The sequence below is a fragment of the Bacillus sp. LNXM12-1 genome (assembly GCF_003004375.1).
Classification (GTDB): domain Bacteria; phylum Bacillota; class Bacilli; order Bacillales; family Bacillaceae; genus Bacillus.
Genome location: NZ_PVWX01000002.1, coordinates 1 through 115,343, shown reverse-complemented (window position 1 = coordinate 115,343; position 115,343 = coordinate 1). Strand labels below are relative to the sequence as shown.

Annotated in this window: 109 protein-coding genes, 4 tRNA genes, 1 rRNA gene, 2 pseudogenes, 1 riboswitch and 1 other annotated feature (1 of these 118 running past the window's edge); of the genes and pseudogenes, 42 read left to right on the top strand and 74 right to left on the bottom strand. The window is 41.2% G+C overall.

Going from position 1 to position 115,343, the window contains the following annotated elements; genetic code table 11:
• Positions 1-66, bottom strand: the beginning of a protein-coding gene (locus C6Y07_RS08085) for a beta-glucoside-specific PTS transporter subunit IIABC (protein ID WP_106036356.1). It extends 1,794 nt beyond the left edge of the window; only the first 66 of its 1,860 coding nucleotides appear in the window; its start codon is at positions 64-66; its stop codon lies beyond the left edge, outside the window.
• 310 nt (positions 67-376) lie between these two features.
• Entirely contained in the window at positions 377-1,243 is an 867-nt protein-coding gene (locus C6Y07_RS08080) for a hypothetical protein (protein ID WP_052004378.1), read from the bottom strand.
• A gap of 219 nt (positions 1,244-1,462) precedes the next feature.
• Here C6Y07_RS08080 and C6Y07_RS08075 point away from each other — a divergent pair, with 219 nt between their 5' ends.
• Both C6Y07_RS08075 and C6Y07_RS08070 read left to right on the top strand, forming a co-directional pair.
• Positions 1,463-2,014 carry a PadR family transcriptional regulator gene (locus C6Y07_RS08075; protein WP_060597650.1) on the top strand — a complete coding sequence of 184 codons (552 nt, stop codon included), beginning with the start codon at positions 1,463-1,465 and terminating at the stop codon, positions 2,012-2,014.
• Positions 2,015-2,018: 4 nt separating this feature from the next.
• A complete protein-coding gene (locus C6Y07_RS08070; protein WP_066031499.1) occupies positions 2,019-2,501 on the top strand; it encodes a DUF4188 domain-containing protein in 483 nt (160 codons plus the stop codon).
• A gap of 11 nt (positions 2,502-2,512) precedes the next feature.
• Here the strand turns inward: C6Y07_RS08070 and C6Y07_RS08065 are convergent, their stop codons facing one another.
• Positions 2,513-3,136, bottom strand: coding sequence for an NUDIX hydrolase (locus tag C6Y07_RS08065; RefSeq protein WP_066031498.1), 624 nt, complete (start codon positions 3,134-3,136; stop codon positions 2,513-2,515).
• A gap of 170 nt (positions 3,137-3,306) precedes the next feature.
• Here C6Y07_RS08065 and C6Y07_RS08060 point away from each other — a divergent pair, with 170 nt between their 5' ends.
• Positions 3,307-3,513: a helix-turn-helix transcriptional regulator gene (locus C6Y07_RS08060; protein ID WP_034323321.1), complete on the top strand. Its 207-nt coding sequence runs from the start codon at positions 3,307-3,309 to the stop codon at positions 3,511-3,513.
• Complete coding sequence (locus tag C6Y07_RS08055) at positions 3,510-4,190, top strand: DUF3169 family protein (protein ID WP_066031497.1); 681 nt, start codon at positions 3,510-3,512, stop codon at positions 4,188-4,190. Before C6Y07_RS08060 ends, C6Y07_RS08055 begins: the two co-directional genes overlap by 4 nt.
• Positions 4,191-4,238: 48 nt before the next feature.
• Here the strand turns inward: C6Y07_RS08055 and C6Y07_RS08050 are convergent, their stop codons facing one another.
• Positions 4,239-5,585, bottom strand: a complete 1,347-nt coding sequence (locus tag C6Y07_RS08050) for an amino acid permease (protein WP_060597654.1) — start codon at positions 5,583-5,585, stop codon at positions 4,239-4,241.
• 162 nt (positions 5,586-5,747) lie between these two features.
• A riboswitch (glycine riboswitch) is annotated at positions 5,748-5,827 on the bottom strand.
• Between the two features lie 261 nt (positions 5,828-6,088).
• Between C6Y07_RS08050 and C6Y07_RS08045 the strand changes: the two genes are divergently transcribed.
• The 3 genes from C6Y07_RS08045 (at position 6,089) to C6Y07_RS08035 (ending at position 9,646) form a co-directional block, all read left to right on the top strand.
• Positions 6,089-7,111, top strand: coding sequence for a LacI family DNA-binding transcriptional regulator (locus C6Y07_RS08045; RefSeq protein ID WP_066031496.1), 1,023 nt, complete (start codon positions 6,089-6,091; stop codon positions 7,109-7,111).
• 432 nt (positions 7,112-7,543) lie between these two features.
• The gene (locus C6Y07_RS08040) at positions 7,544-8,725 is read left to right on the top strand and encodes an MFS transporter (RefSeq protein ID WP_060597655.1); all 1,182 of its coding nucleotides are present in this window, start codon (positions 7,544-7,546) and stop codon (positions 8,723-8,725) included.
• 18 nt (positions 8,726-8,743) lie between these two features.
• On the top strand, positions 8,744-9,646 hold the full coding sequence (locus C6Y07_RS08035; protein ID WP_034660559.1) for a shikimate dehydrogenase: 903 nt from the start codon (positions 8,744-8,746) through the stop codon (positions 9,644-9,646).
• A 39-nt stretch (positions 9,647-9,685) separates the two neighbouring features.
• On the opposite strand, the gene C6Y07_RS08030 is transcribed toward C6Y07_RS08035, so the two are convergent.
• The 5 genes from C6Y07_RS08030 to C6Y07_RS08010 form a co-directional block, all read right to left on the bottom strand.
• Positions 9,686-10,879 carry an MFS transporter gene (locus C6Y07_RS08030; protein WP_106071271.1) on the bottom strand — a complete coding sequence of 398 codons (1,194 nt, stop codon included), beginning with the start codon at positions 10,877-10,879 and terminating at the stop codon, positions 9,686-9,688.
• Between the two features lie 328 nt (positions 10,880-11,207).
• Positions 11,208-11,627: a YxiF family protein gene (locus tag C6Y07_RS08025; RefSeq protein WP_223254141.1), complete on the bottom strand. Its 420-nt coding sequence runs from the start codon at positions 11,625-11,627 to the stop codon at positions 11,208-11,210.
• Between the two features lie 216 nt (positions 11,628-11,843).
• Positions 11,844-12,095 carry a hypothetical protein gene (locus tag C6Y07_RS08020; protein ID WP_106038349.1) on the bottom strand — a complete coding sequence of 84 codons (252 nt, stop codon included), beginning with the start codon at positions 12,093-12,095 and terminating at the stop codon, positions 11,844-11,846.
• A 2-nt stretch (positions 12,096-12,097) separates the two neighbouring features.
• Positions 12,098-13,741 carry a ribonuclease YeeF family protein gene (locus C6Y07_RS08015; RefSeq protein WP_106156540.1) on the bottom strand — a complete coding sequence of 548 codons (1,644 nt, stop codon included), beginning with the start codon at positions 13,739-13,741 and terminating at the stop codon, positions 12,098-12,100.
• 151 nt (positions 13,742-13,892) lie between these two features.
• Positions 13,893-15,128, bottom strand: coding sequence for a TerD family protein (locus C6Y07_RS08010; RefSeq protein WP_066031491.1), 1,236 nt, complete (start codon positions 15,126-15,128; stop codon positions 13,893-13,895).
• Positions 15,129-15,289: 161 nt separating this feature from the next.
• Here C6Y07_RS08010 and C6Y07_RS19065 point away from each other — a divergent pair, with 161 nt between their 5' ends.
• The gene (locus C6Y07_RS19065) at positions 15,290-15,451 is read left to right on the top strand and encodes a hypothetical protein (protein ID WP_223253273.1); all 162 of its coding nucleotides are present in this window, start codon (positions 15,290-15,292) and stop codon (positions 15,449-15,451) included.
• 4 nt (positions 15,452-15,455) lie between these two features.
• Here the strand turns inward: C6Y07_RS19065 and C6Y07_RS08005 are convergent, their stop codons facing one another.
• The 3 genes from C6Y07_RS08005 to C6Y07_RS07995 all read right to left on the bottom strand — a co-directional run bounded on the left by C6Y07_RS08005 (position 15,456) and on the right by C6Y07_RS07995 (position 19,937).
• Positions 15,456-16,436, bottom strand: a complete 981-nt coding sequence (locus C6Y07_RS08005) for a restriction endonuclease (RefSeq protein WP_066031490.1) — start codon at positions 16,434-16,436, stop codon at positions 15,456-15,458.
• Positions 16,437-16,589: 153 nt separating this feature from the next.
• Positions 16,590-18,026: a 6-phospho-beta-glucosidase BglA gene (gene bglA, locus C6Y07_RS08000; protein WP_060597660.1), complete on the bottom strand. Its 1,437-nt coding sequence runs from the start codon at positions 18,024-18,026 to the stop codon at positions 16,590-16,592.
• A 12-nt stretch (positions 18,027-18,038) separates the two neighbouring features.
• On the bottom strand, positions 18,039-19,937 hold the full coding sequence (locus tag C6Y07_RS07995; protein ID WP_106156539.1) for a beta-glucoside-specific PTS transporter subunit IIABC: 1,899 nt from the start codon (positions 19,935-19,937) through the stop codon (positions 18,039-18,041).
• Positions 19,938-20,091: 154 nt separating this feature from the next.
• On the opposite strand from C6Y07_RS07995, the gene C6Y07_RS07990 reads away from it, so the two are divergent.
• Positions 20,092-20,802, top strand: coding sequence for a GntR family transcriptional regulator (locus C6Y07_RS07990; RefSeq protein ID WP_106156537.1), 711 nt, complete (start codon positions 20,092-20,094; stop codon positions 20,800-20,802).
• 49 nt (positions 20,803-20,851) lie between these two features.
• Here C6Y07_RS07990 and C6Y07_RS07985 read toward each other — a convergent pair.
• The 6 genes and pseudogenes from C6Y07_RS07985 to C6Y07_RS07960 all read right to left on the bottom strand — a co-directional run.
• Positions 20,852-21,081: pseudogene (locus C6Y07_RS07985) on the bottom strand (LysR family transcriptional regulator); the annotation flags it as partial.
• Between the two features lie 26 nt (positions 21,082-21,107).
• Positions 21,108-21,569, bottom strand: coding sequence for a hypothetical protein (locus C6Y07_RS07980; RefSeq protein ID WP_106156535.1), 462 nt, complete (start codon positions 21,567-21,569; stop codon positions 21,108-21,110).
• Positions 21,570-21,662: 93 nt separating this feature from the next.
• Positions 21,663-22,169, bottom strand: coding sequence for an LURP-one-related/scramblase family protein (locus C6Y07_RS07975; protein WP_106031744.1), 507 nt, complete (start codon positions 22,167-22,169; stop codon positions 21,663-21,665).
• Positions 22,170-22,271: 102 nt separating this feature from the next.
• Entirely contained in the window at positions 22,272-23,009 is a 738-nt protein-coding gene (locus C6Y07_RS07970) for an ABC transporter permease (protein ID WP_106156533.1), read from the bottom strand.
• Complete coding sequence (locus C6Y07_RS07965) at positions 23,006-23,740, bottom strand: ABC transporter ATP-binding protein (RefSeq protein WP_060597665.1); 735 nt, start codon at positions 23,738-23,740, stop codon at positions 23,006-23,008. The genes C6Y07_RS07970 and C6Y07_RS07965 overlap by 4 nt, the downstream gene beginning before the upstream one ends.
• On the bottom strand, positions 23,737-24,174 hold the full coding sequence (locus C6Y07_RS07960) for a helix-turn-helix transcriptional regulator (protein WP_034660576.1): 438 nt from the start codon (positions 24,172-24,174) through the stop codon (positions 23,737-23,739). Before C6Y07_RS07960 ends, C6Y07_RS07965 begins: the two co-directional genes overlap by 4 nt.
• 340 nt (positions 24,175-24,514) lie before the next feature.
• Between C6Y07_RS07960 and C6Y07_RS07955 the strand changes: the two genes are divergently transcribed.
• On the top strand, positions 24,515-24,757 hold the full coding sequence (locus tag C6Y07_RS07955) for a hypothetical protein (protein WP_106156531.1): 243 nt from the start codon (positions 24,515-24,517) through the stop codon (positions 24,755-24,757).
• Positions 24,758-24,824: 67 nt separating this feature from the next.
• Here C6Y07_RS07955 and C6Y07_RS07950 read toward each other — a convergent pair whose 3' ends face one another.
• From C6Y07_RS07950 to C6Y07_RS07940, 3 genes are all read right to left on the bottom strand, one after another.
• Positions 24,825-25,673, bottom strand: a complete 849-nt coding sequence (locus C6Y07_RS07950) for an MBL fold metallo-hydrolase (protein ID WP_106073028.1) — start codon at positions 25,671-25,673, stop codon at positions 24,825-24,827.
• Between the two features lie 91 nt (positions 25,674-25,764).
• Positions 25,765-26,943, bottom strand: a complete 1,179-nt coding sequence (locus C6Y07_RS07945; RefSeq protein ID WP_106073029.1) for an MFS transporter — start codon at positions 26,941-26,943, stop codon at positions 25,765-25,767.
• Positions 26,944-27,080: 137 nt separating this feature from the next.
• Positions 27,081-27,383: an ArsR/SmtB family transcription factor gene (locus tag C6Y07_RS07940; protein WP_045034889.1), complete on the bottom strand. Its 303-nt coding sequence runs from the start codon at positions 27,381-27,383 to the stop codon at positions 27,081-27,083.
• Between the two features lie 596 nt (positions 27,384-27,979).
• Here C6Y07_RS07940 and C6Y07_RS07935 point away from each other — a divergent pair.
• Together C6Y07_RS07935 and C6Y07_RS07930 are read left to right on the top strand one after the other, a co-directional pair.
• A complete protein-coding gene (locus C6Y07_RS07935) occupies positions 27,980-29,293 on the top strand; it encodes a voltage-gated chloride channel family protein (protein ID WP_106071263.1) in 1,314 nt (437 codons plus the stop codon).
• Between the two features lie 22 nt (positions 29,294-29,315).
• Positions 29,316-29,927 (top strand): DUF421 domain-containing protein, encoded by a 612-nt coding sequence (locus C6Y07_RS07930; protein ID WP_106071262.1) that lies wholly within the window; start codon positions 29,316-29,318, stop codon positions 29,925-29,927.
• 171 nt (positions 29,928-30,098) lie between these two features.
• On the opposite strand, the gene rlmH is transcribed toward C6Y07_RS07930, so the two are convergent.
• The 6 genes from rlmH to C6Y07_RS07900 all read right to left on the bottom strand — a co-directional run bounded on the left by rlmH (position 30,099) and on the right by C6Y07_RS07900 (position 34,979).
• Positions 30,099-30,578, bottom strand: a complete 480-nt coding sequence (gene rlmH, locus C6Y07_RS07925; protein WP_034660583.1) for a 23S rRNA (pseudouridine(1915)-N(3))-methyltransferase RlmH — start codon at positions 30,576-30,578, stop codon at positions 30,099-30,101.
• 80 nt (positions 30,579-30,658) lie between these two features.
• The gene (locus C6Y07_RS07920) at positions 30,659-30,829 is read right to left on the bottom strand and encodes a CxxH/CxxC protein (protein WP_066031484.1); all 171 of its coding nucleotides are present in this window, start codon (positions 30,827-30,829) and stop codon (positions 30,659-30,661) included.
• Positions 30,830-30,990: 161 nt separating this feature from the next.
• Entirely contained in the window at positions 30,991-31,821 is an 831-nt protein-coding gene (locus C6Y07_RS07915; RefSeq protein ID WP_106156529.1) for an energy-coupling factor transporter transmembrane component T family protein, read from the bottom strand.
• Entirely contained in the window at positions 31,812-33,527 is a 1,716-nt protein-coding gene (locus C6Y07_RS07910; protein WP_106156527.1) for an ABC transporter ATP-binding protein, read from the bottom strand. Before C6Y07_RS07910 ends, C6Y07_RS07915 begins: the two co-directional genes overlap by 10 nt.
• A gap of 19 nt (positions 33,528-33,546) precedes the next feature.
• A complete protein-coding gene (locus tag C6Y07_RS07905; RefSeq protein ID WP_106156525.1) occupies positions 33,547-34,104 on the bottom strand; it encodes an ECF-type riboflavin transporter substrate-binding protein in 558 nt (185 codons plus the stop codon).
• Between the two features lie 14 nt (positions 34,105-34,118).
• On the bottom strand, positions 34,119-34,979 hold the full coding sequence (locus tag C6Y07_RS07900) for an SAM hydrolase/SAM-dependent halogenase family protein (protein ID WP_034660590.1): 861 nt from the start codon (positions 34,977-34,979) through the stop codon (positions 34,119-34,121).
• 110 nt (positions 34,980-35,089) lie between these two features.
• Positions 35,090-35,360 (bottom strand) — a binding site (T-box leader).
• Between the two features lie 192 nt (positions 35,361-35,552).
• On the opposite strand from C6Y07_RS07900, the gene C6Y07_RS07895 reads away from it, so the two are divergent.
• The gene (locus C6Y07_RS07895; RefSeq protein WP_060597675.1) at positions 35,553-36,242 is read left to right on the top strand and encodes an ABC transporter permease subunit; all 690 of its coding nucleotides are present in this window, start codon (positions 35,553-35,555) and stop codon (positions 36,240-36,242) included.
• A complete protein-coding gene (locus tag C6Y07_RS07890; protein ID WP_066031483.1) occupies positions 36,243-37,124 on the top strand; it encodes an ABC transporter ATP-binding protein in 882 nt (293 codons plus the stop codon).
• Positions 37,125-37,163: 39 nt separating this feature from the next.
• Here the strand turns inward: C6Y07_RS07890 and C6Y07_RS07885 are convergent, their stop codons facing one another.
• The 11 genes from C6Y07_RS07885 to C6Y07_RS07835 form a co-directional block, all read right to left on the bottom strand.
• Positions 37,164-37,628, bottom strand: a complete 465-nt coding sequence (locus tag C6Y07_RS07885) for a GNAT family N-acetyltransferase (RefSeq protein ID WP_106156524.1) — start codon at positions 37,626-37,628, stop codon at positions 37,164-37,166.
• 69 nt (positions 37,629-37,697) lie between these two features.
• Positions 37,698-38,888, bottom strand: coding sequence for a S1C family serine protease (locus tag C6Y07_RS07880; protein WP_374955721.1), 1,191 nt, complete (start codon positions 38,886-38,888; stop codon positions 37,698-37,700).
• A 78-nt stretch (positions 38,889-38,966) separates the two neighbouring features.
• Positions 38,967-39,761 (bottom strand): MBL fold metallo-hydrolase, encoded by a 795-nt coding sequence (locus C6Y07_RS07875; protein WP_034660602.1) that lies wholly within the window; start codon positions 39,759-39,761, stop codon positions 38,967-38,969.
• A 6-nt stretch (positions 39,762-39,767) separates the two neighbouring features.
• Positions 39,768-40,631 (bottom strand): two-component system regulatory protein YycI, encoded by an 864-nt coding sequence (locus C6Y07_RS07870; protein WP_106156522.1) that lies wholly within the window; start codon positions 40,629-40,631, stop codon positions 39,768-39,770.
• Entirely contained in the window at positions 40,618-41,997 is a 1,380-nt protein-coding gene (gene yycH, locus C6Y07_RS07865) for a two-component system activity regulator YycH (RefSeq protein WP_034660605.1), read from the bottom strand. Before yycH ends, C6Y07_RS07870 begins: the two co-directional genes overlap by 14 nt.
• Positions 41,987-43,825, bottom strand: a complete 1,839-nt coding sequence (gene walK, locus C6Y07_RS07860; RefSeq protein WP_034660608.1) for a cell wall metabolism sensor histidine kinase WalK — start codon at positions 43,823-43,825, stop codon at positions 41,987-41,989. The genes yycH and walK overlap by 11 nt, the downstream gene beginning before the upstream one ends.
• Positions 43,826-43,832: 7 nt before the next feature.
• Positions 43,833-44,540, bottom strand: a complete 708-nt coding sequence (gene yycF, locus C6Y07_RS07855; protein WP_034660610.1) for a response regulator YycF — start codon at positions 44,538-44,540, stop codon at positions 43,833-43,835.
• Positions 44,541-44,889: 349 nt separating this feature from the next.
• A tRNA-Phe gene (locus C6Y07_RS07850) sits at positions 44,890-44,962 on the bottom strand.
• A 26-nt stretch (positions 44,963-44,988) separates the two neighbouring features.
• Positions 44,989-45,065: transfer RNA gene (locus C6Y07_RS07845), tRNA-Asp, on the bottom strand.
• 81 nt (positions 45,066-45,146) lie between these two features.
• Positions 45,147-45,218 (bottom strand) — tRNA-Glu (locus C6Y07_RS07840).
• 6 nt (positions 45,219-45,224) lie between these two features.
• Positions 45,225-45,300, bottom strand: a tRNA-Lys gene (locus C6Y07_RS07835).
• A 342-nt stretch (positions 45,301-45,642) separates the two neighbouring features.
• Between C6Y07_RS07835 and C6Y07_RS07830 the strand changes: the two genes are divergently transcribed.
• Complete coding sequence (locus C6Y07_RS07830; RefSeq protein WP_106156520.1) at positions 45,643-46,167, top strand: peroxiredoxin family protein; 525 nt, start codon at positions 45,643-45,645, stop codon at positions 46,165-46,167.
• A 30-nt stretch (positions 46,168-46,197) separates the two neighbouring features.
• Here C6Y07_RS07830 and C6Y07_RS07825 read toward each other — a convergent pair whose 3' ends face one another.
• The 5 genes from C6Y07_RS07825 to C6Y07_RS07805 form a co-directional block, all read right to left on the bottom strand.
• Positions 46,198-46,407: a hypothetical protein gene (locus C6Y07_RS07825; protein ID WP_034660614.1), complete on the bottom strand. Its 210-nt coding sequence runs from the start codon at positions 46,405-46,407 to the stop codon at positions 46,198-46,200.
• Between the two features lie 15 nt (positions 46,408-46,422).
• Entirely contained in the window at positions 46,423-47,556 is a 1,134-nt protein-coding gene (locus tag C6Y07_RS07820) for a DUF418 domain-containing protein (protein WP_106031732.1), read from the bottom strand.
• A gap of 136 nt (positions 47,557-47,692) precedes the next feature.
• Positions 47,693-48,982 (bottom strand): adenylosuccinate synthase, encoded by a 1,290-nt coding sequence (locus C6Y07_RS07815; protein ID WP_034660617.1) that lies wholly within the window; start codon positions 48,980-48,982, stop codon positions 47,693-47,695.
• A 216-nt stretch (positions 48,983-49,198) separates the two neighbouring features.
• Positions 49,199-49,504 (bottom strand): TetR-like C-terminal domain-containing protein, encoded by a 306-nt coding sequence (locus C6Y07_RS07810; protein ID WP_223254145.1) that lies wholly within the window; start codon positions 49,502-49,504, stop codon positions 49,199-49,201.
• Between the two features lie 106 nt (positions 49,505-49,610).
• Positions 49,611-51,341 carry an AIPR family protein gene (locus C6Y07_RS07805; protein ID WP_106156517.1) on the bottom strand — a complete coding sequence of 577 codons (1,731 nt, stop codon included), beginning with the start codon at positions 51,339-51,341 and terminating at the stop codon, positions 49,611-49,613.
• A 97-nt stretch (positions 51,342-51,438) separates the two neighbouring features.
• On the opposite strand from C6Y07_RS07805, the pseudogene C6Y07_RS07800 reads away from it, so the two are divergent.
• Positions 51,439-51,669, top strand: a pseudogene (locus C6Y07_RS07800) (cytochrome P450); the annotation flags it as partial.
• Between the two features lie 33 nt (positions 51,670-51,702).
• On the opposite strand, the gene C6Y07_RS07795 reads toward C6Y07_RS07800, so the two are convergent.
• The 3 genes from C6Y07_RS07795 to C6Y07_RS07785 all read right to left on the bottom strand — a co-directional run bounded on the left by C6Y07_RS07795 (position 51,703) and on the right by C6Y07_RS07785 (position 54,835).
• On the bottom strand, positions 51,703-52,116 hold the full coding sequence (locus C6Y07_RS07795) for a VOC family protein (protein ID WP_106042807.1): 414 nt from the start codon (positions 52,114-52,116) through the stop codon (positions 51,703-51,705).
• A gap of 130 nt (positions 52,117-52,246) precedes the next feature.
• The gene (gene dnaB, locus C6Y07_RS07790) at positions 52,247-53,611 is read right to left on the bottom strand and encodes a replicative DNA helicase (RefSeq protein WP_003214779.1); all 1,365 of its coding nucleotides are present in this window, start codon (positions 53,609-53,611) and stop codon (positions 52,247-52,249) included.
• 267 nt (positions 53,612-53,878) lie between these two features.
• A complete protein-coding gene (locus C6Y07_RS07785; protein WP_060597684.1) occupies positions 53,879-54,835 on the bottom strand; it encodes a DUF4885 family protein in 957 nt (318 codons plus the stop codon).
• Positions 54,836-54,943: 108 nt separating this feature from the next.
• Between C6Y07_RS07785 and C6Y07_RS07780 the strand changes: the two genes are divergently transcribed.
• The 13 genes from C6Y07_RS07780 (at position 54,944) to C6Y07_RS07720 (ending at position 74,379) form a co-directional block, all read left to right on the top strand.
• Positions 54,944-55,801 (top strand): hypothetical protein, encoded by an 858-nt coding sequence (locus tag C6Y07_RS07780; protein WP_066031478.1) that lies wholly within the window; start codon positions 54,944-54,946, stop codon positions 55,799-55,801.
• 595 nt (positions 55,802-56,396) lie between these two features.
• The gene (locus C6Y07_RS07775) at positions 56,397-57,278 is read left to right on the top strand and encodes an alpha/beta hydrolase (protein WP_066031477.1); all 882 of its coding nucleotides are present in this window, start codon (positions 56,397-56,399) and stop codon (positions 57,276-57,278) included.
• A 7-nt stretch (positions 57,279-57,285) separates the two neighbouring features.
• On the top strand, positions 57,286-58,071 hold the full coding sequence (locus C6Y07_RS07770) for a 2,3-dihydro-2,3-dihydroxybenzoate dehydrogenase (RefSeq protein WP_066031476.1): 786 nt from the start codon (positions 57,286-57,288) through the stop codon (positions 58,069-58,071).
• Positions 58,072-58,097: 26 nt separating this feature from the next.
• Complete coding sequence (gene dhbC, locus C6Y07_RS07765; RefSeq protein ID WP_106156515.1) at positions 58,098-59,279, top strand: isochorismate synthase DhbC; 1,182 nt, start codon at positions 58,098-58,100, stop codon at positions 59,277-59,279.
• 23 nt (positions 59,280-59,302) lie between these two features.
• The gene (locus tag C6Y07_RS07760) at positions 59,303-60,922 is read left to right on the top strand and encodes a (2,3-dihydroxybenzoyl)adenylate synthase (RefSeq protein ID WP_106031724.1); all 1,620 of its coding nucleotides are present in this window, start codon (positions 59,303-59,305) and stop codon (positions 60,920-60,922) included.
• 19 nt (positions 60,923-60,941) lie between these two features.
• Positions 60,942-61,847, top strand: coding sequence for an isochorismatase family protein (locus C6Y07_RS07755; RefSeq protein ID WP_060597688.1), 906 nt, complete (start codon positions 60,942-60,944; stop codon positions 61,845-61,847).
• A gap of 15 nt (positions 61,848-61,862) precedes the next feature.
• A complete protein-coding gene (locus C6Y07_RS07750; protein WP_106156513.1) occupies positions 61,863-69,011 on the top strand; it encodes an amino acid adenylation domain-containing protein in 7,149 nt (2,382 codons plus the stop codon).
• Positions 69,012-69,031: 20 nt separating this feature from the next.
• Positions 69,032-69,259 carry an MbtH family protein gene (locus tag C6Y07_RS07745; protein ID WP_025093680.1) on the top strand — a complete coding sequence of 76 codons (228 nt, stop codon included), beginning with the start codon at positions 69,032-69,034 and terminating at the stop codon, positions 69,257-69,259.
• A gap of 124 nt (positions 69,260-69,383) precedes the next feature.
• Positions 69,384-71,009: an AraC family transcriptional regulator gene (locus tag C6Y07_RS07740; RefSeq protein WP_106156511.1), complete on the top strand. Its 1,626-nt coding sequence runs from the start codon at positions 69,384-69,386 to the stop codon at positions 71,007-71,009.
• Positions 71,010-71,107: 98 nt separating this feature from the next.
• The gene (locus tag C6Y07_RS07735; protein ID WP_034660636.1) at positions 71,108-72,073 is read left to right on the top strand and encodes an ABC transporter substrate-binding protein; all 966 of its coding nucleotides are present in this window, start codon (positions 71,108-71,110) and stop codon (positions 72,071-72,073) included.
• A gap of 115 nt (positions 72,074-72,188) precedes the next feature.
• The gene (locus C6Y07_RS07730) at positions 72,189-72,923 is read left to right on the top strand and encodes an alpha/beta hydrolase (RefSeq protein WP_060597691.1); all 735 of its coding nucleotides are present in this window, start codon (positions 72,189-72,191) and stop codon (positions 72,921-72,923) included.
• A gap of 72 nt (positions 72,924-72,995) precedes the next feature.
• Positions 72,996-73,142 carry a YycC family protein gene (locus C6Y07_RS07725; protein ID WP_003214589.1) on the top strand — a complete coding sequence of 49 codons (147 nt, stop codon included), beginning with the start codon at positions 72,996-72,998 and terminating at the stop codon, positions 73,140-73,142.
• A 22-nt stretch (positions 73,143-73,164) separates the two neighbouring features.
• On the top strand, positions 73,165-74,379 hold the full coding sequence (locus tag C6Y07_RS07720) for a CynX/NimT family MFS transporter (RefSeq protein ID WP_060597692.1): 1,215 nt from the start codon (positions 73,165-73,167) through the stop codon (positions 74,377-74,379).
• Between the two features lie 41 nt (positions 74,380-74,420).
• Here the strand turns inward: C6Y07_RS07720 and rplI are convergent, their stop codons facing one another.
• The 3 genes from rplI to C6Y07_RS07705 are packed head-to-tail and all read right to left on the bottom strand — an operon-like array spanning position 74,421 to position 77,815.
• The gene (gene rplI, locus C6Y07_RS07715; protein WP_034323903.1) at positions 74,421-74,870 is read right to left on the bottom strand and encodes a 50S ribosomal protein L9; all 450 of its coding nucleotides are present in this window, start codon (positions 74,868-74,870) and stop codon (positions 74,421-74,423) included.
• Entirely contained in the window at positions 74,867-76,846 is a 1,980-nt protein-coding gene (locus tag C6Y07_RS07710; protein ID WP_060597693.1) for a DHH family phosphoesterase, read from the bottom strand. Before C6Y07_RS07710 ends, rplI begins: the two co-directional genes overlap by 4 nt.
• Positions 76,847-76,876: 30 nt before the next feature.
• A complete protein-coding gene (locus C6Y07_RS07705; protein ID WP_142395337.1) occupies positions 76,877-77,815 on the bottom strand; it encodes a YybS family protein in 939 nt (312 codons plus the stop codon).
• Between the two features lie 302 nt (positions 77,816-78,117).
• On the opposite strand from C6Y07_RS07705, the gene C6Y07_RS07700 reads away from it, so the two are divergent.
• Positions 78,118-79,044 carry a manganese-dependent inorganic pyrophosphatase gene (locus C6Y07_RS07700; RefSeq protein ID WP_106156507.1) on the top strand — a complete coding sequence of 309 codons (927 nt, stop codon included), beginning with the start codon at positions 78,118-78,120 and terminating at the stop codon, positions 79,042-79,044.
• A 47-nt stretch (positions 79,045-79,091) separates the two neighbouring features.
• On the opposite strand, the gene rsiV is transcribed toward C6Y07_RS07700, so the two are convergent.
• The 3 genes from rsiV to C6Y07_RS07685 form a co-directional block, all read right to left on the bottom strand.
• Complete coding sequence (gene rsiV / locus C6Y07_RS07695; RefSeq protein WP_106156505.1) at positions 79,092-79,949, bottom strand: anti-sigma-V factor RsiV; 858 nt, start codon at positions 79,947-79,949, stop codon at positions 79,092-79,094.
• Complete coding sequence (sigV, locus tag C6Y07_RS07690; protein WP_034660642.1) at positions 79,950-80,444, bottom strand: RNA polymerase sigma factor SigV; 495 nt, start codon at positions 80,442-80,444, stop codon at positions 79,950-79,952.
• Positions 80,445-80,593: 149 nt separating this feature from the next.
• Entirely contained in the window at positions 80,594-81,250 is a 657-nt protein-coding gene (locus tag C6Y07_RS07685) for a hypothetical protein (RefSeq protein WP_106156503.1), read from the bottom strand.
• Between the two features lie 84 nt (positions 81,251-81,334).
• Between C6Y07_RS07685 and katX the strand changes: the two genes are divergently transcribed.
• The gene (katX, locus tag C6Y07_RS07680; RefSeq protein ID WP_411266062.1) at positions 81,335-82,945 is read left to right on the top strand and encodes a catalase KatX; all 1,611 of its coding nucleotides are present in this window, start codon (positions 81,335-81,337) and stop codon (positions 82,943-82,945) included.
• A gap of 48 nt (positions 82,946-82,993) precedes the next feature.
• Here the strand turns inward: katX and wrbA are convergent, their stop codons facing one another.
• The 10 genes from wrbA to C6Y07_RS07630 all read right to left on the bottom strand — a co-directional run bounded on the left by wrbA (position 82,994) and on the right by C6Y07_RS07630 (position 90,918).
• Positions 82,994-83,662, bottom strand: a complete 669-nt coding sequence (gene wrbA / locus C6Y07_RS07675) for an NAD(P)H:quinone oxidoreductase (protein ID WP_034620302.1) — start codon at positions 83,660-83,662, stop codon at positions 82,994-82,996.
• An 18-nt stretch (positions 83,663-83,680) separates the two neighbouring features.
• Positions 83,681-84,289 (bottom strand): alpha/beta hydrolase, encoded by a 609-nt coding sequence (locus C6Y07_RS07670; RefSeq protein WP_060597699.1) that lies wholly within the window; start codon positions 84,287-84,289, stop codon positions 83,681-83,683.
• Entirely contained in the window at positions 84,286-85,257 is a 972-nt protein-coding gene (locus tag C6Y07_RS07665) for a ring-cleaving dioxygenase (RefSeq protein ID WP_060597700.1), read from the bottom strand. The genes C6Y07_RS07670 and C6Y07_RS07665 overlap by 4 nt, the downstream gene beginning before the upstream one ends.
• 191 nt (positions 85,258-85,448) lie before the next feature.
• On the bottom strand, positions 85,449-86,966 hold the full coding sequence (locus tag C6Y07_RS07660) for an ABC transporter permease/substrate-binding protein (RefSeq protein WP_106156499.1): 1,518 nt from the start codon (positions 86,964-86,966) through the stop codon (positions 85,449-85,451).
• Entirely contained in the window at positions 86,959-87,924 is a 966-nt protein-coding gene (locus tag C6Y07_RS07655) for an ABC transporter ATP-binding protein (protein ID WP_106073038.1), read from the bottom strand. Before C6Y07_RS07655 ends, C6Y07_RS07660 begins: the two co-directional genes overlap by 8 nt.
• A gap of 212 nt (positions 87,925-88,136) precedes the next feature.
• Entirely contained in the window at positions 88,137-88,376 is a 240-nt protein-coding gene (gene rpsR, locus C6Y07_RS07650; protein WP_008347556.1) for a 30S ribosomal protein S18, read from the bottom strand.
• 40 nt (positions 88,377-88,416) lie between these two features.
• Positions 88,417-88,962 carry a single-stranded DNA-binding protein SsbA gene (gene ssbA, locus C6Y07_RS07645; protein WP_034660649.1) on the bottom strand — a complete coding sequence of 182 codons (546 nt, stop codon included), beginning with the start codon at positions 88,960-88,962 and terminating at the stop codon, positions 88,417-88,419.
• A gap of 36 nt (positions 88,963-88,998) precedes the next feature.
• A complete protein-coding gene (gene rpsF / locus C6Y07_RS07640) occupies positions 88,999-89,286 on the bottom strand; it encodes a 30S ribosomal protein S6 (RefSeq protein ID WP_003215073.1) in 288 nt (95 codons plus the stop codon).
• Between the two features lie 108 nt (positions 89,287-89,394).
• Positions 89,395-90,495, bottom strand: a complete 1,101-nt coding sequence (gene ychF / locus C6Y07_RS07635; RefSeq protein WP_034660650.1) for a redox-regulated ATPase YchF — start codon at positions 90,493-90,495, stop codon at positions 89,395-89,397.
• Between the two features lie 216 nt (positions 90,496-90,711).
• On the bottom strand, positions 90,712-90,918 hold the full coding sequence (locus C6Y07_RS07630; RefSeq protein ID WP_012011910.1) for a DUF951 domain-containing protein: 207 nt from the start codon (positions 90,916-90,918) through the stop codon (positions 90,712-90,714).
• Positions 90,919-91,212: 294 nt separating this feature from the next.
• On the opposite strand from C6Y07_RS07630, the gene C6Y07_RS07625 reads away from it, so the two are divergent.
• Positions 91,213-92,532 carry a hydrolase gene (locus C6Y07_RS07625; protein WP_066031463.1) on the top strand — a complete coding sequence of 440 codons (1,320 nt, stop codon included), beginning with the start codon at positions 91,213-91,215 and terminating at the stop codon, positions 92,530-92,532.
• 15 nt (positions 92,533-92,547) lie between these two features.
• Positions 92,548-92,958 (top strand): hypothetical protein, encoded by a 411-nt coding sequence (locus tag C6Y07_RS07620; protein WP_060597704.1) that lies wholly within the window; start codon positions 92,548-92,550, stop codon positions 92,956-92,958.
• A 25-nt stretch (positions 92,959-92,983) separates the two neighbouring features.
• Here C6Y07_RS07620 and C6Y07_RS07615 read toward each other — a convergent pair whose 3' ends face one another.
• Positions 92,984-94,039, bottom strand: coding sequence for a YkvI family membrane protein (locus tag C6Y07_RS07615; protein ID WP_080869565.1), 1,056 nt, complete (start codon positions 94,037-94,039; stop codon positions 92,984-92,986).
• Between the two features lie 72 nt (positions 94,040-94,111).
• Between C6Y07_RS07615 and yyaC the strand changes: the two genes are divergently transcribed.
• Entirely contained in the window at positions 94,112-94,738 is a 627-nt protein-coding gene (yyaC, locus tag C6Y07_RS07610; RefSeq protein WP_003215235.1) for a spore protease YyaC, read from the top strand.
• A 25-nt stretch (positions 94,739-94,763) separates the two neighbouring features.
• Here the strand turns inward: yyaC and C6Y07_RS07605 are convergent, their stop codons facing one another.
• From C6Y07_RS07605 to rpmH, 11 genes are all read right to left on the bottom strand, one after another.
• Positions 94,764-95,618, bottom strand: a complete 855-nt coding sequence (locus C6Y07_RS07605; protein ID WP_060597705.1) for a ParB/RepB/Spo0J family partition protein — start codon at positions 95,616-95,618, stop codon at positions 94,764-94,766.
• Positions 95,611-96,372 carry a sporulation initiation inhibitor protein Soj gene (gene soj, locus C6Y07_RS07600; RefSeq protein WP_034620351.1) on the bottom strand — a complete coding sequence of 254 codons (762 nt, stop codon included), beginning with the start codon at positions 96,370-96,372 and terminating at the stop codon, positions 95,611-95,613. The genes C6Y07_RS07605 and soj overlap by 8 nt, the downstream gene beginning before the upstream one ends.
• 237 nt (positions 96,373-96,609) lie before the next feature.
• Complete coding sequence (locus C6Y07_RS07595) at positions 96,610-97,434, bottom strand: orthopoxovirus pf05708 family protein (RefSeq protein ID WP_106042772.1); 825 nt, start codon at positions 97,432-97,434, stop codon at positions 96,610-96,612.
• 118 nt (positions 97,435-97,552) lie between these two features.
• Positions 97,553-98,428: a nucleoid occlusion protein gene (gene noc, locus C6Y07_RS07590; protein WP_034660661.1), complete on the bottom strand. Its 876-nt coding sequence runs from the start codon at positions 98,426-98,428 to the stop codon at positions 97,553-97,555.
• A 105-nt stretch (positions 98,429-98,533) separates the two neighbouring features.
• A complete protein-coding gene (gene rsmG, locus C6Y07_RS07585; protein WP_034660662.1) occupies positions 98,534-99,253 on the bottom strand; it encodes a 16S rRNA (guanine(527)-N(7))-methyltransferase RsmG in 720 nt (239 codons plus the stop codon).
• 13 nt (positions 99,254-99,266) lie between these two features.
• Positions 99,267-101,153 (bottom strand): tRNA uridine-5-carboxymethylaminomethyl(34) synthesis enzyme MnmG, encoded by a 1,887-nt coding sequence (gene mnmG, locus C6Y07_RS07580; protein ID WP_066031461.1) that lies wholly within the window; start codon positions 101,151-101,153, stop codon positions 99,267-99,269.
• Positions 101,154-101,170: 17 nt separating this feature from the next.
• Complete coding sequence (gene mnmE / locus C6Y07_RS07575; protein ID WP_060597707.1) at positions 101,171-102,550, bottom strand: tRNA uridine-5-carboxymethylaminomethyl(34) synthesis GTPase MnmE; 1,380 nt, start codon at positions 102,548-102,550, stop codon at positions 101,171-101,173.
• Between the two features lie 402 nt (positions 102,551-102,952).
• Complete coding sequence (gene jag / locus C6Y07_RS07570) at positions 102,953-103,576, bottom strand: RNA-binding cell elongation regulator Jag/EloR (protein WP_106156497.1); 624 nt, start codon at positions 103,574-103,576, stop codon at positions 102,953-102,955.
• Positions 103,573-104,355, bottom strand: a complete 783-nt coding sequence (gene spoIIIJ, locus C6Y07_RS07565) for a YidC family membrane integrase SpoIIIJ (RefSeq protein WP_095286180.1) — start codon at positions 104,353-104,355, stop codon at positions 103,573-103,575. The genes jag and spoIIIJ overlap by 4 nt, the downstream gene beginning before the upstream one ends.
• 158 nt (positions 104,356-104,513) lie before the next feature.
• Positions 104,514-104,873 (bottom strand): ribonuclease P protein component, encoded by a 360-nt coding sequence (gene rnpA, locus C6Y07_RS07560; RefSeq protein ID WP_034660668.1) that lies wholly within the window; start codon positions 104,871-104,873, stop codon positions 104,514-104,516.
• Between the two features lie 78 nt (positions 104,874-104,951).
• Positions 104,952-105,086: a 50S ribosomal protein L34 gene (rpmH, locus tag C6Y07_RS07555; RefSeq protein ID WP_008360908.1), complete on the bottom strand. Its 135-nt coding sequence runs from the start codon at positions 105,084-105,086 to the stop codon at positions 104,952-104,954.
• 619 nt (positions 105,087-105,705) lie between these two features.
• On the opposite strand from rpmH, the gene dnaA reads away from it, so the two are divergent.
• The 8 genes from dnaA to C6Y07_RS07515 form a co-directional block, all read left to right on the top strand.
• The gene (gene dnaA, locus C6Y07_RS07550; protein WP_034660669.1) at positions 105,706-107,046 is read left to right on the top strand and encodes a chromosomal replication initiator protein DnaA; all 1,341 of its coding nucleotides are present in this window, start codon (positions 105,706-105,708) and stop codon (positions 107,044-107,046) included.
• Positions 107,047-107,242: 196 nt separating this feature from the next.
• Complete coding sequence (gene dnaN / locus C6Y07_RS07545) at positions 107,243-108,379, top strand: DNA polymerase III subunit beta (RefSeq protein WP_034660670.1); 1,137 nt, start codon at positions 107,243-107,245, stop codon at positions 108,377-108,379.
• 150 nt (positions 108,380-108,529) lie between these two features.
• Positions 108,530-108,745 carry a S4 domain-containing protein YaaA gene (yaaA, locus tag C6Y07_RS07540; RefSeq protein ID WP_003215257.1) on the top strand — a complete coding sequence of 72 codons (216 nt, stop codon included), beginning with the start codon at positions 108,530-108,532 and terminating at the stop codon, positions 108,743-108,745.
• A gap of 16 nt (positions 108,746-108,761) precedes the next feature.
• Positions 108,762-109,874: a DNA replication/repair protein RecF gene (gene recF / locus C6Y07_RS07535; protein ID WP_066031459.1), complete on the top strand. Its 1,113-nt coding sequence runs from the start codon at positions 108,762-108,764 to the stop codon at positions 109,872-109,874.
• A 17-nt stretch (positions 109,875-109,891) separates the two neighbouring features.
• Positions 109,892-110,137 carry an extracellular matrix regulator RemB gene (gene remB, locus C6Y07_RS07530; RefSeq protein ID WP_008360920.1) on the top strand — a complete coding sequence of 82 codons (246 nt, stop codon included), beginning with the start codon at positions 109,892-109,894 and terminating at the stop codon, positions 110,135-110,137.
• A gap of 57 nt (positions 110,138-110,194) precedes the next feature.
• Entirely contained in the window at positions 110,195-112,111 is a 1,917-nt protein-coding gene (gyrB, locus tag C6Y07_RS07525; protein WP_060597746.1) for a DNA topoisomerase (ATP-hydrolyzing) subunit B, read from the top strand.
• Positions 112,112-112,343: 232 nt separating this feature from the next.
• The gene (gyrA, locus tag C6Y07_RS07520) at positions 112,344-114,848 is read left to right on the top strand and encodes a DNA gyrase subunit A (protein ID WP_066031458.1); all 2,505 of its coding nucleotides are present in this window, start codon (positions 112,344-112,346) and stop codon (positions 114,846-114,848) included.
• Positions 114,849-115,213: 365 nt separating this feature from the next.
• Positions 115,214-115,343, top strand: a 16S ribosomal RNA gene (locus C6Y07_RS07515); the annotation flags it as partial.

The window sequence follows — 115,343 nt, the reverse complement described above, 5'->3', positions numbered from 1 at the left end:
GTGCGCAATGTTTTCTTTGCCACCTACATGCTGTAAAACATCTTTGGCAACCTGTGTGTAATCCATTTTTTCTCCCCCTTTTCTCATACATGAGACCTATATTTCGGCAATAAAAAAAGGACCTAAAACGACAAATTAAAGAAATTCATCGTTTTTAGATCCTGCCTGCATGACCAGTCACATGTCTAATTTATCAATATTGGATTTGATTTTAGTATATATTGAGTTAATGTAAGCGTCAACATATATTTTTGAATTTAAAAAATATTTTTTTACAAGTCTAATGTCATCAAAACGACCTCATTTTACTTTAGAGGAAATTTAAATCGAAAAAGTCAGATAGTCTCAAATGTCCTATCTGACTTAATTATTATCATTATTTTTTCTTTGCTTTTTTCTTTGCGGCATTTTTAAATGCTTCTTCTTGCTTTTGATATTGTTTCTTATTCACAGCTTTCAGTTTCATTTTTTCATTCTTTTTCCAAATCGGTAACTCAATATAGGAAGCCTCTACATCAGATGACCCTATCATCTTAGACAAGCCACACTTTATTTTTGGTGTGGGATATACCCAAAAGTTTTTAAAACCTGTGGTTCCTACTGCTTGATATTTTTCTTTTTTCAATGGCTTACTTTTCTTCCCTGTGGCTTTGGAGATTGTAATAGCCCCTGAAAAATCCCCTTCAAAAACGGCTTCTTCGATATCAAGGAAAATTTGATATGAATTGTTTTTTGCTGTATACAGATAGCCGTAGGCTTTATTTAAATTATCTGTGTATTTCCCTATGATCTCATAGTAACGGTCTTCTGCTGTATCCACGTACTCATCATAGCGCTTATCTATGGCTTTTTTGTATTCTTTTAATTTCTTCTCATCAACAGCTTGATAGCGTTTACTTTTCTTTGCTCCTTGCTTTTTGACCATGAGATCTTTTCCAGAAAAATAGATGTCATATACGATTGTTTTCTTCTTTTGTTGGACTTTAAGTTTGTATCCTTTTTTGGTGGTTTTCCCCGTTAGCTTGTATTTTGTTTTCACCATAAAAGGTTCAATTGGATCAATCTTAACACCCTTACCGTTTAGGTAACCCGTGACCTTGCCTTTCTTTTCAGTCACCTTCAGCCAACTGACATTGTCCTTTGTTTTATAAGCATATGCATAAGATTGATTCAGTGATTCTTTTTTAGCAGATGCTTTGTTTCCTCCAAAACTTCCAACACCAATCAATAGTGCAACAATCATGAACAATATTCCTATGTTCCTCAACTTCATTTGTACACCCTCCATTCTTTTATGAATAGATGCGCAAGTACTTTACACATCAAGTATATATTACCATATTTATGATTTATCTCCTGTATTTCAAAAATATAAATCTATCAATTATTATTTTCTTGCTTTTTATTCATTTCAAATTTATTATATATCTAATTGATATATCTTTTAGATAGGTGTGCTGATATGAAAAAATACAATGATACGACGTATGCAATTTTAGGTATTTTAACGACAGATTGTAAGTCAGGGTACGAAGTGAAGCAATTAATTGATAAGAGCTTGCATCATTTTTGGAAAATTAGTTATGGACAAATTTATCCAGCTTTAAAGTTTATAGTCGAGGAAGGTCTTGCTGAGGTTTCACCCGCTTCTACGTCTGGTCGCTCAGACAAGCGGGAATATCATTTGACTGAAAAAGGGCTGAAGACGTTAAGGCAGTGGTTAGCGCAGCCGCTCGATCAGTTACCAACAGAACGAAATGAAGTGTTATTAAAGTTATTCTTCGGTCAATATCTTTCGTTTGAGAAAAAGCTGGTGCTTCTACAGGATTATGAAAGGCAGCTTCGTATCCGTTATAAGACTTATGTTTCGATTGAAGAAAACATTCAAGAGCTTTATCCAGATGAAGCGGATGCGAAGTATTGGCTGTTTACTTTAGATTACGGAAAAAGAGTGGCTCAAGCAGGAATTGATTGGTGCGTGGAAACATCCCATTTGATGAAAAAGGAAGGGTAAATGAATGAAAAAAGACATACGTGCTGGCAGGTTTACAACAGAAAATTCTGACTCGATTGTTGTGTTCATCATCGGCATGCGGATCAACAAACGCTGGGCGGTTCATCAATGGCTGCCTGTGTTCATGGCGATGCCTGGCATGATCAAAGAGCTGTATACCCATCAAGATGAGCTTGGTTTCCTCGGGACAGAGAATTACTTTGGCTTACGCACGACAGCGATGATCCAATATTGGAAATCAACAGATGACCTCCTTGCCTATGCGAAGATGGAAAAACATTTGGCGGCTTGGAAGAACTTTCATCAGAGGGCTCAGAACAATGACGCAGTGGGCATTTATCATGAAACCTATCAAATTCAAGCCGGCTCGTATGAATCCGTCTATATGAACATGCCTTCCTACGGACTGAGCCAAGCGAGAGCTCCTATTCCAATTGGTAAAGAAAAACAAACAGCGAAAGAACGGCTGAAAACAACAAATTCCTAGAGAGCGAATCTCTAGGAATTTCTTTTTGCAACGGTCACAAAATGCTTTAATATGCGGGCTGTTAATCCCCAAATGGTGTAGTTTTCATAATCATAAAACCATTCCTCTATCGATCGGCTCCCCCAGCGGTACTTCTCACCATTCATGATTTTTTCATAAGGGAAATCCTCAGCTGGTGTTGGCTGAACGGGTACATGATGTAAGTACGGCTCATATTGGCTGAGCCATGATAGAGGCACGGTAAAGGTCTCTTCTACTTCTTCTTGATTGAAGGAGTGTTTCACTTTTTGTTCATCAATGATCCCGACATATGGGTAAACCACGAAGGATGGAGAAGCAATGTAAGGACTGAGCTGTCCAAGAATCTCCACCGATTCTGGTGGAATACCCAGCTCTTCATGTGTTTCTCGCAGTGCAGCTTCCTGTGCTGTTTCGCTGCCGTCGAGTTTGCCACCAGGGAAGCTAATATCACCCGGCTGTTTTCTCATGATCAGCGATCGCACCTCAAATAATATATGCCATTCCCCGTTTACTTGCACCAAAGGGACAAGGACCGCAGCTTTGAACGCTGTCTCTTCTCCAATAAATAACGGTTGTGATTGATGTAAGTCATTTTTTAATTGGTCAATGAACACGGACATCACCTGTTTTCTGTTTCTCTTTCCTTTAGCGTATCATGGTTCACCTTTTGATTAAAGATGATCTTTCTGACAATTATTTTTATCAATTTGACAACTATACTTGTCAAATTGAATACAATGCTTTACAATCAAAGAAAGATTTCGATCAAAGTTGAGGTGACAGAATGAAAAATCGGCTAAAAGAGCTTCGTGCGCGTGATGGGTTGAACCAAACTGAGCTTGCAAAGCGTGCAAAGGTTTCTCGTCAGACCATCAGCTTAATGGAACGAGATGAATTAATGCCGTCTCTCTTGCTCGCTGTTAAGCTTTCACGAATTTTTCAGGAACCCATTGAACGTATTTTTCTATTCGAGGAGGATGAACTCACATGAAAACTGTATACAAAATGCTCTTAGGTGCTCTCCTTGGCTTTCTCGGCGCTTACTGTCTGCTGGCAGCCGAATTTGAGATGACACTTCTTGATGTTGCATTCGAAGCGACTCTTGTCATCAGCGGATTGACGATTCTATTGATTATTTATTGTTTTTCAGGGATTTCACGTATGAAAAAAAGAGTATCACTTTCGGTATCTGGTGATGAGGAGGATGAACTGGAAGCAAAACAGTATCGAACCTTTACTGATTTGACGTTAGCCAATACGGTGAGTACCATTTTGTCCATTATTGCCATCGGTATGGCCATCGTAACCGAGCAGCCTATTTGGCTGATTCTGGTCAATGTTACTTTATTTATCGTCACCATTATCAGTTCTTATGTAGCGATATCCGTTCTAAAGCTTGTCTACCCTAATCGCAACCTACCAAGCCCATCTGACAAAGATTATAGTAAAAAGCTGCTCGATATTTCTGACGAAGGTGAAAAGCATGTGATGCTTGGCGGACTGTTTCACACATATCAATTGATGAATATCCTGTTGATCGGTGCCATGTTTATTTTGATTGTGTATTCCCTTGGGGCCAATCACTCTCAGCTCTTCTCAATCATGGTGATTGGACTTGTTTTAATCATTTTGAATGCAAATTATATGTTCAGGATTAGAAATCGTTAAATGAACAAAAGCACAGCCTAATGCAAAGGCTGTGCTTTTTTCCGTCCATTATGACGCACGGCGTTTCTTTCGTGCATAAATCAATAATAAGAAACCAAACCAAACCGGTGTTAATAAGAGCGCCGGACGTGTTGCATCCGCAAACAGCATGATCACAAGAATGGCAGCAAAGAGCACAAGAACACAAATGTTCACAAAAGGTGTGAACGGTGCTTTAAAAGTAGATGCCGCATGCAGTTCAGGCCGTGTTTTTTTATATTTCAAATGGCAAATTAAAATAATACTCCATACCCAAATGAAACAAATGGCGCTGATGGTTGTGACAATACCAAAGGCTTGTTCGGGAATCAGCTTGCTTAAAAGAGCACCGACCGATACCACAATCGTTGAAACGAATAGTGCATTACTTGGAACAGCGTGCTTGTTCAGACGTCCAAAGGAAGCTGGTCCCTGTTTTTGATGACTGAGATTATATAAAATACGGCTTGTTGAGAACATACCGCTATTACAAGCTGAAGCCGCAGACGTTAAGACAACAAAATTAATAAGTCCCGCTGCTACTGGTATCCCAATCAGCCCAAATGTTTTTACAAAAGGACTTTCTGATGCACTGAGCTCAGTCCATGGGTTGATACATAGTAAAACAAAGATGGCACCCACATAGAAAAATAGAATTCTTAAAGGAATTTTATTAATCGCAGACGGGATGTTTTTTTGCGGATTGGCTGTTTCTGCTGCGGACACACCGACTAGTTCCACTCCCACATACGCAAAGATTACCATCTGGAATGACAGTAAGAAGCCTGTGACACCATGCGGGAATAATCCGCCGTGTGACCAAAGATTCGTTACCGTCACCGGACCTGCATCTGTTTGAAAACCCATGATTAAAAGGACAATTCCAACGCCGATCAGTAATAGAATCGTAATGACCTTAATCAACGCAAACCAAAATTCCATTTCTCCGAAAAGCTTCACCGTTAATAAATTAAACCCTAGTAAAATCAACAAACAAATGATGGCAGGAATCCATTGCGGGATGTCAAACCAGTACTGCACATACACTCCGACAGCAATGACATCCGCCATCGCTGTCATAATCCAGCAAAACCAATATGTCCACCCTGTCACAAAGGAAGCCCAAGGACCGAGATAGTCCTCTGCAATATCGGTTAATGACTGATAGCCCGCCTTCGATAAGAGTAATTCACCAAGTGCCCTCATGACAAAAAAGATCGCCATTCCGACAATTAAATAAGCAAAAATGATCGATGGACCTGCCAATTGAATGGCCTTTCCAGAGCCTAAAAACAGCCCAGTTCCAATGGTTCCGCCAATTGCAATCAACTGAACATGGCGGTTTGATAAATCTCGTTTTAATTCTTGTTGTGCCAATGCTAACGCCCTCCTACGACACGATCTTATACTGAAATAATGAACCCTCAAAAAGTCCATAAAAAAAGAGATTGGATGCGCTCCAATCTCACGGTCATAAAAGAATAGCAAAATAGAGAAAAGCAATACACGGCGTCATCCATGCATTACAAATACAATATTTCGTACTCTTCTGTCCTTTTGCCTGAGATTGTGAACCCTTCGGCGCCGCACATACATGCGGTCTCTCCAGAAGCTGCTCCTGCCATAGTGTGACCCACAGCAATCATAGCCTTCATTATTTACTTAAAATGTTGCTATTTCTGAATAATTTCATATTTTACGCCTCTAGAAGAAAGCTGTCAATGGAAATCTTTTATGATTTCTGTCACTCTAGCTGACTTCACTTCATCAATACCCCTCATTAAGGTATAATAAATCAAAAGATGTTCGGCTCGTTTGATGTAGAAATCCATCCTGACCATGAACCAAGTTAGGCAATCCATTGAAGTTGGTGAAGATAAATGAAAAAAATGAACAAACAGCGTGTCACATTACAGGAAGTCGCCCGTCATGCCGGTGTATCGACTTCAACGGCCTCACTCGTTGTTCGAAACAACCCAAGAATCTCTGAAGCCACTCGAAAAAAAGTCCTGCAATCTATGGAGGAATTAGGATACGTGTATGACCGCGTCGCTGCTAACATGCGGTCAAAAAGTTCAAATATTGTAGGTGTGATTGTCACGGATATTTCAAACACGTTTATTTCTGAGTTTTTAATCGGCGTGCAAACCACACTTGAATCACTGGGCTATACCGTTTTACTTGGGACAACCTTTGACAGTGTCGATAAGCAGGAACGGCTCATTTCTACCATGGTAGAGCACCGAGTTGGCGGGATCATTTTAAACCCAGCTTCGAAAAGCTCTGCTCGGACGGTCAAACAATTAAATCAAATTCGCACCCCAAAAGTACTGGCAAATCGTGAATTAGCGGATGTGCATTGTGACTATGTCGGTGCTGATTATGAACAAGGCGCTTGGATGGCGGTCCATCATCTTCTTCAAAAGGGACATCGGCGCATTGCCTTTTTAGGCGGCATCAAGACCTCCTCGACTTGGATCGACCGAATGAAAGGGTTCAAAAGAGCCCACGACGAGGCAAACCTAACAATTGATGAATCTCTTATTATTGATATGGAACCGACTCGTGAAGGCGGGAAAGAAGCACTCGCCCAAGTCATCGATCAGCCCGATCCTCCTACTGCTATTTTTTGTTTTAGTGACTTAGTTGCGTTTGGGGTCATTCAAGGACTGTCATCACGTGACATCAAGCCTGGTGAAGATATCGATGTAGTTGGATTCGATAACATCCCTGAAGCGGAAATGTATCACCCGCCGCTCACCACTGTCTCTTCATTCCCACGGTCCATCGGGGTAAAAGCAGCGAACCTTTTATATCATAAAATGAACGAGCAGGATGAAGAGCTGCAGCGATTGATCTTAAAGCCTCAACTTCATATCAGAGAAACCTCTACCTCATCGTGAAAAGGAGAATTGTGTACAGCAATTCTCTTTTTTTATTGAGCAAGTCAATCATTTCTTTGTTTCATTTTTCTTTTTTTAAATCACAAAGTCATAAACTTGACACATTTTAAACACAGGAGTATATTTATCTCGTTGCTTCTTTTAGTATATCGTTATACCTATTTCTGTGTATCGTTGTTTTTATTCAACATCAGTTAAAAGTGGACTTTTCTGATTCTGATCAAATTATGAAGATTCACTTTCTTATCAAAGCTGTTTTTATTTTTATATTTTAGTAGAACGATGTACTTAATTGAAGAACAGATGAATATTCATTATTTTACATCAATCACATAAGGGGTGTTGTGATGGGCTTTATGTACATTCATAGAAAGAACAACCGACATACAAAGAATTTAACCCTAAAAGGGTTGCAAATATAGGAGTGGGAACATGAAAAATCCTTATATTAAATCATCACTCGGCATGTATTTAAATTACTTCATGCTCGGCATGATCAATATCATTGTAGCGTCCAATATGAATAGCTTATCTGAACGCTACCATGTGGATATTACGAAAATCAGCTTGCTTGTATCGGCGATCGGAATTGGTAAACTGATTGCTCTCTTTTTCTCTGGCCGGTTAGCAGACCGCTGGGGACGTAAGCCTGTCATTATTACAGGGAACTTTCTTTACTTATTATTCTTAATCGGTATTCCAACGACAACGAATTATACATTGGCATTTATCTTTGCGATTTCAGCCGGGATTGCAAACTCATTACTTGATTCGGGAACATATCCTGCTTTGACAGAATCGTTTCCTAAAAAGGCAAGTTCAGCTTCTGTTTTAGTGAAGGCGTCCGTTTCAATTGGAGCGACTGTTCTTCCATTTATCTTGGCGTTCCTTATTGCACATGACATCTTCTGGGGCTGGGCGTTCTTTGGACTAGGACTTCTTTATTTACTTGTAGGGATTTACTTGATCTTTATGCCGTTCCCGAACCATAAGCAAGTCTCTTCACAAGATGACCTTCCAGTGCAGGAACAAATGAAGGAAGAACCTAAAATGTTGGGTGAAGGCTTAGCCGTCGTGCTCATGGGATTCACGTCTACTGCATTGTTTGTCGTATGGCAAACGTGGCTTCCACAGCTCGGATTGAAATTGATTGGGCTTGGCGCAGGACAAGCGACACAGCTTCTTTCTTATTTTAGTATTGGTGCCCTTGTGTCAGTTCTACTGCTCTCAATTGTATTAGATAAATTCATTTCGCCGATTATGGTCGCAATCATTTATCCAGTTGGAGCATTTCTTGCCATGCTTTCACTATTTCAAATTGAAACGTATAGCATTGTCATTGTCAGCACCTTTTTCTTAGGATTATTTACAGCAGGGATCTTCCAGCTGGCGATGAGTATTATGATGAAATTATTCCCTACAAACAAAGCAACGGCTTCATCATACGTCAACATTGCGGCAAGCTCAGCGTTTATTCTTGTGCCGCTCATTACAAGCGGTTTGGTCAGCACGTACGATATTAAAATGACGTTATTTTTCGATATGATCATTGCGGTTATTAGCGTATTGTTAGCGGTCTTTGTTCTTGGACGCATGAAAAAATTGTTTAGATAATTAAAGGAGATGTCAATCATGACAAACATACATGAACGTAATATTGATGGAAAAACAAAATTAGTAGGCCTTCTTGCTACACCAATCGGACACAGCCTGTCACCACGTATGCATAACCTTGGCTATACACTAACAGGAATCAACTACGCTTACCTCGCATTTGAAGTAGGGAATGAGGAACTAGAAGCAGCTGTCAACGGTATGAAAGCAATGGGTGCAGCTGGGTTTAACGTTTCTATGCCGAACAAAATGAAAGTGCTAGACTACTTAGATGAACTAGATGATTCTGCAAAATACACACGTGCAAGTAACACCGTCGTAAACAAAGATGGCAAACTGATTGGCTACAACACAGATGGTCTTGGTTACGTGAGAAACTTGATTGAACATGGCGTTGAATTAGCTGGTCAAAAGGTCACACTAGTCGGATCTGGCGGAGCTGCAACACCGATTGCCATTCAGCTTGCACAATCAGGTATTCGTGAAATTAGTATTTTTGCTCGTAATGATCAATACTTTGTTCAAGCAGAAGAAAATGTAAATTACATCAACAACGAAATGACATCATTTGGTGTCAAAGCGAACATTTTCCCACTTGAAGACAAAGACGCTTTCCGCCGTGAAGTAGCTGAAAGTGCAATCTTAGCAAATGGGACAAGCCTTGGCATGAAACCACTAGATCAGCTCAGCATCATCGATGATACGCTTGATGTCCTGCGTGAAGATTTAATCGTGACAGACGTCGTATATAACCCGCAAAAAACAAAGCTCCTTGCGCAAGCACAGGAAGCTGGTGCCAAAACCATTAACGGTCTTGGCATGATGCTATGGCAAGGTGCACTTGCTTACAAACTCTTTACTGGTGAAGATATGCCAGTTGATCAAGTGAAACAAATTCTTTTTGAAAATGACCGTTTCTAAACAAAAGAAAGACGACTTCCTGAGCGGAGGTCGTCTTTTTTATTCATGGACCATGATTTGACGGTATCGATACAGAATATACAGTGCACCGATAATAGCGACAACTGCCACCACCGCATCGAACAGAAAGATTTGTAAAATGGTCGAGTGACTTTCAATTAAACCTGTTACGACCGGAATGACAATAGCCGACACCCCGCCGGCTGTGGAGATAATCCCTGTCATCGTTCCTTTGTTCTTCCAGAAGAATTCAGCCATCACCGTTAACGTCAGCTGAAAAACACCGGCTGTTGAGAATCCCAATACAAAGGCATTGACAGTTCCGATGACTGGGGATTTCACGACCAATAGGACACAGATGGAGACAAGTGTAATGATTGGATAGATCAGCAGCACAGTGACTGGACGGACAAAACGTCGCAAAAGAAATGCGAGCAATAAGACAGACAGCAGCCCGCCCATGCTATAGTAACTAAGCAGCTTCACAGCACTCCCTGAAGCCATCCCCAATATGGTCTCACCGTAAGTAGGCAGCCAAATTTGCGGCAACGCATACAGCCCATTTGACGTAAAGCTGATCACAATGAGTGCAATCCCTTCTCTCCAAAACGTAGGCTCTGTCGAGAAGCGCGGAAGTCCGTCATGCTCCGTTACCTGGACTTGCTCCACCTTGCGATGATTCGGAAATGGCAAGCTCCACAGCATCAAGACATTCACAAGATAGATCAGAGCAGGAACAAAAAATGCCATCCCATAAAACAAATTATGCTCTGCTAAAAAGAAAATCGCCAGTGGTAGGATGGTTGCCCCAATCGAGATAAAGGCCTTCACCATCACATTCGCAGATCCCGAGTTTTGAGGAAAAGCCTCCATTAACGCTGGATACGTTCCTGCATCCATCGCCGAATTCGCCACCCCTGCCAAAATCGCAAACGCAAACGCAATTTGATAATTCGGAGACAATGGGATTCCGATGAGAAACGCCGCCATCAGCACACCCGAAACCAAAATGACCGGCTTTCGCCCAAAACGATCTGACAGCACGCCCGATAGACCATACGTGAGCACCCTGCCAATGCCGAGCGCCGAAATCATATAACTAATTCCCGCACTATTGGTATCTAACTGTTTGATTAAAAATGGCATATTTGAAGCCAAAATAATATTGACCATACCTAATAAAAAATAATTGATATAAAGACTAGAAGCCGTTCTCACATACGGATTTCTCATCCTGACACACCCCTCAACACCATCGCAATGAAGTGACAAATAATGGTTACGCTTACAAGATCTCATATGTGAGGAAGAACAGCTTTGCAGCCTTCACGTTCATACATCTCATCATGTCATGCAGCTCACAGCTTACATGCCCTTCATGTATCAAGCATTTCTTCAATTTTTCACTCTCTTATTTTATATGAATGTGAAAGGTAATGATAGTGAATTGCTTAAATTTGAGGGGAATGCTGTAGCGAATATTCCCTGGGAAATGCAAAGGGATTATTAATAATGGATATAGTTTTTAATCATTGTCGTTTTGGAGGCATCATAAATAAATTCATGATATTAGCCCCCACGTACTAAACTCGTAATAATATTCCGTTCTCTCTATGCATAAACCAAAACAAAAATCCTCTGCGACTAAAATAAAATCTCCGTATCCACTTAAAAATTTCGTTTGCTCAAGAAGCTGGTTTAAATGGCTAAAAACTTCATTCAAGTTCAATAAAACCGCTTCAATTTCATGCTCTCGAAAAAATATTAATCTTCCTTGTGTAGGAGTTACTTTCACCTGGCTGACCATTTCCTTTAACATGTGTGTAGACTTCTCAATATGCTCTCGATAGTGGTTTCCGTGTATTTGAATTTTATCTTCTCTCGATTGAAGGAAAGTAAATACCTTCTGACAATATAATTGATTTTCTTCTATATCTAAAAATGGATTTTCTGGCAGTGTCATATAGCTTAATTCGTTCATTAAGTGTTTTCTTCTGCTTTTTCTTTTTAAGGTTTCGATTTTTGGTTTTTGGTTTTTGGTTATTATTCATAAATTTAACTTTCTTCTTAATGTATACAATTAAGAATTTTACCAAAACTCTGGTCAAAGCAGCACTTACCACTGTAACCAAGCTAATTTTGCTTATCTAAATAAAAAACTTGAAAGGATTCTACCAATCAAGTTTTTTTATAACTTCTAAGATTCAAAAGCTGTTCTTTCAGGAAATATGCCACCTTCTCTTACTAAGCATACTGCCAATCTTTGAGCCGCTCGATCAAAATAAAATTCATTGGGGAGATTTAAATCTGGTAAGCTTTCTAACTCTCTAAACTTCCTTGTAATTTTACTTAACTCAATTTTTCCCATTGTCTCTTCATTAGGCCCAAATTTGTAAACTACAGTTTTTTCATCTTCATATTCCTTCAATAATAAAACATACGCAGCCAATTTTATTCCTCCTTTGGTGGGTACCAAGGACGCCCAGATTCAACTGTTTTATCATGTGCAGTCCTGTAATCAGTCTTGAATATCCCTTCAAACTTTGATTCAAAAAGTTCATGATTTAATAAATCAATATCATTCTTTTTATAAGTACCTTTTTGCAACCTATCCCACGCTTGTGCAATTTGATAATCTGAGTCAAAACGCCCGACCCCATGTTCTTTTATATGTTCTTTTATAAATAAATGATCCTTTATTCTTTGTATCCTGTGTTCGGGCATTCCAGTATTTTTAGCTATAGGCTTAATATCAGCTTTTGTCTTTCTAAAAGATTCATACATTTCTTCTGCCTTATCAAGTTGTTTTAGATATGCATCTATTGAAAGTTCCCTACCACCAGTTTGAATTCTATCAGCACTCTTAAAACCTATTTTACCATGAAACCCTTTCGTCCCAAACGGCAAAAACATCCCCAGCGCCGCGTTCATGCTCGCTTCCTGCTGTTCTTTCGAGATCTTATTTCCAAACATATCTCGACCCGTAATCGCTTCGCTGAAACCGTTAGTGGCGGTGAGGCCATATAAACCTTTTTGTGATGTTTTTAAGGCGTCAAAGGACTTTTGTGACGTCTTGTAGACGTCGACTGCCCTGACTGCGGCTGATGTGGCTTGAGTCGTTTTATAAACGGCTTTGCCACCTTTGAAAATGCGGCCTGCCCAGCCGACGATTGGGATATAACCCGCGGCTGCCATGCCGCCTGCGGCGACCCGCTGTCCTGCGGTGAGTTCTTCCCCTGTGATTGGATCAACGCCTGTTGCGGCGCGTTTTGCATCGTTCACGCCAGTCAGTTCATTCACGATATTTCCGCCATAGTCGAGTGCTTTTTCATACCAAGGACGGTTGGCGAGGGCTTCTTGTTCCTTTGCGATCTCGCGGGCTTCTTCTTGTTCTTTTTTGATTTTGAGATATTCAGAAGTTTGCTTCTCAATATCGCTTTTTGCCTTGTAGATTTCGCTATTTTGATACGCTTTCTTGTCAAAATTCATAGGCGAAATCGCTTTTCCGTCATTTGTGGCATTCATCATTTCTGCGTACAATGCCAATGTAGCCTGCTGCTCCGTCTCTGACAAAGCATATTCATCTTTTAAATTTTGATCAAGCTCTATTAGGTCTTTTACTGTCTTTTTTCGTTCATCTTCTGCATTTGCAATTTTTTCATCAAAGGTTTTGCTGTCAAATACCTCTAGAGAAATGAGGTCATCAATGTCCTGAAAAATGGTTTTAAGTGCCTTTTTTTGATCCTTTACAATGCTTTTGGCGTTTTTGATGCCCATATGTACTGCGTTGTCTAAAAAATGTTCTTCTACAAAGGTATCGCCGCCAAAGTTTGTATCATCGAGTGTCCCAGAAACACCTTCATGAAAGGCTTTTTGCTTATCAATGAAGCTGATAAACATGTCTACATTTCCAGCCAGCTCTTTATAAAAGCTTTTAATGTTGTCGGCGCCTTTTCCAGTGAAATCATCACCGAGATTTGCCACACCTTGTAGTGCCTTTTTTAAATCTACCATTTGTTCACGGAGTTCCTGATAGTGTTTTGCCCTTGTGTCCGTGGCACTTGTTAGTGCTTTTGTATCAAGTATCTTGCCCAGAAGAAGTCACTCCCTCCATTATTGATCATAAAGTCTATTTTACCGTGTCCACCAAAACGGAAAAATAGGCTAATTGACATAAAAAATGGAATAGACTCACTATTTAACGGGCTAAAAAATAAGCTAGACAATGTCTAGCCATACATTCGTTTTATTTATAATCATTGACAGGTCCTTTATCCATCAAAACCTCAATTTCATTAGAAGACTTCATTTTTAATTTAGGTCTGCGCTCAGAGTTTGGTTTGCTGTAAAGCTCAAGTGGGCGGATGATCACACCATCATTTGTATTTTGAAGTATACCTGGCACACAAGAATAAATACGATCATTGTCATTGGCATGTTTGGCATGAATCGTCACAGACGTTCCTTGGTGATTATCGATACTCATAGATACTCTATATCTATAAAAGGAACCTGTTCCGTTTGATTGGGCAGAATAAACAACCGGAACGACAGCAAGGATATCGTCATTTAACCGTAGTTTAATAACTTCTGTTTTCATTGATTCATGGTCTCTACCGACATCTCCCATATGCTCAACAGCTCCGCTGCCGTAACTTTTGAGAGCAGGAATTCCTTTCGCACCAAACATAGCCACATCTACTTGCTTTCCTGACTTTGTGTAGACCAATGCATAAATATCATAATCGGTGCCGGACTCCCAAGATACTGTAGCTGTGATCTCAGGCGTTTTCTCGATTATGATCGGTTTATGACCTTTCTCTAGACTAATTTTACCCTGAACTTTCTCTAAACTGATAGGTGCAGCGACTTTCTCTTTAGCAGTTGTCTTCGTTTGAGCAGGGTCTTTAATTGGTTGTTTTTCAAGAGCCATTTGATGTGTAGAAATATCCTGTTCATCAGGTTCAACCTCCACACCATAAAGCTTGCATAGACCTTCCAGTCCAGAATCGAAACCACGCCAAATTGAGCGTGCTTTCGTGTCACCATTTCTTATATATAGCTCTACTACGACAATGCCCTTTTCATTTGTAAAGTTTACTGGTGTTAGATAAAACACCTCGTCACCTGTTCGAATTTCTGCTTGCAAATTCTTCACTTGAGAAAAGCCCGTTCCTTGATCTTCTGTTAATGTAATAGCCATCTTTGTGATTCCAGCAGGCACTTTGCTCATATCAAAATTCAATTGATGCCTTTTCAACTGACCTGATACCTCTGCTGGTAAAAGTGACGCTGCACCCGAAGCACTCTCTGGTTGATTGTAAAAAATAATGCCATGATCTCCTTCAACCTGATCTGAATCTGTTAAAAGAAACGCCGTTAAAGAAATATCAATTGCAGATGACACTCCATAGCTGATGGATACATGCCCCTTTGGAGAACTTAGTACGGTATTGGCTCCCATTTGCAGTGTTTGATTCATTTCAACAACTCCTATACTTTATCTACCATTTATCGTTTTTATAGATCAATTATACCAAATCATGTAATAGAACCTATTAATATCTTTATCTCTTTTCAACCTCTGCAATGATATGAGACAATGCTAACTAAAAACAAACCACTCCCGAAAGGAAAATCAATGTGTATAAAAGAATCATTCCTGCAGTTATGGTGATATTCGGCCTTTGGATTCTTCTTCAAATATCCTTGAACATCAAGATCTTTCACAATCCAATGAACTATTTTGTCGCCATTACTCTCTTTTTTCTTTGTATTCAGGCATTAATAAAATTTAGACAATAAAAATTCACTCAGGCACATACACTTTTTTCAAAGGTAATAAAGATCTTGTCTCAGTTGGCATATCCTCATACCAATGTACAATAAGATTGACGAGTTCTTCTAAGTCCAATAGATGAACTTCATTATGCTTCGCAACAGCTTTTGCATGAGAGGTAAATCCACCAGTAGAAACAAATAAACTATTTGCATTCATGGGGTTTGCTCCTAATAATTGCTGCACTTCTGGCGCACTGGCTGAATTTTTCCGATGCTTGACTTGTACTTTAATAATAGGCTTTTCAAATCCAAATGCATCTTTATAAGCTAATATATCTACACCGCCGTCAGGACCTTTTGGACTCACACGAACATTGTATGACATAGCTTGCAGTAAGCCCCCGACTAAGTCTTGCATCTGCCACGGATCCAGTTTATCCACCTTATCTGCAATCATCACAGTTGCTTTGCTGACTAAATCTTCAATAATTTCATCTTCTTCTGTTTCATCTTCGAATGCTGGTATAGAAGTAGGGTTTTTAAGTAGGTGTTCAATTTCTTTCCCCCAATCATCTACACGAAAAACAGTTGATATAGAACCGAGGCTGTTCTTAGCTGATTGGCTGAGAGAATCTCGTTTCACTGCGATTGGTTCCCAATTGACTTGAATATGATTTGGATACATTTTATCCCCTGCTGCTTCATCAAAAAAATGTGGAGCAGTCACCGTACCAACTCGATATTCACGGCTTTCTTTTATGTATGTAATAATTCGATCTCCCTTTTGAATTTCTCTACTAAACCTCCATACCTGACTAACCCAGCTTCTTCTCGTAAAAGGTTTGTTCTCGGCGTATATGACATCAGCTCGAGCATTCATCTCTTGCTTTGTTTGATATTGTTTTGGATTACCTAATTTAGGCCACCCGATTGATGCTAATCCTTTCTCTTCCCAAATCGGAATTAAATCATTCTGGTCGCCTGCACGCACCATCCACCATTTCGTCATTTACGATCTCTCCCATTCCAATCTTCTTCTTTCTTACTAAATTATAAGACTTATATCTAGTGAACAAAAGGATATACAAACCAATTTTCCCGAAAGAACGTAAAAACCCGAACAAGCACATACTTCGCTCATCCGGGCTTCTCTTTTCCTTTGTTACACTTCTTCACCGTTCGTGGCAATGACGTTTTGGTACCAAGTAAAAGAATCTTTTTTGAGTCTCTTCATCGAGCCGTTGCCTTCGTTGTCGCGGTCAACGTAGATCATGCCGTAGCGTTTTTTCATTTCACCTGTTGTGAATGACACGATATCAATGATGCCCCAAGGTGTGTAGCCAATAAGGTCAACACCGTCGTATTCAATGGCTTTTTTCAGTGCTTCGATATGAGAAGCGAGATATTGAATACGTTCTGGATCGTGAATAGAACCGTCATCTTCCACTTGATCTATGGCACCAAATCCATTTTCTACAATGAATAGCGGGATTTGATAGCGATCATAAAAACGATTCAAAGTATATCTTAGGCCTGTCGGGTCAATGGACCAGCCCCAGTCGCTTGATTTGATATAAGGATTGTCTACACCATGCGGCAGGGCTCCGTTGACAATATCTCCGTTGTTATCAGACACTGCATCACTTTTAACCGTTGTCGACATGTAGTAGCTAAAGCCAAGATAATCTACTTTCCCTTTTCTTAAGCTTTCTTCATCGCCTTCTTCAAACGGAATATGATAGCCTTCGCGTTCGAATTCTTTAAGTGCATAGCTCGGATAGTAGCCCCGAACTTGTACATCTGGGAAGAAATAGCGTTGTCTCATATATTCTTCAGCAAGCATGACATCCTCTGGATTTGAGGAATATGGATAGATTGGTACGTGAGAAACCATTGCTCCAATTTGAAAAGCAGGATTGATTTCTTTGCCTTTTGCTACTGCCCACGCACTTGCAAGTAATTCATGATGCCCTGCTTGATACATGATTTCTTTGGCATTTTCGCCTTCTTTGACTGATACCCCTGAATTTGTCCAAAGGAACAGTGGGTTGTTGACATCCATTTTGTTATTGATTTCATTAAATGTCATCCAGTATGTGACTTTGTCCTTGTATCGATTGAAGCACACTTCTGCGAATTTTGCGAAATACTCAGCGACTTTTCGGCTTCGGAACCCGCCGTATTCTCTTGCCAAATGAAGCGGCATCTCAAAGTGAGACAGTGTAATTACAGGCTCGATGCCATGCTTGAGCAGTTCATCAAATACATCATCATAGAATTGTAAACCAGCTTCATTCGGTTCAGCTTCATCTCCCTTTGGGAAAATTCGGCTCCAGCCGATGGATGTACGCAGGCATTTCAAACCCATTTCGGCAAACATCGCGATATCTTCCTTGTAACGATGGTAGAAATCGATCGCTTCATGGTTCGGATAAAATTTGTTGTCTTCTATCGTCTCAGTAATTTGTCTCGGTACTCCGTGAGCACCAGCTGTCATTACATCCACAACACTTGGGCCTTTTCCTCCTTCATTCCATCCACCTTCGAATTGATGTGCAGCTAATGCTCCGCCCCATAGAAAACCTTTTGGTAATGTCATTATTTATTCCTCCTATTTTACAATTGTAATCATGACGTCCGTTGGCTGACATGTCGATTGTGCTTCTACCATCACATCTTCATACGCTTGTGTATTGGTGATGATGACTGGTGTGACTGTTTTTAATCCTTTGCTTTCAATGGCTTCTTGATCAAATGTCATCAACAAGTCACCCTTTTTCACCTTGTCGCCTTCTTGAATTTTGAGTGTAAATGCTGAGCCATCTAGAGAAACCGTATCAATTCCTACGTGAACAAGTAACTCCACACCAAATTCTGAACGAAGTCCAATGGCATGCTTTGTTGGTGCAAGCATGACAACACTGCCGTCAAACGGTGCATACAGCTTATTGTCTGTCGGTTCAATGGCAAAGCCTTTGCCCATCGCCCCGGAGCTAAATACGGCATCCGGTACTTCAGATAATGTGAGCACTTTTCCTGCAAGTGGTGCAGTGATTGTTTCTTCATTGTTCATCGAAGCATTCTTTTTTTCTTTATCTTGATCTTTGACAGTTGTTGTTCCGGCTGTCTGCTCCACTGTATCTTCCCCATAACCAAACATTTGAATGAGCACAACTGGTAAGATCAGCGCAATTGCGACACCAATTAAGATACCGATGATCGATGTTGGATAATCTGCACTAATTCCGTTCACAATTGTCAGCGGACCAGGCAAACCTGCATACGCAAAGTAATAAGGCGTGAAGAAGCTGGCAACGATGGCACCGGCTGCTCCAGAAATACATCCGAAAATAAACGGCTTTTTAAAACGTAAGGTAACACCGTAAATCGCAGGCTCCGTAATTCCGAAGAGTCCCGTGATTCCGGCTGAGACTCCGACTTTCCGAGTTTCGCGGTTTCTTGCTTTTAAAATAACTCCTAACACTGCGCCGACCTGAGCGATAACAGCGATGGTTTGATATGCCTGGAAGGAGTCACGTCCATATTGTTCAAAGTTGGCGAGCACCATTGGCGTAATGCCCCAGTGAACGCCGAATATGACAAGTACTTGCCAGAATCCACCGATAATGGCGCCTGCTAAAGCCGGTACATTTTCTGCTAAGATATTGTATCCGTTTGCAATCCCATTTGCACCTGCTGTTGAAAGAGGACCAATTAATAGAATGGTTAACGGAACCATGACGACCATACAGATAAATGGGACAAATAACGGTTTTACTACCTCGTGAATCCGTTTATTTAAAAATCTCTCTACATATGAAAGAATCCATACCAAGAACAGCGGAGGCAAAACAGATGACGTATAAACAGTTTCAGATAACGCAATGCCTAAAAAGGTAACGCCTTCACCTGAAGCCACACGCCCAGCAATTTCTGTCCAAGCTGGACTGACAAGCGCTGCTGTACACGCTACTGCGATATACATATTCGTTTTAAAATGCTTAGCTGCTGTGATAGCAATAAAGATTGGCAAAAACGTAAACGGTGCCCATGAAATGAAACTAAAGACTTCATATGTTCCCGTTTTCGAAAAGCTTGGAAATAACAAATTAATGAGGATAAGTGCACCTTGTAAAATACCAGCTGCAGCCAAAATATACACAAAAGGCGCAAACACAGCGGACATGGTCGCAATGACACGGTTCAGTACCGTTCCCTTGTTTTCATTAGGCTGGTCATCATCCGACGATTGGAGCTGAACAAGGTTGGAAAAATGCTCGTATACTTCACCAACATGCTGGCCGATGACGACCTGAAATTGACCGCCGTTTTCCACCACGGTAATAACACCAGGCATGGCGTTGACTGCTTCCTTGGCCTTTGGATTCGAACGTTTCAGTACCAAACGCAGACGCGTGGCGCATCTTGCGGCACTCACCACATTTTCTTCTCCGTTAACTGCCTCTAAGATGTCTTCTGCAAGCTTTTGATAATCCCTCACTTTTGACATATAACCCCCCCTTTATCACTACTAGTATATGTATATTATAATTATACCGGTACAATATATCAATACATATATAATTTTGATTAGCATATCAAAGGAAAATCGGTATGTGCTATAATACAAAGACAATAAATCGTGAAAACAAAGAGGAATGGCTATGTTAAAGTATCAACAAATTGCGAGCGATATTGAAAAATATATTGTCACCCATGAGCTGCAGCAAGGGGACAAGCTTCCTGTACTCGAAACCCTCATGAGCCAATTTGCTGTGAGCAAAAGCACAATTATCAAATCATTAGACTTACTCGAAAGAAAAGGAATTATCTATCAAGTGAGGGGCAGCGGCATCTTTGTTCGAAGACACAGGCGCAAAGGCTACATCAGCCTTTTATCCAACCAAGGGTTTAAAAAAGATTTAGAGGAATTTCAACTGACTTCAGAGGTTTTAATGCTAGACACCATCAAACCGTCCGAAGAAGCTGCGCTTAATTTGAATATTGCACAAGATGAGGATGTTTTTTACCTCAAACGCATCCGTTATATCAATGGACAAACCTTATGTCTAGAAGAATCCTATTACCGAAAAACCATCATTCCCTATCTCAACACAGAAATTGCTGCCGATTCTGTTTTTAAATTTATCAGTGAAGGCCTTGGACTCAAGGTCGGCTTTTCCGATATGTACTTACAAGTAGGAAAACTGAATGAAACCGAAGCAAAGCACCTCGGCCTTAAACAAGATGATCCCGCTCTCCGCGTCGAGACCGTCTTTCATCTCACAAACGGCCAGCCTTTCGACTTCTCGAAAATCACTTATAACTACATGCAGTCCCAATTTTTTATTCAGGCGAATAATTATTATGGGTGATGGATGGAAAAAGCTTCCTGAGACAATCAGGAAGCTTTTTTGTCGTATGAAGAAATGTCGCATGATGAATGTTTTGCCGAATATGAGGCATCACCCGCTCACCTCATCAGTTAATGAAAGACCGTTTCGATTCCGCCGCAGCAATACAATCCCTAATTCGGATACGAGCTTCACAATGTTATGACTCACGCCAGACTGTGTCAGCCCAAGTTTCTCCTCGGCTTTTGTAAAACTGCCGGATTCGACGACTGTTAGAAATACTTTGTATTGGAATGTGATCAGTTTGCTTATCTCATATGTTAATCTCACATTAAATCTTGGCAAAACCTACTGCTCGATATATCTTTGATCTTTCGATTTAAATGGCTTTCTACCAACTGAAAACATTTTTCATGAATCAATGACCGTTTATGCGTGTCTAGTTGTTCTTTTTCATCACCATGCAAATCTTCATCTTCCTCTAACTGAAAAACAGTTAAGTCCATTTTGTCATGAACATGAGCTTTAATAAAAACATGAGCATTGTGAAAATCGTGCATATGCTCTACTAAAGAAGAGATCGTGGTGATAAAATCATCAGATGTTTCTTCTTCAAGCGTTTTTTTGAGATCGAGATTACTATACACATCAATTGAAATGTAATTATCTCTTTCATCCAGTTCTTCTTGGGTAGCTAGAGGATTATCGTGAGTCGTTGCTTTTCGATTTAAATCTGTAATGGAGAAATAAATGGTGATTTCTTTTTTATCGAGAAATTCATCTCCCATATTTCTGCGTCTCTTAATCTTAATATGCGGGTTAGGTTGTCCAACTTTTTAAACCCTCCATTGTTATTCATCTATTTCTAAAAAATGATGATCTTAATTCGTCGGTGTCGACGAAGAAGACCTAGACGCTGCCTCATCAGCCTTCACACAATCAATCGCAACAACCAGTGCAATCATCACAGGCTCCATCTCTTCTTTCAAAATATCAACCTTATAGCTGTCACCCCAAGTAAACCATTCCTTCTTCACCTGACCGATCACTTCGCCGTTCTGCAGCACTTGGAAATTCATATCCCACCAGTTGCCTTGTACTTCTACACCAGCAGCATCAATTGAATATTTTGCTTTAAAGAACGTAAACTCTTTTTTGATCGTCAATACCTCTTGCCCACCAACTTCTACTAAAAACTTTGGTAAAAAGCTAAACATTTTCTTCGTAATCACGGCGATTTCTTCTCGTTCTGTATTCAGAATGGTGAACGTCTTCGGCATCTTCATAAAGCTGCCCTCGACCACATACACATCGTTCTCCTGCTGATCCTTTACCGTAAACCTGCCGCTCAGACTAAATACTTTCTGCTTCATGTAAAGCTGTTTCATATGTACCTCCCTCTACTAAATGACAACTTCATTAAAGTTTATCATACAGAAAAAGGCCCAGATAACCCAGCTGTAAATTTCTTCACCAAAAACTGTATCAAACTAAGCGTTTTCCCCATTCATTTTCTTTTTAAAAGCAAAAATGGCGATAGCTACAATAACACCTGTATATCCAATTACCCACCAAAGATGCAGTAAAATTGATGCATAGTCTCCAGAAAGTGCGGCTCTGCTAGCGTCTACTGCGTGAGCAAATGGAAGTGCGTACGCAATATCTTTGAACCAGCCTCCAACTAAATTCAAATCGAACCATGTACCACTTAACCATGCGCTCATATTCGTTAGTAGCGCTCCACAAATACCACCAACCTGCTTGTCGTTAAATATACTCCCCACTAAGAGCCCTATGCCGATAAATAGTAAAGATGTTGGCAAAAGGACAAGAATGGATAACAAAACATTGGAATTAAAAGGTAATCCTAAGAAAAGTGCTGCGATAAAGCTAATGATAACTTGAACAATTGCTATCGGTATGAGAGGGACAATATACCCTACAATGTAGTCTGAGGCAGAAAGAGGTGTAGTAAACAATCGCATCAAAAATGATGTACTTCGATCTTTAGCTATTAACATTCCAGAGAATAGTGAGATAAAAGAAAGCCCGAAGACGACTATGCCAGGAATTAGTTTATCAATGACAAATAAATCAGTTGGAACATTCGCTTGAATAGCATGAAGCAAAAATAAGATAACTAACGGGAAGCCTATACCAAATGCTAAGTTTAAGGGATCTCTCAAAATCTCTTTACGATTACGTGCAGCAAAGGCTAGTGACTTCATCTGGTGACCTCCTCATTGGTAGCTAACGAAATAAAGGCATCCTCAAGTGATTTAGTGTTGGTACTTTCCATCAATTCAGCTGCTGTTCCAACTGCCTTTAATTTTCCTTTCGCCATCGTCCCTATTCGATCCGAAAGGGCTGCTGCTTCCTCCATATAATGTGTCGTGAGAATGATGGTCATGCTCCCCTTTAATTTCTCAATAGTACTCCATAGCTCACGCCTTGCGATGACATCGAGACCGAGAGTAGGTTCATCAAGAAAAAGGATTTTGGGGTCAGTAATGAGTGCCATTGCAATACTAAGTCTTCTTTGCATTCCTCCAGATAAGGTTTTAGCCTTCATTTTAGATACCTCCGTCAGACTAAACGTACCAAGCATTTCCTCGACTTTTATATCAACCGTTTTCTTGTGGAATCCGTATATTTGAGCGATTAATTCAAGATTTTCTTTAACGGATAAATTAGGAGCTATTGCCGTTTCCTGTGGTGAAACATTAATCTGTTCTTTTACTGCATAGGGATTAGAAACAATACTGTTACCAAGGATCGTTGCATCACCGGTAGTAGGGATGCTAAGACAGGTCAACATCTTGATCGTTGTCGTTTTACCTGCACCATTCACTCCAAGTAAAGTAAAAAGCTCGCCTTGTTCAATTGAAAGATTAAGAGAATCGACTGCAATCTTTTCTTCGAATTTCTTAGTTAGATTCTTTGTTTGAATAGCAATCATTCCTCATCCTCCTGATCTTCCTGTGCCTTATATATATCGTCAGCAAACTGCAGGAAGGCCTCATTTTTTACAATGGCGATTCCTTGAGCTTCATCGCCCAAAATCAACAGGCTGTCTCCAGGACTGATGCTGAATATCTCCCTCGCTTTTTTAGGAATGACAATTTGCCCGCGTTCACCAACCTTTACAAGTCCAAATATGTGTTTTCCTTTTGGTTTCACCCCTACCTCTTCTGTACCATCCACATTATTCACGAGATCATCCAAAGCAACGCCATATATTTCAGCCAAAGCCTTACAATTGTTGATATCCGGCACAGTTTCTCCCGATTCCCATTTCGCAACAGCTTGCCTTGAAACACCAATTTTCTCAGCCACTTCTTCTTGTGTAAACCTGTGTATTTTTCGCATTTTTTTCAAATTCATATTGATCATGTTTTTCACACCCTTCAATATCATTATATAAGACTTATTCCGATCATCTACCAACTGAACATGACATCAGAAGTTATCTTCAATTTACATTTGGTTAAATGCCTAAGTTTAATTAAAAAGTCCCCTCGAACTTAAGTGGAGGGGACTTTTTTGGTGTGTAATCGAATATAGGAACTGAGATTCATATGTTTAATCACATATACTAATTTTTTCTTCTGCTACAACACCTTTTGCTAAAGCTAATAAGGGAAGTAAGAATGGCTTGGAAAATAGGTATTCCCCCACGCAAAGCATCACTAGATAAGTATAGTAATGTTATCAGTGAATAAAAGGAGGAACTATGAAAAAAATAAAGTTTTTTGACTGGACAATCAATTTACAACATGATTTAACCGCAATTACAGATCATAACGAAAAGAAAATGGTCATTTTAGAACCATTAATCGAATTAAACGGTGTGATCTGGATGGATGAAAACAATGAACTACAAATCAAACCTACTTGGGATTGTGTCATTATTGTTAATGTAAAAAATATATCTGTCACAGTTCGTGATGCAGAAGATGTTGTAGGTTTACCATAGAAAATAAAAAAGTCTCGTTTGAGGGAAATCACTCAAATGAGACTTTTCGTTTAGTTACAGCAATTATTTAATAACCATTTACAAAGTAAGCAATGGTTTCTAATTCATCTTCTTTCAGTTCTCTGTTCACGTAATTTTGATATTCTTTCGTGATTCTCTGCCGATCTCCACCATAAAGATCAGTGTATTTCGCAATCATCCTAAGCTTATCTGTTTCCTGAAGAAACTCCTCTTTTGTCCACGGTCTTTGGTGTGAAGGAATATACGTATCGGCATCAAAAGCATCTAACTCATCTAAAAGACGCAATGTTTCCTTCATTGAATAATGGACTTTTTCGGCATACATTTTCGGATAAATACAATCACCAAGAAAAAGGATTTTCTCTTCTTTCACATACACGATGGCTGAATCAGCGGCATGATCGCCCCCAACAAGTTGCACGACACACGTGACCCCGCCAAGATCGATCTCCATCCGACGGTCAAATGTCACATCCGGTAAAACCACCTGAATATCTCGGTGATCCTGATATTCCTCCTTGATGGCCTTCGCGCAGAACTCAATCTCCGTTCCTTCCCTCACCCGCTCATCAATCGCCTCATCTGACCACGAAAACGGAAGAAGCTTCTCCATTTCCTTTCTTGTCTTTGCAGAAGCAATCGAAAGCGAATCAGGCAGCGCTGGCAGACCAAAGATATGATCCCAATGCCAATGCGTGAGCACAACCATATCAGGAGTCAAGTTCTCATGTTTTAACGTTTCTTTGATAAAGTACTTGGCATGTTCTTTCGAGTTACCAGCATCAATCATTAATGTCTTGTTACTGCCCACAACCATACCTAGAATGGGGCGGTCGGTAAGCGATATAGGTGTGATGTACCAAAAATTCTGACCTATTTTTTTAATTGAGTGCATAGGTTGCTTCCTCCTTTCTATAATTATATTTTAAATCGAATCACGTTTTTTACCATCGTTCCGCTGTTTATGATGCGGTTGTCCTTCAATATTATAAGTGCGGTTTACTAATTCGAATTCCATTACTCGAAGTAGCACGTGAAGCCAATATTGTTACAATGATCGCGATTGCAACACCCAAAGCCCCTACCCAAGTAATGGAAGATAGAGAAACTCTCTCTACAAAGATACCTCCAATAGCTGCTCCTGCAGCCATCGCCAATTGCATCATTGACTGATTGAGACCTAATAGTATACCTGATGACTCTGGCTCCATTGTAGCTAGGTGATATTGTTGAGTCGGGCCAGAAGACCATGCAGCAAATGACCATGATATTAAAATGAGCAATACTCCAATATAAGAATGCGTAACTAGTGAGAGCAATATTAGCATGATGACATGTAATGTCATTCCGCTAATCAGAGTAAAATTCACACCCCATCGATCGGTACTAAATCCACCAAACTTTGACCCAACTAGACTAGCAATCCCGAATACGAGGAGAACTCCACTCAGCAATTTGTTGCTTACACCTGAAATATTTAAAAGGTAAGGGGATAGGTAGGTATAGGCAATTGAATAACCACCAAGCCAGAAAAAGGTGATGGCTAATCCCAACACTACTTTTGGTTTTTTAAAAAGAGCGAGTTGTTGAATTAAAGGTACAGGTTTATCCCCTTGGATTTTTGGAATCGTAAGAGAAATTATAACCATTGCTAATAATCCGAGTAAGGCTATTCCTCCAAATACAGCTTTCCAACCGAAGAAATCACTAGTCATTCTGCCCAGTGGGACTCCAATTATCAATGATGCTGTAAATCCCATTACTACTGTAGCAATAGCGTTACCTTGCTTACCTTTTGGTGCGATTTTTTCAGCAATTGTTAATGCAGTAACGACGACCATCCCCGCCCCAAGAGCCATAATAATTCTTGAAACAATAAATAATTTATACCCAGGAAGAACGAATGCAAGAATATTACCTAGAATAAAAATGCTAAGTGAAAATAACATTAACTTGCGTTTATTCATTCCCGATGTTAAAGCCATTAATACTGGGGTGAAGATGGCATACACAAGAGAAAAAATGGTAATTAACTGGCCGGCTGCAGCTATCGTAATTCCTAATGATTCAGAAATATTATCCAAAATACCAGAGATGATATACTCTGATGTACCAACTAAAAAACTTACAATAGCTAAAATGTATACCTTTACAGTGTTTGACAATGTAGATCACTCCCTATATATAATATATTTACATATCTAGAATTGTTAATATGTATGAACAAAAAAATATATTACGATAAGTCGATTTGTATTTAATAAATGAAACTGAATTCTGATGTATGAATTCAGTTCATTTATTAAATATTTTTTTCTAGAATCTTAGCAATTTTTTTTATGGCATTTTCATCTCTTTTATAATACGTGTATTTACCTATACGCTCTGTCGTAATTAATCCAGCTCGTAGTAGAATTGAAAGGTATTGAGATGCTGTTGATTGCGTCATTTTCAATTTATCTGTTATTTGACTAACACATACCCCTGTAGTATTCATATCAATCCCTTCGTGGGGTGTAAAATGACGATCAGGTTCCTTTAGCCATTGTAAAATTTGCAGTCTTGATTCATTGGATAAGGCTTTGAAAACTTCTATTGGCTCCATAAAAACCATTATATCGATAAATAACGATATGTCAACATGTGTTGTTTGAGATCCCTTAAAACTTTCTATTTTCCTTCTTTCTCTCTATCTCTCCAAATTTTGCTCTTTTTCTTTCGTTACTTAACCAAGATCAAATTCACCGTAATAGACAGCATCCACTAGTTCACTTTCTGCTAAATCTAGTCTCAGGTCCAATTCTTTTATCCTCCGTAAAAAAATTGCTAGCAGGAGAATAGACGATTGTTTCAATTAAATAAATTAAGCTAATAAGATAACTAAAGAAACAATAAAACATTACAAGATTTTTGAAAAAAATAGATATATTCATTTTACCTGAATATGTCTAAGTGTCTTACAGTCATATGTGAATTAAATACTTTACATTAAACCGCACTTATTTATGATAAGGCTCTTCGTGATAAATCTAAATGAAGATTTTTAAGTTGATGTAAAACGGCCTTTATTAAATCGCATTTAAGGGTTTTTAATCCTTTTTTGCATAATTGGTTATTCAATTCTTATTATAATAATTTTAATACAATGGGCAAAAATAGAATCGATATTCCTAAAAGATTTGAAATGAGGTGAATTGGTAAATGCTGTTAAAGTATAAAGACTTTTTTTCAATTCTTGGTCAATGGATTTTCTTTGGAAGCATAATTGGTATAGTTATTGGTACGACAACAAATTTTCTTTTAGAGACAAATGATTATCTAGGAGATGATATACGAGCAAAAAGAGATTGGCTTATCTTCCTTCTCCCCTTTGGAGGAATTATCATAGGATACATATATATGAAATACGGAAAGGTATTTTTGAATAATACTTTGAATGACACTGCTGAATTAAATAATCTCGTGATAGACTCAGTTCATGGAAAAAAAGAGGTGCCGCGGAGAATGGGACCTATCGTCTTTTTCGGGACTTTTATCACGATCCTTTTTGGCGGTTCAACAGGAAGAGAAGGTGCAGCTGTCCAAATGGGAGGAAGTGTAGCTGCAGCGGTCAACAAATTTTTTAAGGTAAACAGATTTGACAAGAAAGTTTTAATTATAAGCGGTATAAGTGCTGGTTTTGGGTCTGCCTTCGGAGCACCCATAACTGGTACTGTTTTTGGCATGGAAATGGCTGCTTTAGGAAAGCTGAAATTTGAAGCACTTGTTCCTTGTCTTGTGGCTAGCTTTGTTGGTCACTATATAACTACAGCAGCTTGGGGACATAAACACGAAGAATTTATTATACAAACCGTACCGGAAATATCATCTATTACGTTTTTAAAAGTTATTCTTATAGCAGTCATTTTTAGCCTGATAAGTGTTCTCTACTGTCAGTTGAGGCACGGAATACAAAATTTCTCTGAGAAACTTTTCAAGAAAAACCATATGAAAAGAGCCTTCTTTGGAGGAATTGTCATTGTGGGATTAACTTTAATTGTTGGATCACAAGACTTCAATGGCCGAGGATTACAAATGCTGCAACAAACTTTTTCAGAAGAGGTGCCGCCTTTTGCTTTCCTGGCCAAGCTGGTATTTACTGCGGTAACCCTGGGCAGCGGCTTTGTCGGCGGGGAAGCCATCCCTTTGTTTTTTATCGGGGCAACATTAGGTAATGCCTTACACACGTTCATTGACTTACCTATGTCATTTCTCGCCGCTTTAGGCTTAATCGCGGTTTTTTGCGGGGGTGCGAATACCCCTATAGCTGCTTTCCTGCTGGCAATGGAGATGTTTGATGGGAAAGGGTTAGAGTACTTTTTTGTTGCTTGTTTAGTCAGCTATCTATTCTCAGGATATCATGGGCTCTGGCCTTCTCAGAAAATATATAACCCTAAGAGCAGGTTATATAATCTTCCCCAAGGAGAAACATTAGAAAATGTAAAAAAAAGAAAAAAAAGCACTAAACAAAATTGATTGTTCGGAAAGGGGATTGCTTATGGATTTTCACTTCATATGGAAAGCTATTGTCGTTGTCGTAGGAGGAGTCATAATTTTGAGGTTAGCAGGAAGAAAATCAATCTCACAGCTTACGGTAGCTCAGACTGTCATGATGATAGCAGTCGGATCATTGATTATTCAACCTGTGGGTGACAGGAACATCTGGATTACAATGGTGATTACATTTTTGATGGTAATTACACTTCTTTTTATTGAGTATATCGCTTTGAAATACAATGTTTTTGAGACATTTGTTTATGGAAAATCACTTCTAGTAGTCGAAAACGGCCAAATTAATGAAAGCAATTTAAAAAAGCTGCGGTTAACTGTTGATATGCTTGAAGTACGAATGAGGCAGGAGAACATTCAGCATTTCACTGACTTACAATGGGCAACAATAGAAGCGAACGGTCAGTTAGGATATATGTTAAAGTCTGATAAACAATATGCTACTAAAGAGGATATTCAGATGCTCAAATCACTAATTGAATCAAACCAATCCCGTCCTCAGAATGGATCATCAAAAACTCAAACAATCATGTCAGATAACTTATTTACTGAGGTCAAAAACAGAAAACATAAAGAAAAACCTAAAGAGAATCTGGATTAAGAGCAATTATAAATATTTCAACTTGAACATGATTTGGGGTCGATCTCGTCTTTCCTATTGGAGATAAAACAGGAAAACGGAATATTGTTTTCCTGCTATGTCAATGTCTAAGCATTAAAAAATCAACTGCACAGATTACCCTCAGCTAAATTTACTCTTCTCATTCCTCACTTACTTATGGTACGGTTCCCCCCGCACAATCCGAAACGCTCGATAAATCTGCTCCACCAGCACCAATCTCATCAACTGATGCGGGAACGTCATTTTCGAAAACGACAGTTTCTCATTCGCACGCTGCATGACGGCGTCGCTTAATCCGAGGGATCCGCCTATGACGAAACATACCTTGCTTTTTCCGTATGTTGCCAGCTTATCTATTGTATCGGCTAATTCTTCGGAACTTTTCATTTTTCCTTCGATGGCGAGGGCGATGACGTGGGCGTCTGGGTTGATTTTGCTTAGGATGCGTTCGCCTTCTTTGTCTTTGATGATTTTCATGTCTTGATCGCTGAGGTGTTCGGGTGCTTTTTCGTCTGCGAGCTCAATGATGTCGATTTTCGCATAGGCTTGTAATCGCTTTGTGTATTCCGCTATGCCTTGTTTTAAATATTTCTCTTTTAATTTTCCTACTGTGATAATTGATATATTCACAGGTCATCCCCACCTTAAGAACAAGTTATTCATATAAGTTATCAACAATTGTGGATAAAATTTGTGTATTTTGTGTCCGATCATTCGTTCCCCACTATATATATTGCAGGTTCATCGCACAATTCACAGGTTGTGGATAAACTGTGTGTATGTTCGATTTTTCTGAATTCTGGTGGCTGTTCGTGATCATCTATGTACATGTCTAATACGGTTTCTATGTGTTCTGCACAAGCATATAATGTTTTGTTCATAAGTTTCTTATTCCTCCAATATGTTGTCTGGTTATTCACAAGTGTTTCGCTCATTGTTCAATATAACCGATTTATTCACATGTTAATAGTCTTTTGCCATTTCCCACACCTTTTATCCACAAACCAAACAAAGAAGCCTCCACTTCTGTGAAGGCTTCTTTCTATAAAAATGGATTATAAAATCTTGTTCCTCTAACAAATGTAATCACTAGCGACACGATGAGTACCACACCAACAAACAATAACGCAGCATAATCTGCTTTTTGAAAGTCTTTCGCCGTGAACCATGTGCGCTTTTTATGCTTTCCAAATCCGCGCAGCTCCATCGCATTGCTGATCGTTTCAATCCGCTCCAAGCTGGAGAAAATGAGCGGCATCACAATCGACAGCGCATTTTTAATCCGTTTCACCAGTTTTTCATTCTTCGATAAATCAATTCCTCTTGCTTGCTGAGAAATCGCTATCGTTCGAAAATCCCGCTGAATATCTGGAATATAGCGTAAGGCAATCGCGACAGCATAGGAAATCCGGTAGCTGACCCCGATTCGGCTGAGCGATGAGGCAAATTCACTTGGATTCGTTGTGACGATAAACAAAAGCGCTGCTGGCATGACGGTCACATATTTCAGCGTAATATTCAATTGATAGAAAAGCTGTTCCAGTGTGACGTTGTACCAGCCTGCAATATGAAACAGCTCATGCTTTGCTCCGTAGATGGCGACTCCTTGCTGGGGCGCAAAGACGTAAATGGCGATGTTGTTGATGACTAGGAAAATCGCCAGAACAATCACCACGAAGGAAATATCACGAAATCGCACGTTCGATAGCTGAAAGAATACGATACTGGCGGCTAGCATAAAGACTAAAATGCCTGTATCATACGTGAGCATCGCTGCGGATGACCAGAGGATAAAGCAAATGAGTTTGGTTGCACCTGTCAGCCGATGAATCGGCGACGGGCGATCGATATAGGACAGCATGTCTACAGCCATGTCATTCGTTCCTTTCTGTCAACCTCAATGAAGCGATCCACGAGTTCATTTGGATTCGGCCAGTCTGCTTTCAGCGCCAGTTCATACAGCGACGTTTCCTTTAAGCTCGCCTTTTGGACAAGCAGCTGATCTGTCAGCACTTTGGCTGGGGTATCATCTGCGATTTTTTCTCCATCTGAAATGACAATGGTTCTTGTCGTGTATTCGAGCATCAAATGCATATCATGGGTGATCATGAAGATCGTGACACCCTGCTGATTTAATTGCTCTAAAAACGTCATCATCTCTGTGTAATGTCTAAAATCCTGTCCGGCGGTTGGCTCATCTAAAATGATGATTTCTGGCTCTAATACAAGAATTGATGCGATGGTGACGCGTTTTTTCTGTCCGAAGCTGAGGGCTGAAATCGGCCAGTTCCGAAATGGATATAAGCCGCATACTTTTAGAACCCGCTCCACCCGTTCTTTGATGTCGTCTTCCTTTACGCCTCTTAAAACGAGACCGAGTGCGACTTCATCAAAGATCATTTGTTTTGAAATCATTTGATTTGGGTTTTGCATGACAACGCCGATTCGTTCAGAACGCTGTTTGATTGTGTCTCCTGTGATGTCATCGCCATTCAGATGAATTGTCCCTTTCGTTGGCTTTTCAAATGCGCAGAGCACCTTGGATAGTGTCGTCTTGCCTGCGCCATTGGCTCCTGCGATGCTGATCATTTCTCCTTTTTTGACGGTAAAGGAGATGTTGCTCAGCGTGTTTGGTCTTGTCGGATAGTCAAAGCTCAGCTCACGCACCTCTAGTAAATCCTGCGCTGCAATCTGCTCTACTGACGGCTCAGACGCTTCCATCCACTGCTCGATTTTCTCTTTTTCCTCGTCATTTAAGGTGAGATGCTGTAAATTAGCTATCTGATCTCCCGGTGTAACTGGAATGCCTGCATATTTCATGGCCTTTACATATAAAGGCTCGCGCAAATATGCCGCTTCTAATACATTTGAGGCGAGCAATTCATCTGGTGTCATATCCGCTGCAATCGTGCCGTCATTGACGACGATGATGCGGTCGACATGACGGAAGAGGACGTCCTCTAACCGGTGCTCGACCATCACGACCGTTTTTTTCGTTTCTTTTTGCAGTCGATCAATAAGATCGATCACTTCTTTGCCTGTAGACGGATCAAGGCTTGCAAGTGGTTCATCAAACAGCAAAATGTCGACATCGTTGACAAGTACGCCCGCAATGGCGACACGTTGTTTTTGACCGCCTGACAGCTCATGCACGGACGATGCCAGCTTGCCGTCTACCTCTGTTAATCTTGCCGCTTCTTCGACACGTGTTTTCATTTCTTCGCGTGTGACTTGATCATTTTCAAGAGCAAACGCGATGTCTTCTCCAACGGTCAGCCCGATAAATTGTCCATCAGGGTCCTGCAGCACCGTTCCGACGAGCTGTGAAAGGGAGAAAATGTTCTCTTTCTCTGCATTTTTCCCGCCGATGTGAAGACTTCCTTCCATAGAACCTTTATAAGACGCAGGAACTAGCCCATTGATACAATGGGCTAGCGTGCTTTTTCCCGATCCAGACGGGCCTGCGATGAGGACTTTTTCCCCTTCATAGATGGTCAGGTTGATATCTTTCAATGTCGGTTCTGCCTGACTGCGATACTTGAATCCGAAATGTTCGAATTGAATCATCGGTTTCTTCATTTATGTGTTCCACCTTGCTTCATGATGTTTCTTTCGATAGACTGCCGCTTTTGCTTCTCGTTTTCGCATAAGCCGCAATGATGATGGTTCCTAGTACACCGACTGTGATGATGTTCGAGATCCCTGCCACGATGCCTTGAACAAATACTTTGTTCGCAGGTTCTGCATAGATCACAATGTCGAGTACAGGAGCAATGACAAACCAGCCTAATGCCTGCGCACCTGCTTGTACGGCGTTGAAAAGCGTGATCTTCTTCCAGCCAAAGTCGCCCTCTTCTACTTTTAAACGGTTAGAAATGAAGCCAATCAATAACCCAACAACACCTGAAACGATAATCCAGCTCCACCAAGGGCCGAATGTGGTGGCATCTTTAATGAGATGACCAATAAACCCAATCAGTGCGCCTGCAACAGGACCAAAAAGCACAGCCATTAATGCAAGGAATGCGTACGATGTCTCAATTTGTGTATTCGGAATCCCAGTTGGAATGGAGACGAAGCGTCCTAAAATGACAAAGACGGCTGCGCCAATTCCGATGGCAACGACAATTTTCGTTGAAAGTTGTTTACCTGCCATGATGTTTCCTCCTCTTATTCGTATATAATGCGCGGAGCTTTGCGAATCGAAAGGCGCCAGCCTGTGCCTGTACCGATGTTATAAGCCTTTGCAAATGACCCTTGATTGATCGCCACGCCTAAATGATCGAGTGAATTGACATATACGAGTGGTTCGCCTACCTTTAAATCGGCAAAAGATCGTCCATAGGTCATGATATTTTTATACACATTTTTCGGCCCGTTGGCAATGGTAACTTCTATTGCATCGCCGTAATTAATTGAAAGCTGTTCAAATAACGTGTGATGAATGTTTGTCCAAAGGTTTCCGAACCTCACATCTAAAATATCAATCGTTCCTGTGATGACTTCTTCTTTCGCATAAGCCTGTACGACTGGAAGGTGAATAATATCATCAATATTCGCCTTTGGCCCAACCTCTTCAAAAGAAATCACACCTGAAGCGATTCTCGCCCCTGTATACGCGTAAATGTCTCTCCCATGGAATGTATGTGATTTTCCCGACTTCGGCAGCCGGTTAATGGTTTCATCTAAATAACGGGCTTCCACAATGCCAATATCCTGCGCGACGTGCGTGAGTGTCCCGTTATCTGGGGTAATGATATAGTGCGAGCTGGTGGTTTTGACGACAAGACTCTTTCTTTCTGACCCAACGCCTGGGTCAACAACGGAAACGAATACCGTCTCTTCCGGCCAGTATGTGACGGTTTGGAGCAGGCGGTAAGATGCCTCCCAAATGTCATACTGCGGTATATTGTGTGTTAAATCAAAAAGGCGGATCCTGCTGCTCACCGTATTTGCCACTCCGTACATTGCGCTGACTGCTCCATCATCAATGCCGAAATCTGATTGTAAAACCAATGCATGTTCACTCATGTCAATCTCCCTTTCATTTGAAAAAATGGATGTGGTGTTTCACGTGGAACATTTGAACATTTGTATGAAAAAAGTGGACAATAAAAAATACCCCATCCTTATCTTTGAATCATAAGGACGAGGTATTTGTCTCGTGGTACCACCTTTATTTACTGTTTGCTCGCGCTAAACAGCCTCTACAAGTACAAAGCTCCAATCTGGCTCATATACTGTGGTTTTGATAACGAGTACCAACTCTCGTCGTGTCCTACTAATATCATAGATATGTTCAGCACGAGGCTCAGAGACCATTTTTCGAATCATTATTTTTGCTTCTTTTCAGCTGCCGAAGCTCTCTGTGGAAAAATTGATGATTGTACTTTCTCTCGTCATTGCCTGTTTAACTATCTTGAATTAAAGCTATCATACATGATGTTTTTTGATAAATCAAGATATTTTTCTGAACATTTTCAAAAGTGAGTCAACTGATGCTGGAAGAGTCTTCTTTTTATAAAATTTAAACAAATGTTAAAGAGCGAGATATGGTGTCTTTTCTTTCTAGCGGTATAATAAAGATGAAGGGAGGTACAGCGTGTGTGGACCATCTGTATGAATGAGTTTAAGCAGCTCTTCAAAAGCACAAAATCCATTTTAACAATTGTTATTATTTTCATTTTATCTACTTTTGTTTCAACTCTTCCGTTTATTGCTGCTCATCAGGACAAATGGGAGCAGGCAAAGGATCCTTATTCTATTGGGAATGAACTGGTGATGTCGTTATTTGGTTTCTTCCTTATTTTTTTATTGTCTCACGATATTTTGAGCCGAGAAATTCATTTGAAAACCATCCGTTTTCTCGTCAGTAAAACAACCCGTTTGAACATTATTATCGGAAAATATCTTGGGCTGATGCTGTTTTGGCTTAGCTGCATTATGACGACTTACGTACTGAATATGGTGATTTCACATCGTTTTCTGTTCTCTGATGCGTTAAAAATCTTAACCTTTATCAGTGTCGGTATCTCATGTACTTTATTTTTGTCCATGCTCTTTCCAACACCGCAGAAATCAATGTTTGTTGGGATGTTGTTTTCCTTTCTTTTCCCGATCGTCAGTATGATATCTGTTCTTTCTTCAGAACGATTGATTCATTGGTTCCAATATATGACGCCTTATTATTATGCACGCTTGAGTGAACCGCTGACCTATGTACTCATGAATACAGCATTAACCGTTGTATTACTCATTGGAACAGCACTCCTATTTCAAAGGAGGGATGTCTAAATGCTGCATACAAAAGAGCTCACAAAAAAATATCGGACAAAAGTCGCGATAGATCACATTACCCTTGATGTCAATCAAGGCGATATCTTCGGACTCATTGGACCTAAGGGTTCTGGTAAGACGACGTTTTTCAATATCATTACGGGAATTTCCCGGCCAACCTCTGGTACGTTTACGATGATGGATATGCCTTCATTAAAAAAGGTGAGGCAGCATATCGGTGTTCTGCCTGAATATACGGATTTATATGAAGGGCTCACGGCACTTGAACATATTGCCTACTTATCCAAAATCACCGGGACACGCCAGAAAACGAGTGATTATGAAGAACTGCTCGAATTTGTCGGTTTACATCACTATCATCAGGAAAAGGTCGGTACCTTCACACCTGGTATGAAGAAGCGGCTCGGAATGGCGCAGGCCATCGCCCATCGGCCCGAATTTATTTTACTAGACGAGCCTTTTGCCGATATTGATGCTGATTCGATCTTGCACATCCAGCAGGTCATTGAAACGTTAAAACATGAAGGGAAAACCGTCTTTTTAACGGCTGACCGCCCAAGGTTCACAAATAGTATTTGTACCAAAACGGCATTCATTTCTGAAGGAAAATTAGTGTCCCCCCATACTCATCCTCAAGAAAAAACCATCACATCCTCAAACATACGTGCAACCTTCAAGCATGCGTGGATTGATGATGAGGTGAAACCTGTTCTCACGCAGTACTTACAAACTGTCGGAACAGATCTTGTGATCAGTGATGACGAGACCTCATTGTTGATTCGTTCAGAAGCCCAAGTCCCATCGATCATCCGCGCTTTCGTGAAATGCAAAGTCGATTTATACAGAGTCACGGCTCAGGATGCCATGAGCACTTCATAAAAAAGTACCGTACGCGATCCGCACGGTACTTCTTCTTTTTTATAAAGGTTTACTCATATAGATTCCGGTTTCTGCAAATCCGGTCTTCTCGTACAGTGAACGGGCGATTTGATTGTGAGCAAAGACATGGAGCGAGAGTTTTTGCACTCCTAATGACTTTGCCTGCTCCTCTAATGCAGCAATGGCCTGCTTTGCAAAGCCTTTTCCTCGATAAGCTTCGAATAAAATAAAGTTATAAATGAATCCTTCCTGCTGAGGGTGATTCGGGTCATAACAAAGCCAAACCCAGCCAATCGCTTCTTCCCCATTTAAGAAATGCCATAGCTCATGATGCTCTGTCTGCAGACCTTCTGGAAGAAGACGATCAAATTGCTCTTCTGCGTTCGCAAGTGATTCTTCCTTTTCCCATGTCCCTGCGAGTACCTTTTCTTCTGCGTACCGCTGAATGGCCTTCTCCATCAATACATCGTAATCCGTTTGTGACATTGGTTGTAGTGTAACCAATTCGTACCGCCCCCTTTCCTCCATCATATGATGAGCATGCGAAAAAAACCAGTCCCATCAAGGAACTGGTCATCCGCCGAATCGGTCGGTTTGAGAAAGTTTGACCTCTACTGATTTTTTCTTTCCGCTTCGGTAAAACTCCATCTTTACCTTGTCGCCGACTTTCTTTTGATATAAATACTTACGAAGATCTACGATATTCTGTACACTCTTGCCATCAAAGGAGGTGACGACATCCAGCTCTTTTAGTCCCGCTTTTCCCGCTGGAGACAAAGACTCGACACTCATCACGACAACCCCTGATGTGACTTTAGATGGCAGCTTCAACGTTTCCTGCCAGTGATAGCTCGCAATATCTGCTAATGATTTCATGCCAACGCCTAGATACGGACGCTTCACCTCTCCGTAGTGCTCTAAATCTTCTATGACAGGGATGACTAGATTCGCCGGGATAGACAGCCCGATGCCTTCTACCTCTGATTCAGCAATCTTCATTGAGTTGATGCCGATAACTTTTCCGTCCATATTGATCAAGGCACCACCGCTGTTGCCTGGATTGATGGCGGCATCTGTTTGCAGTACCTCCGCATTCCAATCCGCCTGTCCGTCCCCATTCGAGTCTACAGGAATCGCACGTTCCGTTCCAGAAATGACACCTTGTGTGACAGAGCCCGCGAATTCAAGCCCTAACGGATTTCCAATGGCGATGACTGGCTCACCTGGCTTCACATGATCTGAATTGCCAAAGGCGGCGGTCTTCTTGATCTTATCACTTTTGACGGTGAGAACCGCTAAATCCATCAGCTGATCGCTTCCAACAAGATTGGCACCAATTCTTGTCCCATCCTGAAGGCTCACTTCAAGCTGGTTGGCTCCTTTGATGACATGGTGGTTGGTCACGATATAAAAGGTATCACCCTTTTTCTTATAAATCACACCTGACCCGCTGCCTGCCTCCCCGCCTTCTTCCCAAAAGCTCGACTTTTGGATATTAATGACGCCGACAACCGTATCCGACATATTAGATACGACTTTCGTGACCGCATCATTGACGTTCACATTGACGGTCTTTAAAGGGCCCTGTGCTGATTGCCCATCTCCGTTCTGCTGCCACCCAAAGGGACTGCCGCTCTGTCCTGACACATAGGGGAAAAAGAATCCCATTAAAAAAGCTCCTACCAATACACCGATCAGACCAGATAGGAAATATCCTTTTCTGCTTCGTCTCGGCTTCCACTCTACATCGCGATAATCCACTATGTTTCCTTCCTTTCAGTGAATAGATGATGTATATAGTGTTGGTAAGAAGCTCTTATCTTAATCATACGATTGTAAAAATCATACGGCGCAAAGCGGGGTTGCTTTTTTCGGGTCCGTATCATATAAATCAAAGCCATCCCCGACAACAAAGCCCTTCATCTCAAGCGTCTGCTGGACCGCCATACGGGCTAAATCCTTCATGTTGTTGTCTTGACTCAAGTGAGCCAAATAAATGCGTGAGGTCGCATCTCCAATCACATCTGTCATCGCAAGAGCGGCATCTTCATTTGATACATGTCCGACATCGCTCAGAATTCTGCGCTTAATGCTCCACGGGTATCGGCCCATTTGCAGCATACCGACATCATGATTGCTCTCAAATACAAACGTATTGGCTGACTGAATGATGCCTTTCATACGATCACTCACATAGCCTGTATCCGTCATCAGGGCAAGTTTGCGCCCGCCATAATGGAACACGTAAAACATGGGCTCAGCCGCATCATGTGAGACGCCAAAGGACTCAACATCGAGACCACCAAAGGATTGGACGGTTTCCATATCAAAGTGGAATTTTTGCTCTGTGTCAATCTTCCCGATATGAGACTCCATCGCCTTCCATGTTTTCGCATTTGCATAGACAGGGAGCTTGTACTTTCTTGCCATGACACCGAGCCCTTTAATATGATCTGAGTGCTCGTGTGTCACAAAAATGCCGTCCAAGTCTTCAGGCTTGCGGTCGATTTGACCAAGCAGCTCGACCATCTGTTTGCCACTTAATCCAGCATCCACTAAAAAGGCATGCTCGTCTGTTTCTAAATAAAAAGCGTTCCCCGTACTTCCGCTCGCTAGTACACTGAACTGCAAGCTCATGTTCTCTCACTCCATTGAAGATTTGTCATCTTTCTCTATATGATCAAGTGTTGAGCCATCAATGGCATTGATCAAATATTCTTCTTCTGTCTTTTTCTTTGAACTAACTGATACGCCTTCAAGCTCGACTCGCCATACAGGCACCATGACCTGCGTGCTTGCACCCGGGTATTGCGTATAGTAGCCAAGTTCTACCTTTTTCACGGTCGTGTTTTGGCTCAGCATGTTTTGTGTATATAAGTCCTTCACGGTTTCAAGGGCTGGGACAAGGGTTTCTTTTCTCACTTCATTAATCGACGTCACCATCGACTGCTGATACGACACGACCTCGTTTTGATCGTTTACATCTAAGGTGATTTTCCCGATGGTTTCGGTGTCATCAAGGCCTTCTTGGAAGATGTATTTCCCTTTATACGTTTGGAAAAAGACGATCTTCCTTGTCTCTTCATCAATACTCCACAGCTTATAATTCTTCCCATCCAGCAAACGCTGGTTTACGAGGTTTGTCGCCGCTGTTTTTATATCCTTTTTTGGCAATGCAACGGGTTTATTGAAGGTCATCTCAAGCAGTGTGACAGGATCATCTTTGTCCGTTTTCGGGAATGTGCTTTTCGCCTTTTGATCAGCTAATCCGTCGACATCCTTTTTCGTATATTGCTTCTTTTCAGCTGTAATGCGGTATCCAATCTTCGCTTCATCTGATAGATTGCCATATTTGATCCCATCTGCCTTCATTTCTTCCAGCGTATCCGTTTTTTCGATAATCGCAAAATGATCGGTTGATCGTTTTTCAAAGTATTGAAAACCTAGAAAGATATCGAGAACGAGAAAGGCTAGGATAAAGATCGTTTTGGTCTTATTCCACTCCATTATTCTCGCTCCCCTCTGTCAACAAATCATGCGATAGTATCACGGTTTTGCCGTTATATTTCATGCACCATACTGGCTCCAGCCAGACAAACATCGCTTGATCTTGATCTGATGCGGTTGAAGCAGCTTGATAGGCCGGGAAAATTTGTTCAATTTTCTCCAGGTCATCATATTTCGTCTGCTTGACGATTAAGTCCTTCAGCTCTGTCCCGTTCATCAGCTTGACCTGTTCACTCTGACTCGCTTTGTTGCCTAGAATATAGTTTGGACGCTTGTAATTCAAGATGTCATCATTCGCCCACTGTACTTCAAGAGAGGTCATCCCAAATGGATGCTTTGTACTGTTGACGATCGGCAGACCATCCATAAACATATTAAAGGAAAGCTGCTGGTTGCTGTTGATGCCAAAGTATTGATAGTCATCGGTAAAGCTCCCCGTATCATTGAAATACTTCACACTTCGCTTGATCAAATCCCCCGTTTGGAAAACGGTGCTGGAATTGATATTGCGGTGCTGATATTGGATGCGGTGGTCTTTTTGATTGGCTTCAAGACGGCTTGTGCCATCTGTGTACACTGTCCGATTTAAATTAGACTCCTCGCCCACAAGACTCGGGTCCGTAAACAGGGCGTCCTTGAATTTGCTTGTCTTAATCGTTTCGATAAAGAACATTTTCGCTTCAAGCTGCTTTTGCTTTCTCGGAAGGAGGAAATCTCGTTTAGAATTCGCTGAGAATGTATAGAGATCGTAGCGCGGCATCTCGTTTTGAGCGGCTGAGATACTGTCCATTAGATTCCGATAGTTAGCGGATTCTATTGTCAGCTCAAGCACCGTTTCCTTGCTGTATGAAACCAAATAGACTTTCTTATTGGCCTTGTCCTGCTGGGAGAACGGCACAATCATCCGATCAAACGAGTTGTATTCAATGGACTTATTCGGCCATTTAAACAGCGCTTGGAAAATATCAATCGGAATCGAGTCATTGAACACAAGATCCAATGTCTTCCCCTGTCCTCCGCTTCCATAGAAGAAATTCTTAAATCTCTGCTCAGAATATTGATCCGACACATCCGAAATCTCTTTGACATCCCAAAGGCTCACATCATTCCAGAAGTTTTGAAAGAGTTCCTTTTGATCGACTTTAAAATGCTCCCCATTTGAATGGATGAACATCTCGCGCGGCTTCACGACATCAATGAGACTTCTAGGCTCGTCGCTTGAAATCTTCTTCGTTTCCACGACCTTTGTGCCGGCATCTGCCTGGTCCTGCATGACGGGCTGGAACATCCAAATATTCCACGTAAACACAAGACTGATCGCAATTAGGATTGTCAATATTATGGTTTTAAAGGTCTCACGCTTCATCCCAATCATCCTCTTGTTCTTCATTGTACGGAAGGGTAAAGGTCACCGTTGTTCCTTTTCCTTCAATGCTGTCAGCCCAAATATCTCCGCCATGAGCCTGAACCATTTCTTTTGCAATCGCAAGTCCTAGGCCGGTTCCGCCAAGCTTTCTTGTTCTCGCCTTATCCACTCGATAAAAACGTTCAAAGATTTTATCCATATCCTTCTTCGGAATACCGATCCCTTCATCTTTGACGCTGAATAACACAAGGCCATTCTCCTCATCCAGATCAACGGTAAACGTGATATGTCCACCCTCTGGGGAGTATTTCATGGCATTTGAAATGATATTATCGAGCACCTGTGTGATTTTATCTTGATCAATTTCCACGTATATTTCACGCTGCGGCAGATTGCGGATAAACTCGACATGCTGCTCTTTCGTCATTTCAAAACGATCAATGACCAATGAGATAAACCTGATAAAATTCGTCCACTCACGGTTGAATTGATAATCCTTGCTGTCGAACTTAGACAGCTGCAGCAGGTCATTAACAAGCCGGATCATGCGCTCTGTTTCATTTTGCGTGACACTGAGGAACCTTGGCGCAAGCTCTTTATCACCAATTGCCCCTTCAGCCAGTGCCTCAAGATAGCTTCGCATCGTCGTCAGCGGTGTGCGTAGCTCATGTGATACGTTTGCGACGAATTCACGGCGTTCTGCATCAATTTTCTCCTGCTCTGTGACGTCATAAATGACCGCAATTAAACCATCAATCTTCCCATGCTCTTTCTGAATGACTGAGAAATTCACACGCAAAACAGACAGCTGATCTTCGCGTTCAATTTCTATCAGCATGGAATCTTGATTTTCGACTAAATCTTCAAATGTATGCGTGTCCTCGAGGCCCAGTAAGGACGTAATCGGCATCTCTAGAGCTGTTTCACGTGAAACATTTAACAGCTCTAATGCGGGGCTGTTTAATAGAATAATCGCACCGTTTTGATTCGTGGCGATGACGCCATCCGTCATATAGGCAATGACAGAAGAAAGCTTTTTCCGCTCACCCTCCGTCATCAGCTGCGCTTCCTCCAGTTCTCTCGTCAGATGGTTAAAGGTTGTCGCAAGCTGGCCGATCTCGTCATGTCCATATTTTCGGACTTTCCTGGAAAAATTCCCTTTGGCAAGCTCGATCGCTTGCTTTCTCATATCCGAAATAGGATGAGTGATTGTTCTAAAGATGAAGATACCAAGCAGTGCGGTCGTCCCAAGTGCGATCAGTGTGCCAGTCGCCAAAATGGTGTTAATGGTTCGCATTTGGTTAAACACGCTCTCCATCGAAGACACAACATAAATTACACCGACGGTTTCTTGGTTTTCATTTTTCACGGCTGTCGCAGAAATACGCACCCGTTTATTGGATTCTGGGTCATAGAATTTCTTTTCATAGTCTTTGCCGACCGCAAAAATACGGCTAATGATTTGATCAGTGATTTTCTTCCCGGCAATCTCCTGACTGCCATTATTCACAGAGGCAATGACCTCTCTGCTTTCGTCAATATAGCTGACTTCAGAAATTTCATTAGACTCATCTTTGTTGTTAAAGTCGTTTAATATCTTTTGAGCATCCTCTTTTAATTCTGCCTTGCTTTTCGATGAATCTTGTTCTAGGTAATACGATAACGAGTAGATTCGCTGATTCAAGGAATTATCATAGGAATTAATTAAGGACTGCTCTAGCTGCTTCACAAAGTACACGCCAATGATCTGCATGGCGACAATGATCAGCAGCACGTAAATTAAGGTCAATTTGAAGTGAATCGAGCGAAAAAAACCTACTTTACTCATAAGAATCTTAGTCCTGCTCTGGGTTTCTTAAATAGTAGCCAACGCCTCGTCGTGTCACGATCCAGCTCGGGTGGCTAGGATTGTCTTCAATTTTCTCACGAAGACGGCGGACTGTGACGTCCACTGTACGCACATCCCCGAAATAATCGTAGCCCCATACGGTTTGCAGCAAGTGCTCACGTGTCATAACTTGTCCGATATGTTTCGCTAAGTAATGAAGCAATTCGAACTCACGGTGCGTCAATTCAATTGTTTCCTCACGCTTAGACACCACATATGCATCTGGATAAATGACAAGTGATCCAATCTCAATATCATTTGATTCAGATTCTTCCTCTGTCTGCGGCGCAGCAATTTGTCTTCTCAAATTCGCTTTCACACGGGCAAGCAGCTCGCGCGTGCTAAATGGCTTCGTCACATAATCATCTGCGCCAAGCTCAAGACCGATGACTTTATCAATTTCAGAGTCTTTTGCTGTCAGCATGATAATCGGCATGTCATATTTTTTTCTCACTTCACGGCATACCTCAACGCCATCTTTGTTCGGCAGCATAATGTCGAGCAGAATGATGTCCGGTTTGATTTCTTCTACCATTTCAAGGGCTTCATTTCCGTCATATGCACAATGAACCTCATAGCCCTCTTTTCTTAAGTTAAACTCCAATATATCAGCAATCGGTTTTTCATCATCTACGACAAGAATCTTTTTTTCCATTGTGATTTCCTCCTGCATTTTTAGCATCTATGTCATTCCATTTTGCATCTCTCATCAGGCCTTTTCGTTTGAGCAAAAAAGGCTCACTGTCTATTATAACGTTTTACGTGGCAAAGATAAAAATAATAACGGCTTTCTTTTCTAGTAAACGTTGGATAGGAAGTCACCTCTCAAAAAAATTGATGGCTTTTTTCCTTTTTTATTGAAACTTTTCCAGTCACCAATCGTCTATATAGATGTAACGTCTTCTTCTTATGGAGCCGGGCCCTACCTAGGTCCGGCTTCTCCCTTTTTATGCCTTCTTTTCATAAAATAAAAACGCACCTGCGATTGCAGATGCGTTTGGAAGTGGCTCGGGACGGAATCGAACCGCCGACACACGGATTTTCAGTCCGTTGCTCTACCAACTGAGCTACCGAGCCATCATCAAAAGATGAATATGTATAAATGGCGGTCCGGACGGGACTCGAACCCGCGACCTCCTGCGTGACAGGCAGGCATTCTAACCAACTGAACTACCGGACCTCAGTAACTTGCCCGAAAAAGCAATCGTGGTGCTCCTTCAAGCAAGTGAGGAAAAATTAGCTTAACGCTAAAGTAAATCAATGACCCGTACGGGATTCGAACCCGTGTTACCGCCGTGAAAGGGCGGTGTCTTAACCGCTTGACCAACGGGCCAATACATGGTGAGCCATGAAGGACTCGAACCTTCGACCCTCTGATTAAAAGTCAGATGCTCTACCAACTGAGCTAATGGCTCTCGGTTTGTGAAAAGTGAATCTGAAGAAGCCGTATTGCGTCAAACCAATCGCTTTAAAAAAGCTGGAACATCGCATCCTAACAAGTTTCAGAGACCTTTGCAACAACGAGATTTATAATATCATAGAGTAATTACATATGGCAATACGTTTTTCGACATTTTTTTAAAAAAAGTGTCGGATTTGAAATCTCCTGCCAAAGCCCTTCTATTTGCAACCGCCTTCATTTCTGATTCACCTTTTCATGACCACTGCCTATTCAAGCACATAGAAACGTTTTAGACCGCTCAAAAATGGTTATACATGAAACAAGTGACATTGTGATTGAAAAAGGAGGAAGCAGTATGAGTTCATTTAAATTAGGAGATAAAATGCCCAACTTTTCACTTCCAACAGTACAGGGTGAACATATTGATTTTCACAAACATTTAGAGGAGCATCAAAGCTGGCACCTCATCGTCTTCTTTAGAGGCTCATGGTGCCCAGTATGTGTAGAAGAATTAAAAGAGCTCGAACAGCAGCAATCATACTTTCAAGACAAGGATATCCACTTAATGACGATTTCAACGGATAACCCTGATGACTTGAAGGAATTTGCGGATAAAGAAGGACTATCTTTCCCGATCATGTCTGACCAGGACCTTACTTCATTAAAAGCATATGAAGTCCACTATCACGGAGAAGATGCTCCTTATGAAGATCACGGAGTGCACGGGGAACCTGCCTATTTCTTATTAAATGAAAAGGGCCAAGTCCTCTATCAGCAAAGACAAACAAGTCCGTTTGGCAGACCGCATGCCAACGAACTGCGCAAAATCATCCAGTACATCCGCAAAAACTTAAAAGTCCAATATAAAAGCGTGAAATAAGAAAGAACCCTCGTAATGAGGGCTCTTTTTTTATGATTGTCTTTTGTTAAATAGCCAGTCTGCGGCGAAAAACACAAGAAGTCCCGCCATGAGAATGACAAAAGTGACGGGTGGTCTGTCACCTTCAACATACGAGTACAGCGCATGTCCTCCTAATGCGAGAAGATAAAAGACAAACGCTGGTACAGCTGCTTTATGTGAATTCGCTTGTTCTCTTTTCGTCATTTTTTTAAAAAACATTGTAGCTATTCCCCTTTATGCTGCCTTCTTCATCGTCACCCGGCGAAGTGCCCGCGAACGAATATATTCCATTGGACCCATTCTCCAAACCTTTAGACAACATGCTGATATGGCAATTTGCAGAAGTGAAATGAGCAGCCATGCCAATACGATAAGAGGGGCGTTGATTTGTCCGCCAAGACCCAATCCCCAGCTATAAAAAAGAACCGAGCAGATGATATTTTGCAGGATGTAACAGCTGAGTGCCATTTTCCCTACATATTCAAACCAATTCCACATGAACCATGATTCCGTGTGAACCAGGAGCTTCGCAATGACAGCGATATAGAAAAGAGAAAGGAATGGCGAAAACGCATAGCGCACAACGAATTCCACTAGTTCGTTCGGAACGAAGACAAGTGCATTCAGCGGCAGACCCACCCACAGACCGACTCGAAATAATATTTTCCGTAGAGATTGCCCGCGTTCGTTTGCATAAAAAACACCGGCTCTCATCATCCGCACACCTAATAAAAACAGAAATGTGTTCATTGGAATGATAAAGATCGCTTCTTCACGGTACATGAAAAAGTGTTGTAATCGTTCTTGAACCTGCGAGATCCATGTCTCTGGCAGCTGCTCTTCCAGCGCCGGTTCACTGCTTTGATCATACGATTCTGTCTCCATTTCAGAGAGGGAGAACACCATCAGACAGGACAGAACAAGTAAATGAATGACTCCAGAGAACATCATGCCTCTTTTGATGCGCTTGCTCCCTCCTCGTACAATAAATGCCACAAGCAAACCGGTCACAGCGTAACTCATGAGCACATCATATTCCATCACAAGTGCAAAATGGACAAAGCCTTCGATAAATAAAAATAAAAGAATCCATAAATATGTACCTGGCCAAGGCATGTTTTTTCTTTTGGCCTGCTGATATTTCAGCTCTAACCCTACACCGAACATGATTGTGAGCAGTGAGAGCATTTTCCCATAGACGAACATGGAAACAAGGCTTTCTAGAAAACTGCCATGTTCATATTCATCTGCAATCTGATCTGTCGCAAAGGTATCCCCTGCATACGCAAAAAACCAGACGTTCGTTCCCAATGTGCCTAATATGGCAAAACCTCGTAAAATATCTAATAATCTTATTCTTTCTTTCACTAGAACGCTCCTTCCCCCTATACAGTTATCATATTTTGGTAATGATTGGAAGCCTGTTCTACTGAAATTAAGAAATATTTAAACAAAAAGACACCAGTAAAATGTGCAATTTTACTGGTGTCTGATCAGTCTATTATTATGGACGGTACACGCTGCGGACAACGTTCGTTTGGGAACGATCTGGTCCGACTGAGAAAATGGAAAGTGGAATACCTGTTAATTGTGAAATGCGCTCTAAATAATGACGGGCATTTTCAGGCAGTTCGCTTAAATTCTTCACGCCTGTAATATCCTCTGTCCATCCTGGCATTTCCTCGTAGACAGGCTCACATTTCGCTAGTTCATTTAGACTTGCTGGAAATTCTTCTGTGATTTCTCCGTTCAATTTATAAGCGACACAGATTTTCAATGTTTCAATCCCTGTCAGTACATCAATTGAGTTAAGAGATAGATCTGTAATCCCGCTCACACGGCGAGCATGACGGACAACGACACTGTCAAACCAGCCAACACGGCGCGGACGTCCAGTTGTTGTACCGTATTCACGGCCAACCTCACGGATTTGATCGCCAATTTCATCATGGAGTTCTGTCGGGAATGGGCCATCTCCAACACGTGTTGTGTACGCTTTTGACACGCCGACCACATGTTGAATTTTCGTTGGTCCTACACCAGAACCAATCGTCACTCCTCCAGCCACTGGGTTAGATGACGTGACAAATGGATATGTCCCTTGATCGATATCAAGCATAACGCCTTGTGCTCCTTCAAATAGCACACGGCGGCCTTCATCTAGTGCGTCATTCAAGACAACAGATGTGTCCACGACATATTTTTTCACTTGCTGGCCATATTCATAATACTCGTCTAAAATATCTTCAATCTTGAAGCCTTCTGTGTCGTACATTTTCTCTAAAAGACGATTTTTCTCTTCTAGATTACGTGCAAGCTTCTCTTCAAATACTTCACGATCTAATAGATCTGCGACACGGATACCGATACGAGCTGCTTTGTCCATATAAGCTGGTCCGATTCCTTTTTTCGTCGTACCGATCTTGTTAGCCCCTTTCCGCTCTTCTTCCACCTCGTCCAATTTTAAATGGTAAGGCAGAATCACATGGGCTCTATTGCTGATTCTGAGGTTATCTGTACTCACATTCCGTTCGTGAAGATACGCAAGCTCAGTGACCAACGCTTTAGGATCAACCACCATTCCATTACCGATGACACAAGTTTTCTCTTGATAAAAAATACCGGACGGAATGAGGTGTAGCTTGTAAGTCACTCCATCAAATTTGATCGTGTGACCTGCATTGTTCCCCCCTTGATAACGGGCAATCACCTCTGCATTTTCTGAAAGGAAATCGGTAATTTTCCCTTTCCCTTCGTCACCCCACTGCGTACCTACTACGACTACTGAAGACATATCGTGCACCTCCGTTAACCTTTCAAAACGTTATCTCTTTCAAACACATTTATTTTATCAATGCAAAACGAAAAAGTCAACGTGAAATCCGAACATTAATATCTCGAAATCAAATTTTGTTCGTTTTAATTATGAGAAAAAGCGCTTTAATCACTTCTTCAGCGCTTAAAAAGGGAGATTTTGAGTAAAAACAACTATTTTGATGGTTCCTAATTTCTATTGATTTTCAATTAAATGAATCATCGAGCTTGCCATAAAATCAGGTGAGTACGGTCTCCCTGTCCTCAACCACCATTCTGCTGTTCCAACATAAGCAGAAATGACGAATTGCTGCTGCATGTCGATTGGAACGAGATGTGGATGAGGCTTTGAGCCTGCGATTTCCTCTAACCCCATAGAAAAGCTTTCTTCAAAAAAAGCACGAACCGTTTCATGAATATTGAGCTCTCGTCCTCGTTTCAAAAGAATTTGATACTCCTCTTCATGTTCCTGCAAATGCTGATAAAATCGAAAAATATACACATAAGACGCATGCAATTCTTGCCAATCTTCTAAAAGTATTCCTTTGTTAAATTATGTAATACGTAGCTTAATAATAAAGCCACCCTAATAAGGGTGGCTTTATATTCTACTGAGTTACTTTTTCTTTCTTAAAGTAACTAGTGATTAGATTGGTGAAAGAATCTGTACGCACAAAATCGGTACTGTAATTATCTCCGGAAATTTCTAAGATTATCTTAGATGATTCAATAAATAAATTTTTGCATTTTTCGTTATCCCATAGTATATCCATCATTTGATTACAATACCTTTCCATTTCTCTGGAATTGAAGTACTGGGGCTGTTTTGAATTATTCATAGCTAACTCTTTAAAAATCATTAGCAATGCAAATCTTGCAGCTTTAAGAGTAGGACTTAATATTTGTGACCTGAATAAATACTCCATCTTGTAATAGGCATAAGCTGATATATAATACATTTCAAGTTTATGATCATCCTTAAATATATCTTTACCTATTTGTTTTTGTAACAGTTTATAATTTCTAGTTGTCCTGTGTTGTAAATTTAAAAACATTGCTGCAAATGAACGGATTAAAATTGTAGAGTTGATAACTCGAACTTTCTCTACATCTGGATTAAAATTATATTGTTTAGATCTTCTTTCATAGTATAATTTTTTGTTATCTGTAAAAGTTGTAAAATATTGTTCGAGTCTTTTTGGAAAGTCTGATAATGCAAATAATTGCTCTTCAGTTATTTCAGTCTGTCTATTTGTTGCTTTAGTTATACTATTTTTTACATCTTCATTCTCTGTCGCTATTAGTTTAATAGGAATTAACATCCCTTCTATAAGCTCACCCTTTGAAGAGTGAATAACATGACTAGTTTGGCAACCATTTACTATTTGATAATCTTTTATAAGGAATTTATTTCCCGTAACATCGATTTTTTTAGCAACTAATGTAATTCCATTATTAAGGAGTGGAAATAATACATATTTATTTGAATCTGTTAAAGTCTCTTTTATATCTATGTTTATACCATTCCACTCTTGAAAATCCCTTACATTATCATAAAAAATTGAATGTATAATTTCCTCTCTGTCATTATGAATTAATTTCAGAAATTCATTGATCTGTAAAAAACCGCTGTACGCTTGCTGAACTTCATATTCTGGGGGCAGATCTGGCAATGTAGTTTTATTAATGAATTGAATTTCTCTTTCAATAGAATTTCTCATTTGTCGATACAGGTTTTGAATTTCATAAGCTCCTAAATATTCGAAGCTGACATGTTTAAATAAAGTTAAACTTGAAATGGTTTTAATCAGTCTTCTTTTTCGTTGTACTAGGTTTCTATCTTCACTCCAGCTACCGGTTGTTAAATAATATATATACAGAGAGGGGTTCCCGTTTCTAAATTTACTACTAAGAGAATAAATTTTATTTATAATTTGAATTTTCGTTCTTATGGCATTGTTTTGCGGCATTTCAGGTTTTTCAGAAAAAATGTCCATTATACCATTTTCAATTGCCCCAACTTTCTGTGAATTGAAATTATTTGATGACTCAGATTGTGTAATTACAAATGTACACTCTATAAAACCATTAGCTTCATATAAGTTCTGCACTTCATCAACATCGTTTACTAGTGATCCATTGATTAATATCGCGAAACAGTCCAAGCCACAATCATCACCGCCACCGATTGAAATATCAAAACTTGAAAACAGTTCAGTGTAGTGAGTTGATGTAACTATAGCACCTGAAAAATGTTCAAACTTTTGAGAATCATTTAAACTCTCTAATGAATTCTCATTAATAAACTCCTGTAAATAGTTCTTTGTTATTCTATCCATTAGTTCTCCTTTTCTTTTTAACCATTTTATTATATTTTAACATAAAATTGTAAGACTATTCTTTTATTCTTAAAATTCTCTTTTAAAATAAACATCCCCTCACTCAAATGAATTCGATATACACCGCCACCCTAATCCTCATATTGGTTTCAGGCACGGTATCCATTTCTGTCTTGGCGCACCACTGGCACGTCTTGAAGCATGTATAGCTATAAAGATTTTATTAGAACGATATGAGGCGTTAGAGCTCCTTTCTTACGTTCCGATGACAAGCAGCAGCATGTATGGACTGAAAGAGCTGAAACTGCGTGTCACGCCTCGTTCATAACAGAAAAGACTCCCGGGCATGGGAGTCTTCCTTTTAAACGGGGGTAATTCCTTCTGTGTTCATGAGCACAATGCGATACCCATCTGGATCTTCAATGGTTGCTCCTCCCCGTTCCCAATATGGATTTGTAGAGGTGACTTGCCGTCCGCCAAATGAGATCAGTCTCTCTTTCATCTGCTGAAACTCCTGTTCATCAGGAATATAAAAAACAAGCAGCTGTTCTGGATGCGGAACGGGCAGGCTCTCTTCTTCTTCATGTTTGGTGATTTCTAAATGAACATGCTGATGAGGAAGCCCCAGCATCACACCATCGTATCCTTCATGCTGATCAAATGAACCTATTCGTTTGAGCCCTAAGCCTTTTTCATAAAAAGAAACAACCTCTTCCATGTTGACGGTTGGACGTGCGATGCGTAATTGAGCGGCTTCGAACTGTTGAAATTTCATCAGTCATCACTCCTTTTCTCCTTTTAGTATACGATTTCTCTCTCTCCCTCTCCTCCTCATTTCGACCGTTTTTCAATCATTCTTTCGATGTAGATCCATCAAAAAAAAGCCCAGCTTCTTGAGCTGGGCTTTAAGCACCGGGCGGAACACCCGCATCGTCAAACCTTCTTTCCAGATTGACGAATTTGTTATATTCTTTGACGAACGCCAGTGATACTGTACCAACTGGACCGTTACGCTGTTTGGCAATGATGATTTCAATAATGTTCTTATTCTCTGATTCTTTGTCGTAGTAATCATCACGATAAAGGAATGCCACGATATCGGCATCCTGCTCGATACTTCCTGATTCACGAATATCAGACATCATTGGACGTTTGTCCTGACGCTGCTCTACTCCGCGTGAAAGCTGAGACAAAGCAATAACCGGAACTTCAAGCTCCCTTGCCAGCGATTTCAATGCCCTAGAGATTTCAGAAACCTCTTGCTGACGGTTATCGCTTGATCGTCCGCTCCCTTGAATGAGCTGTAAGTAGTCAATCAGGATCATGCCAAGACCGTTTTCTTGCTTCAAACGGCGGCATTTCGAGCGAATTTCACTTACCCTGATTCCAGGTGTATCATCAATGAAAATCCCACTATTTGATAGCGAGCCCATCGCCATTGTCAGCTTGCCCCAGTCCTCTTCTGTCAGATTACCGGTTCTTAGGTTCTGTGCATTGATATTTCCCTCTGCACAAAGCATACGCATAACTAGCTGCTCAGCCCCCATCTCTAAACTAAAGATGGCGACACTTTCGTCTGTCTTCGTCGCGACATTCTGTGCGATGTTCAATGCGAAAGCCGTTTTCCCTACTGATGGACGAGCCGCGACAATAATCAAGTCATTTCGCTGGAATCCAGCAGTCATCCGGTCAAGCTCAGAGAATCCCGTTGGAATCCCTGTGATATCGCCTTTTCGGTTATGAAGCTGTTCAATATTATCATATGTCTGAACAAGAACGTCCTTAATGTTTTGGAAGGCTCCTGAGTTTTTACGCTGCGCCACTTCCATAATGGTCTTTTCAGCATCACTCAACAGATCCTCTACTTCATCCTCACGCGTGTACCCATCCTGTGCAATGGTTGTCGCCGTACGGATCAGACGTCTTAAAATTGATTTCTCTTCTACAATTTTTGCATAGTATTCAATGTTTGCGGCAGTTGGGACAGAGTTCGCAATATCGGTTAAATACGAAATCCCGCCTACCTCTTCTAGTAAATCTGTATTGGCAAGTTCAGAAGTCACCGTGACAAGATCGACCGGTTCCCCTCTATCACCAAGTACAAGCATCGCATTGTAAATCTTTTGATGCGACATTCTATAGAAATCCTCTGGAATTAATACCTCAGAAGCGAGCGTGAGCGCAGATGGTTCTAAAAAAACAGCACCTAATACGGCCTGCTCGGCTTCTATATTTTGCGGCGGCAGCCGGTCATCGAGAAGTTCCGTCATGCCAAGCACCGTCCTTTCATAAAAAAATACGCTACTCATCATTTTAACATTTTCATCAATAAAAAAGTGAAAAACATCGACTATAGTCAAAATTACCATGAGGATGTTTCGTTGAACAGTGTGTTTCTGAACAGCAAAACTAACGCATTTCAATAGAAAAGACTCTGTAACATAAATTGTTATAGAGTCCTTCTGTATCGGATTTTTATCTGTTGAAGTTCACACTTGTGATCGATGCTCCAACACGGCATGTTCGAATGCGTTTTTTTAATCTATCGTTTTCTTAACTCCATAATTTTCTTTTTGCCCAATGTCTTGTAAAGACCCGTTTTGATAACCAATAGATAGCACCAAATCGGGAATTGAATCAAAGCCGTTTTTGGCTAGATCAAATAGCTGTGCTCCGTAATGTGAAGCGGCAATGCGTGCATTTTCTGCTGTGTATGGATTTTTCAGGAGTTCTTCTTTGTATATATCAAAAATATTCTTCCCTTTATCCGTTACAAATTGACCGTTTACAATGCTTAAATCTTTTAAATTGTAGCCTGTGACCGTTTTGATTTGATTAACAAGGTGGAATTTGGCAAGAGAATCAGGCGTGAATTGAGTAGAATCGTCAGATCTGCTTTTCATGATGTGGAAAAATAATTCTCTTGTATTGTTGGTTGTATTTAATAGGTCTTCTATTTGTTTGGTCAGCGATTCGTCTGTTGAACCACTCACCAATAATTTGAAATGATTTGGGTCAATGGTAAAAGTTAAATTTGTGTTTTTAGGAATGGTTATACCGTTTTTAGAGAATAAATCTTGCAATTGTTCGTTGACCTTTTGCCGATTGAATATTTTTTTCTCTACGCTTTCTTGGGTAGGATCGTACCGTTTTTCATTACGGAAGATGGCGTCATTAAAGTCATATTGACCTCCTTTATTATTCCTTGCCCAACTCATTTCCATAATGTAAGCAGCTTCTCTTTCCGGTTTTGTTAGATCACTTCTGAAATAAGAAGAATAAGGGTTTCTATACTTATTATATATATGGTCTTGAGGATCTTTGAATCGTTTATTTTGTTCATTTATTTTTTCGTATTTTTCATCTAGTATTTTCATCCGTCTATCAGCTTCGGTCATCACCTCATTTGTACTTTTAATAGCTGATTGACCTTTATAGTCGATTCGGTTCTGATTGTTTGAAGCACCTGCCGTGTATGACGTATTAATATTCATTTTGATTCTCCTTTTTAAAAAAATAGTGATTATTAAATATATCGGCAATTTAGTTAAAATTTGTTAGTTTTGATCCGATATAGTAATTATTACAAGTAGGGTTAAAATATGACAAATACTATCTTCAAACGTTTTTTATTACCTGCATTGGTATTAGTGCTTGTTACTAGTTTTTTTGCACCTAATTCTGCGGAAGCAGCTATTACAGGGAATAACAGTCCTAACACAGCAAGTTCAATGGGATATTGGAAAAATAGTCGTCCAGATACAACAATCTTACCTGAAGGTGAAAATGAAGCGTATTATCAGTTTACGATCAATAAAGGTGAAAGAGTTTATGTCAGAAGTTCTTATAATAAGCAATATACAGGGATGAATATCGAGGTGTATAATTCTAAATATTCTAGGACAGGGTCCGAAGTTATTAATCCTGATTCAGTAACGCCTTTTATTTTTGCTAATACTGGTGAAGTTACATCAACTTCAGAGACTTATTTTGTGAAAGTGACCCGTGGTACATATACAGGGAATATGTACTTTACTGTTTCCATTCAAGATCGTATTAAATCTGGGAATGGGACATTCAATTTTACGGGGACTTCTACCAACTTGGGGAATTCTTCTTTAAATTTTTTAGGAGTTGATTCTTCAGTCATTACAATGGATTTAACTAATAATTCCACAGTTCCTAAACGTGCTGTAGTTAAATCGATTACGACAACTAGTACCCAAACACCCAACCAAGGGAATGTCACACACAAACTGATGGCTAGTGAAAGTAATATTTGGTACACATCACTTTTTTCTTCTGCAACAAGCGGTTCTTACCGTATTTCTCTTGAAGATCAATTAAAAGTCGCTCAAAAATGGAGCTTTAAGTACAACGCAAAAGCTACAGCGAGATCTACTATGAGCAATGTCAAAGCCGATATTCGTTACGAATATGATGTCACAGATGGATTCTAATTTAATGGTGTTTACAGACATGTTCACCAATTGATCAAAAAGTAAGGGTACATTCCCTTACTTTTTTAATTGTGTCATTTTTGATGCTATACTTCGCCACTTTTAAAACAGCTACGCATGATATTGAATAAGTTGTGAGATATGATCACCAGCTTTTTGCAAAATCCTCCTCTTTTTGCCTAAAAATATAAGAGGGTCTATAGACTCTTTTTTTCTCAAAATTATTTCGAGAAGAAAAACCTATATTTATTCCTGAATCAAACAGAAGAAAATGGTAAATATTCCGAGGCAGTCAAGGTCTTTTGACATTTCTCCTCTTTTTAAATGACAAGGTCCGGTATTCCCTATTTCAAATCATTTGTTAGTGAGTTAGTCCGTTATTTTCTGAATATTAAGATTAAAATATCAAATACACAACTTAATGAACATTTGACTTCATAATTGATAACCATTATCATTTGATTTGCTTGCGTGATAGTTGAGAATCATTTTCATTTGGAGGAACCATTCTTCAATTACTACACTCATCCAATATCCGCAAGCCTGCTTTTATCATCGTATGATGGTCGAATTTGAGGAAGGAGATTTTTTACATATGTCCAAACGCCCTGAAGGAATGGGTACTGAGGATTCACTTTTCGGAGAAAGCCGTCCTTTTTTTATACCTGGGACGGAGCAACTGGATATCACAGCACACCCATACAGACTTTTTATATTTAAACCGAATACTACTCCTCCAGCGGCTGGTTTTCCAGTCATGTACGTGCTTGATGGGAATTCACTTTTTGGCACAATGGTCGAAGCCATTCGTTTACAGTCAAGAAGACCTGAAAAAACAGGTGTCGTACCTGCCATCATTGTTGGAATTGGCTATCAGACAGAAGCGCCCTATCATCCGCTCAGGCATTATGATCTCACTCTTACCAGCCCTGATGCTTCCATTGGGGGCAAAAGAAAGGACTTCTCCATCCATACATATGGCGGGGCCTCTGCTTTCTTTTCTTTTTTAGAAAAGACTGTAAAGCCTTATATCGAGCAACGCTTTCCGATCAACCTGAGTCGTCAAACACTGTTTGGGCATTCTCTTGGCGGTCTTTTTGTATTACACACACTATTTGAGCACCCTGATGCTTATCAGACATATATTGCGGGCAGTCCTTCTATCCACTGGAATAAAAAATTATTTCTAGAAAAAGAATACCAATTCACCAACCGTATACGTCAGGTGCCTATGGATGTAAGGCTGTTTGTAGGTGTAGGTGAGCTAGAAAAACATCATCCATGTCAAATGAATGATCATGCAAAGTCACTAGCAAATCGTATGTTGCCTTTATCCTCATATGGCTTACATACGGCCTATCATGAGTTCCCTGAAGAAGGACATACGTCCGTTTTACCGGTGCTGATGAATTACGCTTTCCGTTTTGCACTCTATCATGATGATCCTTTAACAACCACAGACATGAAAGAAAGGTAGTGAACACATGAAACATAGTGGTCTATCTCAAAAGATTGCCCTTATCACAGGTGCAGGACAAGGTATTGGGCAAGCAGTCGCAAAAAGACTATCCGAAGAAGGTGCGATCATTGCAGCAGTTGACGCAAATGAAGATCAGCTGCAAAGCACCATCCAACAAATGAATGATGAAGGCATACGCGCCTTTGCCTATCCAGGTGACATTACCAATCAAGCTTCTGTTCAGCACATTGTCGATCAAATTGAAAAGCAGCTCGGACCCATTTATTTACTAGTCAATGTAGCAGGCATTCTTCGAATCGGTTCTATTGACCAGCTTTGTGCAGATGACTGGCAACAAACCTTCGCAGTCAACACACATGGTGTCTTTTACGTATCTCAAGCTGTCTCCAAATACATGATGAAAAGATCAGAAGGGGTCATTGTGACCGTCAGCTCTAACGCAGGTGCCATCCCTAGAATGAATATGGCTGCCTATGCCGCATCAAAAGCCGCAGCTACTTCCTTTACAAAAACGCTTGGATTAGAGCTAGCAGCCTATGGAATCAGATGCAATGTCGTCTCTCCTGGCTCTACCGCAACACCTATGCAATGGGCTTTATGGTCTGATGAACAAGGAGCAGATCAGGTGATTAAAGGTTCATTAGAGACGTATAAAACCGGTATTCCTTTACAAAAAATCGCTGATCCTCAAAACATCGCTGATGCAGTAATCTTCTTTGCATCTGAGCAATCCAGTCATATTACGATGCAGAATCTCACGATTGATGGTGGCGCAACACTCGGAATCTAGCATTTCATCAAAAAGGAGGCCTTTTCATGAAACATTCAATATTGTCGTCAGAAGAAAAAGTACAGTTGATTCAAGACTATCAGCCAGGCGCTTTTTTCCTTGCTTCCCCTAAACGTACGATACTGGCAGAAGGGATTTTCCAGCATATTGAAACCAATCAGCTAAATGAACTATCCACAAGGGTAGCTCACGTATTTGACGCTGCCAAACAAGCTGGTATTCGAACACCGATTGTTGCTGGTGCTGTTCCGTTTGATCCGGCGCAACCCGTTCGTTTAAGTGTTCCAATCCATGTACAGTTTAGTGATCCACTCGAATTTCATCAAGGTGATGAGGAGTCGGAAATTGCAGCTCCATCCTATGAGGTGACACCTGTCCCCTCTCCAGATGTCTACATGAATGGTGTGAACGAAGGGTTAGCTAAAATTGAGAAAGGAGAGCTTAGCAAAATCGTACTCTCTAGATCTCTCCATCTCAAATCAAATCGAGAAATTAATACGAAAGCAATACTTGAACGACTTGCTCGTCATAATACGACTGGCTATACGTTTGCTACAAATGTAGCTGACCCGGAATCTTCCCAAAAGCGCACACTGCTTGGGGCAAGCCCTGAGCTGCTTCTTTCAAAAACTGGTTCAACTGTTATTTCCAATCCACTTGCTGGTTCTCGGCCACGCAGTTCAGATCCAGTAGAAGACCAGCGTCGTCACGATGAACTCCTTACTTCAGCGAAGGATTTACACGAGCATGCAGTGGTTGTCGATGCTGTCACTAAAGCGCTTGCTCCTTACTGTCATACACTAGATGTGCCTGCATCACCATCCGTCATACAAACAGAAACGATGTGGCATTTATCTACTGTCGTTAAAGGTGAATTAGCAGATGCAGGTGTATCCTCAATTGATTTAGCGCTTAGCCTTCATCCAACACCCGCAGTATGCGGAACACCTACAGCAGATGCTCGTGAAGCAATCCAAGCGATTGAACCCTTCGATCGAGGATTTTTCACAGGAATGATCGGTTGGTCAGATGCAAATGGTGATGGTGATTGGATTGTCACCATTCGTTGTGCAGAAGCTGAGGGGCACTCCCTTCGCCTCTTTGCTGGTGCAGGAGTGGTCAAAGGATCAAAGGCAGAAGAAGAGCTAGCCGAAACATCTGCAAAATTCAACACGATGCTTCATGCGATGGGCATCCATCAGTTATAAAAATACATAGGAGATGACAAAACATGTTTGTTCAACCACCTACATGGCCAGAAGAATTTGCAAAACGCTACCGTGAAAACGGCTGTTGGCGTGGGGAAACCTTTAGCGGCATGCTTCGTGAACGCGCCGCATCGTTAGGGAATAAAACAGCAATTACATATGCTGATACGCACATGAGCTACCAAGAACTTGATGAGCGCGTCAGCAGTCTTGCCGCCGGTTTTCATCAGCTTGGAATTCAAAAGGGAAGTCGAGTTGTCGTTCAGCTTCCTAACATTCCTGCTTTTTTTGAAGTCATTTTCGCTTTATTTCGAATCGGTGCTTTACCCGTCTTCTCGCTACCATCTCATAGAAGCAGTGAAATCACTTATTTCATTGAGTTTGCCGAAGCAGACGCATATGTCATACCAGATATCGATGGCGGCTTTGATTATCGATCACTCGCACGTCAAGTGAAAGAAAAGCTTTCCTCATTACCTCATGTCATTGTCGCAGGGGAAGCTGAGGAATTCCTTTCCTTGGATGATCTGCGCAAAGACCCATCACTCGATCCTCAAATTCATGTAGAGGCAAGCGATATTGCGTTTCTTCAGTTATCTGGAGGCAGCACAGGCCTTTCAAAGCTCATTCCTCGCACACATGATGACTATATGTATAGTCTTTGGAAAAGCAATGAGGTGTGCGAGCTTACACAAGATAGTGTGTATCTAGCTACACTTCCAGTTGCACACAACTATCCATTAAGCTCGCCTGGAGTCCTTGGGACGTTATACGCAGGTGGAAGAGTCGTTCTTGCACCTGGATCAAGCCCTGATGTAGTCTTTCCACTCATTGAAAAAGAACGAGCAACCATTACCGCTGTCGTTCCACCTATCGCATTGATTTGGCTAGAGGCTGCTCCTCATCGATCAGATGACTTATCCAGCCTTGAGGTCTTGCAAGTAGGTGGTGCTAAATTCAGTGCTGAGGCAGCAAAACGAGTGATGCCTGCCCTTGGGTGTAAATTACAGCAAGTTTTTGGCATGGCAGAAGGTCTGGTCAACTATACCAGATTAAATGATCCTGAACATGTCATTATTCATACACAAGGACGCCCGATGTCTGAATATGATGAGGTACTAGTGGTAGATGATGAGGACAAGCCCGTCCCGAATGAAGTGGCTGGACATCTTTTAACAAGAGGACCTTATACGATTCGTGGCTACTATAAAGCTGATGAACAAAACAAAAAAGCATTTACACCCGATGGCTTTTACAGAACAGGTGACATCGTGCGATTAACCAAAGAAGGAAATGTTGTTGTAGAAGGCAGAGACAAGGATCAAATCAATCGTGGTGGCGAAAAGGTTGCCGCTGAAGAAGTTGAGAACCATTTACTTGCGCACCCTGACATTCATGATGCCGCCATGGTGTCCATGCCAGATCCATTTCTTGGCGAACGCTCATGTGCCTTTGTTATTGCAAAAGGAAACAACAAGCCAGCACCACACGCATTAAAGTCATTTCTAAGAGAACGCGGGCTCGCTGCCTATAAAATTCCCGACCGCATTGAATGGATCGATGCGTTCCCACAAACAGGTGTAGGCAAAGTCAGTAAAAAAGCATTAAGAGAATTAGCTGCAATCCATACTGCCAACGTATAAAAAAAGAGGAGTGAAAACCATGGCAATCCCTACTATTCCTGCGTATCCAATGCCGAGCACACAAGATTTACCCGAAAATAAAGTGAACTGGATACCGGATCCGAAACGTGCTGTTCTGCTGATACATGACATGCAACAATATTTTTTAAATGCATTTCAACAAGATACATCACCGATCACAGAGTTAGTTCAACATATTGAACAATTACGTAATACATGCAATGAACTTGGAATTCCAGTCGTCTATACAGCTCAACCTGGTGACCAAGACCCGAAGGATCGTGCCTTATTAACAGATTTTTGGGGACCTGGACTTGGTGATGATGAAGCATTGACAAAAATCATTGATCAGCTTGCTCCATCTGAAGCAGATACAATGCTGACAAAATGGCGTTATAGCGCATTCAAAAAATCCAATTTTTTAGATATTCTTCAAGAAGGCGGGCGTGATCAACTGATCATTACTGGCGTATATGCACATATTGGCTGTATGCTGACAGCCGCAGAAGCATTCATGCTCGATATTGAAACCTTTTTTGTCGCCGATGCCGTTGCTGACTTTTCACTTAAGCATCACAAAATGGCAATGACCTATGCAGCTGAACGCTGTGCGGTCACCACAACGACAAACCAAATCATTAGTCGTTTAACAGGACAGGAAGCAGACGATGACCTATCTTTTGAGGCCATCCTTCACCAAGTAGCTGAGTATCTCGAAATCAAGCCGAATGAAATACCGCTTGACGAGAATCTCGTCTACCTTGGGCTTGATTCTATTAGAATGATGAGCCTAGCGGAAAAGTGGAGACAGCAAGGAATGACAGTCAATTTCGTTGAGCTTGCAGCAAATCCAACGCTCACTCATTGGCGAACTCTTCTTTTCCCAGAAAAACAGCCATCTATCCCAAATATCGATTACATGTAAAGGAGGTATAGACCCTTGTCGATCCAGTCAGTCGATTCATTCCCACTAACCGGTGCCCAATCAGGCATATGGTATGCGCAGCAGCTTGATCCATCTAATCCCATTTTCAATACAGCTGAGTATATAGATATTAAAGGTTATATTGACCCCATACACTTTGAAGCAGCCATTAGAAAGACTGTCTTAGAAGCAGATTCCTTGTATATGCGCTTCGTTGAGGATACTGACGGTCCAAAGCAATGGTTTACATCTAAGAAAGAGATTCCATTTCAATATATCAATTTACAATATGAAAAACAGCCGCTTGATGCGGCTAAAGCATGGATGAATGCAGATCTTTCAACATCAGTCTCTTTAGAGAAAGATGTATTATTCCGTGAAGTACTTTTTCAACTTGCTGACGACCGATTTATCTGGTATCAGCGCATTCATCACATTGCCATTGATGGATTCGCCTTTTCGCTCATTGCACGCCGTGTTGCTGAGGTCTATTCAGCCCTATCGAAAGGGACACCTGTGCCTCCTCAAACATTTGGAGCCTTACATGACGTAGTCCAAGAGGAGATCACCTATCAACAGTCCAATCGGTATGAAGAGGATCGAGCGTTTTGGAAAAATCGCTTTGCTGATCAACCTGAAATTGTGAGCCTTGCTGAGCTTGCCCCAAGAACTTCAGATGATTTTATCCGAAAAACCGCTAGCTATGATGCTGAAAAGGTAAGCAAAATGAAAAAAATTGCTCAAGCTTTCGGTTGTACCTGGCATGAAATGATTCTTGCCGCATCCGCTCTATATATGCATCGTATGACTGGTGCACACGATATTGTTTTAGGATTGCCTGTTATGATGCGCCTTGGATCTTGCGCCTTGCAAACACCCGGAATGGTCATGAACCTAGTACCGCTTCGTTTAACATGCAAACCAGAAATGACGCTCTCAGCACTTGTTCGCCAAGTATCTGATGAACTGAAAGCCATTCGGCCTCATCAAAGATATCGTCACGAAGACATGCGGAGAGACTTTAAACTCATCGGAAGAAATCAACGATTATTCGGCCCACAGATCAATATCATGCCATTTGATTATGATCTCATGTTCGATCAGAGCATTGGTCAAGCACATAATCTTTCAGCAGGACCCGTAGATGATTTATCGATCAACATATACGACCGCGCGGACGGGAACGGATTTCAAATCGACTTTGATGCAAACCCTGCCGTTTACAAAGAGCAAGCAGTTGACGCTCATCAGCATCGTTTTCTTCAATTGCTCGAGGAAATAACTGGACTAGAACAAGATCAGACAATCAGTCAATTCAACCTTCTTTTGTCTAAAGAAAAAGAGAACATCCTCAAGCACTGGAATGATACAAAACGAGAATTACCAATAGAATCTTTACGGGAACTATTTGAAAAACAAGTCAGCAAAACACCACAAGCAAAAGCAATACAGTTTGAAGGAACCACTTTGACCTACGAAGAGTTAAATCAACGGGTAAATCAATTAGCTCATTATTTGAAAAGGCATGGCATCGGACCAGAACAATTTGTCGCAATTGCTCTGCCTCGATCCATCGATATGGTCGTAAGTCTGTTAGCCGTCGTCAAAACAGGAGCCGCATATCTGCCATTAGACCCTGATTACCCTAGCGATCGTGTCGCCTATATGCTAAATGATGCCAAACCAGCGTGCTTGCTCACAGTCAAAGAGACCGCAGACCGTTTGGACCATCCACACATCGTTCAACTCGATGATTCAACTGTTTATCAGGAGATCGTAGGGAGTCCGCATCTCAATCCGACCTGGAACGAAGGCTCTCCACATCACCCGGCTTACATCCTCTACACGTCAGGATCGACAGGCAAACCAAAGGGTGTTGTTGTAACAAAACGAAATGTGATCAACTTTATATTGTCCATGCAAGATTCATTTTTATTAGATCAAGGAGACCAGCTTTTAGCGGTAACGACCATTGCCTTTGATATTTCCGGGCTAGAAATGTTCCTCCCACTCTTACATGGGGCTGCTCTTTTATTGGCAAAAAAAGAAATCATACAAGAGCCAGCAAAGCTTTCAGACATGATTCGTTCTCATCATGTCACAATCATGCAGGCAACACCAACGTTGTGGCATGTATTGGCAGATGAATACCCTGACGTGATAACAGGTATGCGTGTTCTTGTTGGCGGAGAAGCACTCCCTGCCTCCCTTTTGCACACATTGCAATCTCTTCAATGCGACATTACCAATTTGTACGGACCTACAGAAACGACGATCTGGTCTACGATGGAAAATGTCACAGCACATCAAGAGAATAGCGGGCCGCCAATTGGCAAACCCATTTGGAATACGAGTATTTACATTTTAGATGAAGGGCTAAACCCTGTCCCAGCAGGATCAATCGGTGAACTTTATATTGCAGGTGAAGGAGTATCCAGAGGATATCTTGGACGATATGATTTAACGGCTGAACGTTTTGTGGCTGATCCATTCGGTACAAAAGGCACGAGAATGTATCGTACTGGTGATTTAGCCAGATGGCGTGAGGATGGTTCAATTGATTATATCAGCCGTGCCGATCATCAAATTAAAATCCGCGGCTTCCGTATTGAACTAGGTGAAATCGAAACCGTGATTATGCAACACCAATCCATAAAGCATACATCTGTTATCGTTCGTGAGGATCAACCTGGACAACAGCTGCTTTGTGCGTATGTTGTGCTGACAGATGGCACTTCTCTGCACCCTTCAGAGCTCAGGCAGTTTGTGGCTGCATCACTTCCTGATTACATGGTGCCTTCTGCTGTTGTCGTTTTGCCAGACCTTCCACTTACACCAAACGGCAAAATCGATCGCAAAGCATTACCAGCACCAAATATGTCTTTAGTTAGTTCTGACCGTACACCTAGAACGCCCCAAGAAGACATGTTATGTAGTTTATTTGCAGAAACCCTTGGCCTATCTCAAATTGGCATAGATGATAGTTTCTTTGACTTAGGCGGACATTCCTTACTCGCCGCTCGTCTGCTTAGACGTATACGCGATACACTTGGTGCAGACCTAAGCATGAGTACCATTTTTGAATCACCTCGAGTTGCTGAGCTTGCGCAGCACATTGACAAAGCGAAGGACATTCGGCCGCCGCTTCAGGTAGAAAACAAGCCAGATGAGATTCCGTTATCCTTTGCCCAAAAACGGCTCTGGTTCCTTCATTGCCTTGAAGGGCCAAGTCCAACTTACAATATCCCACTTGTCATTCAGCTGACAGGTACACTAGATCAAAAAGCTTTAATTGGTGCATTGGCAGATATCACTGAAAAACATGAAACCCTTAGAACCATTTTTCCAAATAAGAGCGGCATGCCAAGACAGGTCATTTTACATCCAAAAAGTGTTCAGCCTGAACTCCATGTCACAGCTTCAAGCGATCAACAAATTGAGAATCAGTTAAACGAAGCCATTCGCTATAGCTTTAAGATTGAAGAAGAACCCGCACTGCGAGCAGATTTATTCATGCTTGATGCAAATCGATCCGTACTGCTTCTATTGCTGCATCACATCGCTGGTGACGGCTGGTCACTTGCACCATTGACACGAGACTTAGCTGCTGCTTACGAAGCACGTATACAAGGGAAATCACTCTCCTTGCCAGCCGAACCTGTTCAATATGCTGACTATGCTATTTGGCAGCAGAAGCTGTTGGGCAGTGAAGAAGAGACGGATAGTCTATTTGCCAAGCAACTAAGCTATTGGACAGGTGCCTTACATGACCTGCCAGAAGAACTGGAGCTTCCCTATGACTTCCCGCGTCCACAGGAAGGAAGCTTCAACGGTGCTACGATAGACTTTACGATTGAGCCCGCTTTACACCAGCTGCTCCTTGAGCTTGCAAAGCAGCATCAAGTGAGTTTGTTCATGGTGCTTCAAGCATCACTTGCAGCATTACTGACACGCCTTGGGGCGGGGACAGATATCCCAATTGGCAGTCCAATTGCTGGACGGAATGACGATGCACTTGACGACATTGTGGGATTGTTTGTGAACACACTAGTATTACGTACAAATACAGCTGGTAATCCAACCTTTAGTGAGCTATTGAAGCGAGTTCGAGACGTTGACTTAGCAGCCTATGAGCATCAGGATCTGCCATTTGAACGGCTAGTCGAAATCCTAAATCCAACCCGATCCAGATCACGCAATCCATTGTTCCAGGTCATGCTTGCCTTCCAAAATACACCGAAGGCGGAAATGAAGCTGACACAACTTGACTCAGATCTCTACGTGAAACCAGTAGGGTCAGCTAAATTTGATCTGACCATCGAATTGACAGAACAAAGAACTGAAACTGGATCAGCAGCAGGATTAACAGGTTTGTTTGAATTCAGTACAGATGTATTTAAACAAAGCACCATTCGAGCAATCGCTGACAGAATGAAGCGCTTTTTAACAGAAGTAGCTGAGCGCCCACACCTGCCGATTGGTCAAGTGAACATTTTGTCGGATAAAGAACGACAAACATTTCTCCCTGACAAAAAGACATTCGCTCAGTTAGACCAAGCACCTAGTCTCCCAGCCTTATTTGAAAAAACGGCGCAGCAATACCCTGATCGAGTGGCTGTAACGGATGGCAATCAACAGCTTACCTATGAAGAGTTAAACAACAAAGCCAATCGACTTGCTCATTTATTAATAGAAAGAGGCGTTGGACCAGAACAGTTCGTTGCACTTGCCCTGCCTAGATCAATCGATATGCTCGTAAGCTTATTAGCCGTTCATAAAGCAGGCGCAGCCTATGTTCCGCTTGATCCTGACTATCCAGCAGACAGGCTGGCATACATGATACAAGATGCCAAACCCGTTTGCAGCATCACAACAAAAGCAGATGCAGTGCATCTCCCTGCTGATTGCGATTTGATTTTGTTAGACGAAAAAGAAACGAGCGATCAATTGCTGACTACGCCAAATCACAATCCGGCTGATATAGACAGAATTGAGCCACTATCTTCTCTGCATCCGGCCTATATTATTTATACATCCGGTTCTACAGGGAAACCAAAAGGAGTGGTCATCCCACACCAAAATGTCATCCGTCTTCTGACATCTACTGCACATTGGTTCCATTTTGATGAAGAAGATGTTTGGACAATGTTTCATTCGTATGCCTTTGATTTTTCAGTATGGGAAATATGGGGACCACTTTTATATGGAGGTCGACTTGTCATTGTACCTCATACCATCTCTCGCTCTCCAGAAGAGATGCTGCAGCTTCTAGTCGAGGAAGGTGTGACTGTGCTTAATCAAACACCTTCTGCCTTCTATCAGCTCATGCAGATAGACAAGGAACAACAGACACTTGGTCAAGCATTATCACTCCGCTATGTCATCTTTGGCGGTGAAGCATTAGAGCTTAGCAGATTAGAAGATTGGTACAGCCGTCACCCAGACTGTAAGCCAAAGCTAATTAACATGTACGGCATTACAGAAACCACCGTACACGTTACGTACAATATACTCAATCGAGACATGATCGCAAAGAAATCCAGTAGCTTAATAGGCGAACCGATTCCTGATCTACACGTTTACGTACTAGATGAATACCTACAACCTGTTCCCCCTGGGACGACAGGTGAAATGTATGTAGCTGGAGCTGGCTTGGCAAGAGGTTATCTAAGCAGGCCTGACCTGACCTCAGATCGATTCCCTGCCGACCCTTATGGAGCACCTGGCACAAGGATGTATCGTACAGGTGACCTCGCACGCTGGACAGAAGAAGGGGCACTTGATTACATTGGCAGAGCTGATCACCAAATTAAAATACGCGGGTTTAGGATTGAACTTGGAGAAATCGAAGCCGTTCTGGCACGCCACGATGCAGTTGCACAAGTTGCCGTCATTATGCGAGAGGATCAGCCTGGTGACAAACGCTTAGTCGCATATATCGTAACAACTGAAGAAGACTGTTTCGATACAGAGACCCTTCGTCATTTTGCCGCAGCCAGTCTTCCTGATTACATGGTGCCTGCGGCATATGTACAGATTGATACCATGCCACTTACAGCAAACGGGAAGCTTGATCAAAAATCACTGCCGGCACCCCAATTGCATATAAAGCAAACGGATGGCCGCGGCCCAAGAAATCCGAAGGAGGAAATCCTATGTCATCTCTTTGAAGAGGTGCTTGATTTGACAAAAATCAGCATTGACGATCGCTTTTTTGACATTGGCGGGCATTCCTTACTTGCGGTTCGTTTAATCAGCCGCATTCGTGATGCACTTGGTGTCAAACTAAGCATCGGAACGTTGTTTGAAGCACCAAATGTTGCAAGTTTGGCAGAGAAACTAGAAACAGGAAGCGATGAAAACGCACTAGAAATCTTGCTGCCACTACGAACAAATGGAGAAAGATATCCTCTCTTCTGTGTTCACCCAGCAGGTGGTCTTAGCTGGTGCTATGCAGGTCTCTTGAATACATTAGAGAAAGACATCCCTATTTATGGATTACAGGCACGAGGAATCGCAAGAAAAGATGACTACCCGCGCACACTAGATGATATGGCTGCGGATTATATCAAGCACATCCAAACGATTCAGCCAAAAGGCCCTTATCATCTTCTTGGCTGGTCACTAGGCGGAAACGTTGTACAGGCAATGGCTACACAGCTCCAGCAGCAAGGTGAAGAAATCTCACTCGTTGCGATGCTGGATGCCTATCCGAACCATTTCTTACCGATTAAAGAAGCACCTGATGAAGAAGAAGCACTAATCGCTCTTCTTGCGCTCGGCGGTTATGATCCAGATACCTTAACAGATGAACCGCTCACAATGAAAAGTGCCGTCGACATCTTGAAAAAAGATGGCAGTGCACTAGCAAGCTTAAGTGAAGATGCCATTAGAAATCTAAAAGAAACCTATGTCAATTCAGTTCGATTGCTCGGAGAATATCAGCCAAAAACTTATCATGGAGATATATTATTCTTTAGATCTACCATTATCCCAGATTGGTTTACACCAATTGATCCCGAAGCATGGGCACCTTATATCAACGGAAAAATTGAACAGCACGACATTCATTGCCGGCACAAAGACATGTGCCAGCCTAAACCCCTAGCAGAAATTGGTGTCATCTTAGACAACACACTGCATCGGGTCAAACAAAAGCACTAAGAATAAAGGAGAGATGACAAATGACAAATCCCTTTGATCGTGAAGACGGTGTCTTTCTTGTGCTTGTCAATGAACAAGGACAGCATTCACTTTGGCCATCATTTGCACCAGTGCCAGATGGATGGGAAAAGGTCTTTGGTGAAGACACTAGAAATGCCTGCATCGATTATATCCAGACACACTGGCAGGACTTACGGCCTTTAAGCTTAACAAAAGAACCTGCCCTAGCACATGGAAAAACGGAATAAATCATCGCACCCTGATCTCACTCAGGGTGCTTTTTTGACAGAATAAACATCACCATCTTTCCAGCCCTTTCTGCTACAATTTAATTGAGAATGTTTATCAATCATTAAGAGATCAGGTGGTTTTATGGGAAATAACAATCAATTACGTACAATGGCAAATGCCGAACAATTCATCTATCGATTAACATATACTGAAAAAATAAATAATGCAGAGCTTCCGCATACGGAGCAACAGCTATCAGATACATTCTGCCTCCTCTTCAGCATAAGCGGCAGCGGTTTGCTCACATTGAACGATCAAAAATGGCGATTGAAAAATCTGACACTCTATACGATCATGCCTGGGGAAACATTTATGTTGAAAACAGAGCCTTATCGAAAACACGAGCTCTATCTGTTTCGCTTTCAGCTCTACACACTGCAAGATCAAAACATAGGAGAAGTATCAACTGAACATGCCCGTTCTTTACTGAATGTATGGCAATTTATCGATATTAGCTCGATTGAACAAATTCATTCTTTACTGCCTGAAATGACAGAGGAATGGAAAAGACCTGAATCCATTAGCTTTTTTAGAAGCCAAACTCTTTTTCAACAGCTCATTATGCAGCTTTTCGTACTGCATCAAGAAGATATTTGTGACACGGCACATGCCCTTTTCAAAACAAAACAATATATTGATCAACATTCCGAAGAACCCCTCAGCCTTACAAGTCTATCTCATATGGCTGGCATCAGCGCCAATCATTACAGTGAGCTATTTAAAAAGCATTTTGATGTGAGTGTCACTGATTATATCACCAAGAAAAGGATGGCTAGAGCCAAACAGTTAATGGCAAAAAGCAATGCAAAGCTCAAAGACATTGCACTGGAAATCGGCTATCAAGATCCCTATTACTTTAGCCGCATCTTTAAGAAAAAAACTGGCATGACCCCTTCTGCTTATATGAAAAGCCGTCAGCGGAAAATTGCAGCCTATGGTCATTCCATACTCGGTCAGCTCACACCAATTCATATCATCCCATATGCTGCCCCTCTTCATCCTAAATGGACAGCACATGATTTTGAGCATCATGCAGAAGAAATTCCGATTCACCTGAGTGCACATCGTATCAACGAGCACGCTGAAGCCAATTTACAGCAATTAAAGGAAACAAAACCTGAGCTGATCATTGCCAATGATCATGTGACAGAGGAAGAAAAACAAGTGTTGAAAACCATCTGTCCTGTTCACTTTGTTCCATTCACACAATTGAATTGGCGCGCTCAATTCAGACAAACAGCTATGTTCCTGAACGAAGCGAAGGAAGCAGAAGAATGGTTGCTTCATTACGAGGAAATCGTCATTCAAGCGAAAAAGGCATGCCTTGTTGATCATCCACCAAAAACCGTCCTGCCTCTTCGTATCTTTCAAGATCAGCTCTACTTGTCTGTAAATCGCACCATGTCAGAAGTGATTTTTCATGACATTGGTCTTCTGCCAGCTTTTCAGAATGATGGTCAGCTAATAGAAAAAAAAATCAGCATTCGTTCCATACAACAGCTAGACCCAGACGCCATCTTCCTCTTCTTGCATAAGGAGCCAAAAACCATTGCATTTTATCAAAAGTTAAAGCAACAGGAGGCTTGGCAAAATCTCAAGGCTGTGAGTCAACAAGCAGTCTATCCACTCGCTTCTGACCCTTGGCGTGAATACACAGCAGCCAGTCATCAACGAGTCATTCAGGACCTTTTATCTTTTTTTCCGTAAAAAGTCCATCATTTGATAGAGAATTGTCTATGGCTAAAAGGACGAAAGCCTAATACAATCTTTAATTGAGAACAATTATCAGTTAAAGGAGAAAACAAATGAAAAAATGGTTAGCATTGCTTACCCTTTGTATCATGACGATCACCACAGCAGCCTGTGGTGCTACAGAAAATAAACCTGCTTCAAACACAGCCAAAAGCAAGTCAGCTGAAGCAACAGAAACAAAAATCAATTACTTAGATCAAACGTACAAGCTCAAAACACCAGTGAAACGAATCGTCATTGCTGGAAGCCTAGAATCAATGGAAGATGCAAAATTACTTGGTATCCAACCTATTGGTGCTTCTACCGTAGGCGGCACATTCCCTGAATTATTTAAAGACATCACAGCGAAAACAGAAGGCATCGGTGAAAAAACAGAACCAAACCTAGAGAAAATCTTAAAACTAAAACCAGACGTGATACTCGGATCAACAAAGTTCCCGCCTGCAACAATTAAAAAACTGGATAAAGTCCAAACGACGATCCCAGTATCCCATGTCTCTTCTGACTGGGAAAGCAATCTTTTATTGCTCGGTACACTGACTGGAAAGAGTGAAGAAGCCAAAAACATCATTTCTGATTATCAGAAAGATCTCAAACAAGCGAAAGAAACCCTGAAAGACAAAAGCAACAACAAAACAGCTGTCATTTTACGCATTAGACAGGGCGACCTGTACGTGTATCCTGAAGACGTATACTTCAACTCTACCTTATATGGGGACTTAGGATTTTCAGCACCAAGTGATATCAAAAAAGCCAAAGCACAAGCGATGATTTCGATGGAGCGCCTGGGCGAACTAAATCCTGACTATATTTTTGTTCAGTTCTCTAAAGCGGAAAACTCATCGAATCCAAACGCATTGAAGGACTTAGAGCAAAATAAAATTTGGACAAGCCTAAAAGCTGTGAAAAATGGGCACATCAATGCAAATGTCGTTGATCCTATGCTTCAAGGAGGAACAGCACTAAGCAAAACAACCTTCCTTGATAAAGCTGTCAAATGGTTAGAGAAAAACAACTAAAAAAAGAAGCGCCAATTTGCGCGATCAGATTGTTGACAAAGGGCTAAAATGATCTTTATTTTTAGCTCTTTGTCTTCTTTTCAGCGTAGTTGAAAACCTTGAGGAGAGAATACACATGAACGGAACGTTTCTATATGACGAGTTTAATGGGCGTCAGCTTGATATTTACCTTCCACAGGACACCTCTATTGATGTTCCAGCTGTCTTTGTACAAGATGGCTCTTCTTTGTTTAGAACACACCTGCTAGAGATCGAAAGAATGATCGAAGCCAATACCATCTCGCCAATCATCATTGTCGGCATACACCCCTTCAATCGACTTGATGAATATACACCATGGAAGGCGTCATCACTGCGTTCTGAGTTTCCTGACTTTAATGGCGAGGCACAGACGTATATGTCATTTTTAGCAAATGACTTGCTCCCATATATCAAAAGAGAATATCCAGTCAAGCAGACCTGTCATCAACATAGTCACGTAGGTGCTTCATTAGGTGGACTATTTGCTATTTATACCCTATTGATGCACCCTGCCCTTTTTAAAAACATCGCATCTATCTCTGGGTCATTTTGGTATCAAGATTTTCTACCGTTTGCTAAACAACAAAGCATTCAGTGTGTGGAGCACCTTGTCTATTTATCTGTAGGCAGTGAAGAAGGTAAAGGCAAAACATCTGCTCAACAGCACATGCCTTTATTCAACAAACAACTACATGACCTTTTATTACAGAAAGGGATGCAGGATTGGCAGCTGCAATATCACATCGAACAAGGGGAGGGCCATCATCTGAAACAATTTCAAAAAAATTTCTTATCGGCCATAAAGTGGTTTTATAAAAGAGAACTCTAATTTTTTATCAGCATGGCACAAAGCTGATATGTTATATTGGAACGTATAGATTGAAAGAGGAGGGATTTGCTCATGAGACCTTTACAAATCTCAGCCGATACAGCACAAAAACTTGCGGCATCACTCAATGTACCCATTGAACAAATCATGCACATGCCGCAGCATATCTTAATCGCTAAACTAGCAGAACTTGAACAGAAGAAAGATCGTTCTTCTTAAAGAAATAAAGGAGTTTACATTCATGGAACAACATCTAGAACAATCAACATTACATCCTCGCAGTAAAGGACAAACCATCCTGCTGATTGCTGGGATTTTACTCATTGCATTTAATCTGCGGCCTGCCATTACGTCCGTGGGGCCTCTCATCGGCGCCATTCGTTCCGATTTACAGCTTTCAAATGGACTTGCGGGTTTTCTCACAACATTACCACTGCTCTCATTCGCATTGCTTTCTCCAATTGCACCTAAAATCGGAAAACGTCTTGGCAATGAACGAACCCTTTGGCTTGGGCTTGCTGTCCTTTTATTTGGGATTGTGATTCGCTCGTTTGGCACGATCATCTTCTTAATGATGGGAACCGCGCTTGTCGGTGTCGGGATTGCAATATGTAATGTGCTCTTACCGGGGCTCGTGAAGCATAAATTTCCTGCACATGCTGGATTGATGACGAGCGTGTATACGACCTCGATGTCCGTCTTTGCGGCACTTGCATCAGGTGTCAGTGTTCCACTCAGTCATACGATGCCTGGCGGCTGGAATACATCATTCCTCGTATGGGCTGGCCTTGCTCTTCTCGCGATGATGGTCTGGGCGCCACAGCTTCTTCATCAGAACACAGCGGCCGTCAAAAGCATTTCGCTCACAGAGCAGCCAATATGGCGTTCACGTGTCGCATGGCAGGTGACCTTTTTTATGGGGTTGCAGTCATTCCTTTTCTATAGCAGCATCGCCTGGTTTCCCGATATTTTAACATCACATGGAATGAACCTGTCGACAGCCGGCTGGATGCTGTCCATTATGCAGTTTGCTGGACTGCCATCCACCTTTTTAACGCCTGTTTTTGCAGAAAAATTAAAAACACAAAGACCGCTTGTCTTCGGACTTGTCCTTGTGTATTTACTCGGCATGATCGGACTTCTTCTCGGAGGATCGTCGCCTATTCTCGTGATCTCTGTTTTATTGATCGGTATTGGACAAGGTGCCAGCATCAGTCTGGCGCTCACATTTATCGGGTTACGAACGACCAATATGGAGCAAGCCGCTGCCCTTTCCGGAATGGCGCAGTCTCTCGGTTATTTATTAGCCGCCGTTGGTCCGTTCATGATCGGTATCCTTTTTGATCTCACACATACATGGACGCCATCCATTATCATCTTTATCATCATCCTATTTTTCATGTTTTTATCCGGTATGCGAGCCGGACGAAGCGTCTATATTTCAGATCCATCATAAAAAAAGAACCCGCCTCCTCGTGAGACGGGTTCTTTTCTGCTTTATGCTTGTTCTGTCACATGAACCTTTAACGTTGCTTGTACCTCTGGATGAAGCTTCACCGGTACATTTGTGTAACCTAATGCACGGATGGCGTCATTCAGCTCGATTTTGCGCTTATCGAGTTTGATTTGATGATCTTTTTGTAATTTATCAGCGATTTGTTTGCTTGTAATCGATCCAAACAGACGACCGCCTTCACCTGATTTTGCAGTGAGCTCCACTGTTAACGCCTCAAGTGTCTCTTTTAGTTGCTTCGCTTGTTCAAGCTCTTGGATGGCATTCTTTTTCTCTTTGTTTTTCTGCCCTTCCAATGCGCTTAGGTTCGTTGGATTTGCTTCAACCGCTAACCCTTGTTTGATGAGAAAGTTGTGAGCGTATCCGTCAGCTACATTCTTGACTTCGCCTTTTTTCCCTTTGCCTTTTACGTCTTTTAGAAAGATGACTTTCATCTTTGAACCCCTCCTTCGAAATATTCATCAATGGCAGCTTTTAACTGCTCTACCGCTTCTTCAATGGTTATACCATACATTTGGGTGGCAGCGTTAGTCAAATGACCGCCGCCATCTAACGCTTCCATGATAATTTGGACGTTGATATCTCCTAATGATCTCGCACTAATGCACACCGTGTTGTCATCTCGTCTAGCGACAGCAAATGACGCTTCTACCTCACTCATTGACAACAGAGAATCAGCCGTCTGGGCAATCGTAATTTGATCATAATACTCCGAGCTGTCTGACGGCAATGAAGCAATCGCCACCTGATTTTGATACAAATCTGTATGTTGAATGAGTTTTGCCCGTTTGATGTAATGATCAACTGTCTCTTTTAGGAATTTTTGCACAAGGACAGGATCTGCCCCCTTCGCACGAAGATAGGATGCTGCATCAAACGTTCTTGATCCCGTTCTCAGCGAGAAACTCTTCGTATCCACGATGATCCCTGCGAGAAGCGCAGTAGCTTCAATCATGTTAATACGCAATTTCTTCGGCTGATACTCTAAAAGCTCTGTCACAAGCTCTGCTGTGGATGAAGCATACGGCTCCATATAGACAAGTAATGGATCACGGATAAACTCTTCGCCGCGTCTATGATGGTCAATGACCACGACATTTTCAATCTTATTGAGCAGTCGTTCTTCCATGACGAGAGACGGTTTATGTGTATCCACGACCACAAGCAATGTATCATCCTCTGCAAGCTCCATGGCTTCCTCTGGGGTGATAAAACGTGACCAAAGATCTTCATAATTCTTAATCTCACTAATCAAGCGTTGAACACTGTCACCAATCTGGTTGGCATCAATGACAATATAGCCTTCTTTCCCATTGGCCTGGGCGACCTTTAAAATTCCAATTGATGCACCGATCGAGTCCATGTCTGGGAACTTATGCCCCATGATCATGACATTTCCGCTTTCAGATACAATTTCTTTTAAAGCATGAGAAATGACTCGTGCGCGTACACGTGTCCGTTTCTCCATTGGATTCGTTTTCCCGCCGTAGAATTTCACTTTTCCATTTGGCTGCTTAATGGCGACCTGATCCCCGCCTCGTCCGAGGGCAAGATCAAGACTCGACTGCGCAAGTGCCCCAAGCTCTTTTAAAGAAGGAACGGACGCTCCAATCCCGATACTCAGAGTAAGCGTCGCACTATGCGCCCCTGTTTTCTCACGGACCTCGTCTAAAATGGAGAACTTCGACGCTTCCAGCTCTGCTAAAATGCTCTCATTTAGAACCGCCATAAATCGTTCAGACGAAATTCGCTTCAGGAAAATGCCATATTCTTGTGCCCAATTGTTTAACAGCGACGTCACTTCACTATTAATGGTGCTGCGCACCTGATCATCAAGACCTTGCGTGACATCATCGTAATTGTCTAAAAAGATATAAGATAACACCGTTCGTTCATTTTCGTACTGTCTTTCAATCTGCACTTGTTCCGTGACATCAAAGAAATATAAAAGGCGCTCTGACCGTTTAATAATGACTTTGAATTTCCGGTCATTCAGCGTCACATTTTCTGTCTCGACCTCTTGTTTAATAAGAGGCACAACGGACTCGAATGTATCATACAAAGATCTGCCGACAAGCGTGCTTTCATGAAAGCACGAAGCGAGAAATGGATTTGTCCATTCGATATAATACTGGTCATTAAACAGCATAATACCAATTGGCATTTCCATTAATGCTTCTTCTCCAACCTTTTTGACTCGATAGGATAATGTTGAAATATATGAATCAATCTCTTTTTGCACTTGCGTATCTGCCCACTTTAAGAAGTAGAGCACACCTGCAAGAACGAAAAGACCAACCGCTCCTATGATCCAATTATAATAAAGGTTGAGGAGGACTGTGACCACCGCAAGGACAATCAAAGCGATGATCGGATACTTGATGACAGGTTTTCTATAGAAGCTTGGCACTGATATCAACTCCTCAACATTCAGAGTGAATTATTTGTTTTTTACTTTCTCTCTTAAATCAAAGCCTATGTCAGCAATCCCTATAATACGCACAATCACACCGACTGGCGGATAGAGAACCCCTAACACGATAGCGAAAATGGGCACCGCTTTTGAGATGCTTTTTTCGTGGCAATAATAGAAGATAAAAGAAAATCCCTGAATAAGCACCAGTATAAATAAAATTTGAAAAGCACTCGTTTGAACAAGCCATAAAAAGCTGCCTTTTTCCGTCCGAATCAGCATCAAAAGCAGTGTGAGTAAATAATACCATACCATGCTTTTTGGCAGCCGCATATCCTTAAATTTCTTCAAGACCGGCATGTCTTTGACAAACCGTTTGATCAGAGGCTGCACGAACCAGTGATTCACGAACGCCAGCAATGTGACACCAATTAACAGCGCTACAGGCAAAGCACTCAATGCAGCATCCTGCATCTCTCTGAACTGCTTCAGCTGCTTCGCAATGTTCTGCTCAGAAGCGCCGGATTGCTTTAAGACACTCTCTAACATCGGAATCATTTGTTCAACCGACTCTTTCGCGATACCCATGATATCGACTTGAAAAAGCTGAACACTGACAATAAAGGAGATAAGAAAACTGAATAAATAGATCAGCGCACCTGTAATGATGGCATTCCCAGGCTGCCTTCTGCTGTAGAAAACACCCATGCCTAATCCGGCAGCAATCAGAATTGGCGCACTCATGAGTCCAGCAAGAGACCCAATTAAAAAGCTGATCACTATCCCAATAGCGCCAGCAGCAATTCCTTTTTTCAAGCCGTGCCTGATTGTATAGAGGATAATCGGTATCGGAGCAGCTAGAAAGAAAATAATGGATAATAGCGGCACATACATATAAAACAGCATCATGACAGAAAAAATACTGATCATGATAGCGCCCTCTACTAACGCTTTTGTTTGTTTCACACCTTCACCTCTATCCAATCCTTTTTCTATATCTTGCTCAATGTGTCCTTCTATGTATACGTACGATGTAAGCTACACCATGTCTTACCCCAACCTTTATTTTACCATAGCGGCAAATCGCAAGTAAAATGCAGGCTATCTTAGGAGCGTTTCACGTGGAACACCAATATAGATTCGTACATGCAACTTTTCAATCAGCATGTTACAATTTTTTAGATTATTCTTAGCTATAAACCCTGAATTCAAGGTCAAAAGCTGTTAGAATAGAAACATCATCAATAAATGTAAGAAGGAGAATTCACATGGGAAAAACACTCGTATTCGGACACAAAAACCCTGACACAGACACGATTTGCTCTGCTATCGCTTACGCTGATCTGAAAAACAAAATCGGCGTTCAGGCAGAAGCGGTCAGACTTGGAGAAATCAATGGAGAAACACAATACGCATTAGATTTCTTTAAACAAGAAGCACCTCGTTTCATTGAAACAGCTGCAAACGAAACAAAGCAAGTCATTCTTGTCGATCATAACGAATTCCAACAAAGTGTAAGCGATATTGATCAAGTACAAGTGACTGAGGTCATTGACCATCACCGTATTGCCAACTTTGAAACAAGTGAACCTCTATACTATCGCGCTGAGCCTGTTGGCTGTACAGCAACAATCTTAAACAAAATGTACAAAGAGAACCAAGTGAAGATTGAAAAAGAAATCGCTGGTTTGCTTTTATCTGCAATCATTTCTGATTCCTTGCTATTCAAATCCCCAACATGCACACAGCAAGACATTGATGCTGCGCATGAGCTAGCTAAAATTGCAGGGGTAGATCCAGAAGTTTACGGCCTAGACATGCTGAAAGCTGGCGCTGACCTAAGCCAAAAAACGGTTCAAGAATTAATTACAATTGATGCAAAAGAATTCGCACTAGGCAATAGCAAAGTGGAAATTGCGCAAGTTAATACAGTAGATATCGCGGAAGTAACAGCAAGACAGGCTGACATTGAAGCGAAAATCAATGAAGTCATCGCAGCGAAGGGTCTTGATCTATTCGTTCTTGTGATCACAGACATCCTAGAAAATGACTCCCTTGCTCTTGCACTCGGTACCGAAGCTGAGAAAGTAGAAAAAGCATTTAATGTCACACTTGAAAACAACACCGCTTTACTAAAAGGTGTTGTATCAAGAAAGAAACAAGTGGTACCTGCACTAACAGACGCACTTTCTTAATCAACACAACAAGACTGCTGACATGTTCAGCAGTCTTTTTTCTTCTTTTAATGAATGTACATATCGCTGACACGAATATCCTTTAGCACACTTGTTGGAATCGTGAATTCAACTACACCCATGTAACCAGGTGCCACATCATATTCATTAAAGGAAATCACCAGTTTGCCTTTTGAATTGATATAGAAGCTTTGATCCGGCTTAATTTTCTTAAATGGATCCGCCATATCTTGCTTGCCAATCCAGTAAATCTTATTTGAATCCTCTTTCATCTGTTTCTTCATTTGATCTTTAATATTTTCACTAATGACATCTATATACCGATCATCTTTAAACAAGCTTGGTAATGTAATCAGTACATGATTTTTCTTATCCACCGTATCATATGTCATTTCCTCTGCCGCAGAAGCTTGAGTCGTCACCTTGTATCGACCTAACGAGAGAATTTGGTCATTGTTCGTTCTCACTTCATATCCGCTCTCTACACTTAAATGACCATTTTTATAACCCTTTGTTTCCTTTTCAAAATCTTGATACAGCTTTTTGTTTTCAGCTAAATATTTTTGATTCAGGCTGTCTTGTAATTTTCCGTCCCCAAGCCCTGAAACGTGTGGTGTTTTAAGGTCAATATTCGTTCCTTGATCACTCTTTTTAAATTCTGTGAATGTCACGACTTTCACCAGCTCGCCAATGACAGGCACCTCTGAAATGGCTCTTGCCGCCTGTGGACTGACATTAACAGTCGTGACAAATAGAGCAGCCGCAGCAACAAGTCCGATGGTCCATTGCTGAAAATGAGGTTTTTTGTTTTTTCGTTTCAATGTCCGTTCAACCATAGCATCATATTCCGGTGGAATAGGGATTTCTAAATATTCCTCTTTTAACTTTTCCAAATGCTTATCCATTTATATTTCCTCCTGCGATAATTCTACTTTTAAAAGCCGCAACGCCTTATATAATCTTGTTTTGATGGTGTTTTCGTTTTCTTCGAGAATATGGGCGATGTCCTCTAATTTTAAATCTTCAAAGAATCTCAAAATGATGATAACCCGGTACATCTCAGGCAAATCCTCTAGGGCTCGTCTAACATCTTGATCCTCATACACATCTGACTCACCCTTTGACAAGAATTCGAGTGTGTCATCATCTGTCACTTGCACCCGCTTCTTTTTTCGTAAAAAGTCTAGGGCAGCGTTCACCACGATTTTATAAAACCAGCTATGCATCTTAGTCGCATCCTCTAATCGGTGAACAGATTTGAGTGCTTTATGAATCGCCTCTTGAACGACATCCATCGCATCCTCTGGGTTTTTGACATAACTATAGGACAATCGATAAAAACTGTGTTTATGCTCCATTACGTAATCAGCAAATTGATCCTCAATCTTTCGTTTCTTCATTTTACAAAGAGCTCCTTTATCTTAAATGCGCATCGGTTATTTCTTACAATGGATAGACGCGCGCCTTTTGAAAATAGTTTGCGCTCGGTTATTTTTTTAACATGTCATCCCATTTCCGTTTCTATACAAAAAGAGCGAACCAGACAGGTTCACTCTTTCAAAGCAGATATTGTTTGATGGACAAACTGTTTAAGTGGAGAAAGCGGATGAATGATCGGAACGCCTGTCTCCTCTTCCATCTGCTGTGCCGCATGAACCATCGATAGCTGCATCACGCAAATATCTCCGCTTTTTTTCATACATCTTCTAAGTTGCTTTTTGATTTGCTCCTCATAAGCCTGCATATCACCATTTAGGCAAAGGTGAAAGACATCCTCCATCACCATAACTTCTGCATCAATCTGTTTGCCGTGCTCTTTTGCATATGATTTAAGCCGCTTCATCGTCCCTTCCACTGTATCCGGGTTTGAAAACACAAGTTGAAGAGGCCCTTTTCCCTGACAAATCAGCTCAAACAACGGTTCATCGATCGGAACAATCGGTTGTTTAAAAAGATGCTGCTGATTACCCAAAACGGCAATGTATTGTGTACACGTGAGCAGAATGAGATCGGCTTCATCTTCTTGCATCAGTTTGTTGATGACATAGGCTTGCTGCTTGTGTTGATCAAAAGTGGGATCTTGTGTAGCGCGTTCTATAAATGATGAATCGACCGTGTGATAAAGCGCAATATCGGTATCGCCAAAAACATCTTCTATATATGACTGATTGGACGGATGGGCGTGAAGGCAGTGTAATCGAATCATCAGGTTCGCTCCTCGTGAAAGTTTTCAATCATTATATCAATCCTTGTATGAAATAGGGAGCATGATGACCATATTGTTAGGGAGATATTGAAGGAGGGATTCGAATTGAAAGAAAATCAACACCCTAAGCCATCTTCAGAGTCAGAAGACACTTTAACCAATCGGCAAGGTCATCCCGTAACAGACAATCAAAATATGAGAACCGTTGGGAATAGAGGACCAACTACGCTTGAAAACTACGATTTCCTAGAGAAAATTAGTCATTTTGATCGTGAACGCATTCCTGAACGTGTCGTCCATGCGCGCGGGGCCGGAGCTCACGGTTATTTTGAAGCCTATGGCACATTCGGTGACGAACCCATTTCCACTTATACAAGGGCAAAATTATTTCAGGAAAAAGGAAAAAAGACACCTGTTTTCGTTCGTTTTTCTTCTGTGATTCACGGCGGTCATTCACCAGAAACATTGCGTGACCCTAGAGGATTTGCGATTAAATTTTATACAGAAGAAGGCAACTGGGATCTCGTGGGGAACAACCTCAAAATTTTCTTTATCCGAGATGCTTTGAAATTCCCTGATTTGGTTCATGCCTTTAAGCCTGATCCTGTCACCAACCGTCAAGACGGCGAGCGTATTTTTGACTTCGTCTCGCAATCACCTGAAGCGACGCATATGGTGACATTTCTCTTTTCACCATGGGGCATCCCAGCAACCTATCGGCACATGCAAGGCTCAGGTGTCCATGCCTACAAATGGGTGAACCATGAAGGAAAAGCAGTGCTGGTCAAATATCACTTTGAACCGAAGCAAGGCATTCGCAACCTGACGCAAGAACAAGCTCAAGCGATTCAAGGAGAAAACTTTAATCATGCCACACAGGATTTGTATGAAGCCATTGAGCAAGGAGATCATCCTGAATGGGAGGTATATGCACAGATCATGGAAGATGATGTCCATCCTCACCTTGACTTTGACCCGCTTGATCCGACAAAGCTTTGGTACAAGAATGACTATCCATGGAAACCGATTGGACGAATGGTGTTAAACAAAAATCCAGAAAATTATTTCGCAGAAGTCGAGCAGGTCGCCTTTGGGACTGGCGTTCTCGTAGACGGTTTGGATTTCTCAGATGATAAGTTGCTTCAAGGGCGCACCTTCTCCTATTCTGACACGCAGCGATATCGTGTGGGGCCAAACTATTTACAGCTGCCGATCAATGCACCGAAAAAGCATGTGGCCACGAATCAAAGAGATGGGCAAATGGAATACCATGTCGATCAAGGCAAAGAGCAAAACCCTCATGTGAATTATGAACCATCGATCCTCGGCGGATTAAAAGAAGCCAAGCAGGATGGAAAAGATCATACGCCTTTTGTAGAGGGTGACGTCAAACGAGAAGCCATTGACCGCCCGAACAACTTTGGCCAAGCCGGAGAAACGTATCGCCGCTTCAATGATTGGGAACGTGAGGAACTGATTAAGAACTTAGTCAACACCCTTGCGACCTGTCAAAAAGACATTCAAGAGCAAATGATCGAAAACTTTACAAAGGCTGACCCTGATTACGGAAAGCGTGTCGCTGATGGCTTAAAAGCCTTCAAACAAGAACAGCCAAGCGGACCTATAGGCTCTACAGGCGCCGCACAAGCCGTGGACGAAGCGATTAACAACAGCACACCATCAGATCCTTATTAAATAAAAAAGAATGCAGCGCCTAGGCTGCATTCTTTTTGTATTCATCGATTAAGCGTTTTGACCCTTTTTGATCCATTCTGCTACATTGACTGTACGTTTTGCTTGATGTTTTGCAGCAGCTTCTGCATCCTCTTGGATCTTTCCGTTTTGGTCAACAGTGACACTCACGCCATAAGGGTTGCCCCCTGCACCGTATAACGAGTCATCTGTGTATCCAGGAGCGGCAATAATCGCTCCCCAGTGGAACATCGTTGTGTAAAGGCTAAGAATGGTCTGTTCCTGCCCGCCATTTGGGTTTTGTGCAGAGGTCATCGCACTCACTGCTTTGTTTGCTAATTTCCCTTGGAACCATAAGCCGCCAGTTGTGTCTAAGAATTGCTTCATTTGAGCCGGTAGGTTACCAAAACGTGTTGGCATGCTAAAGATGATAGCATCTGCCCACTCTAAATCACTTAATTGAACCTCTGGAACATCCTTTGTTTCGTCTAAATGTGCTTTCCATGCTGGATTTGATGCTACAACTGCTTCTGGTGCCAATTCAGCAACCTTTAATACCTTCACTTCTGCGCCAGCTTCTTTCGCTCCAGCTTCAGCCCATTTTGCCATCTGATAGTTTGTACCTGTTGAACTATAATAAATAATCGCTAATTTTACGTTTTCCATTTGTTCCATCTCCTTTTGTTTGGTTTGCCCAAAAAGCTTCTGTAAAAATCCCATCTATATTCCCTACCTTCATTAAAATTGACGACGATACCATAATGCCGCAGCATCGACTTCTTCTCTCGTTAGCTGATGCCCGCGATTTTCCCAATGAAGCGTAACTGAAGCGCCTGCGCCTTGCAGCAACTGCTCGAGCTCCTGTGATTCTTCTGGACGGCACATTGGGTCATTTTCACCAGCTGCGATAAAGACTTGTTTCCCCGCTAATGAAGGCAATGAAACCCCGCGTCTTGGGACCATTGGATGATGCAGGATAGCTCCTTTTAACGCATCCTCGTAATGGAATAAAAGACTTCCAGCAATGTTTGCCCCATTAGAATATCCGATAGCCACCACATTGTGACGATCGAACCCATATTCATCTGCTGCTTCTCCGATAAATGTATATAGTTCCTCTGTACGCTCAATTAAATCCTGCTCATCAAATACACCCTCTGCCAAACGCCTGAAAAAGCGCGGCATACCGTTTTCCAACACATTTCCTCTCACACTAAGAACGGATGCGTCAGCATCTACTAAATCGGCAAGCGGCAATAAATCTTCTTCCGTCCCGCCAGTACCATGCAGTAATAACAAAACAGGTCTTTGTTCATTCTTTCCTTTTCGAAAAAGATGCTTCATCATGAATCTCCTTTCCCTTTAATCTCTCTCACATCTATTGGCAGCACAATTTGTTCAATCTGACTGCGCTGCGCCTCATATTGCGGTGGCAGTTTCAATGCTTCACCCATTGTTTCCACTGATTCATCGTGTGCAAACCCTGGAGGATCAGTCGCAATTTCAAATAATATGCCGCCAAGCTCTCTAAAATAAATAGCATTGAAGTAATTTCGATCTTGCACAGGTGTCACTTGATACCCGCTTTGCGCAATATGTCTTTGCCAATCTAATTGATCCTGATCATCTGTCGCTCTCCATGCAATATGATGCACAACCCCAACACCCATACGTCCGCGTGCAACAGGTGTCTTGTTCACATCAATGACATTGCCTATCTCACCAAATGAACGGAATCTTACATAATCCTCTTCTGCTTCAACTCGTTCAAAACCCATTGTTTGTTCTAGCAGCTGCATCGTTTGCTCTGGCTGTGATGTTAATAAAACAGCTCCCCCAAACCCTTTTATTGCAACATCTGGCGTTACGCCATTAAATGTCCAATCATTTTGTTTTCCCTCCGCACGTTCTACTAGCTCAATCAACAAGCCGTGTGGATCTTCAAATGAGAGAAAGGCTTCATCAAAGCGTTCAACCATTTCATAAGAAATATCAAACTGCTCAAGACGTTCCTTCCAGAAAGAGAAAGCGCCTGGCGGTACAACATATGTCGTCACGCCCACTTGGCCAGCGCCAATTTGTCCCTTTTGAGCACCTGGCCAAGGGAAAAACGTGATAATCGTCCCCGGAGATCCTCCTTCATTTCCAAAATATAAATGGTACGTACCTGGATCATCAAAATTAACGGTCTTCTTCACGAGACGAAGTCCTAAAATACCTGCATAAAAATCAACGTTCTCCTGAGGATGCCCTACAATTGCTGTGATATGGTGAATTCCTTCTGTTTTCTTCAATTCTAATGACCTCCTAATCATGAAGTACAAGCCTCTATTCATTATGTCTTTACTGACGTCTTTATATTATCTCGAATTCGAGATATTAAATCAAAAAAATATATTTATCTCGAATTAAGGATATGATGTTTTTAAATAAATGTCAACGGTTTTTGTTTTCCCTTTTAAAAAAGCAGGTCTGCTTTTTACATAACAGACCTGCTCTTCCTTGATTATTGCAGTAATTTTTTCTTTTTTAAATAGGCTTTCGCAACCTGAAATGCATCCTTACCTCTCACATTTACTTCATAATTCATTTCTCTCATCTCATCATCTGTGATTTGACCACCAAGCTTATTGAGAGAGATCTTGATCTCAGGGAACTCAGTTAATGTCTCCTGTCTTAGCAGCGGTGCTCCTTGATATGGCGGGAAAACATGCTGATCATCATTAAGCACCTTTAATTTGTATTCCCTCAATTCACTGTCTGTCGAATACGCATCGACTAAATTGATATCTCCTTTTTGAATCGCTCGATACCGAAGCTTCGGTTCCATCGTCACCACATCGTCAAAGGAAAATTGATAGGTCTTTTGAATACCTAGATACCCATCCTGTCGATCAGAAAATTCTAAGGTGAATCCAGCCTTTATGCGATTCTTGATCTTGCCTAGATCTGAAATATTGGATACATCATATTGATCAGCCAGCGACTGAGGCACGGCTAAAGCATACGTATTGTTGTAAGCCATCGGCTCAAGAAGGCGGAGCTGAAAGGATGATTCCAAACCACGCCGCGCTTGCTCATACACTTTTTCTTTATCTGTGCTTTTCGCTGTTTGTTTGAGGAACTCAGAAATCGCAGTACCGGTAAACTCAGGATAAATATCAATATCACCAGACCGTAAAGCTTGAAAAACAAAGGACGTCTTGCCAAGACCAGGCTTAAGATTGACTTGAATATCCGTATCCTGTTCAATTAAAAGCTTATACATCGAGATCAGGATTTCAGGCTCTGATCCTAACTTTCCACCGATGGTGATTTCTTTCTTTTCTTGTTGAAACAGTAATGGGCCCGCGACAACTGCTCCTGCAATCACAGCAAAAACCGTCACAGAGATCACAGTCTTTTTAAAAGAGATTTTCTCAAAAGTGCGCAGCACCACATCAAATAAGAGTGCGAGTAAGGCAGCTGGTATAGCCCCAATGACAATGAGCGACATATCATTTCGATCAATTCCCAGCAAAATCAGACTTCCTAACCCCCCAGCTCCGATCAGTGCGGCAAGAGTGGCAGTTCCCACAATGAGAACCATCCCGGTTCTGATACCTGCCATGATTACTGGCATGGCCAAAGGCAGCTCCACCTTTAATAACCGTTTGCGGTGATTCATTCCCATGGCAAGCGCCGCTTCTCTCAGGGAAGGGTCGACCTCCTGAATGCCTGTATATGTATTTCTTAAAATAGGGAGTAAGGCATAGACGACAAGCGCAATAATGGCAGGCACTTGTCCAATCCCAACGAGAGGAATCAACAAGCCAAGCAGCGCGAGCGACGGAATTGTTTGCAAAACCGCCGTCACCCCAATCACCCACTCTGCAAGCTTTGGCACCCTCGTTAAATAGATACCTAATGGAATGGCAATCAAAATGGCTAAAAATAAAGCAATAAACGAAATTTGAATATGCTCAAGTAAGGCGTGTCCCAATTGTTCTTTTCGGTCCAATAACACACTGATCCAATCATTCATGTGACTCGCCCCTCTCTCTAGGAGAATCAGCTAAAAACTGAATCACCGCTTGACGATTCACTAGTCCAATTCGCTCCCCGTCCTTTTCTACAGCCAATTCCTCATGCTTTGCCAATTGGGATAAGACATTATCCAGCGTGGCATGTGCTGTGATCACTTCATAGCCTAAAAGAGACTCATGAGCCATTGGTCTAGCCATGGCCTCTAGCTCAAACGCTTGATGTCCCACATGGCGAGCAGCCCCTGAAACAAACTCCCGAACAAAAGCATTGACTGGGTGTTGAACCAATTCCTCTGGACGACCAATCTGCACCACTTCCCCTTCCTTCATGATACAAATTCGATCACCAAGCCTCATCGCTTCCTGCATATCATGCGTCACGAAGACAATGGTCTTTTGAATACGGCGCTGCAAATCAAGCAGATCATCCTGCAATTTCTCCCTCGTTAGTGGATCTAACGCACTAAAGGGTTCATCCATCAGGACAATCTCAGGATCAGCTGCAAGTGCACGTGCCACACCGACACGCTGCTGCTGTCCACCAGATAGCTCTGATGGCTTTCGAAGTCGATACATAGCAGGATCAAGCCCAACCATCTGCATCAATTCATCCACCCGCTTATTGGTCTCATTTCGGCTCCACTGTTTGAGCTCTGGCACCACGGCGATATTTTCTTCAATGGTCATATGAGGAAAAAGAGCAATTTGCTGCAGAACATACCCAATTTCCCAGCGCAGCTCATACATATCATAATCATTTATTTTTTGACCCTTTATGTAAATCTCACCTTCTGTAGAAGAAATGAGACGATTGATCATTTTCAATGTCGTCGTTTTCCCGCTTCCACTAGGTCCAATAAATACAAAAAATTCACCTTTCTGAATCTCTAAATCAACCGATTGAACGGCATAGCGCTCATCAGAAAATTGCATCGATACCTTCTTAAATTCAATCATCTTCCCACGCCCTGACTGCAATTATTTTCTAGACTATCAATATGACAGATTGACCCCGTATTTGTATAGAACAAACTGTCACTTTCTCTCTCTTTTACATACTTCCCCTAGGATGCCCGCCAAAAACAGCTCTAGCCAATTCGGATGAGATTCTTAGTGAAACAAATAAAAAAAGCGAAGAGCTCGAGGCTCTCCGCTTTTAAGTCAACGACTTACTCACCAGTAACGTATGGAAGTAATGCCATTTGACGTGATTTTTTAATCGCTAATGTCAATTTACGTTGATACTTAGCGCTAGTTCCTGTTACACGACGAGGTAAAATTTTACCACGCTCAGAAACAAACTTTCTAAGAAGATCAACATCTTTGTAATCGATGTGCGTGATACCGTTAGAAGTAAAGAAACATACCTTACGACGTTTCGCACGACCGCCTCTGCGTCCACCTGCCATTTGTTTTCACACCTTTCCTTTAGTCAATTTTTCAGATCAATTAGAATGGCAAATCATCATCGGAGATGTCAATCGGTTTACCATCATTCGCAAATGGGTCATCATTGAAGCTATTTCCCTGATTACGATTTTGTTGGTTGCTCTGATTGCCATATGGATTTTGATTTGGTTCATTTCCGAATGGATTCTGATCGTTTTGGCTACCGCCATAATACTGGCCTCCGCTATTGCCACCGCCGCTGTATCCACCTGAACCAGCACCGCCGCTCTTAGGCTCAAGAAATTGAACACTTTCAGCTTGAACCTCTGTCACGAAGACACGCTGTCCTTGCTGATTTTCATAGTTTCTTGTCTGCAAACGACCGTCTACACCGGCAAGACTTCCTTTTTTCAAGAAATTAGCCACGTTCTCGGCTTGTCTTCTCCAAGTAACACAGTTAATGAAATCGGCTTCACGCTCTCCAGATTGATTCGTAAACGTACGATTCACAGCTAGAGTAAACGTGGCTACAGCCGCACCATTAGGCGTGTAGCGAAGCTCAGGGTCTTTTGTTAGTCTTCCGACCAATACAACACGGTTTAGCATATTGAAAGACCACCTTTAAATATATATTTCAATGATTTATACTTCTTCTTTAACAACAATGTGGCGAATGATATCGTCACTGATCTTAGCTAAGCGGTCAAATTCTTGAACTGCTGCAGCGTCAGATTGAACGTTTACGATTTGGTAGAAGCCTTCACGGAAATCGTTGATTTCGTATGCAAGACGACGTTTACCCCAATCCTTTGTTCCAGTGATCTCCGCACCGTTAGAAGTTAACACGTTATTGAAACGCTCGATAACTGCTTTTTTAGCCTCATCGTCAACTGTTGGGCGGATGATGTACATAACTTCGTACTTTCTCATCTGATTGCACCTCCTTTTGGTCTAAGCGGCCCTAAACGGGCAAGGAGCAATAAATTATATTACTCACAATTGTATATTATAACAAATTACTTGGCCTATGACAAGAACCTATACATTAAAACGGAAATGAATGACGTCTCCATCTTTCACTACATATTCTTTACCTTCTAGACGGACTTTTCCAGCCTCTTTTGCAGCAGACATGCTTCCACCAGCAAGTAAATCTTCATATGCAACCGTTTCAGCACGAATAAACCCACGTTCAAAGTCCGTATGAATGATTCCAGCACATTCCGGTGCCTTCATTCCTTTTTTAAACGTCCAAGCGCGTACTTCCTGCTCACCTGCTGTGAAATAAGTAGCTAAACCAAGAAGTGAATAAGATGCTTGAATCAGCTGATCTAGACCTGACTCTTTGATGCCAAGCTCTTCAAGGAACATCTGCTTCTCTTCTCCTTCAAGCTCTGCAATTTCAGACTCGATCTTCGCACAAACGACGATGACTTCAGCATTTTCACCAGAAGCAAACTCACGGATTTGCTGCACATATTCGTTACCGTCATGATCCGCTACTTCATCCTCACTCACATTTGCTACATAAAGAACTGGTTTAGATGTGAGTAAATGAAGCTGTTTCACAAGCTTCTGCTGCTCATCTGTAAATTCTACAGATCTTGCCGATTTCCCAGCTTCAAATGCGTCCATTAGCTTCGACAAAATATCAAATTCAGCTACCGCTTCCTTATCCTTTTGTTTTGCAAGCTTACTCACACGAGCCAAACGCTTTTCAACTGTTTCTAAATCAGCCAAAATTAATTCTAAATTAATGGTTTCGATATCTGACACAGGGTCAACCTTACCTGATACGTGTGTGATGTTATCATCTGCAAAAGCTCTCACCACGTGACAGATCGCATCTACTTGACGAATGTGAGAAAGGAATTTATTCCCTAAACCTTCACCTTTAGAAGCCCCTTTGACAATACCGGCAATATCAGTGAATTCAAAAGCAGTCGGAACTGTCTTTTTCGGCTGCACCAATTCTGTTAGTTTTTGCAAACGCTCGTCTGGAACTTCTACAATTCCGACGTTTGGATCAATGGTACAAAACGGATAGTTAGCAGACTCCGCTCCAGCCTGTGTAATTGCATTAAATAGCGTTGACTTCCCGACGTTAGGTAAGCCAACAATACCAGCTGTTAAAGCCATTCTTTCATCTCCTCTATATCAAACGTGCTCGTTATACTGCGTAATATGAACCTAGAGCAATTATAAGTAGGTTTACATGAAAAGACAAGCTAACCGTTATGCATTATCAATAGAAGAAACATTGCCAAAAAGGATAAATCAGTGCTTTAAAACGCGAATTCACACCTGCTTCTTCTATACAAAAGACGAATTTCATCAAAAAAGCATGAGGCCTACTTAAGCAGTTGGCTCCTCATGCTTGACGAGAATTTTCTTCATTTTTCGTTCAAAGTCTCTTCTTGGGATCATCACGCTGTGCCCGCAGCCTTCACATTTAATGCGAATATCCATGCCCAATCGAATAACTTTCCACCGATTGACACCACATGGATGGGGTTTCTTCATTTCAACGACATCATGTAACCCAAACGCTTTGTCTGCCATCAGCCTTCACCTCTCTTGCTCACTTCATTGAATCTATTGTACAAAAAAACGGCGATGAAGAGCAATGTACAAAACAAAGAACCTCTTTCAATCATTCATCCTATTCTTTTTTATAGAAAAAACCCTTCTTTTAGATCATTTTATTTGTGACCAATAGTTACTTAAACTCCGCTTTTTTTCAATATTGTCACAAACACTGTAGGTCAAAAGGTTTTTATTGGTAGAACGCTGTGGTTTTTCCATATTTTTTGATTTATGATATCTGCATAAATGTTATGTGAGGGAGCAGGTACGATGGTCAATCGAAAGGATAGATTAACTGATAAAGAATATAAAATCATATCCGATCATGCTGGAAACATAGACAATTACCAGCAGCACCATACGATAGAAATAGGTCAGCAAACGCTCACTGTCCATGATTTTCTCAAGGTCGATCATCAATTATATGGTTTAACGATGCAGCCGGAACAATCAGACGAGTTCATCGTCGCTTTTCACTGTCCGCAGCCAAATCAAATGCCGGTGACCTCGCCACAAGATGTACACACCGCGGCACAGTCATTGCTTAAAACGGATTATGCCTATCCCATTGAAAGGAAGTCCCTTGATGGCAATCAAGATCATGTCTTTTTTAAAGGAAAGGAATACATAGAGCAAGTCTGTCAGCAGCATCCAAATGCAGGTATCTATCTCACTGGACAAGCCCTTGCCGGTGCTGTTTGTGCTTATGTTGCAACAGAACAGCCAGCTGTCAAAAAAGCCGTCACCTTTGATAGCCCAAATATATGGAGCAGTCTGTCGCCTGCGATTCAGCAGAAAGCGCAGCAAGGTCAATACACACGGATATTGACTGAATATATTCAACCTAGTCATTATGTAGGTTTACTCAATCGTCATGATCATGGGGTTGGTCAAGTCAAGTATACTGTACCGCCACGGCAGCAAGACGCCATCCAAGAACCCGTTAAATACAAGAAAAGAGAAATTGACACCTTTTTAAAATCAGCTTTTGCGTCTATGAATATAGAATGGAACGAATCCTTTGATACAAATGCTTTTTTAGCTCTTATTTCTGGGAGTTACAAAGTAAATGGGTATTCATTCCACACAGATGGGTCTGCCCGTATTTTAGATGAACAGCTTGATCATAATACAAGTTTTACAGCCATGCTGTTGCAAGAAATCCATTCTGGACGTGCATATGCACAAAGCGGCCTTGAAATTATCATAAAATCCCATTTACTGAAAAATTCATCCTACGATCTCCAAAGCGTGATTGAACATGAAGTACACACTATATTTGAGAAAATCGATGGGATCGATGAAAGTGTAAAAGACGCCGTCCAGCATGTAAAACAGGAGCTCAAAGGACTCGTCGGCTTTGGTCACTATGATTTACTAAGTCCTAGTGATGTGGAAGCACTAGTAGAGGAAGTGAGGATGGAACAACATCATTCCTCCTTTTATTCACACGAAAAACAGCTGAATGCCTTGTACACCCTGAGAGATTACGAACAAGAACTTTCTACCCTTTCAAGACATATGTACACAATGGGTGATGACTACGCCAAGGCAGATAGACGCCTTGCGATGCAAATGGGTATTCATTAAGAAAGGAGTCATCGCATGATCAATCAAAATAAACCTCCTAGTGACGCCCAGCGTTTCTTGCAAAATGTGAGTGCCCGCCGCTCCATGTCTGTATTTGAAAATCAATCGGCACCGCAAACACAGACGCAGTCCCCCGAAGAAATGGCCGCAATTCAGGCCATACGCAGAGAAGGACAGCGAAAGGATCTAAAACGGCTGCTCAAAATGCGGCTTCATGACGAATTAGCAAACACTCGCGTGCACTTGGAGTATCAATTGTCTAAAACCGAAGATATGATCAACCAGACGACCATTGTCAAACAACACATCTCTCAGCATTTAAAAGGACAAGCCATTTCAGAATTAGAGGAACGCCTTCAGCGTCTTAAGCAAATGCCAGTCTATGATGATATCAAAGACGCCATTGATTCTATTCGTATAAAATAAGCACAGCTCTGACAAAGAGAGGTGCTTATTTTATTTTATCAATATAATTTTTAGAGCGGGAAAATATCTTTTTACTTAAAATCGGATATAGCATTAAACAGACAAGCAAATAAAGATTCAGCAAACTATATATCGGATACAAGAAAGCAATCAAATCGGCAAACCCAAGAGATGTTAAAGGCGCCATCAAAAGAAGCATCACCAGCACAACCAGCCAGCGAGGCAATGGTACAAAAGAGAGCATCCGGCTGGATAAACCAAATAAACCTGCCGCTGTCGTCGTATAAATAGCTAGACAAAGGACAACGGTCATAAACACAAACAATGATGTCGGCGCTCCTTCTAATACTGTAAACAAAGGAATGCCTTCTGCTGATAGGCTCCCAGAAATATCAACCAGTATTTCGTTATACACGTACGAGATGACCCCAAAAATCAGGCCGCTTAATATACTCGCCACTTTGGCCTCTCCAAGCCCCTTCATTTCTTTCCCAACCGAAGACAGCACTGCCACCACAGATAATATATTCAAAGAAGCAAAGACAATGCTGGCAGGCCAATTGTACTGCTGCCCAAAATCAATCCGCCACATATGATCATGGTTCATATAATAAAAAACAAACGCATAGATGAGCCCCGCCACCAAAATTGGTATAATGAAAGCATTCACAGATAAGAGCCCTTTCACATCCCAGAAAAAAATCATAAATGAAAACAGACAAAATGCGCCGATGCCAATCCAAAATGGTACATGATACATCTCGAGTGTCACCCCGCCACCGGCAATCATGACTGTCGTTGTCGTGAATAAATAAAGGACAATTAAAACGTCATACACTTTAGCCAGCCATGGACCGACAAGCCGCTCTAGCACTGGCACAAAGTGATCGGCACGTACCTCATAACTGATTTTCAACACCACATAGGTAGACAGCATAAACATCAATGTAAACAGTAGAATGGCTAGTCCGCTATCAATGCCAAAAAACTGCCAAATTTCTTGGCCGGAAGCATACCCCGCTCCTATTAAGCTTCCTAAAATTAAAAGCGTCCACCTTGAACCAGCCTTCCACACAATCATCACCTCATAGGTATAGAATTAAGCTTGTTTCCGTATACTGTTACTAACTACTATGACAAGGAAGTGAGACCTATGAATAGCAAGAACGGTCTTTTTTTTAGAAATAGGGTGAAAGAATACGTGTCCCATACGGATACAAACGCCATTCAACAGCTTAAAAGTATTTTATTCTCGCATCTTCAGAAAGCAGGAAAAAGACCCGTTGCCATCGTTTGTATTGGAACAGACCGCTCAACAGGCGACTCTCTAGGTCCACTTGTTGGTACAAAACTTTCAGGTCTTGATTTGAAAAAGCTTCATGTATATGGAACGCTCTCTGACCCAGTTCATGCGGTCAATTTAAAAGAAAAGCTCGCTGAAATTGAACAAGCTCATAAACATCCGTTTATTGTAGCGATTGATGCCTGTTTAGGAAGAGTGAAAAGTGTAGGCTCCTTCCAAATTGGAGATGGCCCGTTAAAGCCTGGGGCGGGTGTACAAAAGGAGCTGCCAGAGGTAGGAGATATTCATATTAATGGAATCGTCAATGTGAGCGGTTTTATGGAATACTTCGTTCTCCAAAACACACGTCTTCATCTTGTCATGTCTATGGCCAATACACTTTCTGAAAGTCTATCTCACATTGATCAAATGGATTGGACAAGAGAAAAAAGCCGTTCTCTTTTCGCTCCTATTCAAAATATCACTGGGAGAATATAAAAAAGACCATCTCGTATCAAGATGGTCACTCTGATGATTCTCTCGTAGAAAGCAATTCGAGGATTCTTTCTAAATCTTCGTTGGAGAGAAATTCAATCTCAATTTTTCCTTTTTTCTTCTGTTTCTTGATCGTCACTGAAGTGCCAAAGTAGTTTTGTAAGAAAGACTCTCTTTCTTTCAACACTCGATCCTTTGGTGCTTCTTTTTTCTTTGTTTCACGTGGAACATTTTCGTTTAACTGCTGAACAAGTTTCTCAACCTGGCGTACGTTTAACCCCTCATCCACGATTTTCTTTACCAATGGCGCTAGCTTATTTTTGTTTTTCAAGCTAAGCAATGTTCTTCCATGTCCCATCGATAATGTTCCATCTGCAATCAGCTTTTGTACTTCATCCGGTAAAGTCAAAAGACGGAGATGGTTCGCAATATGCGGTCTGCTCTTCCCTAATCGCTTCGCTAATTCCTCTTGCGTCACACTTAGATGATCTAGCAAGGAAGCATAGGCTTCCGCTTCTTCTAATGGAGATAAATCCTCGCGCTGCAGGTTTTCTAAAAGGGCAATCTCTCTCATCAGCGTTTCTGAGAATTCTCTAACGATCGCAGGAATTGTTGTCAGACCAGCTTGTTGCGCTGCACGAAAACGGCGCTCTCCTGCTACAATGTCATATCCTTTAATCGATTTACGGACAATGATCGGCTGTAAAACACCGTGCTGCTGAATTGATTCTTTGAGATCAGACAATGCATCATCATCAAACGTTTTCCTTGGCTGATAAGGGTTCGGACGCAAATCCTTTAATTTGATTTCTTCGACCGTTTCTTCATTTGAGTCTACATGGTTAAATAGTGCATTAATACCCTTTCCAAGACCTTTAGCCATTCGCATCCACTTCCTTTGCTAAGTCTAAATAGACATCTGCACCTCTTGAACGTGGATCATACAAGATAATCGGCTTCCCATGACTAGGCGCTTCACTCAGTCTCACATTTCGCGGAATCACGGTCTGATAGACTTTATCTCTAAAGTATTTCTTCACTTCTTCGATGACCTGAATCCCAAGATTTGTTCGTGCATCAAGCATTGTCAGCAAGACACCTTCAATGGCAAGATCAGTATTTAAATGTTTCTGCACGAGACGAACTGTGTTTAACAATTGGCTCAATCCTTCAAGCGCATAATATTCACACTGTACCGGGATTAAAACGGAATCGGATGCTGTTAACGCATTAATCGTCAGTAATCCGAGTGATGGCGGGCAGTCAATAATCATATAATCATAATTTTGCTTAACAGATTCAAGTGCTCTCTTCAATCTCACTTCACGTGAAATCGTAGGCACAAGCTCTATTTCAGCCCCTGCAAGCTGTATCGTCGCAGGAATGACATCAAGATTTTCGACCTCTGTCGTCTTAATCACATCAAGGACATCTGCATCATCAACTAAAATATCATACACACACTTCTCTACGTCGGCCTTCTCAATCCCAATACCACTCGTGGCATTGCCCTGCGGATCAATATCAACTAACAACACTCGTTTACCTATGTATGCTAAACACGCACTCAAATTAACAGAAGTTGTCGTCTTCCCGACGCCGCCCTTCTGGTTGGTAATCGCTATGATTTTCCCCACGATGTCACCCACTTTCAACTTAACAAGTTTCTCATTTTATTCATACTTCCTATTCTATCAAAAAAAGTATGAAACGTTTGCTTTTTTTGTTTCTCTATTATATATTCGTCAGCAAATATCTATTTTCGTACATGAAAGGACGAACCAAAACGGATTAAAAAATATATCGATATATCTTTTTGGTGGAAAAGACAAGCATAAAAAACCCTCACTTTCATCAAAAGTGAGGGGCACATGTCAAAAATGTAATCCACCAATTTTACGGCCTTCGTTCACAATGACTTTAGGAGTCACTGTATGATAGCTTCTCTTTTTTAAGAATCCATAGGGGGTTTTAATGGTATATGTCGCATGTCCCAAAGCGTCACCTGTTTTGGCATAGGCCTGCCACACAATCTTTGAACAATAAGTCGGGTCCAGTGATTGAATTGACAGGGTGATGGAGTATCGAGCCTTTGGATGAGTTTTCACATAATCGTGCGCCCATTCCCCTGCCAGGTCTGCTGTTTCCTCTTGATTAATCCGAATTACCTTTGTATTGGCATTATAGCGAAACCAGTTAAGAATGGAATCAAGCTGAGGATGCTGTCGAAACCCTGGAATAGAAGCAAAGCTTTTCTCATTAATGACGATACCTGCATGTCCAACGATACCCTTCAAAGCATCAGTACTTGTCACCAATATATCTCCTTTTTTAGGCATAATATCGGTACCAGGATACGGCTTTCCTAAAAGGTGCTTGATGGTGTGCGGCTTTTCATCCGTTACCAACTCATCCTGCTTGTTTTGTTGTAAGCCATAATCCTTCAAATCATCCTCAGCTGAAATCAAGTCAATTGTGTCGTCCTGAGACTCATGCTCATGATTTAATTGCTGTAAAGTGACCTCCTTAGAAACAACACCTTGTTTCTTCAGAACGTTCAGTTCTTTTTTGGCCAGCGGGCTTTCTTCTGCAGGAGCCGTTGGCGAATTCACAGCAAATATGGTTGTTTCATTTGTAAAAAGAGAAAAAGAAAATAGTAAATAACAAATAATAACAAATTTCGTCTTTTTCATTTTCATCGAGTCATGTCACCTCCTTTCTTCTATGAAAATCACATTTTACCAATTTATGAATAATAAGTAAATATAATGTGGAACCAATAAAAAAAGCTGACGAGTGGCTCTCATCAGCTTTTTTCTATTTAGGAATCCGAATCGTTAATTGGATATATTCCTCAAACTCTTCTTCCTCGGTATTTATTTTAAGCCCGCTGTCTTCTACCATATGGAGAGACTGACGAATGGTATTCATCGCAATTCGTGTATCACGACTAAACGCCTTACGTTTTGGCTTCGGTTTGCGATCTGTTTTTTGTTCAAGCATTTTCACTACACGCTCTTCAGTCTGTTTTACATTCAGCTGCTTTTCGATGATTTCCTGCAATAGCGCGATTTGTAATTCTGGAAGCTTTAGGGGTACAAGTGAACGTGCATGCCTTTCAGAGATTTTTTTCTCTAAAATGGCCTGTTGTACCTCTTCAGGCAACTTTAAAAGTCTTAATTTGTTTGCAACAGTTGATTGTCCCTTGCCTAAACGCTGAGCAAGCGCCTCCTGTGTTAAATCATGAAGCTCTAAAAGACGTGCATAAGCATGAGCCTCTTCAATAGCAGACAGCTCTTCCCTTTGCAAATTTTCAATCAATGCCACAGATGCCGTTTCCGTATCAGTAAAGTCTTTTATAATAGCGGGGATTTTCTCCCATTGAAGAGTCTGTACCGCTCTCCAACGTCTTTCGCCGGCGATCAGTTCATATTTACCTTCTTCTTCTGTTGGTCTGACAACAATAGGTTGGATAATGCCATGGGTATGAATCGTCGTGGCCAGCTCATGTATCTTTTCTTCTGAAAAAATGGTGCGTGGCTGAAAACGGTTTGGCATAATTGTGTCGACCGGGAGCTCCTGTATCTCTTCCTTTAATGTATCATGCTCAGCAATCTCTGCCTCTATTTCGGTTTCACGCTCAGGATGTTCTTTGTCACCAAGCCCGAAGAAGCGTGAGAGTGAATGCTTCATGAACCTACACCACCTTTAAAAACTACCTTTTTATAATTCTATTTTCTCATGTTTTTTCCTTCTGTAAAATCTTAAATATTGAAGAAAAACCGACCTTTTACATGATCAACCTTCTATTGGTGATTTATTAGGTGTTCCTGGTTTTCTAGGATATTTTTTTGGTGTTTGCTTTTTCTTTTCAATGACAATGATGTTCCGTTCGCTTTCTTCTAAAGGAAGAACAAAGGAATGCTTTTCAACAACCTCTCCTCCGAGGACAGTAACAGCTTTTTTCCCTGCTTGCATTTCTTCATCAGCGGCAGATGCTTTTAATGCAACAAACAATCCTTCCTTTTTTACAAGGGGCAGACATAGTTCGCTCAAGACGGATAAACGCGCAACCGCTCTAGCAGTGACAAGATCATAGCTTTCACGCTTTTCCTTACGTTGTCCAAACGTCTCCGCACGATCATGATAAAAAGTAGTATCTTGTAAGTTTAACCCTTTTGCTAACTCATTGAGAAACGTAATTCGTTTCTGAAGAGAATCAACAATGGTTACATGTAGATGAGGGAAGCAAATTTTAAGAGGAATGCTTGGGAAACCAGCACCAGCTCCAATATCACAAATCGTCGTCACTTTGTGAAAATCAATAAAAAATGCTGCTGAAATTGAATCATAAAAATGCTTTAAATACACTTCTTCCTTTTCAGTAATGGACGTTAAATTCATTTTCTCGTTCCATTCTACAAGCATGCGGAAGTAAGTTTCAAATTGTTCAAGCTGCACAGGAGAAAGAGTCATCCCTTTCTCCTCTAGTGCTGCTGTAAATTGTTCAATGTTCATGCCGACATCCTTTCTATTCTGCTATCTTCGCAATACGTCCCTGCTCTAAATATACTAAAAGGATAGAAATATCAGCAGGGTTAACGCCTGAAATACGAGAAGCCTGTGCAACAGAAAGCGGTCGGACTTCTTTCAGCTTTTGTTTCGCTTCAGTTGCAATCCCTTTGATGGCATCATAATCAATACGATCAGGAATCTTTTTGTTCTCCATCTTTTTCAGCTTTTCAACTTGTTGGAGTGACTTTTCAATATATCCTTCGTATTTAATTTGAATCTCTACCTGCTCACACACATCAGAAGGAAGTGGTGTTTCAGCAGGAGCTAACGTCACAACAGATTCATAGTTCATTTCTGGACGCTTCATCAAATCACTTGCACGAATACCGTCCTTCAGCTCACTTCCACCAAGTGAACGAATAAATTCTTGTGTCTCTGCTGTAGGTTTGATGATGACAGAATATAAACGTTTTTTCTCTGCTTCAATGGCTTCTTTTTTCTGCTGGAATGTCTGGAATCTTTCTTGAGAAATTAATCCAATATGATAGCCAAGTTCAGTTAATCTTAAATCCGCATTGTCATGACGAAGAAGCAAACGATACTCTGCACGGGATGTCAAAAGACGGTAAGGTTCATTTGTTCCCTTTGTGACAAGGTCATCAATGAGAACACCGATATATGCATCAGATCGGCTTAAAATGACTTCTTCTTTACCCAATGCTTTTCTTCCTGCATTAATACCTGCCATAATTCCTTGACCTGCTGCTTCCTCATAGCCAGATGTACCATTAATTTGGCCCGCTGTATATAATCCAGAAATTTTCTTCGTCTCAAGTGTAGGCCACAACTGAGTAGGCACAATTGCATCATACTCAATGGCATATCCCGCTCTCATCATTTGTACATTTTCGAGCCCTGGGATGGTGGAAAGCATGCGCTGCTGTACATCCTCTGGAAGACTTGTAGACAATCCTTGAACATACACTTCCTGCGTATTACGACCTTCTGGCTCTAAGAAAATTTGATGTCTCGGTTTGTCATTGAAACGAACCACTTTATCTTCAATGGAAGGGCAGTATCTAGGACCAGTTCCTTTAATCATACCTGAATACATTGGAGAACGGTGAAGATTCTCATCAATAATTTGATGTGTTTCTAAACTCGTATATGTTAACCAGCATGGCAGTTGGTCTGTAATATATTCAACCGTTTCATAGGAGAACGCCCGCGGAACATCATCACCTGGTTGAATTTCTGTTTTACTATAGTCAATCGAGTGACTATTCACTCGAGGAGGTGTTCCTGTTTTAAAGCGAACCAAATCGAATCCTAACTCTGCTAGGTGATCCGATAATTTGATTGATGGCTGCTGGTTATTAGGACCACTTGAATACGATAGATCCCCTAAAATAATGCGGCCTTTTAAGAAAGTCCCAGTCGTTAATACAACAGACTTCGCACGATAGTTTGCTCCTGTTTGGGTAACGACACCTTTACATTCATCATCTTCTACAATTAAATGATCCACCATACCTTGAAGCATTGTCAGGTTCGGTTCATTTTCCATTGTTTTTTTCATTTCATGCTGATATTGGAACTTATCTGCTTGCGCTCTTAACGCACGGACAGCAGGTCCTTTCCCCGTATTCAGCATGCGCATTTGAATATGCGTCTTATCTATATTTCGTGCCATTTCTCCGCCCAGTGCATCAATTTCTCTAACGACAATCCCTTTTGCAGGACCGCCTACGGACGGATTACATGGCATAAAAGCAACCATATCGAGGTTGATAGTCAATACAAGTGTTTTAGCGCCCTGTCTTGCAGAAGCAAGAGCAGCCTCAACCCCAGCATGACCGGCACCCACGACGATTACGTCATAATTGCCAGCTTCATAACCCATTTCTTATGTTCCTCCCTTTACTTTCCTAAACAGAATTGAGAGAATAGCTGATCAATCAAGCTTTCATGAACAGCATCTCCTATAATTTCACCGAGCTGTTCCCAGCAGCGTGTTAAATCTATTTGAACAATGTCGATCGGTACGTCCATTTCAATGCCTTCAAGAGCATCCTCAATTGATTGTTTTGCTGCCTGAAGGAGGGCAATATGCCTTGTATTACTTACATACGTTAAATCTCCACTTTCAATTGATCCAGTGAAGAACAGTGATTGAATCGCCATTTCAAGCTCATCAATGCCCTTTTCTTGTAATAATGATGTGGTGACGACCGGACGATCCTTCGCTAACTGCTTGACCTTTTCTACATCAAGCTTAGGCTCAAGGTCTGTCTTATTCACAATCACGATGATATCCATACCTGAGACAGCCTCAAAAAGCTTCATATCTTCTTCTGATAATTCTTCGCTATAATTGAGCACAAGTAAAATCAGGTCAGCTTCTTTTAAGACCTGTCTAGATCGTTCAACCCCTATACGCTCAACAATGTCCTCAGTCTCACGTATACCCGCAGTATCGACTAGACGAAGAGGTACACCTCTTACATTCACATATTCCTCAATGACATCTCTGGTAGTTCCAGGAATATCTGTGACAATCGCCTTTGTTTCCTGTACAAGGCTATTCAGCAAGGAAGACTTTCCAACATTCGGCCTTCCTATAATCACAGTGGATAAGCCCTCTCGAAGGATTTTCCCTTGCTGAGAAGTCGAGAGCAGCGACTCAATTTCTTTTTTGACCGATGTCGCTTTTTCCACTAAGACGCGATGTGTCATTTCTTCAACATCGTCATACTCAGGGTAGTCAATATTGACTTCAATATGCGCCAGTGTTTCTAGGATCTCGCCGCGCAGTCGCTGAACCAAACCGGAGAGACGTCCCTCCATTTGAGTGATTGCTACGTTCATCGCACGATCAGTCTTTGCCCGAATCAAGTCCATGACAGCCTCTGCTTGCGAAAGATCTATTCTTCCATTTAAGAAAGCACGTTTTGTGAACTCACCTGGCTCCGCTAATCTTGCTCCTTCTCTTAAAGCAAGCTGCAATACTTTATTGACCGTTACAATTCCGCCATGGCAGTTAATCTCAATAACGTCTTCTCTCGTAAATGTTTTTGGCGCTCGAAGTACTGACACCATGACCTCTTCTATTACTTGATCAGTACTTGAATCCACAATATGACCATAATGAATTGTATGGGAATCCACTGATACAAGTTTTTTCTCCTTAGGCCCTTTATACATCCGATCAGCGATCTGTACCGCATCAGGCCCACTTAAACGAATAATCGCAATTGCTCCTTCACCCATCGGTGTAGAAATGGCTGCAATTGTATCCATCACTCAATCACCTCTTTCTCTACTTAATAGACAGTCTTTTATCTATTAAATGGACGTTGTCCATCTCTATATTAAAAACGCTTAATCCAAAATTTAAAGATACCATAAATGAAAGCGAAGTGAAAGTATCCCATATCTAATTATCCACAGCTTTGCATCCTATCTATTTTAACACTTAACTTATCCACATGTGAATAACGACGTTCTAAACTTACCTTCACATCTTACACCGAAATCCAATAAATTTAAACGCCCTGATCCCTTTGCTTACTTGTAAAAATGGCGTTTTCCACTCATATCACACACTAATTTTTTAGAAATAAAGGATGAATCTTCTATAGAAAGACAATTTTTCAATAAAAAAAGACTAAAATCCAGCTTTGCTGAATTCTAGCCTTTCTGTTATTTTTTATACAGCACCACAACATGACGCTTGCTGCCTGTATCTTCCGATGCCGTTGCAAGTTCTTTAGAAAATGCGGCGATCGTATCATGAATTACTTTTCGTTCATTAGAAGGCATTGGTTCTAAATGAACCTTTCTCTTCGTTTTTAAAACTCTGTTTGCTGTCTTGATGGCATATTGTTCAAGTGCTTCTTGTCGCTTCTTCCTATAATCTCCAATATCAATGGTAATATGATGATACTGATCAGAATAGCGATTAAACACTAACTGTACCAATGTTTCTAAAGAGTACAAAGTTTGTCCTCTTTTTCCAATCATTAATGACGTTTTATCTCCATCAATGTGGAAAGAAATCTTTTTCGGTTCCTTTTTGGAAACAATCTTCGCTTTAGGATCAATTGATTTAACAATATTATCTAAATACTGTGTAGCTAATTTAAGAGCATTTCTCTTTTCTATCAACTTGACTACAGCTTGTCTTTTGCCAAATAATCCCAAGAAACCTTTATTTCCTTCATCAACTATTGTGATATCTACTTCTTCTTTTAGAAGTTGAATTTGTTTAAGTCCGGAATCTACTGCTTCTTCGATTGAGCGACCGACAGCAGTTATTTCCTTCATTTTTTATTCCCGCCAGCTTTTTCTTTGGTATCCAATTTTACTTGAGGAGTTTTAATCACTAATGTTTGGATGATCATGAAAATGTTACCTACAACCCAGTACAATGAAAGTGCTGCTGGGAAACTAATGGCAAATACAATGATCATAATCGGCATAACCCATAGCATGATAGCCATTTGAGGGTTGTCCGAAGGATTTCCAGCCATCATCAGTTTTTGCTGAATGAAAGTAGCTACCCCCGCAATGATCGGTAATAGGAACAATGGATCTGGACTGCCTAAGTCAAACCATAAGAATGTATGCTTTTTAATTTCTGCTGTTCTCATAATCGCATGATAAAAACCAATTAGGATTGGCATCTGAATTAAAATCGGGAAACATCCAGCTAATGGATTGACGCCATTTTTTTGGAAAAGGGCCATTGTTTCCTGCTGAAGCTGCTGCTGAGTTTTTTGGTCTTTAGAGCTATATTTTTCACGAAGCTTTTTCAATTCAGGCTGCAATGCTTGCATTGCTTTTGTACTTCTTAACTGCTTAATCATTAATGGTAAAATGAGCAAGCGGATTAACAGTGTCACAATAATGATCGCAACCCCGTAGTTTTCACCAGTCAAATTTGCCATGTACGTGATTAATTGAGATAGCGGGTAAACAATATAAGAATTCCAGAATCCCTTACTATCTGATGTGATTGGTTCATTGATTTGTGTACATCCTGCCAATAGAACCAACACGCCAATCAAGCTAAATATTAGTAATAATCGCCTTTTCAACAAGATTCCTCCCATTACTTCAAACTTTATTTAAGTTGGAATTGATTACGAAAGTGACTCACCTAATCAGTATGGTAACATTTTTTCATTACAAAGTGGTGGTTTCATTTTAATTCACTAGATGAAGGAAGCGCTTTTAAAAATTGATTCAACGAAAGTTTCTATTACGAAGACTTTTTCGGTTGTTGTTGATAAACAGCGGATTTTCTAAATAAATGTTGGAGAGACTTCTTTGTTTCTTCAAAGGTCAATTCACTTGCTGGTTTTCTTGCAATGACAATGTAGTCTTTTTCTTGCTTTAACTTATGACCTTCCTCTAAAAACACCTGGCGGATCAGTCGTTTAATTCGATTTCTCATCACTGCATTACCAATCTTCTTACTGACAGACAATCCCAAACGCAGTTCATCTTGATTTGGTTGATCCAGCTGGTAAATAACGAATTGACGATTCGCCATTGATTGACCTTTTCTGAACACTTTTTGAAACTCTTCATTTTTTTTTAGCCTGTTTCGCTTCTTCATGTTTTCTTCCACTCCGATAAAAACTGACAGTTCATTTACGATTTTATGTAAAAAAGACCACTGACATTATTCAGTGGCCTAAGCTGATAATTTTTTTCTACCTTTGCTGCGGCGTCGCTTTAAAACTAGACGTCCGTTTTTAGAACTCATACGGCTGCGGAAGCCATGAACTTTACTACGCTTACGGTTATTTGGTTGAAACGTTCTTTTCATTTATGACACCTCCCTGAGGAATAGCTGTTTAAGACAGTCTAACTCATTATATTTGTGTAACCCATCGATTGTCAATATCAATGATAAAACTCTTATTATCAACCTTATAAGCATAACATAATTTATCAAACGAAGAAACCTTCTTTTTCAGTTTCCAGCATTTTATTCTTTTTTCCTCCTAAAAGGCCTGCAAAACAAGGGTGTGGATATTTTTCCGGCATATTTAGACTATCCACATCCATTATCGACATTTTTTTCACACAAATAACCGATGTGGATAATTATTTTTCAACAGGATGTAAAGTGTGTGGATAAGTTTGTGACACCCATTGCACCATCTTGTTTATTTTGATATTATATTTGTGTTTTAACTCTTAATTACTTATCTGACCTATTTGCGTTATCCACAAATTGTGGATAAGCTGTGGAAAGATATTACACAGGCTGTTGAATTATTTATCCACAGACTGTGTAATTTGTCGAAAAGACGTTTTTCTACTATATTATTTGTTTTCAACAACGTATGTGCACGAATGGTGATGACCATTTGCTCTTTTTCGTGTTCTATAACAGTTTGATATTGGTCATTTTATAAAGAAAAGGAGGGGGGAGAAGCCTTATGGAAAATATTTTGGATCTGTGGAATAAAGCACTTCAAAAAATAGAGACAAAGTTGAGCAAACCCAGTTTTGAGACATGGATGAAATCGACAAAAGCCCATTCTCTTCAAGGCGATACGCTTACAATTACGGCACCTAATGAATTTGCTAGAGACTGGCTGGAATCAAGATATCTCCACTTAATTGCTGATACCATCTACGAACTGACAGGTGAAGAGCTCAGCATTAAATTTATTATTCCTCAAAATCAGGATGAAGTAGAAGCCATGCCAAAGTCTCCAATTAAAAAAATGTCTAAAGAAGAGGCCGTTGATATTCCACAAAATATGCTGAATCCAAAATATACATTTGATACTTTTGTTATTGGTTCAGGCAACCGATTTGCGCATGCCGCTTCACTTGCAGTTGCGGAAGCACCGGCAAAAGCATATAACCCGCTCTTTATTTATGGGGGCGTTGGTTTAGGAAAGACTCACTTGATGCATGCGATTGGTCATTATGTCATCGACCATAATCCATCAGCCAAAGTGGTCTATCTATCATCTGAAAAATTTACAAATGAATTTATCAACTCAATCCGAGACAACAAAGCTGTCGATTTCCGTAATCGCTATCGGAATGTAGATGTGCTTTTGATAGATGATATTCAATTTTTAGCAGGAAAAGAACAAACACAAGAAGAGTTTTTCCATACATTCAACACACTTCACGAAGAAAGTAAGCAAATCGTCATTTCTAGTGACCGGCCGCCGAAAGAAATTCCGACACTTGAAGACAGATTACGCTCTCGATTCGAATGGGGCTTAATCACAGACATTACCCCGCCAGATTTAGAAACACGTATTGCCATTTTGCGAAAAAAGGCAAAAGCAGAAGGCTTAGACATTCCGAATGAAGTCATGCTTTATATTGCCAATCAAATCGACAGCAACATTCGTGAACTGGAGGGTGCTTTGATTCGTGTCGTTGCTTACTCTTCTTTAATTAATAAAGACATCAATGCGGATCTAGCAGCTGAGGCCCTAAAGGACATCATTCCTTCATCGAAGCCAAGAGTCATTACAATTAAAGATATTCAAAGAATTGTAGGGCAGCAATTTAATATTCGCTTAGAGGATTTCAAAGCGAAGAAACGTACGAAGTCAGTTGCTTATCCAAGACAAATTGCCATGTATCTCTCTAGAGAAATGACCGATTCCTCTCTGCCTAAAATAGGAGAAGAATTTGGAGGTCGTGATCATACGACTGTCATTCATGCTCATGAGAAGATTTCGAAATTAATGGTTGAGGATGAACAGCTTCAGCAGCATGTGAAAGAAATCAAAGAACAATTAAAATAACCAAGCTGATATAATAAGTACGGGAAAATGTGAATAACTAGAGCATAGTCATACACAGTCTGTCCACATGTGGATAGGCTGTCTTTCCTTTCTTTTTACCGACTTATCCACATATTCACAAGCCCTACTATTACTTCTACGATTTTTATTAATAAAATATATATACATGTCATTAAGAAAATTTAGGAGGACCACTATGAAATTCACGATTCAAAAAGATCGTCTTGTCGAAAGTGTCCAAGATGTATTAAAGGCCGTATCCTCTAGAACAACGATACCTATTTTGACAGGGATTAAAATTGTTGCATCTGATGAGGGGGTTTCTCTCACAGGAAGCGACTCTGATATCTCAATTGAATCCTTTATTCCTCAAAGAGATGGAGATTTAGAAGTAATCACGATTGACCGTCCAGGGAGTATTGTGCTTCAGGCCCGCTTCTTTAGTGAAATTGTGAAGAAACTGCCAATGGCTACTGTCGAAATTGAAGTAGAACAAAATCACCTCACGATCATCCGTTCTGGTTCAGCGGAATTTAACTTAAACGGCTTAGATGCTGAGGAATATCCGCATCTGCCGCAAATTGAAGAGCATCATGCATTTCAAGTCCCGACAGATTTGCTTAAAAACTTAATTCGTCAAACCGTTTTTGCAGTGTCCACCTCAGAAACACGACCTATCTTGACAGGTGTAAACTGGAAGGTAGAGAAAGGTGAATTAATATGCACGGCGACGGATAGCCACCGTCTTGCTTTAAGAAAAGCGAAGTTGGATATTGACGAGGAAAGCTCATACAATGTTGTAATTCCAGGGAAGAGTTTAACAGAGCTAAGTAGAATCCTTGATGACGGACAAGATCTTGTGAGCATCGTGATTACAGAAACGCAAGTTCTCTTTAAAGCACAAAACGTGTTATTCTTCTCAAGATTGCTGGATGGTAATTATCCAGATACAGCTCGCCTGATCCCGCAGGAAAGTAAAACGGATGTCGTGGTCAACACGAAGGAATTCCTTCAAGCCATTGACCGTGCATCACTTTTGGCAAGAGAAGGCCGCAATAATGTCGTAAAGCTGTCGGCTGATCCTGAACAAAGCCTTGAGATTTCTTCTAATTCACCTGAAATCGGTAAAGTAGTCGAAACGGTTCAAGCAGATGACATTAAAGGGGAGGACCTCAAAATCTCCTTCAGTCCAAAATATATGCTGGATGCGTTAAAAGTATTAGAGGGAACAGAAATTCATGTAAGCTTCACTGGTGCCATGAGACCGTTCCTGTTGCGCACGCCAAATGATGATTCAATCTTGCAGTTGATTCTCCCAGTCAGAACATATTAATCCAATCTAAAATAGCTGCTGTGCACTCACACAGCAGCTTTTCTTCTCGTTTACCATGCTTTCTTTCATCCTAGTTCGCTTTCCCCCTTTCCTTCTTGTCTTGTTTTTTAGTACAATTAGATATTAGTGATATTGAAAGAGGTCGATATAATGCCTAATCTTATAACCATTGAGAAAGAAATGATTACATTAGGGCAGTTTTTGAAATTAGCCGAAGTCATCCAATCTGGCGGAATGGCGAAATGGTTTTTAAGTGAACATGAGGTGTTCATTAATCAAGAGCCAGATAATAGACGGGGACGCAAACTATACCCAGGAGATGTTGTCGAGATAGAAGGTTATGGCACATTTCAAGTTGTGAATTAGAAACGGGTGACAATACATGTACATTCAAAGTCTGGCGTTAACTTCATACCGAAACTATGAACACACTGAGCTTCAATTCGACAACAAGGTGAATGTCATGATCGGTGAGAATGCCCAAGGTAAAACGAACTTGATGGAAGCGATCTATGTATTGTCGATGGCAAAGTCGCATCGTACGTCAAATGATAAAGAACTTATCCGATGGGACCAAGACTATGCTAAAATAGAAGGTAGAGTCATCAAAAAAAATGGTCCACTCCCAATGCAGCTCGTGATCTCAAAAAAAGGGAAAAAGGGCAAGGTCAATCACATTGAACAACAGAAGCTCAGTCATTATGTTGGTGCGTTAAACACCATCATGTTTGCACCAGAGGACTTAAGTCTTGTGAAGGGCAGCCCGCAAATCCGCAGAAGATTCCTCGATATGGAGATTGGACAAGTTTCGGCTGTCTACTTGCATGATTTATCGCTCTATCAAAAAATCCTCTCTCAGCGGAATCATTACTTGAAACAATTGCAGACAAGAAAGCAAACGGATCAAGCGATGCTGGAGGTTTTAACAGAGCAGTTGATTGATGCGGCAGCGAAAGTTGTCAAAAGACGACTGACTTTTACGAAACAGCTCGAGAAATGGGCGCAGCCGTTGCATTTTGGCATTTCTAGAGAGCTAGAAACACTCACGCTCCAATACCAGACTTCGATAGAGGTATCAGAAGCGTCAGACTTGTCGAAAATAAAGAATAGCTATGAAGAATCGTTTCAGAAACTAAGAGACAGAGAAATAGACCGAGGAGTGACACTGTGGGGACCTCACAGAGATGACCTTCTTTTCTTTGTGAATGGTCGGGATGTTCAGACATATGGCTCTCAAGGGCAGCAAAGAACAACAGCTCTTTCACTAAAGCTGGCAGAAATCGACCTGATACATGAAGAAATCGGAGAATATCCCATTCTTCTACTCGATGATGTTTTATCTGAACTTGATGATTACAGACAGTCTCATTTGCTCCATACCATTCAGGGACGTGTACAGACCTTCGTCACCACAACAAGTGTTGAAGGCATCGATCACGCCACCTTGAAAGAAGCGGAAATTTTCAGAGTAGCCAGTGGAAAAGTAATTGACTGATAAATGAGGTGTGAGTCTTGTATATTCATTTAGGTGATGATTGTGTTGTTTCTACACGAGAGATTGTCGCAATTGTTGATTACAAAATGAGGTCGTCTTCTGTTGTAGAAGAGTTTCTCCAAAAACAAGAAGAACAAATCATTTCGTTATCACAAGGAACACCCAAATCCATCGTCGTCACAACTGAATCTGTTTATTACTCTCCTCTTTCCTCAAGCACGCTCAAAAAACGTGCTTCATTTGTGATTGAAATTGAAGTCTAAAAGCTCAATTCATATAAATATATCGTTTAAGAAAAGTGTAGGTGAATGTACGTGGCAATGGAACAGCAACATAATAGTTATGATGAAAATCAGATACAGGTGCTCGAAGGACTAGAAGCTGTTAGAAAACGTCCAGGAATGTACATCGGGTCAACCAGTGCAAAAGGACTTCACCATCTTGTATGGGAAATTGTCGACAACAGTATTGATGAGGCTTTAGCTGGATATTGCACAGATATTACGGTGCAAATTGAAAAGGATAATAGCATTACAGTGAAAGATAATGGCCGCGGGATTCCGGTTGGGATTCATGAGAAAATGGGACGTCCTGCTGTAGAGGTCATTATGACTGTTCTTCACGCTGGCGGTAAATTTGACGGCAGCGGTTATAAAGTATCTGGCGGTCTGCATGGCGTAGGGGCATCTGTTGTTAATGCGTTATCTACGACCTTAGACGTGACCGTATATCGTGACGGGAAAATTCATTATCAACAATTCAAACGCGGTGTTCCAGCTGGAGATTTAGAGATCATTGGTGAAACAGATGTTACAGGGACAACCACTCATTTTGTGCCAGATCCAGAAATTTTTACTGAAACCATTGAATTTGATTACGACACACTTGCCAACCGTGTACGTGAGTTAGCTTTCTTAACAAAAGGTGTAAACATCATTATTGAAGATTTACGTGAAGGTAAAGAACGACGAAATGAATACTGCTATGAAGGCGGTATTAAGAGCTATGTAGAACATTTAAATCGCTCAAAAGAAGTCGTTCATGAAGAACCCGTTTATATCGAAGGTGAAAAAGACGGAATCACGATTGAAGTGGCATTACAATATAACGATTCCTATTCAAGCAACATCTATTCCTTCGCCAACAATATCAACACGTATGAAGGCGGAACGCACGAAGCAGGCTTTAAAACAGGTTTGACGCGTGTTATCAATGATTATGCTCGTAAAAATGGCGTATTCAAAGATGGAGACTCGAATTTGAGCGGTGAAGATGTGCGAGAAGGCTTAACAGCCATTATCTCCATCAAACATCCAGATCCTCAATTCGAAGGACAAACGAAGACAAAGCTTGGGAACTCAGAAGCAAGAACCATTACCGACTCCCTTTTCTCTGAAGCACTTGAGAAATTCCTCTTAGAGAATCCTGATGCTGCAAAGAAAATTGTGGAGAAAGGTGTGATGGCAGCTCGTGCGAGAATGGCTGCCAAAAAGGCACGTGAGCTGACAAGACGTAAAAGTGCACTGGAAGTCTCCAGCTTACCGGGGAAACTGGCGGACTGTTCTTCTAAAGACCCTTCCATCTCTGAACTCTATATCGTAGAGGGAGATTCTGCGGGCGGATCTGCTAAACAAGGCCGTGATCGTCACTTCCAAGCGATCTTACCGTTAAGAGGGAAGATCCTAAACGTTGAAAAAGCGCGACTAGATAAAATTCTATCGAACAACGAGGTTCGCTCAATGATTACAGCATTAGGAACTGGAATCGGAGAAGACTTCACTTTAGAGAAAGCTCGCTATCACAAAGTTGTGATCATGACGGATGCCGATGTGGATGGAGCGCACATTCGAACGCTGCTTTTAACATTCTTCTATCGCTACATGCGTGAAATTATTGAAAACGGTTATGTGTATATTGCACAGCCGCCTTTATATAAAGTGCAGCAAGGAAAACGTGTTGAGTACGTGTATAACGACAAACAGCTAGATGAGCTGTTAAAATCACTTCCTCAAACACCAAAACCTGGACTTCAGCGTTATAAAGGTCTTGGAGAGATGAATGCTACTCAGCTTTGGGAAACAACAATGGATCCTGATGCGAGAACACTTCTTCAAGTCACACTTGAGGATGCGATCGATGCTGATGAGACATTTGAAATGCTCATGGGAGATAAAGTAGAGCCGAGAAGAAACTTTATCGAAGAAAACGCGCAATACGTGAAAAACCTCGATATTTAGATAGATCCCTACTGAGAACAACCTTATTTCTTGTTTGGAATAAGGTTGTTTTTCAAGAAATAGGGGCGTATAACCAATGTCCTGTTTTTCCGTGTTTTCGTTGATTTTCTAGTAAATAAATGTGTATAAAGACGAGATTATTGATATAATGGAGAATAGTCTTGTGAAGATAAATACATATTTTACTCCCACATAATTTATTTCATGTGATACGTAAAGGGAGGTTCTTATAGTGAGTGAACAACATACACCAAATGTACGCGAAGTGAATATTAGTCAAGAAATGCGTACGTCCTTTTTAGATTATGCAATGAGTGTGATTGTGTCGCGTGCATTACCAGATGTGCGAGACGGATTAAAGCCCGTGCATCGAAGAATTTTGTATGCGATGAATGACCTAGGTATGACAAGTGATAAACCATTTAAGAAATCTGCACGTATCGTTGGGGAAGTTATCGGTAAGTATCACCCTCACGGTGACAGCGCTGTATACGAAGCAATGGTTCGTATGGCGCAAGACTTCAACTATCGTTATATGTTAGTTGATGGTCATGGAAACTTTGGTTCAGTCGATGGAGACGGAGCAGCGGCGATGCGTTATACCGAGGCGCGTCTATCGAAGATTTCTATGGAAATCCTCCGTGATATCACAAAGGACACCATTGATTATCAAGATAACTATGACGGCAGTGAAAGAGAGCCAATGGTGATGCCTGCAAGATTCCCGAACTTATTGGTCAACGGAGCGACAGGAATTGCTGTAGGAATGGCGACCAATATTCCGCCGCACCAATTAGGTGAAGTGATTGACGGGGTATTGGCCATCAGTCAAAACCCGGAAATGACAACACAGGAGCTTATGGATATCATCCCAGGGCCAGATTTCCCAACAGCAGGTCAAATCATTGGCCGAAGTGGTATTCGAAAGGCGTATGAAACAGGGCGCGGCTCTATTACATTAAGAGCAAAATCGAATATTGAGGAAACATCTAGCGGTAAACAGCGCATTGTTATCAATGAGATCCCGTACCAAGTCAACAAAGCCCGTTTGATTGAAAAAATTGCTGATCTTGTGCGTGATAAAAAGATTGATGGCATTACAGATTTGCGTGATGAATCAGATCGTAATGGTATGCGTATTGTCATTGAACTGCGAAGAGACGCAAACGTCCATGTTCTATTAAACAATCTTTATAAACAAACGACACTTCAAACGTCATTTGGTATCAACTTATTAGCACTTGTTGATGGACAGCCGAAAGTCTTGTCCCTCAAACAATGTCTTGAGTATTATCTAGAGCATCAAAAAGTGATCATTCGCAGAAGAACGGCGTATGAGCTGCGTAAAGCAGAAGCAAGAGCACACATTTTAGAAGGCCTCAGAATTGCACTTGATCACTTAGATGAAGTCATTGCTTTAATTAGAGGCTCTCAAACTGCGGAAATTGCTAGAAATGGTTTGATGGAAAACTATAGCTTGTCTGAAAAACAGGCACAGGCCATTCTTGATATGCGACTTCAGCGTTTGACTGGCCTAGAACGAGAAAAGATAGAAGATGAATATAAAGGACTTGTTGATTTGATTGCTGAATTAAAAGCCATTTTAGCAGACAATGAGAAAGTACTTGAAATCATTAGAGAAGAATTAACAGAAATTAAAGAACGCTTCAATGATACGCGTCGGACTGAAATTGTGACAGCGGGTATTGAAACAATTGAAGACGAAGATTTGATTCCTGTTGAGAACATCGTGATTACGCTGACGCATAATGGTTATATCAAGCGTCTCCCTGCATCAACATACCGCAGTCAAAAAAGAGGCGGTAAAGGTGTCCAAGGAATGGGAACCAACGAAGATGATTTCGTTGAACAGTTGATTTCAACATCGACCCACGATACGATTCTTTTCTTCTCTAATAAAGGGAAGGTTTATCGTGCGAAAGGGTATGAGATTCCTGAATTCGGACGGACAGCGAAAGGGATTCCGATCATTAACCTTCTTGAAGTAGAAAAGGGAGAATGGATTAACGCCATTATTCCAGTAAGCGAATTTGATGAAAATTCGTATCTCTTCTTTACAACAAGACACGGTGTATCAAAACGGACGACATTGTCTCAGTTTGCTAACATTCGAAACAACGGTCTTATTGCACTCAGCCTTCGTGACGAAGATGAACTGATGGCTGTTCGTTTAACCAATGGAGAAAAACAAATCATCATTGGAACGAAAAAGGGGATGCTGATCCGTTTTGACGAGACAGATGTTCGTGAAATGGGACGTACGGCAGCTGGAGTGAAAGGTATCACACTTTCCGAAGATGACATTGTCGTGGGTATGGAAATCCTTGAGCCAGATGCAAACGTATTGATTGTAACTGAAAAAGGATATGGCAAACTAACCCCTGAAAAAGAATACCGTGTTCAAAGTCGTGGAGGTAAAGGTCTTAAAACGTGCAAAATCACTGATAACAATGGTCCGCTTGTCACAGTGAAGGCAACTAATGCTGAAGCCGAAGAAGACTTGATGATTATTACAGGAAGCGGTGTAATCATTCGTATGGCCGTTTCTGACATTTCGACAACAGGTCGAGTCACTCAAGGTGTCCGCCTAATCCGCCTCGGTGATGAGGAACATGTCGCTACAGTGGCATTAGTTGAACAATCACAAGAAGACGATGAAGAGATTAGTGAAGAGAACGTAGAAAATATAGAGTCAGATCAAGAGCAATCTGAGTAAAAATGAAGCCGGTTCTTCACCGGCTTTATTTTTTTTTGAAAAACATCATTTTTTTTGAAATTTATAATGCTTTTTTCATAGATATGTGTTAATCTTTCAAAGGAGCAAAAAGAGGCTCTATTTTTTATCTCATTCTCAGTAAAAACTTCTTAAAAAAACAAAATGTTTTTTAAGAAAAATGTTGACTGTTGATAGAGATACATGATATATTTAAGTGGTCGCTTTAAGAGAGTGGCACACAAGTTCTTTGAAAACTAAACAAGACAGAACGTACCTGTTAATTCGAGTTTTTATAAAAAAATCCTATGATACATCATAGGTAGTCAGTCAAACGCTGACGAAAAACAAAACTTCGGTTTTGTACTTTTTCGGAGAGTTTGATCCTGGCTCAGGACGAACGCTGGCGGCGTGCCTAATACATGCAAGTCGAGCGGACAGAAGGGAGCTTGCTCCCGGATGTTAGCGGCGGACGGGTGAGTAACACGTGGGTAACCT

Coding starts and splice junctions, on each gene's coding strand:
- C6Y07_RS08080 (WP_052004378.1), bottom strand. CDS start 1,243: ATGATTGTTGCACTATTGATTGGTGTTGGAAGTTTTGGAGGAAACAAA.
- C6Y07_RS08075 (WP_060597650.1), top strand. CDS start 1,463: ATGAAAAAATACAATGATACGACGTATGCAATTTTAGGTATTTTAACG.
- C6Y07_RS08070 (WP_066031499.1), top strand. CDS start 2,019: ATGAAAAAAGACATACGTGCTGGCAGGTTTACAACAGAAAATTCTGAC.
- C6Y07_RS08060 (WP_034323321.1), top strand. CDS start 3,307: ATGAAAAATCGGCTAAAAGAGCTTCGTGCGCGTGATGGGTTGAACCAA.
- C6Y07_RS08055 (WP_066031497.1), top strand. CDS start 3,510: ATGAAAACTGTATACAAAATGCTCTTAGGTGCTCTCCTTGGCTTTCTC.
- C6Y07_RS08045 (WP_066031496.1), top strand. CDS start 6,089: ATGAAAAAAATGAACAAACAGCGTGTCACATTACAGGAAGTCGCCCGT.
- C6Y07_RS08040 (WP_060597655.1), top strand. CDS start 7,544: ATGAAAAATCCTTATATTAAATCATCACTCGGCATGTATTTAAATTAC.
- C6Y07_RS08035 (WP_034660559.1), top strand. CDS start 8,744: ATGACAAACATACATGAACGTAATATTGATGGAAAAACAAAATTAGTA.
- C6Y07_RS08030 (WP_106071271.1), bottom strand. CDS start 10,879: ATGAGAAATCCGTATGTGAGAACGGCTTCTAGTCTTTATATCAATTAT.
- C6Y07_RS08025 (WP_223254141.1), bottom strand. CDS start 11,627: ATGAACGAATTAAGCTATATGACACTGCCAGAAAATCCATTTTTAGAT.
- C6Y07_RS08010 (WP_066031491.1), bottom strand. CDS start 15,128: ATGAATCAAACACTGCAAATGGGAGCCAATACCGTACTAAGTTCTCCA.
- C6Y07_RS08005 (WP_066031490.1), bottom strand. CDS start 16,436: ATGACGAAATGGTGGATGGTGCGTGCAGGCGACCAGAATGATTTAATT.
- bglA (WP_060597660.1), bottom strand. CDS start 18,026: ATGACATTACCAAAAGGTTTTCTATGGGGCGGAGCATTAGCTGCACAT.
- C6Y07_RS07995 (WP_106156539.1), bottom strand. CDS start 19,937: ATGTCAAAAGTGAGGGATTATCAAAAGCTTGCAGAAGACATCTTAGAG.
- C6Y07_RS07990 (WP_106156537.1), top strand. CDS start 20,092: ATGTTAAAGTATCAACAAATTGCGAGCGATATTGAAAAATATATTGTC.
- C6Y07_RS07980 (WP_106156535.1), bottom strand. CDS start 21,569: ATGGGAGATGAATTTCTCGATAAAAAAGAAATCACCATTTATTTCTCC.
- C6Y07_RS07975 (WP_106031744.1), bottom strand. CDS start 22,169: ATGAAACAGCTTTACATGAAGCAGAAAGTATTTAGTCTGAGCGGCAGG.
- C6Y07_RS07970 (WP_106156533.1), bottom strand. CDS start 23,009: ATGAAGTCACTAGCCTTTGCTGCACGTAATCGTAAAGAGATTTTGAGA.
- C6Y07_RS07965 (WP_060597665.1), bottom strand. CDS start 23,740: ATGATTGCTATTCAAACAAAGAATCTAACTAAGAAATTCGAAGAAAAG.
- C6Y07_RS07960 (WP_034660576.1), bottom strand. CDS start 24,174: ATGATCAATATGAATTTGAAAAAAATGCGAAAAATACACAGGTTTACA.
- C6Y07_RS07955 (WP_106156531.1), top strand. CDS start 24,515: ATGAAAAAAATAAAGTTTTTTGACTGGACAATCAATTTACAACATGAT.
- C6Y07_RS07950 (WP_106073028.1), bottom strand. CDS start 25,673: ATGCACTCAATTAAAAAAATAGGTCAGAATTTTTGGTACATCACACCT.
- C6Y07_RS07940 (WP_045034889.1), bottom strand. CDS start 27,383: ATGGAGCCAATAGAAGTTTTCAAAGCCTTATCCAATGAATCAAGACTG.
- C6Y07_RS07935 (WP_106071263.1), top strand. CDS start 27,980: ATGCTGTTAAAGTATAAAGACTTTTTTTCAATTCTTGGTCAATGGATT.
- C6Y07_RS07930 (WP_106071262.1), top strand. CDS start 29,316: ATGGATTTTCACTTCATATGGAAAGCTATTGTCGTTGTCGTAGGAGGA.
- C6Y07_RS07920 (WP_066031484.1), bottom strand. CDS start 30,829: ATGAACAAAACATTATATGCTTGTGCAGAACACATAGAAACCGTATTA.
- C6Y07_RS07915 (WP_106156529.1), bottom strand. CDS start 31,821: ATGGCTGTAGACATGCTGTCCTATATCGATCGCCCGTCGCCGATTCAT.
- C6Y07_RS07910 (WP_106156527.1), bottom strand. CDS start 33,527: ATGAAGAAACCGATGATTCAATTCGAACATTTCGGATTCAAGTATCGC.
- C6Y07_RS07905 (WP_106156525.1), bottom strand. CDS start 34,104: ATGGCAGGTAAACAACTTTCAACGAAAATTGTCGTTGCCATCGGAATT.
- C6Y07_RS07900 (WP_034660590.1), bottom strand. CDS start 34,979: ATGAGTGAACATGCATTGGTTTTACAATCAGATTTCGGCATTGATGAT.
- C6Y07_RS07890 (WP_066031483.1), top strand. CDS start 36,243: ATGCTGCATACAAAAGAGCTCACAAAAAAATATCGGACAAAAGTCGCG.
- C6Y07_RS07875 (WP_034660602.1), bottom strand. CDS start 39,761: ATGAGCTTGCAGTTCAGTGTACTAGCGAGCGGAAGTACGGGGAACGCT.
- C6Y07_RS07870 (WP_106156522.1), bottom strand. CDS start 40,631: ATGGAGTGGAATAAGACCAAAACGATCTTTATCCTAGCCTTTCTCGTT.
- yycH (WP_034660605.1), bottom strand. CDS start 41,997: ATGAAGCGTGAGACCTTTAAAACCATAATATTGACAATCCTAATTGCG.
- walK (WP_034660608.1), bottom strand. CDS start 43,825: ATGAGTAAAGTAGGTTTTTTTCGCTCGATTCACTTCAAATTGACCTTA.
- yycF (WP_034660610.1), bottom strand. CDS start 44,540: ATGGAAAAAAAGATTCTTGTCGTAGATGATGAAAAACCGATTGCTGAT.
- C6Y07_RS07830 (WP_106156520.1), top strand. CDS start 45,643: ATGAGTTCATTTAAATTAGGAGATAAAATGCCCAACTTTTCACTTCCA.
- C6Y07_RS07825 (WP_034660614.1), bottom strand. CDS start 46,407: ATGTTTTTTAAAAAAATGACGAAAAGAGAACAAGCGAATTCACATAAA.
- C6Y07_RS07815 (WP_034660617.1), bottom strand. CDS start 48,982: ATGTCTTCAGTAGTCGTAGTAGGTACGCAGTGGGGTGACGAAGGGAAA.
- C6Y07_RS07805 (WP_106156517.1), bottom strand. CDS start 51,341: ATGGATAGAATAACAAAGAACTATTTACAGGAGTTTATTAATGAGAAT.
- C6Y07_RS07795 (WP_106042807.1), bottom strand. CDS start 52,116: ATGAAATTTCAACAGTTCGAAGCCGCTCAATTACGCATCGCACGTCCA.
- dnaB (WP_003214779.1), bottom strand. CDS start 53,611: ATGACGGAACTTCTCGATGACCGGCTGCCGCCGCAAAATATAGAAGCC.
- C6Y07_RS07785 (WP_060597684.1), bottom strand. CDS start 54,835: ATGAATATTAATACGTCATACACGGCAGGTGCTTCAAACAATCAGAAC.
- C6Y07_RS07780 (WP_066031478.1), top strand. CDS start 54,944: ATGACAAATACTATCTTCAAACGTTTTTTATTACCTGCATTGGTATTA.
- C6Y07_RS07775 (WP_066031477.1), top strand. CDS start 56,397: ATGTCCAAACGCCCTGAAGGAATGGGTACTGAGGATTCACTTTTCGGA.
- C6Y07_RS07770 (WP_066031476.1), top strand. CDS start 57,286: ATGAAACATAGTGGTCTATCTCAAAAGATTGCCCTTATCACAGGTGCA.
- dhbC (WP_106156515.1), top strand. CDS start 58,098: ATGAAACATTCAATATTGTCGTCAGAAGAAAAAGTACAGTTGATTCAA.
- C6Y07_RS07760 (WP_106031724.1), top strand. CDS start 59,303: ATGTTTGTTCAACCACCTACATGGCCAGAAGAATTTGCAAAACGCTAC.
- C6Y07_RS07755 (WP_060597688.1), top strand. CDS start 60,942: ATGGCAATCCCTACTATTCCTGCGTATCCAATGCCGAGCACACAAGAT.
- C6Y07_RS07745 (WP_025093680.1), top strand. CDS start 69,032: ATGACAAATCCCTTTGATCGTGAAGACGGTGTCTTTCTTGTGCTTGTC.
- C6Y07_RS07740 (WP_106156511.1), top strand. CDS start 69,384: ATGGGAAATAACAATCAATTACGTACAATGGCAAATGCCGAACAATTC.
- C6Y07_RS07735 (WP_034660636.1), top strand. CDS start 71,108: ATGAAAAAATGGTTAGCATTGCTTACCCTTTGTATCATGACGATCACC.
- C6Y07_RS07730 (WP_060597691.1), top strand. CDS start 72,189: ATGAACGGAACGTTTCTATATGACGAGTTTAATGGGCGTCAGCTTGAT.
- C6Y07_RS07725 (WP_003214589.1), top strand. CDS start 72,996: ATGAGACCTTTACAAATCTCAGCCGATACAGCACAAAAACTTGCGGCA.
- C6Y07_RS07720 (WP_060597692.1), top strand. CDS start 73,165: ATGGAACAACATCTAGAACAATCAACATTACATCCTCGCAGTAAAGGA.
- rplI (WP_034323903.1), bottom strand. CDS start 74,870: ATGAAAGTCATCTTTCTAAAAGACGTAAAAGGCAAAGGGAAAAAAGGC.
- C6Y07_RS07700 (WP_106156507.1), top strand. CDS start 78,118: ATGGGAAAAACACTCGTATTCGGACACAAAAACCCTGACACAGACACG.
- rsiV (WP_106156505.1), bottom strand. CDS start 79,949: ATGGATAAGCATTTGGAAAAGTTAAAAGAGGAATATTTAGAAATCCCT.
- sigV (WP_034660642.1), bottom strand. CDS start 80,444: ATGAAGAAACGAAAGATTGAGGATCAATTTGCTGATTACGTAATGGAG.
- C6Y07_RS07685 (WP_106156503.1), bottom strand. CDS start 81,250: ATGATTCGATTACACTGCCTTCACGCCCATCCGTCCAATCAGTCATAT.
- wrbA (WP_034620302.1), bottom strand. CDS start 83,662: ATGGGATTTTTACAGAAGCTTTTTGGGCAAACCAAACAAAAGGAGATG.
- C6Y07_RS07670 (WP_060597699.1), bottom strand. CDS start 84,289: ATGATGAAGCATCTTTTTCGAAAAGGAAAGAATGAACAAAGACCTGTT.
- C6Y07_RS07665 (WP_060597700.1), bottom strand. CDS start 85,257: ATGATTAGGAGGTCATTAGAATTGAAGAAAACAGAAGGAATTCACCAT.
- C6Y07_RS07660 (WP_106156499.1), bottom strand. CDS start 86,966: ATGAATGATTGGATCAGTGTGTTATTGGACCGAAAAGAACAATTGGGA.
- C6Y07_RS07655 (WP_106073038.1), bottom strand. CDS start 87,924: ATGATTGAATTTAAGAAGGTATCGATGCAATTTTCTGATGAGCGCTAT.
- rpsR (WP_008347556.1), bottom strand. CDS start 88,376: ATGGCAGGTGGACGCAGAGGCGGTCGTGCGAAACGTCGTAAGGTATGT.
- ssbA (WP_034660649.1), bottom strand. CDS start 88,962: ATGCTAAACCGTGTTGTATTGGTCGGAAGACTAACAAAAGACCCTGAG.
- rpsF (WP_003215073.1), bottom strand. CDS start 89,286: ATGAGAAAGTACGAAGTTATGTACATCATCCGCCCAACAGTTGACGAT.
- ychF (WP_034660650.1), bottom strand. CDS start 90,495: ATGGCTTTAACAGCTGGTATTGTTGGCTTACCTAACGTCGGGAAGTCA.
- C6Y07_RS07630 (WP_012011910.1), bottom strand. CDS start 90,918: ATGGCAGACAAAGCGTTTGGGTTACATGATGTCGTTGAAATGAAGAAA.
- C6Y07_RS07625 (WP_066031463.1), top strand. CDS start 91,213: ATGGTCAATCGAAAGGATAGATTAACTGATAAAGAATATAAAATCATA.
- C6Y07_RS07620 (WP_060597704.1), top strand. CDS start 92,548: ATGATCAATCAAAATAAACCTCCTAGTGACGCCCAGCGTTTCTTGCAA.
- C6Y07_RS07615 (WP_080869565.1), bottom strand. CDS start 94,039: ATGATTGTGTGGAAGGCTGGTTCAAGGTGGACGCTTTTAATTTTAGGA.
- yyaC (WP_003215235.1), top strand. CDS start 94,112: ATGAATAGCAAGAACGGTCTTTTTTTTAGAAATAGGGTGAAAGAATAC.
- C6Y07_RS07605 (WP_060597705.1), bottom strand. CDS start 95,618: ATGGCTAAAGGTCTTGGAAAGGGTATTAATGCACTATTTAACCATGTA.
- C6Y07_RS07595 (WP_106042772.1), bottom strand. CDS start 97,434: ATGAAAATGAAAAAGACGAAATTTGTTATTATTTGTTATTTACTATTT.
- noc (WP_034660661.1), bottom strand. CDS start 98,428: ATGAAGCATTCACTCTCACGCTTCTTCGGGCTTGGTGACAAAGAACAT.
- rsmG (WP_034660662.1), bottom strand. CDS start 99,253: ATGAACATTGAACAATTTACAGCAGCACTAGAGGAGAAAGGGATGACT.
- mnmG (WP_066031461.1), bottom strand. CDS start 101,153: ATGGGTTATGAAGCTGGCAATTATGACGTAATCGTCGTGGGTGCCGGT.
- mnmE (WP_060597707.1), bottom strand. CDS start 102,550: ATGGATACAATTGCAGCCATTTCTACACCGATGGGTGAAGGAGCAATT.
- jag (WP_106156497.1), bottom strand. CDS start 103,576: ATGAAGGAAATAACTGCTGTCGGTCGCTCAATCGAAGAAGCAGTAGAT.
- rnpA (WP_034660668.1), bottom strand. CDS start 104,873: ATGAAGAAGCGAAACAGGCTAAAAAAAAATGAAGAGTTTCAAAAAGTG.
- rpmH (WP_008360908.1), bottom strand. CDS start 105,086: ATGAAAAGAACGTTTCAACCAAATAACCGTAAGCGTAGTAAAGTTCAT.
- dnaA (WP_034660669.1), top strand. CDS start 105,706: ATGGAAAATATTTTGGATCTGTGGAATAAAGCACTTCAAAAAATAGAG.
- dnaN (WP_034660670.1), top strand. CDS start 107,243: ATGAAATTCACGATTCAAAAAGATCGTCTTGTCGAAAGTGTCCAAGAT.
- yaaA (WP_003215257.1), top strand. CDS start 108,530: ATGCCTAATCTTATAACCATTGAGAAAGAAATGATTACATTAGGGCAG.
- recF (WP_066031459.1), top strand. CDS start 108,762: ATGTACATTCAAAGTCTGGCGTTAACTTCATACCGAAACTATGAACAC.
- gyrB (WP_060597746.1), top strand. CDS start 110,195: ATGGAACAGCAACATAATAGTTATGATGAAAATCAGATACAGGTGCTC.